General features: G+C 57.3%; 96 protein-coding genes and 1 pseudogene (1 of these 97 running past the window's edge). 56 read left to right on the top strand and 41 right to left on the bottom strand.

Going from position 1 to position 115,343, the window contains the following annotated elements; genetic code table 11:
• The 9 genes from murD to lpxC form a co-directional block, all read left to right on the top strand.
• Positions 1-828 carry the 3' portion of a UDP-N-acetylmuramoyl-L-alanine--D-glutamate ligase gene (gene murD, locus AO242_RS25965; protein ID WP_099270936.1) on the top strand. Its footprint begins 519 nt before the window's first position, so only the last 828 of its 1,347 coding nucleotides appear in the window; its start codon lies beyond the left edge, outside the window; the stop codon is at positions 826-828.
• Entirely contained in the window at positions 825-2,039 is a 1,215-nt protein-coding gene (ftsW, locus tag AO242_RS25960) for a putative lipid II flippase FtsW (RefSeq protein ID WP_027900242.1), read from the top strand. Before murD ends, ftsW begins: the two co-directional genes overlap by 4 nt.
• On the top strand, positions 2,029-3,099 hold the full coding sequence (gene murG, locus AO242_RS25955; RefSeq protein ID WP_099270935.1) for an undecaprenyldiphospho-muramoylpentapeptide beta-N-acetylglucosaminyltransferase: 1,071 nt from the start codon (positions 2,029-2,031) through the stop codon (positions 3,097-3,099). Before ftsW ends, murG begins: the two co-directional genes overlap by 11 nt.
• Positions 3,092-4,552: a UDP-N-acetylmuramate--L-alanine ligase gene (gene murC, locus AO242_RS25950; protein WP_099270934.1), complete on the top strand. Its 1,461-nt coding sequence runs from the start codon at positions 3,092-3,094 to the stop codon at positions 4,550-4,552. Before murG ends, murC begins: the two co-directional genes overlap by 8 nt.
• Positions 4,549-5,508 (top strand): D-alanine--D-alanine ligase, encoded by a 960-nt coding sequence (locus tag AO242_RS25945; RefSeq protein ID WP_099270933.1) that lies wholly within the window; start codon positions 4,549-4,551, stop codon positions 5,506-5,508. Before murC ends, AO242_RS25945 begins: the two co-directional genes overlap by 4 nt.
• 3 nt (positions 5,509-5,511) lie before the next feature.
• Positions 5,512-6,378, top strand: a complete 867-nt coding sequence (locus tag AO242_RS25940; protein ID WP_027900246.1) for a cell division protein FtsQ/DivIB — start codon at positions 5,512-5,514, stop codon at positions 6,376-6,378.
• A 14-nt stretch (positions 6,379-6,392) separates the two neighbouring features.
• Positions 6,393-7,652 (top strand): cell division protein FtsA, encoded by a 1,260-nt coding sequence (gene ftsA / locus AO242_RS25935; protein ID WP_027900247.1) that lies wholly within the window; start codon positions 6,393-6,395, stop codon positions 7,650-7,652.
• Between the two features lie 67 nt (positions 7,653-7,719).
• Positions 7,720-8,907, top strand: coding sequence for a cell division protein FtsZ (gene ftsZ / locus AO242_RS25930; protein ID WP_027900248.1), 1,188 nt, complete (start codon positions 7,720-7,722; stop codon positions 8,905-8,907).
• 112 nt (positions 8,908-9,019) lie between these two features.
• Complete coding sequence (gene lpxC / locus AO242_RS25925; RefSeq protein ID WP_027900249.1) at positions 9,020-9,931, top strand: UDP-3-O-acyl-N-acetylglucosamine deacetylase; 912 nt, start codon at positions 9,020-9,022, stop codon at positions 9,929-9,931.
• Between the two features lie 235 nt (positions 9,932-10,166).
• Here lpxC and tatC read toward each other — a convergent pair whose 3' ends face one another.
• Genes tatC through tatA form a run of 3 tightly spaced genes read right to left on the bottom strand, consistent with a single transcriptional unit; the run spans position 10,167 to position 11,409 of the window.
• Positions 10,167-10,913, bottom strand: coding sequence for a twin-arginine translocase subunit TatC (tatC, locus tag AO242_RS25920; protein ID WP_099270932.1), 747 nt, complete (start codon positions 10,911-10,913; stop codon positions 10,167-10,169).
• The gene (gene tatB, locus AO242_RS25915; RefSeq protein ID WP_099270931.1) at positions 10,910-11,200 is read right to left on the bottom strand and encodes a Sec-independent protein translocase protein TatB; all 291 of its coding nucleotides are present in this window, start codon (positions 11,198-11,200) and stop codon (positions 10,910-10,912) included. The genes tatC and tatB overlap by 4 nt, the downstream gene beginning before the upstream one ends.
• Positions 11,200-11,409, bottom strand: a complete 210-nt coding sequence (gene tatA, locus AO242_RS25910) for a twin-arginine translocase TatA/TatE family subunit (RefSeq protein WP_049826930.1) — start codon at positions 11,407-11,409, stop codon at positions 11,200-11,202. Before tatA ends, tatB begins: the two co-directional genes overlap by 1 nt.
• Before the next feature lie 161 nt (positions 11,410-11,570).
• Here tatA and gspK point away from each other — a divergent pair, with 161 nt between their 5' ends.
• A complete protein-coding gene (gene gspK, locus AO242_RS25905; protein WP_099270930.1) occupies positions 11,571-12,533 on the top strand; it encodes a type II secretion system minor pseudopilin GspK in 963 nt (320 codons plus the stop codon).
• 51 nt (positions 12,534-12,584) lie between these two features.
• Here the strand turns inward: gspK and AO242_RS25900 are convergent, their stop codons facing one another.
• Entirely contained in the window at positions 12,585-14,606 is a 2,022-nt protein-coding gene (locus tag AO242_RS25900) for a PhoX family protein (protein ID WP_099270929.1), read from the bottom strand.
• A gap of 232 nt (positions 14,607-14,838) precedes the next feature.
• On the opposite strand from AO242_RS25900, the gene AO242_RS25895 reads away from it, so the two are divergent.
• From AO242_RS25895 to AO242_RS25840, 12 genes are all read left to right on the top strand, one after another.
• The gene (locus AO242_RS25895) at positions 14,839-16,491 is read left to right on the top strand and encodes a lipoprotein UxpA (RefSeq protein ID WP_099270928.1); all 1,653 of its coding nucleotides are present in this window, start codon (positions 14,839-14,841) and stop codon (positions 16,489-16,491) included.
• On the top strand, positions 16,488-16,916 hold the full coding sequence (locus tag AO242_RS25890) for a pilus assembly protein PilZ (protein WP_373562259.1): 429 nt from the start codon (positions 16,488-16,490) through the stop codon (positions 16,914-16,916). The genes AO242_RS25895 and AO242_RS25890 overlap by 4 nt, the downstream gene beginning before the upstream one ends.
• A gap of 62 nt (positions 16,917-16,978) precedes the next feature.
• Positions 16,979-18,865, top strand: a complete 1,887-nt coding sequence (gspD, locus tag AO242_RS25885) for a type II secretion system secretin GspD (RefSeq protein ID WP_099271032.1) — start codon at positions 16,979-16,981, stop codon at positions 18,863-18,865.
• A 5-nt stretch (positions 18,866-18,870) separates the two neighbouring features.
• Complete coding sequence (locus AO242_RS25880; protein WP_099271033.1) at positions 18,871-20,319, top strand: GspE/PulE family protein; 1,449 nt, start codon at positions 18,871-18,873, stop codon at positions 20,317-20,319.
• Positions 20,320-20,322: 3 nt separating this feature from the next.
• On the top strand, positions 20,323-21,525 hold the full coding sequence (gspF, locus tag AO242_RS25875; RefSeq protein ID WP_099270927.1) for a type II secretion system inner membrane protein GspF: 1,203 nt from the start codon (positions 20,323-20,325) through the stop codon (positions 21,523-21,525).
• An 18-nt stretch (positions 21,526-21,543) separates the two neighbouring features.
• The gene (gene gspG, locus AO242_RS25870; protein WP_027900258.1) at positions 21,544-21,981 is read left to right on the top strand and encodes a type II secretion system major pseudopilin GspG; all 438 of its coding nucleotides are present in this window, start codon (positions 21,544-21,546) and stop codon (positions 21,979-21,981) included.
• A 2-nt stretch (positions 21,982-21,983) separates the two neighbouring features.
• Positions 21,984-22,433, top strand: coding sequence for a type II secretion system minor pseudopilin GspH (gene gspH, locus AO242_RS25865; RefSeq protein WP_099270926.1), 450 nt, complete (start codon positions 21,984-21,986; stop codon positions 22,431-22,433).
• Positions 22,430-22,795, top strand: coding sequence for a type II secretion system protein (locus AO242_RS25860; protein ID WP_027900260.1), 366 nt, complete (start codon positions 22,430-22,432; stop codon positions 22,793-22,795). Before gspH ends, AO242_RS25860 begins: the two co-directional genes overlap by 4 nt.
• Entirely contained in the window at positions 22,792-23,382 is a 591-nt protein-coding gene (locus AO242_RS25855) for a PulJ/GspJ family protein (protein WP_099270925.1), read from the top strand. The genes AO242_RS25860 and AO242_RS25855 overlap by 4 nt, the downstream gene beginning before the upstream one ends.
• 14 nt (positions 23,383-23,396) lie before the next feature.
• Positions 23,397-24,515: a type II secretion system protein GspL gene (locus AO242_RS25850; protein WP_141562244.1), complete on the top strand. Its 1,119-nt coding sequence runs from the start codon at positions 23,397-23,399 to the stop codon at positions 24,513-24,515.
• The gene (gene gspM / locus AO242_RS25845; protein WP_099270923.1) at positions 24,512-24,949 is read left to right on the top strand and encodes a type II secretion system protein GspM; all 438 of its coding nucleotides are present in this window, start codon (positions 24,512-24,514) and stop codon (positions 24,947-24,949) included. Before AO242_RS25850 ends, gspM begins: the two co-directional genes overlap by 4 nt.
• Complete coding sequence (locus tag AO242_RS25840) at positions 24,946-25,620, top strand: general secretion pathway protein GspN (RefSeq protein ID WP_099270922.1); 675 nt, start codon at positions 24,946-24,948, stop codon at positions 25,618-25,620. Before gspM ends, AO242_RS25840 begins: the two co-directional genes overlap by 4 nt.
• 218 nt (positions 25,621-25,838) lie before the next feature.
• Here AO242_RS25840 and AO242_RS25835 read toward each other — a convergent pair whose 3' ends face one another.
• On the bottom strand, positions 25,839-26,297 hold the full coding sequence (locus AO242_RS25835) for a DUF721 domain-containing protein (RefSeq protein WP_099270921.1): 459 nt from the start codon (positions 26,295-26,297) through the stop codon (positions 25,839-25,841).
• 307 nt (positions 26,298-26,604) lie between these two features.
• Between AO242_RS25835 and secA the strand changes: the two genes are divergently transcribed.
• From secA to AO242_RS25815, 4 genes are all read left to right on the top strand, one after another.
• Positions 26,605-29,337 (top strand): preprotein translocase subunit SecA, encoded by a 2,733-nt coding sequence (gene secA, locus AO242_RS25830; RefSeq protein WP_099270920.1) that lies wholly within the window; start codon positions 26,605-26,607, stop codon positions 29,335-29,337.
• Positions 29,338-29,469: 132 nt separating this feature from the next.
• The gene (argJ, locus tag AO242_RS25825; protein ID WP_099270919.1) at positions 29,470-30,687 is read left to right on the top strand and encodes a bifunctional glutamate N-acetyltransferase/amino-acid acetyltransferase ArgJ; all 1,218 of its coding nucleotides are present in this window, start codon (positions 29,470-29,472) and stop codon (positions 30,685-30,687) included.
• Positions 30,688-30,882: 195 nt separating this feature from the next.
• Positions 30,883-31,515, top strand: a complete 633-nt coding sequence (locus tag AO242_RS25820) for a glutathione S-transferase family protein (RefSeq protein ID WP_099270918.1) — start codon at positions 30,883-30,885, stop codon at positions 31,513-31,515.
• Positions 31,512-32,456, top strand: a complete 945-nt coding sequence (locus tag AO242_RS25815) for a Nudix family hydrolase (RefSeq protein ID WP_099270917.1) — start codon at positions 31,512-31,514, stop codon at positions 32,454-32,456. Before AO242_RS25820 ends, AO242_RS25815 begins: the two co-directional genes overlap by 4 nt.
• A gap of 115 nt (positions 32,457-32,571) precedes the next feature.
• On the opposite strand, the gene AO242_RS25810 is transcribed toward AO242_RS25815, so the two are convergent.
• From AO242_RS25810 to AO242_RS25800, 3 genes are all read right to left on the bottom strand, one after another.
• The gene (locus AO242_RS25810; protein ID WP_027900268.1) at positions 32,572-33,147 is read right to left on the bottom strand and encodes a cob(I)yrinic acid a,c-diamide adenosyltransferase; all 576 of its coding nucleotides are present in this window, start codon (positions 33,145-33,147) and stop codon (positions 32,572-32,574) included.
• 13 nt (positions 33,148-33,160) lie between these two features.
• The gene (locus AO242_RS25805; protein WP_099270916.1) at positions 33,161-35,197 is read right to left on the bottom strand and encodes a sensor histidine kinase; all 2,037 of its coding nucleotides are present in this window, start codon (positions 35,195-35,197) and stop codon (positions 33,161-33,163) included.
• 76 nt (positions 35,198-35,273) lie between these two features.
• Positions 35,274-36,194: a putative 2-dehydropantoate 2-reductase gene (locus tag AO242_RS25800; protein ID WP_099270915.1), complete on the bottom strand. Its 921-nt coding sequence runs from the start codon at positions 36,192-36,194 to the stop codon at positions 35,274-35,276.
• A gap of 157 nt (positions 36,195-36,351) precedes the next feature.
• Here AO242_RS25800 and AO242_RS25795 point away from each other — a divergent pair, with 157 nt between their 5' ends.
• Positions 36,352-36,837 (top strand): YajQ family cyclic di-GMP-binding protein, encoded by a 486-nt coding sequence (locus AO242_RS25795; protein ID WP_027900271.1) that lies wholly within the window; start codon positions 36,352-36,354, stop codon positions 36,835-36,837.
• A 120-nt stretch (positions 36,838-36,957) separates the two neighbouring features.
• Positions 36,958-37,803, top strand: a complete 846-nt coding sequence (locus AO242_RS25790; protein ID WP_099270914.1) for a mechanosensitive ion channel family protein — start codon at positions 36,958-36,960, stop codon at positions 37,801-37,803.
• A gap of 114 nt (positions 37,804-37,917) precedes the next feature.
• Here AO242_RS25790 and AO242_RS25785 read toward each other — a convergent pair whose 3' ends face one another.
• Together AO242_RS25785 and AO242_RS25780 are read right to left on the bottom strand one after the other, a co-directional pair.
• Positions 37,918-39,480 carry an AmpG family muropeptide MFS transporter gene (locus AO242_RS25785; RefSeq protein WP_099270913.1) on the bottom strand — a complete coding sequence of 521 codons (1,563 nt, stop codon included), beginning with the start codon at positions 39,478-39,480 and terminating at the stop codon, positions 37,918-37,920.
• A gap of 42 nt (positions 39,481-39,522) precedes the next feature.
• The gene (locus AO242_RS25780) at positions 39,523-39,852 is read right to left on the bottom strand and encodes an MGMT family protein (RefSeq protein WP_099271031.1); all 330 of its coding nucleotides are present in this window, start codon (positions 39,850-39,852) and stop codon (positions 39,523-39,525) included.
• Between the two features lie 198 nt (positions 39,853-40,050).
• On the opposite strand from AO242_RS25780, the gene AO242_RS25775 reads away from it, so the two are divergent.
• From AO242_RS25775 to AO242_RS29880, 10 genes are all read left to right on the top strand, one after another.
• On the top strand, positions 40,051-41,058 hold the full coding sequence (locus AO242_RS25775) for a DUF481 domain-containing protein (RefSeq protein WP_099270912.1): 1,008 nt from the start codon (positions 40,051-40,053) through the stop codon (positions 41,056-41,058).
• A gap of 310 nt (positions 41,059-41,368) precedes the next feature.
• Positions 41,369-42,100 (top strand): HugZ family pyridoxamine 5'-phosphate oxidase, encoded by a 732-nt coding sequence (locus AO242_RS25770; RefSeq protein WP_027900276.1) that lies wholly within the window; start codon positions 41,369-41,371, stop codon positions 42,098-42,100.
• A gap of 66 nt (positions 42,101-42,166) precedes the next feature.
• On the top strand, positions 42,167-42,649 hold the full coding sequence (locus AO242_RS25765; protein WP_099270911.1) for an FxsA family protein: 483 nt from the start codon (positions 42,167-42,169) through the stop codon (positions 42,647-42,649).
• A gap of 258 nt (positions 42,650-42,907) precedes the next feature.
• Positions 42,908-43,201 (top strand): co-chaperone GroES, encoded by a 294-nt coding sequence (locus AO242_RS25760; RefSeq protein WP_020292988.1) that lies wholly within the window; start codon positions 42,908-42,910, stop codon positions 43,199-43,201.
• Positions 43,202-43,252: 51 nt separating this feature from the next.
• Complete coding sequence (groL, locus tag AO242_RS25755; protein ID WP_027900278.1) at positions 43,253-44,899, top strand: chaperonin GroEL; 1,647 nt, start codon at positions 43,253-43,255, stop codon at positions 44,897-44,899.
• A gap of 477 nt (positions 44,900-45,376) precedes the next feature.
• Positions 45,377-46,060 (top strand): two-component system response regulator ColR, encoded by a 684-nt coding sequence (gene colR, locus AO242_RS25745; protein WP_027900279.1) that lies wholly within the window; start codon positions 45,377-45,379, stop codon positions 46,058-46,060.
• Positions 46,050-47,330, top strand: a complete 1,281-nt coding sequence (locus AO242_RS25740) for a sensor histidine kinase (RefSeq protein WP_099270910.1) — start codon at positions 46,050-46,052, stop codon at positions 47,328-47,330. Before colR ends, AO242_RS25740 begins: the two co-directional genes overlap by 11 nt.
• A 208-nt stretch (positions 47,331-47,538) precedes the next feature.
• Positions 47,539-48,219 carry a class I SAM-dependent methyltransferase gene (locus tag AO242_RS25735; protein ID WP_099270909.1) on the top strand — a complete coding sequence of 227 codons (681 nt, stop codon included), beginning with the start codon at positions 47,539-47,541 and terminating at the stop codon, positions 48,217-48,219.
• Positions 48,220-48,224: 5 nt separating this feature from the next.
• Positions 48,225-48,941, top strand: a complete 717-nt coding sequence (locus tag AO242_RS25730; RefSeq protein WP_099270908.1) for a lipopolysaccharide kinase InaA family protein — start codon at positions 48,225-48,227, stop codon at positions 48,939-48,941.
• On the top strand, positions 48,941-49,168 hold the full coding sequence (locus tag AO242_RS29880) for a hypothetical protein (RefSeq protein ID WP_099270907.1): 228 nt from the start codon (positions 48,941-48,943) through the stop codon (positions 49,166-49,168). Before AO242_RS25730 ends, AO242_RS29880 begins: the two co-directional genes overlap by 1 nt.
• 95 nt (positions 49,169-49,263) lie before the next feature.
• Here the strand turns inward: AO242_RS29880 and AO242_RS25720 are convergent, their stop codons facing one another.
• From AO242_RS25720 to AO242_RS25675, 9 genes are all read right to left on the bottom strand, one after another.
• Complete coding sequence (locus AO242_RS25720; RefSeq protein WP_099271029.1) at positions 49,264-50,361, bottom strand: DUF1513 domain-containing protein; 1,098 nt, start codon at positions 50,359-50,361, stop codon at positions 49,264-49,266.
• Between the two features lie 16 nt (positions 50,362-50,377).
• Positions 50,378-51,442 carry an imelysin family protein gene (locus tag AO242_RS25715; protein ID WP_099270906.1) on the bottom strand — a complete coding sequence of 355 codons (1,065 nt, stop codon included), beginning with the start codon at positions 51,440-51,442 and terminating at the stop codon, positions 50,378-50,380.
• Positions 51,443-51,475: 33 nt separating this feature from the next.
• Positions 51,476-52,903 carry a di-heme oxidoreductase family protein gene (locus AO242_RS25710; protein WP_099270905.1) on the bottom strand — a complete coding sequence of 476 codons (1,428 nt, stop codon included), beginning with the start codon at positions 52,901-52,903 and terminating at the stop codon, positions 51,476-51,478.
• A gap of 341 nt (positions 52,904-53,244) precedes the next feature.
• A complete protein-coding gene (locus AO242_RS25700; RefSeq protein WP_257153509.1) occupies positions 53,245-54,030 on the bottom strand; it encodes a hypothetical protein in 786 nt (261 codons plus the stop codon).
• Positions 54,031-54,102: 72 nt separating this feature from the next.
• Positions 54,103-54,561: a thiol-disulfide oxidoreductase DCC family protein gene (locus tag AO242_RS25695; RefSeq protein WP_099270903.1), complete on the bottom strand. Its 459-nt coding sequence runs from the start codon at positions 54,559-54,561 to the stop codon at positions 54,103-54,105.
• Between the two features lie 188 nt (positions 54,562-54,749).
• Positions 54,750-56,111 (bottom strand): imelysin family protein, encoded by a 1,362-nt coding sequence (locus tag AO242_RS25690; RefSeq protein WP_027900291.1) that lies wholly within the window; start codon positions 56,109-56,111, stop codon positions 54,750-54,752.
• 272 nt (positions 56,112-56,383) lie between these two features.
• Positions 56,384-58,435 carry a putative bifunctional diguanylate cyclase/phosphodiesterase gene (locus tag AO242_RS25685; RefSeq protein ID WP_099270902.1) on the bottom strand — a complete coding sequence of 684 codons (2,052 nt, stop codon included), beginning with the start codon at positions 58,433-58,435 and terminating at the stop codon, positions 56,384-56,386.
• Between the two features lie 304 nt (positions 58,436-58,739).
• Positions 58,740-59,321, bottom strand: coding sequence for a superoxide dismutase (locus tag AO242_RS25680; RefSeq protein ID WP_027900293.1), 582 nt, complete (start codon positions 59,319-59,321; stop codon positions 58,740-58,742).
• Between the two features lie 355 nt (positions 59,322-59,676).
• Positions 59,677-60,279 carry a LysE/ArgO family amino acid transporter gene (locus tag AO242_RS25675; protein ID WP_095096260.1) on the bottom strand — a complete coding sequence of 201 codons (603 nt, stop codon included), beginning with the start codon at positions 60,277-60,279 and terminating at the stop codon, positions 59,677-59,679.
• 117 nt (positions 60,280-60,396) lie between these two features.
• Between AO242_RS25675 and AO242_RS25670 the strand changes: the two genes are divergently transcribed.
• The 3 genes from AO242_RS25670 (at position 60,397) to AO242_RS25660 (ending at position 63,437) form a co-directional block, all read left to right on the top strand.
• Positions 60,397-61,308 (top strand): LysR family transcriptional regulator ArgP, encoded by a 912-nt coding sequence (locus AO242_RS25670; protein ID WP_099270901.1) that lies wholly within the window; start codon positions 60,397-60,399, stop codon positions 61,306-61,308.
• A gap of 203 nt (positions 61,309-61,511) precedes the next feature.
• A complete protein-coding gene (locus AO242_RS25665) occupies positions 61,512-62,504 on the top strand; it encodes an NAD-dependent epimerase/dehydratase family protein (protein ID WP_027900296.1) in 993 nt (330 codons plus the stop codon).
• Between the two features lie 78 nt (positions 62,505-62,582).
• The gene (locus AO242_RS25660; protein ID WP_099270900.1) at positions 62,583-63,437 is read left to right on the top strand and encodes an ATPase; all 855 of its coding nucleotides are present in this window, start codon (positions 62,583-62,585) and stop codon (positions 63,435-63,437) included.
• A gap of 144 nt (positions 63,438-63,581) precedes the next feature.
• Here the strand turns inward: AO242_RS25660 and AO242_RS25655 are convergent, their stop codons facing one another.
• The 3 genes from AO242_RS25655 to AO242_RS25645 all read right to left on the bottom strand — a co-directional run bounded on the left by AO242_RS25655 (position 63,582) and on the right by AO242_RS25645 (position 66,258).
• On the bottom strand, positions 63,582-64,631 hold the full coding sequence (locus AO242_RS25655; protein ID WP_099270899.1) for an alkene reductase: 1,050 nt from the start codon (positions 64,629-64,631) through the stop codon (positions 63,582-63,584).
• 21 nt (positions 64,632-64,652) lie between these two features.
• On the bottom strand, positions 64,653-65,819 hold the full coding sequence (locus tag AO242_RS25650) for an MFS transporter (RefSeq protein ID WP_099270898.1): 1,167 nt from the start codon (positions 65,817-65,819) through the stop codon (positions 64,653-64,655).
• 124 nt (positions 65,820-65,943) lie between these two features.
• Entirely contained in the window at positions 65,944-66,258 is a 315-nt protein-coding gene (locus tag AO242_RS25645) for an ArsR/SmtB family transcription factor (protein WP_099270897.1), read from the bottom strand.
• A 161-nt stretch (positions 66,259-66,419) separates the two neighbouring features.
• Between AO242_RS25645 and AO242_RS25640 the strand changes: the two genes are divergently transcribed.
• Positions 66,420-67,016 carry an acyl carrier protein phosphodiesterase gene (locus tag AO242_RS25640; protein ID WP_099270896.1) on the top strand — a complete coding sequence of 199 codons (597 nt, stop codon included), beginning with the start codon at positions 66,420-66,422 and terminating at the stop codon, positions 67,014-67,016.
• Here AO242_RS25640 and AO242_RS25635 read toward each other — a convergent pair.
• Together AO242_RS25635 and olsB are read right to left on the bottom strand one after the other, a co-directional pair.
• The gene (locus AO242_RS25635; RefSeq protein ID WP_099270895.1) at positions 66,977-67,816 is read right to left on the bottom strand and encodes a lysophospholipid acyltransferase family protein; all 840 of its coding nucleotides are present in this window, start codon (positions 67,814-67,816) and stop codon (positions 66,977-66,979) included. The two genes, AO242_RS25640 and AO242_RS25635, sit on opposite strands and share 40 nt — an antisense overlap.
• Positions 67,816-68,571, bottom strand: a complete 756-nt coding sequence (gene olsB, locus AO242_RS25630; RefSeq protein ID WP_099270894.1) for an L-ornithine N(alpha)-acyltransferase — start codon at positions 68,569-68,571, stop codon at positions 67,816-67,818. Before olsB ends, AO242_RS25635 begins: the two co-directional genes overlap by 1 nt.
• A 449-nt stretch (positions 68,572-69,020) precedes the next feature.
• Between olsB and AO242_RS25625 the strand changes: the two are divergent.
• The 6 genes and pseudogenes from AO242_RS25625 to AO242_RS25600 all read left to right on the top strand — a co-directional run.
• Positions 69,021-70,007: pseudogene (locus AO242_RS25625) on the top strand (serine hydrolase domain-containing protein); the annotation flags it as partial.
• 249 nt (positions 70,008-70,256) lie between these two features.
• Positions 70,257-70,589, top strand: a complete 333-nt coding sequence (locus tag AO242_RS25620; RefSeq protein ID WP_099270892.1) for an amidase — start codon at positions 70,257-70,259, stop codon at positions 70,587-70,589.
• 80 nt (positions 70,590-70,669) lie between these two features.
• A complete protein-coding gene (locus AO242_RS25615; RefSeq protein ID WP_099270891.1) occupies positions 70,670-71,251 on the top strand; it encodes a YceI family protein in 582 nt (193 codons plus the stop codon).
• A gap of 2 nt (positions 71,252-71,253) precedes the next feature.
• Positions 71,254-72,411 carry a phospholipase D-like domain-containing protein gene (locus AO242_RS25610; RefSeq protein WP_099270890.1) on the top strand — a complete coding sequence of 386 codons (1,158 nt, stop codon included), beginning with the start codon at positions 71,254-71,256 and terminating at the stop codon, positions 72,409-72,411.
• A gap of 373 nt (positions 72,412-72,784) precedes the next feature.
• Positions 72,785-73,189, top strand: coding sequence for an antitoxin Xre-like helix-turn-helix domain-containing protein (locus AO242_RS25605; RefSeq protein WP_099270889.1), 405 nt, complete (start codon positions 72,785-72,787; stop codon positions 73,187-73,189).
• Positions 73,183-73,875 carry an RES family NAD+ phosphorylase gene (locus AO242_RS25600; protein ID WP_099270888.1) on the top strand — a complete coding sequence of 231 codons (693 nt, stop codon included), beginning with the start codon at positions 73,183-73,185 and terminating at the stop codon, positions 73,873-73,875. The genes AO242_RS25605 and AO242_RS25600 overlap by 7 nt, the downstream gene beginning before the upstream one ends.
• 207 nt (positions 73,876-74,082) lie before the next feature.
• On the opposite strand, the gene AO242_RS25595 is transcribed toward AO242_RS25600, so the two are convergent.
• The 6 genes from AO242_RS25595 to AO242_RS25570 form a co-directional block, all read right to left on the bottom strand.
• The gene (locus tag AO242_RS25595; protein ID WP_099270887.1) at positions 74,083-76,944 is read right to left on the bottom strand and encodes an RHS repeat-associated core domain-containing protein; all 2,862 of its coding nucleotides are present in this window, start codon (positions 76,942-76,944) and stop codon (positions 74,083-74,085) included.
• 308 nt (positions 76,945-77,252) lie between these two features.
• A complete protein-coding gene (locus tag AO242_RS25590; protein ID WP_257153508.1) occupies positions 77,253-80,129 on the bottom strand; it encodes an RHS repeat domain-containing protein in 2,877 nt (958 codons plus the stop codon).
• Positions 80,126-84,409 carry a SpvB/TcaC N-terminal domain-containing protein gene (locus tag AO242_RS25585; RefSeq protein WP_099270886.1) on the bottom strand — a complete coding sequence of 1,428 codons (4,284 nt, stop codon included), beginning with the start codon at positions 84,407-84,409 and terminating at the stop codon, positions 80,126-80,128. Before AO242_RS25585 ends, AO242_RS25590 begins: the two co-directional genes overlap by 4 nt.
• Positions 84,410-84,424: 15 nt before the next feature.
• Entirely contained in the window at positions 84,425-89,221 is a 4,797-nt protein-coding gene (locus AO242_RS25580) for a neuraminidase-like domain-containing protein (protein WP_099270885.1), read from the bottom strand.
• 33 nt (positions 89,222-89,254) lie between these two features.
• On the bottom strand, positions 89,255-92,182 hold the full coding sequence (locus AO242_RS25575; protein ID WP_099270884.1) for a Tc toxin subunit A: 2,928 nt from the start codon (positions 92,180-92,182) through the stop codon (positions 89,255-89,257).
• 444 nt (positions 92,183-92,626) lie between these two features.
• Positions 92,627-94,150 (bottom strand): fumarate hydratase, encoded by a 1,524-nt coding sequence (locus AO242_RS25570; RefSeq protein ID WP_099270883.1) that lies wholly within the window; start codon positions 94,148-94,150, stop codon positions 92,627-92,629.
• Positions 94,151-94,528: 378 nt separating this feature from the next.
• Here AO242_RS25570 and AO242_RS25565 point away from each other — a divergent pair, with 378 nt between their 5' ends.
• Both AO242_RS25565 and AO242_RS25560 read left to right on the top strand, forming a co-directional pair.
• On the top strand, positions 94,529-95,647 hold the full coding sequence (locus tag AO242_RS25565) for a GGDEF domain-containing protein (RefSeq protein WP_099270882.1): 1,119 nt from the start codon (positions 94,529-94,531) through the stop codon (positions 95,645-95,647).
• On the top strand, positions 95,640-96,578 hold the full coding sequence (locus AO242_RS25560; protein WP_099270881.1) for an iron-sulfur-binding ferredoxin reductase: 939 nt from the start codon (positions 95,640-95,642) through the stop codon (positions 96,576-96,578). The genes AO242_RS25565 and AO242_RS25560 overlap by 8 nt, the downstream gene beginning before the upstream one ends.
• A gap of 168 nt (positions 96,579-96,746) precedes the next feature.
• Here AO242_RS25560 and AO242_RS25555 read toward each other — a convergent pair whose 3' ends face one another.
• Positions 96,747-98,051 carry a hypothetical protein gene (locus AO242_RS25555; protein ID WP_099270880.1) on the bottom strand — a complete coding sequence of 435 codons (1,305 nt, stop codon included), beginning with the start codon at positions 98,049-98,051 and terminating at the stop codon, positions 96,747-96,749.
• A 273-nt stretch (positions 98,052-98,324) separates the two neighbouring features.
• On the bottom strand, positions 98,325-99,776 hold the full coding sequence (gene pyk / locus AO242_RS25550) for a pyruvate kinase (protein ID WP_027900593.1): 1,452 nt from the start codon (positions 99,774-99,776) through the stop codon (positions 98,325-98,327).
• A 176-nt stretch (positions 99,777-99,952) separates the two neighbouring features.
• On the opposite strand from pyk, the gene AO242_RS25545 reads away from it, so the two are divergent.
• A complete protein-coding gene (locus tag AO242_RS25545) occupies positions 99,953-100,327 on the top strand; it encodes a tetratricopeptide repeat protein (protein ID WP_027900594.1) in 375 nt (124 codons plus the stop codon).
• A 234-nt stretch (positions 100,328-100,561) separates the two neighbouring features.
• Entirely contained in the window at positions 100,562-100,921 is a 360-nt protein-coding gene (locus AO242_RS25540; RefSeq protein WP_099270879.1) for a PilZ domain-containing protein, read from the top strand.
• Positions 100,922-101,031: 110 nt separating this feature from the next.
• Here the strand turns inward: AO242_RS25540 and AO242_RS25535 are convergent, their stop codons facing one another.
• From AO242_RS25535 to AO242_RS25510, 6 genes are read right to left on the bottom strand one after another with little or no spacing between them, the layout of a single operon-like run.
• Positions 101,032-102,363, bottom strand: coding sequence for a DUF58 domain-containing protein (locus AO242_RS25535; protein ID WP_099271026.1), 1,332 nt, complete (start codon positions 102,361-102,363; stop codon positions 101,032-101,034).
• 8 nt (positions 102,364-102,371) lie between these two features.
• Positions 102,372-103,433 carry an AAA family ATPase gene (locus AO242_RS25530; RefSeq protein WP_099270878.1) on the bottom strand — a complete coding sequence of 354 codons (1,062 nt, stop codon included), beginning with the start codon at positions 103,431-103,433 and terminating at the stop codon, positions 102,372-102,374.
• Positions 103,430-104,641, bottom strand: a complete 1,212-nt coding sequence (locus tag AO242_RS25525) for a DUF4350 domain-containing protein (RefSeq protein WP_099270877.1) — start codon at positions 104,639-104,641, stop codon at positions 103,430-103,432. Before AO242_RS25525 ends, AO242_RS25530 begins: the two co-directional genes overlap by 4 nt.
• On the bottom strand, positions 104,638-106,212 hold the full coding sequence (locus AO242_RS25520) for a DUF4129 domain-containing protein (RefSeq protein ID WP_099270876.1): 1,575 nt from the start codon (positions 106,210-106,212) through the stop codon (positions 104,638-104,640). Before AO242_RS25520 ends, AO242_RS25525 begins: the two co-directional genes overlap by 4 nt.
• On the bottom strand, positions 106,199-107,179 hold the full coding sequence (locus AO242_RS25515) for a stage II sporulation protein M (protein ID WP_099271025.1): 981 nt from the start codon (positions 107,177-107,179) through the stop codon (positions 106,199-106,201). Before AO242_RS25515 ends, AO242_RS25520 begins: the two co-directional genes overlap by 14 nt.
• Positions 107,176-107,901: an RDD family protein gene (locus AO242_RS25510; RefSeq protein ID WP_099270875.1), complete on the bottom strand. Its 726-nt coding sequence runs from the start codon at positions 107,899-107,901 to the stop codon at positions 107,176-107,178. Before AO242_RS25510 ends, AO242_RS25515 begins: the two co-directional genes overlap by 4 nt.
• A 180-nt stretch (positions 107,902-108,081) precedes the next feature.
• Here AO242_RS25510 and sbcB point away from each other — a divergent pair, with 180 nt between their 5' ends.
• Entirely contained in the window at positions 108,082-109,512 is a 1,431-nt protein-coding gene (gene sbcB / locus AO242_RS25505; protein ID WP_099270874.1) for an exodeoxyribonuclease I, read from the top strand.
• A 91-nt stretch (positions 109,513-109,603) separates the two neighbouring features.
• On the opposite strand, the gene mvaT is transcribed toward sbcB, so the two are convergent.
• Positions 109,604-109,984 (bottom strand): histone-like nucleoid-structuring protein MvaT, encoded by a 381-nt coding sequence (gene mvaT / locus AO242_RS25500; RefSeq protein ID WP_027900603.1) that lies wholly within the window; start codon positions 109,982-109,984, stop codon positions 109,604-109,606.
• A 359-nt stretch (positions 109,985-110,343) separates the two neighbouring features.
• Between mvaT and purU the strand changes: the two genes are divergently transcribed.
• Together purU and AO242_RS25485 are read left to right on the top strand one after the other, a co-directional pair.
• Positions 110,344-111,195, top strand: coding sequence for a formyltetrahydrofolate deformylase (gene purU / locus AO242_RS25490; protein WP_027900605.1), 852 nt, complete (start codon positions 110,344-110,346; stop codon positions 111,193-111,195).
• 143 nt (positions 111,196-111,338) lie between these two features.
• On the top strand, positions 111,339-111,524 hold the full coding sequence (locus tag AO242_RS25485; protein WP_099270872.1) for a hypothetical protein: 186 nt from the start codon (positions 111,339-111,341) through the stop codon (positions 111,522-111,524).
• A gap of 1 nt (position 111,525) precedes the next feature.
• Here the strand turns inward: AO242_RS25485 and AO242_RS25480 are convergent, their stop codons facing one another.
• On the bottom strand, positions 111,526-112,521 hold the full coding sequence (locus AO242_RS25480; RefSeq protein WP_099270871.1) for a lysylphosphatidylglycerol synthase transmembrane domain-containing protein: 996 nt from the start codon (positions 112,519-112,521) through the stop codon (positions 111,526-111,528).
• 380 nt (positions 112,522-112,901) lie between these two features.
• Between AO242_RS25480 and AO242_RS25475 the strand changes: the two genes are divergently transcribed.
• Complete coding sequence (locus AO242_RS25475; RefSeq protein WP_099270870.1) at positions 112,902-114,392, top strand: helicase HerA-like domain-containing protein; 1,491 nt, start codon at positions 112,902-112,904, stop codon at positions 114,390-114,392.
• A 109-nt stretch (positions 114,393-114,501) separates the two neighbouring features.
• On the opposite strand, the gene AO242_RS25470 is transcribed toward AO242_RS25475, so the two are convergent.
• The coding region (locus AO242_RS25470; RefSeq protein WP_099270869.1) for an IS110 family transposase at positions 114,502-115,343 on the bottom strand (842 nt) is incomplete at its 5' end.

The raw sequence follows: 115,343 nt of genomic DNA, 5'->3' as shown, positions 1-115,343 counted from the left end.
CTCGGCGCAGAAGTGGCGACCGTGCTAAACATCAGTGAAGACCACATGGACCGTTACAGCGGTTTGCCTGCTTACCATCTGGCCAAGCACCGGGTATTTCGTGGCGCTCGTCAGGTGGTGGTCAACCGTCAGGACGTCCTGACCCGGCCGTTGATCGGTGAAGGCCTGCCGTGCTGGACCTTTGGTCTGAACAAACCCGACTTCCATGGCTTTGGTTTGCGCGAAGAAGACGGCGAAAAATATCTCGCCTTCCAGTTCGACAATCTGATGCCTGTACGCGAATTGAAAATCCGTGGCGCTCATAATCAGTCCAATGCTCTGGCTGCGCTTGCGCTTGGCCATGCTGTCGGTTTGCCGATGGACGCGATGCTTTCCAGCCTGCGCACCTTTGGCGGCCTGGAGCATCGTTGCCAATGGCTGCGTGAGCGCAATGGCGTGAGCTATTACGATGACTCCAAAGCCACCAACGTGGGTGCCGCACTGGCTGCCATTGAAGGCCTCGGTGCAGACATCGAAGGCAAACTGGTGCTGATTGCCGGCGGTGATGGCAAGGGTGCTGATTTCAGTGGTCTGCGTGCGCCGGTTGCTGCCAACTGCCGCGCTGTGGTGCTGATCGGCCGCGACGCCGAGCTGATCGCGCAGGCGTTGGGCGATGGCGTGGAACTGATCCGGGTTGCAACGCTTGAAGACGCTGTTTTGCGCTGCGCCGATATTGCGCAGGCGGGCGACGCCGTGCTGCTGTCTCCGGCGTGCGCCAGTTTCGACATGTTCAAGAACTACGAAGAGCGCGGTCGTCTGTTCGCGCAAGCCGTGGGGGACTTGTCATGATCTTCGGCGTAATCAAGCCTTTCCCGTCACCAATCATCAGCGGCCGTGGCATTGATGTCGACTTCCCGATGCTGGCGGGCTGCCTGGCGTTGCTGGGCCTGGGTCTGGTGATGATCACCTCTGCTTCCTCGGAAGTGGCGGCGGTGAATTCCGGCAACACTCTCTACATGATGACTCGCCATTTGATCTACATGATCATCGGCATCTTCGCCTGTGGCTTGACCATGATGATTCCGGTCGCCACCTGGCAGCGTTTGGGCTGGATGATGCTGTTGGGTGCATTTGGTCTGCTTGTCATGGTGCTGATACCGGGTGTTGGCCGTGAGGTAAACGGCTCGATGCGCTGGATCGGCTTTGGCATGTTCAACGTTCAGCCTTCGGAAATCGCCAAGGTCTTCGTGGTGATTTTCCTCGCCGGTTACCTGATTCGTCGCCAGCAGGAAGTTCGCGAAAGCTGGATGGGCTTCTTCAAGCCATTCATCGTCCTGCTGCCAATGGCCGGCCTGCTGCTCATGGAGCCGGACTTCGGTGCCACCGTCGTGATGATGGGCGCTGCGGCTGCCATGCTCTTCCTGGGTGGCGTAGGTCTGTTCCGTTTCAGTCTGATGGTTGCCCTGGCGGTTGGCGCGGTATTCGTGCTGGTTCAGGCTCAACCGTATCGGATGGCGCGTCTGATTACCTTCACCGACCCATGGTCCGACCAGTTCGGTTCCGGCTACCAGTTGACTCAGGCTCTGATCGCGTTTGGTCGTGGTGAGTGGCTGGGCGTTGGTCTGGGCAACAGCGTGCAGAAGCAGTTCTATCTGCCGGAAGCCCACACTGACTTCGTGTTCTCGGTACTCGCCGAAGAACTGGGCGTAGTGGGTTCGTTGTTGACCGTCGCTTTATTCGTATTCGTCAGTATCCGCGCCATGTACATCGGCATGTGGGCCGAGCGCGCCAAGCAGTTCTTCGGCGCTTACGTGGCTTACGGTCTGGCCTTCCTGTGGATCGGCCAGTTCCTGATCAACATCGGTGTGAACGTCGGCCTGCTGCCAACCAAGGGTTTGACCCTGCCGTTCCTCAGCTACGGCGGCAGCTCGTTGGTGATCTGCTGCGCAAGCCTGGGTCTGCTGTTGCGGATCGAGTGGGAATCGCGCAACAACATGGGCAGCGAAGAAGCGGAATTCAATGAAAGTGACTTCGCCGAGGAGCCTAACCATGGACGCTAACGTGCTGATCATGGCTGGCGGCACCGGCGGACATGTATTCCCGGCGCTGGCCTGCGCGCGCGAGTTTCAGGCCCGTGGTTACAAGGTGCATTGGCTCGGTACGCCTCGGGGTATCGAGAATGAACTGGTGCCACAGGCCGGGTTTGCTTTGCACCTGATAAACGTCACCGGTTTGCGTGGCAAGGGCCGACTGTCCTTGCTCAAGGCACCGCTGATGTTGCTCAAGGCATTAATGCAGGCTCGTAAAGTCGTGCGTGAGCTCAAGCCGGTTTGCGTAGTGGGCTTCGGTGGGTATGTCACCGGTCCAGGCGGTCTTGCCGCGAAGCTGGGCAAAGTCCCTTTGATCATTCATGAGCAGAACGCGGTTGCCGGTACTGCCAATCGCAGTCTGGCCTCGTTCGCCAGCCGTGTATGTGAGGCGTTCCCGAACACCTTCGCAGCTTCCGAAAAACGCCGCACTACGGGTAACCCGGTACGTGCCGAGCTGTTTCTGGAAACACCGCGTCAGGCGCTGGCCGGGCGCAAGGCGCGCTTGCTCGTATTGGGTGGCAGCCTCGGTGCCGAGCCACTGAACAAGTTATTGCCCGAGGCCCTCGCGCAGGTGCCTGCGGAGTTTCGGCCTGAAGTGTTTCATCAGGCTGGCAAGAATCACGACGAAATCACCTCAGAGCGTTATCGCGCTGCCGGTGTCGAGGCGCAGGTCGCCCCGTTCATCAAAGACATGGCCCAAGCCTATGGCTGGGCCGACCTGGTGGTCTGTCGCGCAGGCGCGTTGACCATCAGTGAATTGGCGGCGGCCGGACTGCCCTCGCTGTTGGTGCCGTTGCCCCATGCGATCGACGATCACCAGTCCCGTAACGCCGACTATCTGGCTCACGAGGGCGCAGCCTTCGTCATGCCACAAGCGACAACTGACGCAGCCGATATGGCGGCGCGTCTGAAAGAGGTTTTGATGCAACCCGAACAACTCAACACCATGGCGCGCACCGCCCGCCGGCTGGCCAAGCCTGATGCAACCAATACCGTTGTAGATATCTGCCTGGAGGTGGCTCATGGTTGAGAATCAACGCGCCATGCCACAGCCTGAAATGCGCCGCATCCGTCGCATCCACTTCGTCGGTATTGGCGGCGTGGGTATGTGCGGGATTGCCGAGGTGTTGTTGAACCTGGGTTATGAAGTGTCGGGTTCCGACCTGAAGGCTTCCCCGGTGACCGAGCGCCTGGAGTCCTTTGGTGCGCACATCTTCATCGGCCATCGCGCAGAAAACACTGTGGGTGCCGACGTGCTGGTGGTGTCCAGTGCCGTGAACACTTCGAACCCGGAAGTGGCGACCGCTCTTGAGCGTCGTATCCCGGTGGTGCCGCGTGCCGAGATGCTGGCCGAGCTGATGCGTTATCGCCACGGCATTGCCGTTGCCGGTACGCATGGCAAAACCACGACCACCAGCCTCATCGCGTCGGTGTTCGCGGCCGGTGGTCTGGACCCGACATTCGTGATCGGTGGTCGTCTGAACGCTGCCGGTACCAATGCGCAGTTGGGCACCAGTCGCTACCTGATTGCCGAAGCCGATGAAAGCGATGCCAGCTTCCTGCATCTGCAGCCACTGGTTGCCGTGGTCACCAACATCGACGCCGATCACATGGCGACCTATGAAGGCGACTTCAACAAGCTGAAGAAAACCTTCGTCGAGTTCCTGCACAACCTTCCTTTCTATGGTCTGGCGGTGGTGTGTATCGACGATCCGGTCGTGCGTGAAATCCTGCCACAGGTCAAGCGTCCAACCGTGACCTACGGCTTCAGTGAAACGGCCGACGTGCGCGCTATCAACGTGCGCCAGGAAGGCATGCTGACGTTCTTCACCGTATTACGTCGCGACCGTGAGCCGCTGGACGTGTCGGTGAACATGCCGGGTAATCACAACGTACTTAATTCGCTGGCAACCATCGCCATCGCGACGGATGAAGGCGTCAGCGACGAGGCCATTGTCCAGGGCCTGTCGGGCTTCCAGGGTGTTGGTCGACGCTTCCAGGTGTATGGCGAGCTGCCGGTTGAAGGTGGCGACGTCATGCTGGTCGATGACTACGGTCACCACCCTCGCGAAGTTGCTGCAGTGATCAACGCTGTCCGTGGCGGTTGGCCGGACCGTCGTCTGGTCATGGTCTATCAGCCCCACCGCTTCAGCCGTACTCGTGATCTTTACGACGATTTCGTACAGGTACTGGCCGAGGCCAATGTGCTGCTGCTGATGGAAGTCTATCCGGCAGGCGAAGAGCCTATCCCGGGTGCGGACAGTCGCAACCTGTGCCACAGCATCCGTCAGCGCGGTCAACTGGACCCTATCTACATTGAGCGCGGCGTCGAGCTGGCGCCGTTGGTCAAACCTTTGCTGCGTGCGGGCGACATCCTGCTGTGCCAGGGCGCTGGTGATATCGGCGGGCTGGCTCCGCAATTGTTGAGAAGCCCGTTGTTCGCGGGAGCCGTCATTGCGCCTACCGAAGGGAAGCTGAAATGACTGCGCCACTGCAATCGTCCCTGCTCTCGACGCTGGAGCCGAAATCGTTCGGCCGCGTTGCCGTGCTGTTCGGTGGCAAGAGTGCTGAGCGGCCGGTTTCCCTGAAGTCCGGGCAAGCGGTGTTGCAAGCGTTGCAGAGTGCCGGTGTCGATGCATTCGGCATCGATGTCGGCGACGATTTCCTGCAGCGTCTGGTCAGTGAAAAAATTGATCGTGCGTTCATTGTCCTGCACGGACGCGGTGGCGAAGACGGCACCATGCAAGGCCTGTTGGAGTGTCTGGATATTCCTTACACCGGCAGCGGCGTGCTGGCTTCTGCGCTGGCTATGGACAAGCTGCGGACCAAGCAGGTCTGGCAGAGTCTTGGCCTGCCAACGCCTTTGCACGCAGTGCTTGGCAGTGAATCGGATTGTATTTCAGCAGCCGCGGAACTGGGCCTGCCTTTGATCGTCAAACCGGCTCATGAAGGTTCCAGTATCGGTATGGCGAAGGTGACCAGCGTCGAGGAATTGATCGTCGCGTGGAAAGCCGCCAGTACCTACGATTCGCAAGTTTTGGTTGAGCAATGGATTCAAGGTCCGGAGTTCACCATCGCATCCCTGCGTGGCCAGGTATTGCCTCCCATCGGCCTGGGCACTCCTCACAGTTTTTACGACTACGACGCCAAGTACCTGGCTGACGATACCCAGTATCGGATTCCGTGCGGGCTCGATGACACCAAGGAACAGGAACTCAAGCAACTGACCGCTCGCGCGTGCGAAGCCGTTGGCGTTACCGGCTGGGCGCGTACTGATGTCATGCAGGACGCAAACGGCAAGTTCTGGCTGCTGGAAGTGAACACCGTACCGGGTATGACCGACCACAGTCTGGTGCCGATGGCGGCCCGTGCTGCAGGTCTGGATTTTCAGCAACTGGTGTTGGCGATTCTGGCCGACAGCGTCCAGGCGCGAGGTTAAGTCATGAACGCGACGGCGCGTCATCAGCCTCCAGCATCCGGCCGCAAGCCGGTGCCGCGTGGTGCCAGTCGCACGGTGACCAGAGAGCCGCTTTCGGCGCGTGTGCCGAAAGCCAAAGTAGGCGGTTTCTTCAAGAAGCTGGGTTGGTTGATATTGATGGTTGCACTGGGCTACGGCGTTTACGAGGGCGCACAGCGGTTGCTGCCTTATGCGGACCGGCCCATCACCAAGATCAACGTTCAGGGCGACCTGAGCTATATCAGCCAGCAGGCGGTGCAGCAGCGGATCGCGCCTTATGTCGCGGCGAGCTTCTTCACCATCGACCTTGCTGCCATGCGCAGCGAGCTGGAAAAGATGCCATGGATTGCTCACGCAGAAGTACGGCGTGTATGGCCGGATCAAGTAGTGATCCGTCTTGAGGAGCAACTGCCGGTGGCGCGCTGGGGTGATGAAGCTTTGCTCAACAATCAGGGCGAAGCATTTACACCACGCGAGCTGGCCAATTACGAACACCTGCCGCAATTGTTTGGCCCGCAGCGGGCCCAGCAGCAGGTGATGCAGCAGTATCAGGTGTTGAGTCAGATGTTGCGCCCAATGGGGTTCTCCATCGCTCGGCTGGAATTGCGTGAACGTGGCAGCTGGTTTTTGACCACGGGCGCGGGCAGTGCGGGACCCGGTATCGAGCTGTTGCTGGGACGCGATCACCTTGTAGAAAAAATGCGCCGTTTTATCGCCATTTACGACAAAACGCTTAAAGAACAGATCACGAATATTGCGCGCGTCGATCTGCGTTACTCCAACGGCCTTGCCGTCGGGTGGCGCGAGCAGGCAGCGCCCCCGACGGACAAACCCGCCGTCGCGAAGAATTGACAAGAGGCAGGACCATGGCAAACGTGCAAAGCGGCAAAATGATCGTTGGCTTGGATATCGGCACCTCCAAGGTGGTGGCGCTGGTAGGCGAAGTCGCGGCCGATGGCACGCTGGAAATCGTCGGTATCGGTACCCATCCATCCCGCGGCCTGAAGAAGGGCGTGGTGGTGAATATCGAGTCCACCGTTCAGTCGATCCAGCGCGCAGTGGAGGAAGCCCAACTGATGGCGGGCTGCCGTATTCACTCCGCGTTCGTCGGCGTGGCGGGCAACCACATTCGCAGTCTGAACTCCCACGGCATCGTCGCGATCCGTGATCGTGAAGTCAGCTCGGCGGACCTGGAGCGCGTACTTGACGCTGCCCAGGCGGTTGCGATTCCGGCTGATCAGCGCGTGCTGCACACCTTGCCGCAGGATTACGTGATCGATAACCAGGAAGGCGTTCGCGAGCCACTGGGCATGTCGGGCGTACGTCTGGAAGCCAAAGTGCATGTGGTGACCTGCGCAGTGAACGCTGCGCAGAACATCGAGAAGTGTGTGCGTCGCTGTGGTCTGGAAATCGACGACATCATTCTGGAACAGCTCGCTTCGGCGTACTCAGTGCTGACCGACGACGAAAAAGAGCTGGGCGTGTGCCTGGTGGACATCGGTGGCGGCACGACCGACATCGCGATCTTCACCGAGGGCGCGATTCGCCACACAGCGGTGATCCCGATTGCCGGTGATCAAGTCACCAATGACATCGCCATGGCCTTGCGTACACCGACGCAATACGCCGAAGAAATCAAGATCCGTTACGCCTGTGCCCTGGCCAAACTGGCCGGTGCCGGTGAAACCATCAAAGTGCCAAGCGTTGGTGATCGTCCGCCACGCGAGCTGTCGCGTCAGGCGCTGGCCGAAGTGGTCGAGCCACGCTACGACGAGCTGTTCACCCTGATCCAGGCGGAACTGCGTCGCAGTGGCTACGAAGATCTTATCCCGGCCGGCATCGTGCTGACCGGCGGTACCTCGAAAATGGAAGGCGCGGTCGAACTGGCCGAGGAAATCTTCCATATGCCGGTGCGCCTGGGTGTGCCGCATAGCGTCAAAGGGCTCGCAGATGTCGTGCGTAACCCGATTTATTCCACCGGTGTCGGCTTGTTGCTGTACGGCCTGCAAAAGCAGTCTGACGGTTTCTCTTTGTCTGGCATCAGTAGTAGCAGTAGCGGCTATGGAGATGAGCCTAAAGCTCCAGTGCTTGAACGCTTCAAGCGCTGGGTGCAAGGCAATTTCTAAGCCTCAAAGCAGTAATGGCAGCAGTGGGCACCAGGCAAAAAAACTAGAGAATGAAAGGAGAGGGAAAATGTTCGAACTCGTAGACAACGTCCCGCAAAGCCCGGTAATCAAAGTTATCGGTGTGGGTGGTGGTGGCGGCAACGCCGTTAATCACATGGTCAAGAGCAACATCGAAGGCGTGGAATTCATCTGCGCCAACACCGATGCTCAAGCGCTGAAAAACATCGGCGCGCGTACCATCCTGCAACTGGGTACTGGCGTTACCAAAGGTCTTGGCGCTGGCGCCAACCCTGAAGTAGGTCGTCAGGCTGCTCTGGAAGATCGTGAGCGCATTGCAGAAGTTCTGCAGGGCACCAACATGGTTTTCATCACAACTGGCATGGGCGGCGGTACCGGTACCGGTGCAGCTCCGATCATTGCTGAAGTGGCCAAGGAAATGGGCATTCTCACCGTAGCGGTGGTGACTCGTCCGTTCCCGTTCGAAGGTCGCAAGCGTATGCAGATCGCCGATGAAGGCATCCGCATGTTGTCCGAAAGCGTCGACTCGTTGATCACCATTCCTAACGAGAAGCTGCTGACCATCCTCGGTAAAGACGCCAGCCTGCTGTCGGCTTTTGCCAAGGCAGACGATGTGCTGGCCGGTGCCGTTCGCGGTATCTCCGACATCATCAAGCGTCCGGGCATGATCAACGTCGACTTCGCCGACGTACGTACCGTGATGAGCGAAATGGGTATGGCGATGATGGGCACTGGCTGCGCCAGCGGTCCGAACCGTGCACGTGAAGCGACTGAAGCAGCCATTCGTAACCCGCTGCTCGAAGACGTCAACCTGCAGGGCGCTCGCGGCATCCTGGTCAACATCACTGCCGGTCCTGACCTGTCTCTGGGTGAGTACTCGGATGTGGGTAGCATCATCGAAGCGTTCGCCTCCGAGCACGCAATGGTCAAGGTCGGTACTGTTATCGATCCGGACATGCGCGACGAGCTGCACGTGACTGTGGTTGCGACAGGTCTGGGCGCGAAAATCGAGAAGCCGGTCAAGGTTATCGACAACACCCTGCAAACTGCCCAGCCGTCTCAGGCTCAGCCTGCTGCAGCTCGTCAGGAAGCCCCTTCGGTCAACTACCGCGACCTGGATCGTCCTACCGTGATGCGCAATCAGGCTCACGCAGGCGCCACAGCCGCAAAAATGAGCCCGAATGACGATCTGGATTACCTGGACATCCCGGCTTTCCTGCGTCGTCAGGCTGATTGATGAAATGTATCAGGGGTATTAGGGTGATTGGTGTTCAGCAAAGGCCGGGTCTGCTATTATCGCCAGCCTTTGTTGATACCAGTTCGCAACTTGCGCTGAAGCGGCCAATGCCATGATTAAACAACGCACCCTGAAAAATATTATCCGTGCCACAGGTGTCGGTCTGCACTCCGGGGAGAAGGTTTACCTGACCCTCAAGCCTGCACCTGTGGATACCGGTATCGTGTTCGTACGTGCTGACCTCGACCCCGTCGTGCATATTGCTGCCCGCGCGGAAAATGTCGGTGACACCACTCTGTCGACCACGCTGGTCAGCGGTGATGTCAAAGTCGACACCGTAGAACATTTGCTCTCGGCCATGGCTGGCCTGGGCATCGATAACGCTTACGTTGAACTCTCTGCCTCCGAAGTTCCAATCATGGATGGCAGCGCGGGGCCCTTCGTATTCCTGATTCAGTCGGCTGGCCTGGAAGAACAGGACGCGCCGAAAAAATTCATCCGGATCCTGCGGGAAGTCACACTGGAAGAGGGCGGGAAACGCGCTACTTTCGTGCCTTTCGAAGGGTTCAAAGTCAGTTTTGAGATCGATTTCGATCACCCGGTCTTCCGCGATCGCACCCAAAGTGCAAGCGTGGACTTTTCCAGCACTTCCTTCGTGAAGGAAGTCAGCCGTGCCCGGACCTTCGGGTTCATGAGTGACATCGAGTACCTGCGCAAGCACAACCTCGCACTCGGCGGCAGTGTGGAAAATGCCATCGTGGTTGATAAGGATGGCGTACTGAACGAAGACGGCCTGCGTTACGAGGACGAATTCGTCAAACACAAGATTCTTGATGCAATTGGTGACCTCTACCTCCTGGGCAACAGCCTGATAGGTGAGTTCATTGGCTTCAAGTCGGGGCATGCACTGAACAACCGCCTTCTGCGTAAATTGATCGCAGAGACAGACGCTTGGGAAGTTGTGACCTTCGAAGATGCCAGTACTGCACCGATTTCTTACATGCGCCCTGTAGCGGCCGTGTAAGGTCAGCTCTACTCTCCTTCCTTTTTGATGTTTTTAAAGGCTGCCTTCGGGCAGCCTTTTTTTATGGGTGTTTTTTGGATTTTCTTTAAGGGGGAGGTCCGATTTGCAGGCAGTGCCTTAAACTCGCGCCACCCCGGTCACTCCTACAGAAAAGTTTTCTAAAACAGATGGTTATATCTTGATAAAAGGCTGCGTGGTGCCATAGACACCACGGCAATCTTAGGCGTTGAGAAGGTCAGACAATCGCGCTGGTTTGCCGACGATGAATAGTTCTGCTCGCCAGCAGTCCCAATTCGAAGAGCATCCACATAGGCACTGCGAGCATGGTCTGCGAGAACACATCTGGCGGTGTGAGCAGCATGCCCACGACGAAACACCCGACGATCACGTACGGACGACTCTTGCTCAACGTGTGAACGTCTGTAAAGCCTGCCCATATGACCAGGAAGGTCGCCACGGGAATCTGGAAAGCCAGCCCGAATGCCAGAAACAGTGCGAGGATGAAATCCAGATATAGGCCGATGTCCGTCATCATTTCCACGCCATCGGGTGTCACGCTCGCGAAGAACCCGAACATCATTGGAAATACCAGATAGAACGCGAAGGCCATTCCTCCGTAAAACAGCGAAACACTGGCGACCATCAGGCATATTGCAGTGCGTCGTTCTTCGCGGTAAACCGCTGGAGCGATGACACCCCATACCTGATGAAGGATCATCGGCATGGCCAGGAACAAGGCAACCATCATGGTGAGCTTGAACGGCGCCATCAATGGAGAAGTCACGCTGGTGGCGATCATGCTCGCGCCTTCGGGCAGGAACGCCCTGAGTGGTGCGGATATGAACGTGTAAAGCTTTTGCGCGAACGGAAAAAGGCCGACGAACAGCAAAGCGATGATCAGGATGGATCGCAAAAGTAGCGTCCTGAACTTGCGCAAGTGCCCGGTAATGCTCAGTGCTTCGCCAAATTCGAAGGTGCTCATAGCGGCTGTTGTCCGGACGTGGTTGCGCTCGGGCCAGGCATGTCCATACGCACACCCTCGCGCAGTTCCTGTTCAAGCTGACGTAATGGCTGATGATCAAGTTCCTTGCGCAACTGCTCTGCATCCAGTTCGCGTTCCATCTGCAGCTTGATGCCATTTAGCCCGCGCTTGAACTGTCCCAGCCACCGCCCCGCAGTGCTCGCTGCCTTGGGCAGGCGTTCCGGCCCAAGTACCAGCAAAGCAACCGTCCCCACCAGCAGCAGCTCGGTAAAACCAATCTCGAACATCAGTGTTTATGTTCCGTTTGGCTGGATGTCGGAGTGCTGTCGTTCAGGCAGCCTTTTTCTGTTTTGGATTCATCAGAACCCATGGATGTACGGAAGCCTTTAATTGCGTCGCCTACGTCCGCGCCGAGTCCCTTCAAACGCTTGGTGCCAAACAACATCATCACGATAAGCAGCACAATCACCAGTTGCCAGATTCCGATTCCGCCCACGAAGTACGCTCCAGGTTATTGATTTTTAAATATAAGCGAGCATCTTGGCGGCAGATTGTGACGAGCCGGTTAAGGTTTTGAGTTGTTTTCGAGTGCCTGCCACCTGCTTGCAACATTGTCGGTGTTGACTGTCGCCTGACGTTGAACATGCAGGCTGGAAAATGAACAGCAACAAACAGCAAGGGGCGGCATTACTGATGGCGTTGCTGGTACTGGCAATGCTTGCCGCTGGTTTGACATGGATGGTCGAGCAAGGCCGCCAGGAGGTCGACAGCGTGCGTTTATTGCAACAGCGCGTACAAGCCCGATCAGTTGAAAGCGCGGCGCTGGCTTTCACCGGGCAGGCGTTAAAGGATCCGGCCTGGCGTGCCAGTCCGTTGTTCTGGCAAGCCTTGCGTGGTCAGCCGCTGAGCTACGACTTCAAGGGAGGCAGGGCAAGTATTCGCATCGTTGATCTGCATCGCTGCTTCAACGTCAACAGCCTCATAGGGCCAGAAGCTGAGCGTGCACAAAGGCAATTGAACTACATGCTGGGTGACGATATGACTGCCGAGCTCCTTACCCAGAGACTTGCCGACTGGCTGGATGCTGACCATCAAAGTCGCTCACAAGGTGCCGAAGACGGTGAATACCTGCGCTTGTCACCGTCACGGCTGGCAGCGAATCAACTGATGGTTGATACCAGTGAGTTGAACTTACTGTTGCCTGCTGACAAAGGCCGGGAGCAACGCTATCGCAACCTGTGTGCACTGCCGGACACGTCCGGTTGGCGTCTGAATGCCAATGCGTTGAGTCTCGATGAACTGCCGTTGCTGGAGGCTATGTACGAGGGGGAAATCAGCCGTGCGCAGCTGACTCGCCTGATCAGCGCCAGGCCTGCGGGCGGTTATAGCGATGCCATTGGGTTGCGCGAAGCTATGGGAGCAATGGATGACGAGGCATTCGCAAGACTGAGCGAAGGCTTGCAGCTCAATAGCGATCAATTTCTATTGCAACTGGAGGTGCGACTGGACGACCAGATATTTCGCAGTCAATACCGAATCGAGGCGTTGGGCGTGGTGAAGTGGCACAGTCGAGTGCCGGCACAGGCGATTGTGATCCGTGAGCGGCAGGTGGGCAGGTAGTAGACCGGGCAGGCTGCGCGCCGGGACGATCCCGGCGTGCAGCCCGCGATTTCAGACTGCCAGCTCGCCACCATCGGTGCGCTGGATAACCACTGTGGATGCTCGCGGACGGACTGTACCAACCGTGACGTCAGTGGCGACATCCGTGGATGGCCAGTTGGCCGGGTGCTGAATGTTAACGAACATTGTTTTGTTGTCAGGGGTGAACGTGATGCCCGTCACTTCACTGCCATTGGGACCGACGAAGAAACGACGCAGTTCTGTCTGATTCTGGGCGTTGACCGGAATCTGCTTACCTTGGGCGTCGACCAGATTTGTCGGAATAACCGCAAGCATCTGATCGTTGGTGTAGCTGGTGAGGGTGGATTCGCCGTTGTCCGTCTGGATCCACATTATTCCCCGGCTGTCGAACGTCATGCCATCTGGACTGGCGAACTGGTTCAGTTCGGTCAGGCCGGAGCGATTGATGTCCGCTGTTCCTGAGGCGTTGGCACCGAAGACAAAAATGTCCCAGGTGAACGACACCTGACTGTCTGCGTCATGCCAGCGAATGATATGACCGTGTCGGTTGTTGACTCGCGGGTTGGCCGCGTTTGCGGTGGTGCGGCTGGTGTTGTTGGTCAAGGTCAGATAAACATCGCCGTTCAGCGGGTTTACGGCTGTCCATTCCGGACGATCCATCGGGGTCGCGCCCACTGCATCTGCCGCGCCACGAGTGTTCAGAATGATGCCCGGCAAATCAGTGAATTTGGCCCCCAGTGTGCTGCCATCGGTGGTCGGGGTGATCACATCCAGTAATAACCAGTCACCGCTGCCGTCTGCGTTGAAACGTGAAACGTAGAGTTTGCCGCTGTCCATGTACTTGGCGCCGGTGGCCAGACGATTGCTCGGCGTGGCATCTGCCGCTTCCCAAAGGGCCGTGGAGACGAATTTGTAGAGGTATTCGTTCTGGGAATCGTCGCCCATATAGAACACCACTGGCTTGCCGACGGTGGTAAGGCCTGGCCAGCAGCCTTCGTGCCGGAAGCGCCCGAGCGCGGTACGTTTGACCGGTAGCGTTGTGCCGTCGTACGGGTCGATTTCAACTATGTAGCCAAAGGTGCTGGCTTCATTGCGGTAGTCGTCGACATTTGTCGCACCAGTTGGCGTGATGTTGAAACGCCCAAACTCATCGTTGACCTCCGAGGCGTCACCGGCAGCAGTCTCCCAACGATAGTTGCCAGCGCTGGTGGCGACGCCGATCCGGACCTGATCAGCCGGTCGAGTACCCGTATTGACGAAGATACCGGGCCAGTTTTCTTCGCAGGTCAGGTAAGTGCCCCAAGGGGTATACCCGTTGCCACAGTTATTGTTCGTACCTCTCGTCTGGCTGCCGTCAGTGGAGAACTTGGTTTTGACGTGTTCGGTGCCTTTCATAGGGCCGGACAGGTTCATGACCGATGCGGTGGTGAAACGACGGTTCAGTGGGTCGTTTTCCACAACTTGCCAGCGGTTGCCGGTTTTGCGAACACGTATTACGCCTGCGCCGTGGGCGTTGATTTCCTTGCGTACCTCTTCCACCGGACGAACGCCGTTGACCTGCGTCGCGCCTGCAGGATGCAGGGCAGCCTGATCAATGTATTCGAAGTTGATGGCGATCAAGCCTTCAGTGGAGCTGCCATTGATCGGGAAGAAATGCATGCCGTCATGGTGCATTCCGACGGAGTTGGCCTGATCAGTGGAAGTGTTGGTTCCATCACTTTTCCATGGGGCGGCGGTGCTGTTAAGCGGAGTACCCCATGGCGCCAATACGTATGCGGTGTAACCAGCCGCAATGGTGACTGCGTCAGTGCGTGAGCCAGGGATTGAAGTAAAACCCAAGGCCAGCTTATTGACTGGATCCGGTGTAGGCGACGAGTTGTCGTCGCTACTGTCAAAGCAACCCGTCAAGCCAGTTCCTGCAATCATGGCAATGGCAGCACCCAGGCCTCCACGCATGACACTTCGGCGGCTCAGGTAAGTGTCGAGAACAGACGACATCGGTTCATTGGCGCTCAGATTGCGGTTCTGGTTATCGCCGGTATCACGACTCATTCATCAGGTCCTTTTTATGAGAGATGGTTTTGAAAAGGAACCGGGACTGTAGAAGTCGAGTGTGATGATTCGGCGGCAGTTTTATTAAGAAATCATCTAAAAAACGCTAAGGTTATTTCGAATTGTAACAGTCGATAAATGATGCGCCCGTTCAAGAAATTGCCTTCAAACTGTCATTTTTGAGCGCCAATATGCCGCCCCTGTGAAGAGTTACCCTCAGGGTGTGAGAACAATGGCATCAATGGCTCGGCGCGATGTATTGGGATGGATGACTGCGGGAGCACTTGCTCCGCTGCTGTCGGCATGCTCAAGCCTTCAGGGATCAGGCGCTGTCGCTGAAAGCAGTAGTGTGGATCTACTGTATGTGGCTGACACGCTTGATGCTCGTCAGCCGGGCCGACCCGTGGTTCCCGCTACTCGCATCGGGCCAGCAACGCGGATTGGGCAGGCCCCGTGGATCAGTGGAGCGAACGCCCGCGTTCAGGGGGATGACCAACACGCTCTCAATAGCCTGCTTGATGCAGGCATTGGTCAGACGTTGGAAACCGGCGGCTACCCTGTATTGGCTTCGCTGTTGCAACGTTTGCGCAGTGAAGCGGGAGAAGGCAAAAGCCTCACTCTGGAAAACGGCCAATGCTGGAATGGCAGCGGCCTGGCTTATCTCACCCAAGGTCTTTCGGGCGCTCAAGGCAGCGCATTGCTCGGTACAGAGGTCCGGGTCAGCAGCGATGAGCGTCTGCTCTGGCCACAACGCTGCAGCGGTCTCTACCACCAGTTTGGTCATCCAGTTTTAGGGGCCGGTCTGGCCGCCGATATCAGTCAACGGCTCGGCACTGAAGCAGTTGTCTTTTTTCGCCGAGGGGGAATCCGCATCGCCGTGGTCGGTATCACCGATCCCTATGCACGGGACCAGAAAGCCTCACTCAAACAATGGCACGATAGCTTGCAGCCCGCGCTGGATCGCGCACGGGCCGATGCTGATTTGGTCATCGCTCTTGCGGACGTGGGTACAGGGCCAGGGTTCTGGCTGGCGGAGCGCCTGGCGCAGGTAGATTTGGTGTTGTGCGCTCGCGGTCAGGATTTCTGGCCAACTCCAGTGGACATCTTGCAGGCCTCAGGCAAGCGGGTGCCGGTGGTTTTTGCCGGGACCCGGGCCAGTGGTGCATTCCGTATTCGTTGCCAGCAAGTCGCCGGGCAATGGCAGTTTGCGGCCCGCTTTCATCCCGCGGTAGCCACCAGCTTGACTGCTGGCGACCAGGTTAATGTCCAGCGCATTCGACTGATTACGCAACAGCAGCGGGCCGCTCACGCCAATTGGCTCGACCAGCCGCTGGCAAGCGCTCCGGAAAATCTGTGGCGGCGTGATGTACGCGGCGGCAGTTGGGACCGGCTGCTGCATGACGCATTGGCAGAGCGCCCGGACAGTTCAGTATTGCTACCCGGTTTGCGCTACGACAGTCCCTTGGCTCAAGGGCAGATGATTACCCGCGAACATTTGATCAGCCTGACCGCCAGCTACCCCGCGCCGGTGGTGAGTGTCTCTGCCAAACAAGTCCCGCAGGTGCTGGAAAATGCCGCTGAGCAATTGTTCGGTGAGCCATTGTTGCTGGACAACAGCCAGGACTTGCCGCGTTGGCAAGGCCAGCCATGGCAGGTCACTTACAGCGCCAGCGGAAAACGGGTCACTGGCCTGGGTGAACCTGCAGGCCAGTGCCGCACGTTTGGACTGGGCTTTGATGCACAAGCGGGCCAGCCACTATGGCAGCACGTTGAAGCCTGGCTGCGCGAGCGACCGACCGGTTGGCAAATCAGCCGCTTGCAGTTGCCGCAAATGCGATACGTGCAAGGCCATCCCGGTTGGCACCCACGCGAGTCGGCCATTTGAGTCGCCTGAGCGGGACTAGCCAGATCGTGCTGGTGATTCTGCTTGGCTGGCTGGCGGCCCAGTGCGTGCTTCAAGTCTGGCATGGACTGGCGCAACCGGTGCCGTTCAGCAGCGCCAGTGCTCCGGTTGCGCAACTGTTGAGCCAGCACTGGAAAGCCGGTCCCGTCCTGAGCAATGAGCTGCCGCTGACCACGCTCGACATCAAATATCTAGGCGGTTTCAAGGCCAGCCCGCTGAGCGCGACGGTTGTGGTGCTCAGTTTTGAGAAACGCCAACGCAGCCTCGTCCGTGGTCAGAAACTGGCCCCGGGGATCGTCCTGCATGACATCGACGAGTTGGGGCTTGTGCTTGATAACCACGGCAAGCGCGAACGTTTGGCCTGGCCTCCTCAGCGTCCGTCTTTCGGCTTCAAGCCACAGGGATAAGCATGACTATTGATTGCCTCAAGCAACCGCTGCGTCTGGCTCTTTTGCTGTGCGCCCTGGCAATGACCGGGGCCCGCGCAGAAGAAGAACCATTGTACGAAGTCAACTTCGTTGATACCGAGCTCAGCGAGTTCATCGACAGCGTTTCACGGATCACCCACACCACGTTCATCATCGACCCGCGGGTGCAAGGCAAAGTAACAGTGCGCAGCAATGAGATGCTGGGCGGCGACGAGATCTACGATATTTTTCTCGCGCAGTTGCGCGCTCAGGGTTTTGCAGCTGTTGATTTGCCCAATGGCAGCGTCAAGATCGTCCCTGATCAGGCCGCACGTCTGGAACCGGTGCCGGTGGAGTCAAAGCCTGAAGCCGGACGGGGCAATGACGGTATGGCAACTCGGGTATTCAGCGTGCGCAATGCGGCCAGTGAACAGATGCTCAACATCCTCAGGCCGTTGATCGATCCGCGCGTGGGAGTGATCACACCGTATCCGTCGGCCAATCTGCTGGTGATCACAGACTGGCGCAGCAACCTCAACCGTATCGACAGCCTGCTGGTACAGCTCGATCAAGTGAGCCAGGAGCCGCTGGAGGTTCTGCCGTTAAAGAACGCCAACGCCAATGACACGGCACAACTGGTCACCCGTTTACTGGCGCGCGAGCAGGGAGCTGACAGTGCTCAGGTAGTGGCCGACCCCCGCAGCAACGCGTTGCTGGTGCGTGGCAGTGTCGACAGTCGCGAGCGCGTGCGAGCGCTGCTCAAACAGTTGGATAAACCTCAGGACCCGCTGCACAACTCCAACACCGTGGTGATGTATCTGCGCCATGCCAACGCCTCTGAAGTGGTCAAGGTGTTACGCGGCCTGAGCCAGGAGGCGGCGGCCCCGACAGCGGGCGGGCAGGAGAGCGAAAAAGCCACGCCGGTCAGTACCTCCGGGATTCGCATTGAATATGAGGAAGGCACCAACGCGGTGGTGATGGTCGGCCCCGACAGCGATTTGACTGCTTATCGCAGCATCGTCGAGCAACTGGACATTCGTCGTGCTCAAGTGGTGGTTGAAGCAATCATCGCGGAGGTCTCCGACACACGTGCTCAGGAGCTGGGTGTGCAATGGCTGTTTCAAGGCGACAACTTCGGTGGCGGTGCCGTTAATTTCAGCGGCGGTAATGCCGCGAGCGTCACCGCTGTCGGGGCGCTCGCGCAGGCCAATGACACGACGGGGCTAGGGCAGTTACTGTCCGGGGTGCAAGGCGTCACGGCTGGAGTTGGCAACTTGAGTGGCGGCGGGCTTAACTTCCTCGCGCTGCTTAACGCGTTGAAAAGCCAGAGTGGTTTCAACCTGCTATCGACTCCGACCCTGTTGACTCTCGACAACGCCGAAGCGTCGATACTGGTTGGTCAGGAAGTGCCCTTCGTGACCGGTTCGGTGACCCAGAACAACGCCAACCCGTACCAGACCATCGAGCGCAAAGAGGTGGGTGTGAAGCTGCGCATCAAACCGCAGATCAACATCGACAACACTGTGCGCCTGGACATTGTGCAAGAGGTCTCGTCCATCGCCGAAAGCACATCCGCCAGCGATGTCATCACCAACAAGCGTGAGATCAAAACCAAGGTCATGGTCGAAGACAACGGCCTGGTGGTGCTCGGCGGTCTGATTGGGGATGAGTCCACTACCAGTGATCAGCGCGTGCCCTTGCTGGGTGATATTCCGGTGGTGGGCCGTTTGTTTCGCTCCGACTCCACAAGGCGGGTCAAACAGAACCTGATGGTGTTTATCCGTCCGCGCATCGTGCGCGACGGTCAGACCCTGGCGCAACTCAGCAGCGAGAAATATAGCAACCTCAAAGCCAGCACCTCGTTGGCTTTGCCCGCCCTGGCGGATGGCGACAACTTGCTGCAGCTGTTCCCGGCCAGCCGCGACCGTCTGGAACAAGGCTCATGGTAACTGCGTTGCTGCCGTATCGCGTTGCGCGGCAGACCGGTGTCGCGAAAGTCCCTGCGCAGCACGGCTGGGGATTGCTGCTGAGAACCGGCGGCGACACCGATATATTGCAGGAGGTTATTCGCGTCTACGGCGTGCCGAACCTCGTCGAACATTTGTCGGCGTCGGACTATGACGCCCGACTCGGAGTGCTTTATCAGTCAGGTGAATCGGCCACCGCCGCGTTGATTGAGGGCATCGGCGAACAGGTCGATCTGGATAGCCTGATGAGTGAGCTCCCGAAGATCGAGGACTTGCTGGAGAACGACAATGATGCTCCGGTGATTCGCCTGATAAACGGCCTGTTTGGTGAAGCCTTGCGATTGCGTGCCTCGGATATCCACGTAGAGACATTCGAGGCCACGTTGGTCATTAGACTGCGGGTGGATGGTCATTTGCGTGAAGTATTGCGACCGCCCCGTGCTCTGTCGACGATGCTGGTCTCGCGCATAAAAGTCATGGCCCGTCTGGATATCGCTGAAAAGCGTCAACCTCAGGATGGGCGAATTACGCTGCGCTCCGGCGGGCGGGAAGTGGACATACGGGTCTCGACGTTGCCGGGGATTCACGGTGAACGAGTGGTGATGCGCGTGCTCGATAAACAGGCTAGCCTGCTCGATCTGACCAACCTCGGCATGCCGCCTGAAGTGGAGAGTGGTCTGCGCGCCTGCCTGCTGCGACCCAACGGTATCGTGCTCAGCACCGGGCCGACCGGCTCGGGCAAAACCACCACCCTGTACGCCAGTCTCAACAGCCTGAACGATGGCTCCTGCAACATCCTGACCGTGGAAGATCCGGTGGAATACGCCATCACCGGCATTGGTCAAACCGCGATTAATCCGCGTGCAGGGATGACGTTTGCCAATGGATTGCGGGCCATTCTGCGTCAGGATCCAGACGTCATCATGCTCGGTGAAATCCGGGATCGGGAGACGGCGCAAATTGCAGTGCAGGCCAGCCTGACCGGCCACCTGGTACTTTCCACGCTGCACACCAACAGTGCCGTCGGCGCCGTGACCCGTCTGCGCGATATGGGCATTGAGCCTTTTCTGATCGCCTCGACCCTCAAGGGAGTGCTGGCGCAACGGTTGGTACGCCGCTTGTGTCATTGCGCTACCGCACATCCGCTGCAGCAAGCTGAGCGCAGTTTGTGGCCAGAATTGTCTGGTTTGACCGAAAGCTTTCATCCACAAGGCTGTGAAGACTGTCAGGGCAGCGGCTATGACGGGCGGATGGGGCTGTACGAATTCATTGAGCTGGATGCGGGACTGATCGCCCTGCTTTACGACGGTGCCAGCGAAGTTGCCATGCATGATTATCTGGCAGACAAGCGACAGAGTCTGGCTGCCATGGCCAGTGAATGCCTGCGACGCGGCGAGACCAGCCTCGCCGAAGTGCTGCGCGCGGTTCGGGGCTAATCCATGCCGACTTATCGCTATCAGGCCCTTGATCCCGCCGGACGTTCGCGCAAGGCCAGCATTCAGGCGGAAAACGAACGCCATGCCCGGCAATTGTTGCGTGAGCAGGGGCTGTTCGCGCGCGAGTTGCAGATTCAGGATTCGACGTCTCGCAGCCCTCGCGGGCAGCGCCTCAATTACAGCCAGTTGTGCGAACTGACGCGGCAACTGGCGACGCTGTTAAGTGCCGGCATTCCGTTGGTCGATGCCCTGGCGACGCTTGAGCGCCAGCTTGCCGAGCCTGCGATTCGCAACTTGCTCGTGGCGGTGCGCGGCGCTCTCGGCGAAGGGCACAGTCTGGCGCAAAGCCTGCGTCGTCAAGGCGGTTTGTTCAACGGTCTGTATTGTGCGTTGGTGGAAGCGGGGGAGCGTTCCGGAAAGTTGGCGCCGGTACTTGATCGCCTTGCCGAGCATCTCGAACAGGTACAGCGGCAACGACACAAGGCACGGACCGCGATGATCTACCCGGCGGTGTTGATGCTGGTTTCGCTGTTGGTCGTGGTTGGCCTGATGACATTCGTCGTGCCCAAACTCACCGAGCAGTTCAGTCATACCGGACAAGCTCTGCCACTGGTCACCCAACTGCTGATCGGCATCAGCCGCGGGCTGGTCAACGTCGGGCCCTGGCTACTGGTGCTGACGGTACTTGCCGCGGTGTCTGCCGGATATCTGCTGCGCAAGCCGCACTGGCGTTTGCGTCTTGATCGGAGCTTGCTGCGGCTGCCAAAAGTCGGGGCCTTGCTGAGGGTGCTGGAGAGTGCGCGGCTCGCGCGTAGCCTGGCGATTCTGGTGGGGAGTGGAGTGCCGTTGCTTGAGGCATTGCAGGTTGCGACAGCGACGGTCAGCAATCGTGAAATACATCGCACGCTGACCATCGTTCGTGAACAAGTGGAAGGTGGTGTCAGCCTGCATCGCGCCCTGAATGCCGCCGGGCATTTCCCGCCACTGCTACTCAACATGGTTGCCAGTGGCGAGGCCAGCGGGACTTTGCCGGACATGCTCGAACGGGTCGCGGACAACCAGGAACGCGGTTTCACCCGGCACGTGGACATGCTAATGGCCTTGTTCGAACCACTGATGATTCTGGTGATGGGCGGTGTGGTGCTGTTCATCGTCCTGGCCGTGCTGTTACCGATCATGCAGCTCAATCAAGGGCTCGCTTTTTAATCCATGGAGAGTTTTCTGATGCCCCCTCTGAATCAAAAGCGCCAGCGCGGCTTCACATTGATGGAAATCATGGTGGTGATCTTCATCATTGGTTTGCTGATTGCAGTCGTTGCGCCCAGCGTGCTCGGCAATCAGGACAAGGCCATGCGCCAGAAGGTCCTGGCTGATCTGTCCACGCTGGAACAGGCCCTGGATATGTATCGTCTGGATAACTTGCGTTACCCCAGTACCGAGCAGGGACTGACCGCCCTGGTCAGCGCGCCCAAGGTCGAACCACTGCCACGCTCGTGGCGCGCCGATGGTTACATCCGGCGTCTGCCAGATGATCCTTGGGGCAACCCCTACCACTACCGTGCTCCAGGCGAGCATGGACGTATTGATATCTATTCGCTGGGGGCTGACGGCGCGTCGGATGGCGAGGGGACCGACGCTGATATCGGTAACTGGAACCTCTGATCGTGAAGTTCTCGCAAGGCTTCTCGCTGCTGGAGATGCTGGTGGTGTTGCTGATCATCGGCTTGTTCAGTGCGATGAGTGTTGCATGGCTGGACTCAGGTCAGGCACCGATGCAGCAAGCCTTGCAGCAATTGTCGGTCGAGGCGCGAATCCGCGCCGCGCAGGCCCGGCACAGCGGTCAGGTGTTGGGATTGCGCTGGAATGGTCGTCAGCCCGAATTTGTTAAGTTGCAGCAGGACCGGGACCAGACGCGCTGGGTGGTTGATCCGACTCGACTCAAGCCTTGGCCAGCGCAATTGGCGGCAGACTGGCCAGTGTCCACTGAGCCACAGGTGGTGTTCACGCCTGCCGGGGTGGCAAGGCCTGTGACGTTGAACTGGCAATGGCCCGAAGGACAGCAGCGCTGGGAATGGCGCACTGACAACAGCCTTGTTCAGGTGAGCCTGCCATGAAACGCGAGGGCGGCTTTACATTGCTGGAAGTGATGGTCGCTCTGGGTATTGCGGCCGTGATGGCGGTGATGGTCAGTCAAATGTTGCGCCAGCGCATCGCTGTTCATCAGTCGGTTCAACAGCATCGATTGGGCAGTCTATGTGCGCGTGAGCTGGAAGCGCGATTTGGGGTCGAGCGGTATTGGCCGCAGATTAATCAGGTGCGTGGTGAATTGCGTCAGGGTGAGATGACCTGCTACTGGCGTCTGGATCTGGGCATGACGCGCGTGCAGAACTTGAGGCGGGGCGAACTGGCACTGTTTGCCGCTCGCGATGAGCGCGAGCCGCTCGGACATTTCACTCTGTTTCTGGTGCGGCCATGAGGCGACCGGAACATGGCCTGACCCTGGTCGAATTACTGGTGGCAATGGCGTTGACAGCCGTGCTTGGCGTGATGCTTGCCGCGTTGGTCAATGGTTGGTTGAGCGTTCGTGAGCGTCTTGCCGAACCAGGAAACGAGCCACTGGTGCTGGAGTTCTGTCTGGCGCTGGAGCGAAGGCTGGACGGCATGGTCCTGCGCCAATTGTACGAACAGCGCCTGCCACTGCCAGTGAACTGGCTGGACTGGAAGCCTGCAGCCCGGCAGCTCGAATGGGTGGCACTGACCGCCTGGCCCGACACTGACGGACAGTCGCGGTTGCAACGACAGCGGCTTGAGTTCAGCCCGGGTAAGCGCAGTCTGGAGGTCTCCACCTCGGGCGATCTTTATGCTGCCAGTGTCGCCCGATGGCAGCGCCGGGAGCGGCTGGATGACGTCGATAAGGTCCAGTTCAGTTTTTTTCAGGGAACCCGCTGGCTGGCGTTTCCTTCATCGGTCGCCCAGCAGCCCAATCGGGGTGTGCGACTCGAATTCGAGCGTCATGGAGCGCCTTATGTCTGCACCTTCAATTTGCCGGATAGCTCATTGTGATCCGGTCTGCTGCCATGTTTGACCGTTGGCTTGCTGACCGATCCGCTGCGCGACAGTGGTTGCTGGTGCGTCCGGGCCTTGATGATTCGGCACCCTGGCAATGGCGACGTTTGCCCGGAACTGAGTCAGGTAACTGGCCTGCGCCTGCACACTCAGCGCAAGAGTCCGTCGCGCTGATAATGCCCGCTGCGCATTGCAGCCATTTCCAGGTGTCTGCGCCGCCAGGACTCAAACCCTACGAATGGCCGCAGCTATTAGAGGAATCCTTGCAACAGCCTGCCGATCAGTTGCAGGTTAGCTGCCTTTCCCGGATGGCCGGGCATCTTGAATTAATCGTAGTGGAACGAGTGCTCGTCGAGCGCTGGTTGGCAGAGTGCGACGCATTGGGTCTTTCGCCCAGCCATCTATGGGCGGAAATGCAGCTATTGCCAGCGCCGGAGCCTGATCAGTTGTGGCGTTGGACACGCGCAGATGACAGTTGCCTCAAGCGTACCGATGCCAATGGTGTGCAGCGCTGGCTGCGCTGGCCTGATGTGCTGGGCGAGCTGCCCGAAGGATGGAAGCCTGTTGACCATGAAATATCCGGATCATGGCCGTCGCAGTGGGCATCACTGGATCGTCTGCCCAACCTGCTGAGCGGTGTTGGCCGTCGCAAGATGAACGCGACGCGGCGAACGCTGCCTTTCAGTCAAACCCAGCGTCGTTTGGTGGTGGCCTGCGTGTTGTTGTCGCTCTGTTGGGGGGCTTTGGCGCTAGGGCAGTTCTGGCAGCAGGTGCCTGTCTGGAAAGCGCAGGTCGAGGCAGTCACAGGTCCGGTGGCGAGCGCCCGCCAGGCGGAGCGATTGCTGTCGCGGATGCACGCCGATCAGTTGGACTGGCGAACCCGCCAACAGCAGATGGTGGAGTTGGAAAAAGCAGTAGGGCGCTGGCTCGACACTCAGCAGGGGTGGGGCGTATCCGGTAGCTACTTCGACGGGCAAAACTGGCGGGTGGTGCTCCACGGCAGTAAACCGGAGTCGGCGACGGATCACTGGCAAGCGATCGCCCGGAATGCGGGCGCGAAGGTGAGAGTCGAGCCGGATGCAAAGACCTCGTTGTTGACCCTTCACTTCAATCTGGACGGACAGCCATGAAGGCTTCTATTGATCGGGCTTTCATGGCCTTCAGCGCCTTACCCGCCACGCGCCGTTATACCTTGCTGGCAGGGTGGGTAGTGGTGCTGACTTTACTGCTGGTGCTGATCGGTCGCCCGTTGCTGGCGTTGAGCAAGGAATTGCGGCAGTGGCCAATGCTCGCGCAGCAGGCCCGGGCGCTAACGCCCGGCATCACCTTCACCAGCGAGTACTGGCAAGCCTTGGCCAGTGCACGTGGACTGGTGTTGACGCGGGTCGAGCCGCGGGGAGAGGTCTGGCAATTGCAGGGTGAGCTGACGCGTGCCGAAGGCCTGGCGCAACTGTTGAGCAGCATCCAGGCACAGGGCGGCCGTCCTCTGCGCTGGAGCCTTGAACAGGGACATCAAAGCCTGGTGTTCAGTCTGGACGTCGGCCGGACAGGCGGTCAGCCATGAGTCGCAGATCATGGGTACTGGGAGCAGTGGTTTTTATCTCGACGCTGATGCTGAACACACCTGCTGCATTTTTGGCCAGATTTGTACCGTGGAGCCCAGCCTGGCAGCCAGTGGCTGTTACCGGCACCCTGTGGAACGGTCGCATGGACAGGCTCGGTGCGCTGGGACCGTTGGTCTGGCGTGTTCAACCCTGGTTCGGACAGGCCACTTTGAGTGCTGGTTTCCAGCAACGCATATGGGAGTTGAAGGTCAGCGGCTGGCCTTGGGCCTGGCAGGCGCAGTTTGAGCCCGTCGCCAGTCAACTGACTCCGGCAACCGGTTATCTGCTTGATGGTCAATGGCAAGGCCGGTTACAACTGAACGGTCGAGGTGCCAGGTGTCTGTCCAGTACGGGCGACCTTCAGGGGGAGGATGTGGCCCTGCTTTCACCATGGACAGTGGTCCTCGGTAACGCGCAGCTAAAGTTTGAATGCCGGGACGGCCTGCGGTTTTTGGTCGACGTGCAGCAAAAGGGCGAGCACCGCTTCGAGGCCCGGCTGGAGCCTGACAAGCGTCAGCTAAAGATCAGTGGCTGGGTCGAACCGGACGCAGTGGTCACGCCCCTTTTAGTGCAGGCGGGGATGCTCCAGGCAGGTGCTTCGCAATTTGAAACGGTGCTGGGCAAGCGTTGAGTGCGCTGAATTTCGGCGCTTGCAGGAGTACGCGGTGCTATGGCACCCCTGTGAAAAAATATAACTCACTGAATAAATTCGATTTTTGTTGGAAAATCTACAGTTTGCTTTCAATCCCGTAGGACCGGCTTTAGCCGGGAGGACAGTATTTCTGCCGAAGCAGATCTAGCGGATGCCCAGACGTCCTCCCGGCTAAAGCCGGTCCTACGGGTTCTGGGTTAAACCTTGCGATCCTTCGCATGCGCCGCCAGGCGCTCCAGCGCGGCGCGCAGTTTCGGATCGGTAATTCCGTCAGCCGTCGCCTGAATGCTCTCGGCGGCTATGGTCGACAAGTCCATCGTGTGCCCTTTAGCCCCTTGGACGGGCGTAGGTGGCTGAACCTTGAAGACAATCCGCGTGAGGCTGGCAAACTCGTCGAAGGCGGTCAGCTGTCGCTGCAGGCGCTTTTGTTGATAGCGCAAACGCGTCGCCCAATGACCGTCGGTCACAATCAGCAGCAAGCTGCCTTCGCGCCACGAAGCCACATGACAATGTTCGCGCGCAGCGGGCTGCAACTGGCTTTCAAGCAGCCGTTGCAGGTGCCCCAAACGCTGGGCATGATGAAAAATACCCTTCAAAGGCTTCGCTTCACGCAGCAATACTGCGGGTGCCCGAGCGGGGAGTGGACGAAACGCCATGAGCTACAACTCTGAATGACAAGTTTGTCATGTTATCAGAAAGCGCCCGCAACCCCTTGTCCCATGCGGGTTTGCCGGTTTTGCCCGCAAAATCAATGGCTAACTTCTAGTCTTGACGGGTTGAACTCTCGGGAAATGACCCTATCTACAAACAGCCCCGTCACAGCGCTGTGCCAGCATCGTGGAATAACGCCACTTTCCTCACCATCGTTTCCGGGTAGAATACTCGTTCGCATGCGGCCATGAGGGCTGCACGGGCGACTCACGGGGCCGCCCTCCATTCCTATGTCTGGAAGATCCTGTCGATATGTTTGCGCCTTTGTTAAAAAAACTTTTTGGAAGCAAGAACGAGCGTGAAGTGAAGCGCATGCTCAAGACGGTACAGATCGTCAATGCCTTCGAAGAGCAAATGGTGGCCCTTTCGGACGAGCAACTCCGTGCCAAGACCGAAGAGTTCAAGGCCCGCTTAGCCAAAGGTGAGACCCTCGATCAGCTGCTTCCTGAAGCTTTCGCGGTCGCACGTGAAGCCGGTAAGCGCGTCATGGGTATGCGCCACTTTGACGTTCAGTTGATTGGCGGCATGACTCTGCACGAAGGCATGATTGCCGAAATGCGTACCGGTGAAGGTAAAACCCTGGTGGGTACACTGGCGGTTTACCTCAATGCATTGTCCGGTAAGGGCGTGCACGTGGTAACGGTCAACGACTACCTCGCTCGTCGTGACGCCAACTGGATGCGTCCACTGTACGAATTCCTCGGCCTGAGCGTTGGCATCGTCACGCCATTCCAGCCGCCAGAAGAAAAGCGTGCGGCTTACGCGTCTGACATCACCTACGGCACCAACAACGAGTTCGGTTTCGACTATCTGCGCGACAACATGGCGTTCAGCATGGACGACAAGTTCCAGCGCGAACTCAATTTTGCCGTGATCGACGAAGTGGACTCGATCCTCATCGACGAAGCGCGTACGCCGCTGATCATCTCCGGTCAGGCTGAAGACAGCTCCAAGCTGTACACCGAGATCAACCGCCTGATTCCGCGTCTCGTGCAACATATCGAAGAAGTGGAAGGCGAAGTGACCAAAGCCGGTCACTACACCGTTGACGAGAAGACCCGTCAGGTCGAGCTGAACGAGGCCGGTCACCAGTTCATCGAAGAGATGCTCACCGAAGTCGGCATGCTGGCTGAAGGCGAAAGCCTGTACTCGGCACACAACCTGGGTCTGCTGACTCACGTTTATGCCGGTCTTCGTGCGCACACGCTGTTCAATCGCAACGTCGAGTACATCGTTCAGGACGGCCAGGTTCTGTTGGTCGACGAGCACACCGGTCGTACCATGCCGGGTCGCCGTCTGTCCGAAGGTCTGCACCAGGCTATCGAAGCGAAGGAAAACCTGAATATTCAGGCCGAAAGCCAGACGCTGGCTTCGACCACGTTCCAGAACTACTTCCGTCTGTACAACAAACTGTCCGGCATGACCGGTACAGCCGACACCGAAGCGTTCGAATTCCACCAGATCTACACCTTGTCGGTCATGGTCATTCCGCCTAACAAGCCGTTGGCGCGTAAAGACTTCAACGACCTTGTGTACCTGACGGCGGAAGAGAAGTACGCCGCCATCGTGACTGACATCAAGGCCTGCCTGGCCGAGAATCGTCCGGTACTGGTTGGTACTGCGACCATCGAAACTTCCGAGCACATGTCCCGGTTGCTCAACCAGGAAGGTATCGAACACAAGGTTCTGAACGCCAAGTTCCACGAAAAAGAAGCTGAGATCATTGCTCAGGCCGGTCGTCCGGGCGCCCTGACCATCGCCACCAACATGGCCGGTCGTGGTACTGACATCCTGTTGGGCGGTAACTGGGAAGTTGAAGTTGCTGCGCTGGAAAACCCGAGCCCGGAGCAAATCGCTCAGATCAAGGCCGACTGGCAGAAACGCCATCAGCAAGTGATCGAAGCGGGCGGCCTGCACGTTATTGCTTCCGAGCGCCACGAATCGCGCCGTATCGATAACCAGCTGCGTGGTCGTGCCGGTCGTCAGGGTGATACCGGTTCAAGCCGTTTCTACCTGTCGCTGGAAGACAGCCTGATGCGCATCTTCGCTTCTGATCGAGTGAAGAACTTCATGAAAGCACTGGGCATGCAGTCCGGTGAAGCGATCGAACACCGCATGGTGACCAACGCGATCGAGAAGGCACAGCGTAAGGTTGAAGGTCGCAACTTCGATATCCGTAAGCAATTGCTCGAGTTCGACGACGTTTCCAACGAGCAGCGTAAAGTGATTTACCACATGCGTAACAGCCTGCTGGCCGCTACCAACATTGGTGACACTATCGCCGAGTTCCGCGAAGACGTACTCAACAGTCTGATCAGCCAGCACATTCCGCCGCAATCCATGCCGGAACAGTGGGACGTTGCCGGTCTGGAAGCAGCGCTCGAAACCGACTTCGGTGTGAAGCTGCCGATTCAGCAATGGCTGGACGAAGACGATCACCTGCACGAAGACACGTTGCGCGTGAAGCTCCTCGAAGAGCTGCTCGCCGCGTACAACGAGAAAGAAGAGCAGGCCAGCGCCGAAGCGTTGCGCTCGTTCGAGAAGCAGATTCTGTTGCGCGTTCTGGACGATCTCTGGAAGGACCACCTGTCCACCATGGATCACCTGCGTCACGGTATTCACCTGCGTGGCTACGCTCAGAAGAACCCGAAGCAGGAATACAAGCGCGAATCCTTTACGCTGTTCCAGGAACTGTTGGATTCGATCAAGCGCGATGCCATTCGTGTGCTGTCTCACGTTCAGGTTCGCCGCGAAGATCCGGAAGAAGAGGAAGCTCGTCTGCGTCGCGACGCCGAAGAGCTGGCGCAGCGCATGCAGTTCGAACACGCTGAAGCACCGGGCCTTGAGCAGCCAGAAGCACTGGTTGAAGAGGGCGTCGATGTCGCTACCCTTCCGGTCCGTAACGACCAGAAGCAAGGTCGCAACGAGCTGTGCTGGTGTGGTTCCGGCAAAAAGTACAAACACTGCCATGGTCAAATCGGCTGATCCTGATTTTGAACCGGTAGTGGTTTTGAAGTAACAGCACTAACGCCGCGACCGGCTTACCCGTCGCGGCGTTTTTCAATCGATTGCCGTACCGAAGCGGGCGGCGCAGATATCTTTCAAGGAGCGCACCTCATGGCTGTTGGTCTTGGTCCTTTGCCGACATTGCACCCGGTTCCCGGTTTTGAACTGGGTATTTCTTCTGCCGGTATCAAACGTCCGGGTCGCAAGGACGTTGTGGTCATGCGCTGCGCCGAAGGCTCCAGTGTGGCGGGTGTTTTCACCCTTAACGCGTTCTGCGCCGCGCCGGTCATCCTCGCCAAACAACGCGTCAACGGCCCCGTGCGTTACCTGCTGACCAACACAGGTAACGCCAACGCGGGCACCGGCGAGCCGGGTCTGGCCAACGCTGCGCGCACCTGCGCCAGACTGGCTGAGCTGACGGGCGTGGATGCCAATGCCGTGCTGCCTTATTCCACTGGTGTGATCGGCGAGCCGTTGCCTGTGGAAAAGATCGAAGGCGCACTGCAAGCCGCCCTCGATGACCTGTCTGTGGATAACTGGGCGGCTGCAGCTACCGGCATCATGACCACCGATACGCTGCCGAAAGGCGCGAGCCGTCAGTTTCAGATTGATGGCGTGACCGTCACTGTGACCGGAATCAGTAAAGGTGCAGGCATGATTCGCCCGAACATGGCAACCATGCTGGGCTACATCGCCACTGACGCCAAGGTTTCGCAAAGCGTATTGCAGGATCTGATCCGTGATGGTGCCAACAAGTCGTTCAACCGCATCACCATCGATGGCGATACGTCGACCAACGACTGCTGCATGCTGATCGCAACGGGCCAGGCTAATTTGCCGGAAGTGACTGAAGCGAAGGGGCCGCTGTTTGACGCGCTGAAAACCGCAGTATTCGACGTGTGCATGGAAGTGGCGCAGGCTATCGTCCGTGACGGCGAAGGCGCTACCAAGTTCGTGACGGTTGAAGTCAACGGCGGTGGCAATCATCAGGAATGTCTGGACGTTGGTTACGCTGTGGCTCACTCGCCATTGATCAAGACCGCACTGTTCGCCTCCGATCCTAACTGGGGCCGTATCCTGGCTGCTGTAGGCCGTGCCGGTGTGCCTGATCTTGATGTGAGCAAGATTGACGTGTTCCTGGGCTCCGTCTGCATCGCCAGCAAGGGCTGCCGCGCGACCACCTACACTGAAGAGCAAGGCTCGGCAGTGATGGCCGAAGCCGAAATCACCATTCGCATCGAACTGGGCCGTGGTGACTGCAGCGAGACCATCTGGACCACTGACCTGTCCCACGAGTACGTGAAGATCAACGCGGAATATCGCACCTGATCTGAAGATAATCGGACCTGTGGGAGCGAATTCATTCGCGAAGTCTCTTTTGCGCTTGAATTCGCTTCCACGGACCACAGTTCTCTGTAGGAGTGAGCTTGCTCGCGATGGCGTCGATTCAGGCGCCGATCAGTTTGCAGGCAGTGTGAAGTCCCACAGAAACATGATCAGCTCGCTCTATCTGGAGAATTCCTCATGACCCTGCACCTGATCATCGGCGACAAACGCTACTCCTCCTGGTCGCTACGACCGGCGCTGGCGCTGTACATGACCGGCGCGGCGCATACCGAACAACTGATCCGTCTGGATCAGAGCAACACCCGCCAGCAGATTCTCGAGCACTCGCCGTCCGGCAAAGTGCCCTTGTTGAAAACCCCGCATGGTTCAATTGCCGACTCGCTGGCGATCATCGAATACCTTGCGGAACAATTCCCTGATGCAGGTTTGTGGCCCAGCGAAACGGCTGCTCGTGCGCAGGCGCGTTCGGCCTGTGCACAAATGCACAGCGGGTTCATGGGGCTTCGCTCCAACCTGCCAATGGACTTGCATCGGGACGCGGCACTGGAAGTCATCTCGGTTGAAGCTCAGAGCGACATCGAACGTATCGTCCAGCTGTGGGCTGAATGCCGTGCGGCTGCCACTGAAGACGGTCCGTTTCTGTTCGGCAAGGCCAGCGCAGTTGACGCGTTTTTTGCCCCTGTCGCGATTCGCTTGCGCACGTATCGAATCGAACTGCCTGCCGAAGCGTTGGCGTACATCGAAACCCTCTACCAATGGCCGCTGTTTCAGCGTTGGCAGAAGGGTGCTTTAGAGGAAGTCGAAGGGTGAAACGTATTCATGTAGCAGCGGCGGTTATCCGCGGCGTTGACGGCAAGATCCTTATTGCACGGCGTGCCGATACCCAGCACCAGGGTGGTTTGTGGGAGTTTCCCGGTGGCAAGGTCGAGCCGGGAGAAGCTGTCGAGGCTGCGCTTGCCCGTGAGCTTCAAGAAGAGTTGAACATCGTCGTCACACAAGCGCGGCCGCTGATCAAGATTCAGCATGATTATCCGGACAAGCAGGTGCTGCTGGACGTCTGGGAAGTGTCGGCATTTACCGGCGAGCCACATGGTGTCGAAGGGCAGCCACTGGCCTGGGTAACCCATCGCGAATTGGCTGATTATGAGTTCCCGGCGGCCAATCGGCCTATCGTCGCGGCGGCGCGCCTGCCCGGCGAATACCTGATTACTCCCGGTGAACTGGAAACCCCGAAATTGCTGCGCGGTATGCAGAAGGCTATCGCGAGCGGCGTCAAACTGGTCCAGCTACGCGCACCGAATGGCTATGACCCGCAATACCGCGATCTGGCGGTGGACGCAGTGGGTTTGTGTGCCGGTAAGGCGCAGTTGATGCTCAAGGGGCCTCTGGAGTGGCTGGGCGACTTTCCTGCTGCGGGTTGGCACCTGACGTCGGCACAGCTGCGCAAACTGGCCCCGAATGGTCGTCCGTTTCCCAAGGATCGCTGGCTGGCAGCGTCCTGCCATAACGCTGAAGAGCTGGCCTTGGCCGAACTGATGGACGTCGACTTCGTCACTTTGTCACCCGTCCAGCCAACCCAGACTCACCCTGATGCTCAACCGTTGGGTTGGGAACAGGCTCAGGAATTGATTGCCGGGTTTAGCAAACCGGTTTATCTGCTCGGCGGTGTCGGCCCTGCTGAACAGCAAAAAGCCTGGGAGAGCGGCGCGCAAGGTGTAGCGGGGATCAGGGCGTTCTGGCCGGGGGAATGACCCCCGACCTGTTGGAGCGAGGCTTGCCCGCGAAGAACTATAACTCGGTGTGCCTGATACACCCGAGCAACGACTTCGCGGTCAAGCCTCGCTCCAACACACACTAATCGCCTGACTACGGCTTCTTGGCCGCCTCCCACAATATCTCCGCAATACCCTGCCGCTTGGCAATCAACCGCGCTGCGACAAAAAGCAGATCCGACAGCCGATTGATATACGCCAGCCCGACCCCGGTCAAAGGCTCTACAGCATTCAGATGCTGACAGCGTCTTTCGGCACTGCGGGCCAGGCTGCGGCAGACGTGGGCCTGGGCGATCAGCGCTGAGCCGCCTGGCAGAATGAAATTCTCCAGTGGCCCCAGCTCTTCATTCCATAGGTCAATAGCTGCTTCCAGTCGATCAATCTCTGCCTGATCCAGCGCCTGATAGACCGGCATCGCCAGTTCACCGCCGAGATCGAACAACCGGTGCTGACACGGCGCGAGCACTTCGATTACTTCCGCGAGAGCCGGCTTTGCCGACAATTGCTCGGCCAGCCCGGCGAGGAGTAATCCAAGCTGGCTGTTGAGCGTATCAACTTCGCCGATCGCCTCGACCCGAGGGTGATCCTTCGGTACGCGTCGGCCGTCACCCAGGCCGGTTTCGCCGGTGTCGCCAGTGCGTGTGTAAATCTTTGACAAGCGAAAACCCATTCTCAATGCTCCGTTATAGCGGCGAAATGACCGCTTCAGGCACGTTCACCTGGCTGCCCGCCAAGGGCAGGCGCAAGGTGAAGCAGGTGCCCTGGCCGACAGAAGAGTGCACCTCCATCTGGCCTTTGTGATTGTTGGTGATGATGAAGTACGAAACCGACAGCCCCAGCCCGGTTCCCTGACCGATTTCCTTGGTCGTGAAGAACGGTTCGAACGTACGTTTGCGCACTTGTTCGGTCATGCCGACGCCGTTGTCTTCGACCTGAATTTCAGCCCAGGGCGGATTCAGTCTGGTACGCAGGATGATCCGCCCCGGCTCGGCATCGTCTGGACGCTGGTGAATGGCCTGTGCAGCGTTCTTGAGCAGATTCAGCAACACCTGTTCCAGTTCATTGGCCGTACCCGGCACCGGCCCCAGTTCCGGGTCAAATTGACGAATGATGGCCTGGCCCTTGAAGTCGAAACCGATGGTCAGATCGAAGTCGTTACTGGCGATCTCTACCGCCTGATCAATCAATGCCGGCAAGTCGCACGGAGCCATTTGCCGGGTGCTGAGACGACTGAAACTGAGCATGTGACTGACGATCTTCGCGGCCCGTGCGCCGGCTTGCTGAATGCCGTCGAGCAGTTTGGGTACTTCCCGGCTGACCAGATAACGATTTACTGTTTCCAGCTCAATGCCTTCGGCTTCGGCCTGCTCAATGTTTTTCTGCAGGTCGGTTGATAGCCGCCGCCTAATATTTTGCACGTTATGCAGGATCGCACCCAGCGGATTGTTGATCTCATGGGCCATGCCTGCCGCAAGACCGCCGACGGAAAGCATCTTCTCGGACTGCACCATCATCTCTTCCAGCGACAACCGCTGAGTGATGTCATCGACACGAATCACCACGCCTTGCCCCGCGCCGCCAGTCAGCGGGTAGAAGGTAAGGGCATAGTGACGACGCTCTTCGTCCTTGATCCAGGTGACCCGTTCGATCTTGGTGACGCTGTGTTTCTCCACCGTCTGCTTGAGTTGTGGCAGGAAGGTTTTCATGGGCGGGAAGGCCAGGAATATCGGTTGATTCAGTGCTTCATCCAGAGGCGTGCCGGAAAGTGCGCTGGCTTCCTGATTCCACTGGGTGACATACAGCTGTTCATCCAGCGCAATCAGCGCCGAAGGCATCGAGTCGATGATGCTGTTCAGGTAGTTCTGGAACCCGGTGAGCTTCTTCTCGATCTTGCTGCGCACCTTCACCTCAAGCTCCAGCTTGCGGTTGGTGTTCCGGGTTTCTTCGGCCAGGCCCTGAGCCTGATCGTAGGCTTCCTGGGAGTCGTCCCTAGCGCGCTTGAGTTGCTGCTCTCGAGCTTCGATTCGCGACAGCATGGTGTTGAAGGCTTCAGCAAGACTGCCGATTTCATCCTTGTTGCCTGGCGCTGCGCGCAATGCGTAGCTCTCTTCCCGCGTGACCTGGCGTGAGAGCTCTTCCAACTGGTAAATGGGTTCGGTGATCAGGCGCCGAATCTGCCGGGCAATGACCAGCCAGAGCAGCACGCTGAACACCAGAATGCCGAGGCTGGCAGTCAGGGTGCCGGTGTAGAACGCAGTTGGTAATTCGCTGCTGGCAACCAGCAACAGGTGGCCCGGTGCCTGACCTGCTTTCGGTACCGGGATCAACTGCGTGTTACGAAACTCGGTGATGCGCCAGCTTTCAATGTCCTTGAACCGTAAGGGCAGCCTGAGCTTGTCGCCTTGTTGCAGTTGGCCGATCCGTTCGCCATTGGTGTCGTAAAGTGCGGCAGCGCGTAAAGGGCCGTAATTTTTCAGCTCCTTGAGCAACGATTCGGCATCCGCAGGTGAACTGAGTGCCTGTTCCGCGAGGTTAGGGTTGCTGATCAGGCGGCCAATGGTCTGCAGTGCCTGAGGGGCCATGGCCTCTTGGGAAATGTAATAGGCGGCGCTGATGAACGTCAGGTTGGCAACCAGCAGGACCGTGGTAAGCAAGACCAGCAAGGCTGCCAGTAGCTTCTGGCCGACCGGCAGGTTTTCCAGGCGTTGGCGCAATGGCATGGGGACGGATCACACTGGGATGAGGAATGTTCAGGGTAGCGCGCACCCCGGCCATTGGGCAAACACGTGGCCGGAGCTAGTTCGCAGGCAGCCCTCTATCCGTAAGGTGTTTTACAAGTCTGACTTTCAGTTGCTGCAAATGTGGAACCACGATGCCATGGCGCTCAGCCGTTGCGCAGGCATGACCCAGCAGATAGTTGATCTCTGTGCGGCGTCCTTGCGCGACATCCTGATGCATCGAGGAGTAATTGGCCGCTGTGGCCTGAATGACTCGCAGCACATCACTGTGCAAGTCTTCGGCCGCGTCTGGCTGTCCGCAGCGTTGAAGCAGTTCGCTCAGCTCCGCGCACAGCGTTGCAACTTCGCAGTGATGTTGCATCAAGCCACCGTTCTGGCAGTCGTGCAGTACGGTCAGTGGGTTGATCGCACAGTTCAGTGCCAGCTTGCGCCAGAGCCGGGTGAGGATATCCGGCGTCCATTCATGGGGAATGCCTGCCGGTTGCAGATCACTCAGCCACTCAGGCGGGGAAGGATGGGCAGGGTCGCCCAGCCAGTTATAACCATGCCCGGCAAACACCACGGTTCCGTCTCGTTGGCGGAACGCTCCTTCGGTGCTGGAGGCGCAGATACAACGCGCTTTTGGGACTTTTGCGGCGACCGCGTCCTGACTGCCCAGGCCGTTCTGCAGCAGGATGATTTGCGCGTCAGGTGTCAGTCGATGCGCCAGCGCCGATACGGCCAGTTCGGCATCGTAAGCCTTGCACGCCAGCAACAGCAGTGCGATGGGCTCTTTGCCGTCGAACGTCTGCGCGCTGATTGTCATTCGACTCTCAACACCTTGCTCAACCAGCGCCAGAGTCCCGCCATTGGCCTCGTATGCAGCCAGGCGCGCGGCATCACGCAGAACCAATCGCACCGGCAAACCTGCTCTTGCCAGTCGCACTGCCCAAAGGCTGCCCAGACTCCCGGCCCCCAACACATGCCAGACGACGGCCATTAGCGGCTCACGGCGAGGCGAAGAAAACTGAGCAGGAGCGAGAAATTGGCTGTCGACATGGATGGCTCGCAGTGAACGCGGGAAAGTCTCGTTATAATAACCGGGTTTTATTCACATCAAAGACAGGCGTTTGAGCGCCATCCATTGGAGAAATGACATGCCCTCGTTCGACGTAGTGTCCGAACTGGATAAACACGAAGTCACTAACGCCGTCGACAACGCTATCAAAGAGCTGGACCGTCGCTACGACTTGAAAGGTAAAGGCGAATTCGAGTTCAAGGAAAAGGACCTGACGGTCAGCCTGACCGCCGAGGCAGAGTTCCAGCTTGAAGCGATGATCGAAATCCTCAAGTTGTGCCTGGTCAAGCGCAAGATCGACGTCAAATGCCTTGAAGTCAAAGACGCCTTTGCTTCGGGTAAATTGATGAAGCAGGACGCCGTTCTCAAGGAAGGCATCGACAAAGAGCTGGCGAAGAAAATCGTCGCTCACATCAAGGAAGCCAAGCTCAAGGTCCAGGCCGCCATTCAAGGCGAGCAAGTACGAGTGACCGGCAAGAAGCGTGACGACCTGCAAGAAGCGATGGCTGTCCTGCGTGCCAATGAATTTGGCATGCCGCTGCAATTCAATAACTTCCGCGACTGATTGACTGGCCTGGGCGCAGGAATTCGTTTTCCTTCGGCGCCTATGGCTTGTGCAAGGGTGTAACCATCGGGCCCGGTCTGATGGTTGCGCCGTCAGGTCGGGAAATGTGAGGAGAGAAAGATGGATTTGAATGCCGAAATGGATCATCTGGTAAAGGCCTCTCAGGCCTGGATCCCGATGATCATGGAATACGGCAGCCGTGTGCTGTTGGCGTTGGTAACCCTGACGATTGGTTGGTGGCTGATCAACCGTTTGACCACCAAAGTGGGTGCGCTACTGGCATTGCGCAATGCTGATCTCGCGCTACAAGGTTTCATCAGCAGCCTGGCCAACATCATTCTCAAGATTCTGCTGGTTGTCAGCGTTGCGTCGATGATCGGGGTTGAAACCACCTCGTTCGTGGCCGCTATCGGTGCTGCAGGTCTGGCGATTGGTCTGGCGTTGCAAGGCAGTCTGGCGAACTTCGCGGGTGGCGTGCTGATTCTGCTGTTTCGCCCGTTCCGTATCGGTGACTGGATCGAAGCCCAAGGTATCGCGGGCACTGTCGACAGTATCCAGATATTCCATACCGTGGTGCGCACCGGCGATAACAAGACAGTGATCCTGCCCAACGGCAATCTGTCCAACGGGATTATCACCAACACCAATCGCCAGCCGACCCGTAAGATCACGTTCGATGTGGGCGTGGATTACGAGGCCGATCTGAAGCAGGCGCTGCAAGTCCTGATGGATATGGCAGATGATCCTCGCATACTGCAGGACCCTGCACCGCAGGCCGTGGTGGCTGCGCTGGGTGATAGCTCGATCACTGTTTCGCTGCGGGTCTGGGTCAAGACCGGTGATTTCGGCGATGTGTCGAACCGCTTCAACGCCGAAGCCCGTGACCGTCTGCGTGCTGCCAATATTGATATCCCGTTCCCGCAGCGAGTGATTCGCGTGGTTCAGGATTCAGCAGCACCGCAGTAGCTGGTTATCTGTGTTGGAATGCATTTCCTGTAGGACCGGCTTCAGCCGGGAGAGGGGCGGTGGCATCGGACTATTCCGTTGATCAGCAATACGCCCTCCCGGCTAAAGCCGGTCCTACAGGTCTGTCGGACTGTTGGCCGGCTTCTCAGCCTCAAGCACCTCAGCCGCCTTGTCCTGGCGCGCCTCCTTGCTCCACTGCAGGATGATCATGATCAGCGTTGGCACGCCCAATAGCGCAGTGATCAGGAAGAAGTTGTGATAGCCGTACTTCTCCACCACAACCCCCGAATACCCCCCCAGCAAACGCGGCAGCAGCAACATGATCGAGCTGAGCAGCGCGTATTGTGTCGCCGAGAATTTGAGGTTGGTCAGGCTGGATAGATACGCCACGAACGCTGAGGTCGCCAATCCGGAGCTGAAGTTGTCCAGCGAAATGGTCAGCACCAACATTTTGAGGTTCGGACCCATGTCGGCCAGCATCAGGAATAGCAGGTTGGTGGCCGCCGAGGTCAGGCCGCCGATAAACAGGATCGGCATGATGCCAAAACGCACGATCAGCAGCCCGCCAAAGCCTGCGCCCAGCAGCGTCATGATCAACCCGAATATCTTGCTGACACTGGCGATCTGGTCCTTGGTAAAGCCCTGATCGATGTAGAAGACGTTGGCCATGACACCCATGACCGTATCTGACATGCGGTAAGTCGCGATCAAACCCAGCAACAGGAATGCCTGCCAGCGATAACGCAGGATGAAGTCATTGATTGGCGTCAGCACTGGAGCCAGCCCGCGCCGGCCCATCGAGGACAGGCACGCTACGGTGAGCACGATATAAAGGATGGCGCGCAGAAAGGCACGGTCTTCCATCAACAGGTCAGTCCAGCTGGCGTCCTGAAACAGCACGCTGGCGAAGTCCGTGTTGTAGAGCTGGGTGAACATCGCCGGAACCGACACCAGCAGCACAATCAGCACAAAGACAGACGCCAACTGGTGCACGAAACCATAGCGAGCAGCCGACAGTTGAGTGCGCAGCGCCACCGGAGGTTCGCGCATGATCAGCGTAGTAATCAAGGCTGGCAGCATCAGCAGGCCGAACAGCACATAGGTACCTGTCCATGCCGAGTGCTTATAGGCGAAACCTGTGGAACCGAAACCTTCGGCAAAATACAGCGCGCCTGCGGTGGCGAGCAGCGCCGCAACGCGGTAGCCGGACATGTAACTGGCTGCGAGGGCGGCTTGCTGAGTATCGTTGGCAATTTCCAGGCGATAGGCATCGATGGCGATGTCTTGGGTCGCGGATGAAAAAGCCACGACAACAGCGATCGCGATCAGCCAGGACAAGTGCTGCTGCGGATCGCAGAATCCCATGCCGATGAGGCCCAGAATAACCAGACTTTGGGACAATACGAGCCAGGAGCGACGCCGACCCAATTTGCCCAGCAGTGGCAGGCGCCATTGGTCAAGCAGGGGGGACCACACCCATTTAAAGGCATAGGCCAGCCCGATCAGGCTGGCATAGCCGATGGTTTCTCGAGCGACACCGGCTTCACGCAACCAGACCGACAGAGTAGAAAACACCAACATGTAGGGCATGCCCGCAGCGAATCCGAGCAATAACAGCACTAAAGTCGAAGGGCTGGCATATGCGGCGAGCGCGGCGCGCCAGGTTTTACGGGGCATGGGCTGGAGTCTGCCTCAGGTTACGAAAACAAAGGGCGCACTCTAACCGCTGTGCTCTATCGGACGCCAGCCATGACGCCGGATATCTACCCGATTGTTCTGCACAATGATGCCTTCTGCGCGTAATCGGGCGCGCTGTTCGTCGCCTGACGATGTGCCGACGGGCAAACTGACCTTGCCGCCAGCGCCTATGACCCGATGCCACGGCAGCGACGTGCCGTCCGGCAACTGGCTCAAGGTCCGTCCGACCCAGCGCGCCGCGCGACCCAGACCCGCCAACTCCGCTAATTGCCCATAACTGACAACTTTCCCTTCCGGCACCTGATTGAGCGTAAGGTACAGCGCCGTACGCCGCGCCTGAGCCGGGTCCATACCGGCAGGATCCGATGAGTCCGGCTGCTTTTTGGTCAACGCGTTGCTCCTGTTTCTAGATAAGCGGGCCTTGGTATTTGAACTACAAGGATTTCCTGCTGTCTGTCTTTTCTGTTCCTGCGGCGGTCTTCGATTGCCTTGACGTCATCCGTTATGGATGATGCCCGATTTTCCGCTAACTGAGCCTCCTTGTTGCTTATGCTGACTAGAACTCTGCTGTTCCTCGCTGCCTCCGTTGCCACTACTCCTTTGCTCGCCGATACCGTCTGGTTGAAGAATGGCGACAAAATCACCGGCACCATCAAGCTTTTCGACGGCGGCAAGCTGGTGATTGACACCGCTTATGGCGGTTCTATTCCGGTTGACTGGAAACAGGTCAAAACGCTTGAGAGCGACCAGAAGTTGATGGTCAAGCAGGACCAGTATCAGGGCGAAATTGCCAAATCGTTGCAAGCGTCTGATGACGGCAAAGTCACGTTGACCAACGGTGACGCGCCTAAAACGGTCGAGTTGGCCAGCATCCAGCAGATTCTGAAACCCAAGCCGGTCATCACCGATCTGGTCTGGAAGGGCAATATCGATGTTGCCATGGACTTCCAGAAGGCCGAGAACGACACCGATGATTACAACGTAGCCTTCAAGACTTCGGCACGGCATGGCCAGTGGCGTCATAACGCCAAAGGCGATTACAACCGCGAGACTCAGGATGATCTGGTCAGTACCGACAACTGGAGTGCCGAGTACTCCATCGACCGCTTCCTGACCGAGAAATTTTTCTGGGATGGCCGGATCAGCTACAAGCGCGACAAGGTTGAAGACCTGAGTCGTCAGCGCGTCGTCGGTACCGGTCCTGGCTATCAGTTCTGGGATGACGAACTGGGTGCATTCAAGTTGGGCGCCTTGCTTAACCGCACTGACTACGAGTTCTCCAACGGCAGCAAGGAAAACTTCTATTCAGTCGCCGGCACCTGGGACTACAACCGCTTCCTGATCGGCAAAAAAGTTGAATTCTTCACCAATGGTGAGCTCGGCAGACCACTGAGCAACGTCGCTGACTACGCGCTGGATGCGGAAGTGGGCCTGCGCTACAAAGTCACTGACTGGGCATCGTTGAACCTCAAGGCAGAGAAGAACGTCATCAGCGGTTCCAGTGATGGCGACCTGGACAAAACCCGCTACACCGCAGGTTTTGGTGTGACCTGGTAAGCCTGGTAAATAGCTGGCGCGCGATTGATGTCTTGTTCGGTGGAAGATTAGGTGCGACCCCTGACGCCCTGGCGGCTAAAGCCGCTCCTACGCGTGCCATCCGGCCGTAGCAGCGGCTTTAGCCGCGAGGGCGCTTTGACAAGCCATGCTGGATGAGTTGCCCTGGCTGTCCTGCCATCCCGCTAGCCCCCTTCACAATAATTATTAGCTTGTCTTCCAAACCCATCCGCGTGCTCAATCAGCTGGCTAATATTCAGCTTTATTTAGGCAACCGCCGATCATCGGCGCGTTCATTGCGAGGTGTCACTGGATGAGTGTGAAGGCTATCAGGCAGGCGCGAGAGTTGTTGCTGAAGGAATACCGGGGCGTGCTGTCGACGCACTCCAAATCCATGCCGGGTTTCCCGTTTGGCTCTTCTGTTCCGTATTGTCTTGATGATCTCGGGCGACCGCTGATATTGATCAGCCGCATCGCTCAGCACACTCACAATCTGGGCAAGGACGCGAAGTGCTCATTACTGGTGGGCGAGCGCGAAGCTGACGATGTCCAGGCAACTGGGCGCGTGACGGTGATGGCTGAAGCGCAGAAGCTTGTTGATCCAGACGCCGTCGAGTCAGCTTCTCAGCGCTATTACCGTTTTTTTCCCGAATCGAAAAGCTATCACACCGCCCATGATTTCGATTTCTGGGTACTCGTGCCCGTGCGCTATCGCTTCATTGGCGGCTTTGGTGCCATTCACTGGCTCGATCATGTCGAACTGGCAAACCCGTTTGCCGGGTCCGCTGAAGCCGGCATGGTCGAGCACATGAATGCTGATCACGCCAAAGCCATTGCTCACTATGTTCAGCTCACCGGTCTGCCGCAAAATGAGGCTGCGCAGTTGGCAGGTATCGACAGCGAAGGCATGCACCTGCGCATCGGTCAGAGCCTATACTGGCTGGCATTCAGTGAACCCTGTAACACACCGAAACAAGTCCGCGAAGCCTTGGTTCAGCTGGCTCACGCGGAAAAATGGCCCACTCGTGATACTCAAGAGGCTTGAATTCACGCTTTGATGACGTCACGTAGGGTCTACTGCAAGGCATTCTTGCGTTGAGGAATTCAATTGATGCGTGTTTTTCTACTGCTGTTCCTTCTTTTTCCGGTACTGGAGCTCTTCGTTCTGGTACGGGTGGGCATGTCGATAGGCTTCTTCCCGACATTCCTGATGGTGGTCGCAACCTCGCTGTTGGGCCTGTTCGTGATTCGCGTGGCCGGTTTTGCAACGGCAATGCGCGCGCGTGAAAGTCTGTCCCGCGGCGAGTTGCCCGCCCAGCAGATGCTCGAAGGTCTGATGATTGCCGTTGGTGGTGGTCTGCTGCTGTTGCCAGGTTTTATCAGCGACATTCTGGGTGTCATCTGCCTGCTGCCGATCACGCGCAAGGTGCTGGTCAATACCATGCGCAAACGTGCTGAAGAGCAGGCGATCCGCCAGCGTGCATTTGCAGAAGACATGCCGGCGAGTAACGATCCGGGGCGTCCGGGTGCGATTCATTCTCCTACGCGCGAACCTGATGTGATCGAAGGCGAGTTCGAGCATCGCGACAAATAATTCCCTTCATAGCCCCACCACGCGGCACCTCAGGGTGCCGCGTGCGTTTCATGACGCAGTAACTTTCGACAAAAAAATTCTACGGCTGGCCTTGTAATCACCATGCCCGCCCTTATGTATGGGTCACCGCAAGGTTTCTGGCCTTTTTGCCAGACCGTATTCTGCGGTTCGCTCGTCGAACCGTAACCGGCAACGCCGGATGTTTAACTCGCTGGTGTAATCACCGGCGGTTTAAAAACCATAATCAGGAGATCGACAATGAAGCTTCGTCCTCTGCATGACCGCGTCGTAATCCGTCGCAGCGAAGAAGAATCCAAAACTGCTGGCGGTATCGTTCTGCCAGGTTCGGCTGCTGAAAAGCCTAACCGTGGCGAGATCCTCGCTGTGGGTACCGGCCGCGTGCTGGACAACGGTGAAGTACGTGCGCTGGCCGTGAAAGTGGGTGACAAAGTGGTGTTTGGCCCGTACTCCGGCAGCAACACTGTGAAAGTAGATGGCGAAGACCTGCTGGTGATGAGCGAGAACGAAATTCTCGCGGTCGTCGAAGCCTGAGTCACCCCACTAGTTTCCGTTACTACTCAAAGTATTTAAGGAAGATCGATCATGGCTGCTAAAGAAGTAAAATTCGGCGATTCTGGCCGTAAAAAAATGCTCGCCGGTGTCAACGTCCTGGCTGACGCAGTAAAAGCAACCCTGGGCCCAAAAGGCCGTAACGTTATTATTGAGAAGAGCTTCGGCGCTCCTCTGATCACCAAAGACGGTGTTTCGGTTGCCAAAGAAATCGAACTGAAAGACCGTTTCGAAAACATGGGCGCGCAGCTGGTCAAAGACGTTGCTTCCCGTGCTAACGATGACGCTGGTGACGGTACTACCACTGCAACCGTTCTGGCTCAGGCCATCGTCAACGAAGGCCTGAAAGCCGTCGCTGCCGGCATGAACCCGATGGACCTGAAGCGCGGCATCGACAAGGCGACCATCGCGATCGTTGCCGAGCTGAAGAAGCTGTCCAAGCCTTGCACTGACACCAAGGCCATCGCTCAGGTAGGTACTATCTCCGCGAACTCCGACAATTCCATCGGCGACATCATTGCCGAAGCCATGGAAAAAGTGACCAAAGACGGCGTTATCACCGTTGAAGAAGGCTCGGGCCTGGAAAACGAACTGTCGGTTGTTGAAGGCATGCAGTTCGACCGCGGTTACCTGTCCCCGTACTTCATCAACAAGCCAGACACCATGGTTGCCGAGCTGGACAGCCCGCTGCTCCTGCTGGTCGACAAGAAAATCTCCAACATCCGCGAAATGCTGCCTGTTCTGGAAGCAGTGGCCAAAGCCGGTCGTCCGCTGTTGATCGTTGCTGAAGACGTTGAAGGCGAAGCCCTGGCGACTCTGGTTGTGAACAACATGCGCGGTATCGTCAAAGTTGCAGCCGTCAAGGCTCCAGGTTTCGGCGACCGTCGCAAGGCAATGCTTCAGGACATCGCTGTTCTGACTGGCGGTACCGTTATCTCCGAAGAAATCGGCTTGAGCCTGGAAACCACTACCCTGGAACACCTGGGTAATGCCAAGCGCGTTGTGCTGAACAAAGAAAACACCACCATCATCGACGGTGCTGGCGTTCGCACTGACATCGACGGTCGTATCTCGCAGATCCGTCAGCAGATCGGTGACACCACTTCGGACTACGACAAAGAAAAACTGCAAGAGCGTCTGGCCAAGCTGTCCGGCGGCGTTGCAGTCATCAAAGTCGGCGCTGGTTCCGAAGTTGAAATGAAAGAGAAGAAAGCCCGCGTTGAAGACGCCCTGCACGCTACTCGTGCAGCCGTCGAAGAAGGCGTGGTACCTGGCGGTGGTGTAGCGCTGGTTCGCTCGCTGCAGGCAATCTCCGAACTGAAAGGCGACAACGCCGATCAGAACGTCGGTATCGCTCTGCTGCGTCGCGCTGTAGAAGCTCCACTGCGTCAGATCGTTGCCAACTCCGGTGACGAGCCAAGCGTTGTAGTCGACAAGGTCAAGCAGGGTTCGGGTAACTTCGGTTACAACGCTGCTACCGGCGAATACGGCGACATGATTGAAATGGGTATCCTGGACCCGGCTAAAGTGACTCGCTCTGCTCTGCAGGCCGCGTCCTCCATTGCCAGCCTGATGATCACCACCGAAGCCATGATCGCTGACGCTCCGGACGACAAAGCTCCAGCTGGCGGCGGCATGCCAGACATGGGCGGCATGGGTGGCATGGGCGGCATGATGTAAGCCAGCTTCACCCTCTAGCTGTACCCCATAAAAGAACCCCGCCTTGTGCGGGGTTTTTTTATGGCTAGCGCGTGTAGCCGAAACTTTGCTTTTGCTTCAACGAACTATCGCCATAAACGAATCTCAAGTACGCCACTAAACGAGCGTCGGAAGGCTGAGCGTAGGTGTCCTGGTGTGGGTCGCTCGGCATGGATGCCGAGCGAGCGCCGTTGGGCCATGGATGGCCCGTCGGCGCGTGCCCACACCACGGCACCGGAGTCGAAGGTACCTCCGCGAAGCGGGGGCCGCACGTCAGCGATAAATGGTTTCCCCCCTTTGCCGAAACAAAGGGGGTCGACCGTCAGGGCGAAACCAGAATTCAGCAGCAGTGAGAATGTTGTTGCTGCCACTCGATCACAAAAATACCTAACCCTATCTGGCTCTTGCCCCCCATAGGCCTTAAGCTGCGCCAGCCTATTTCAGATGGAGGGCGTGCACATGCGAATTCTTCTTGTAGAAGACAACCGGGATATCCTGGCCAACCTTGCCGATTATCTGGGCATGAAAGGCTATACCGTCGATTGTGCACAGGATGGCCTCTCCGGATTACATCTGGCGGCAACCGAACATTACGACCTCATCGTGCTCGACATCATGCTGCCCGGCATCGATGGCTACACCCTCTGCAAGCGGCTGCGTGAAGACGCCCGCCGTGACACCCCGGTCATCATGCTGACCGCCCGTGATCAACTGGATGATCGCCTGCAAGGCTTCCGCTCCGGTGCTGATGACTACCTGCTCAAACCTTTCGCCCTGTCCGAGCTGGCTGCGCGCATCGAAGCCGTATTGCGTCGTGCTCAGGGCGGGGGGCGACGTACCTTGCAAGTTGCTGAACTGGTCTACGACCTCGATACACTGGAAGTCACTCGTGAAGGGCGTCTGCTCAAGCTCAATCCGGTTGGTCTGAAGCTGCTTGCCGTATTGATGCAGAAAAGCCCCCACGTGTTGCGTCGTGAGGTTCTGGAGGAAGCGCTGTGGGGTGATGACTGCCCCGACAGCGACAGTCTGCGCAGCCACGTTCATCAACTGCGCCAGGTAATCGACAAGCCTTTCGACAAGCCACTGCTGCAAACCGTACATGGTGTCGGTTACCGTCTGGCCGAGGGCCGGGATGGAGTTTAAACAGAGCCTTGCCCAACGCATCATCATCGCTTTCGCGTTGATGAGCGCGCTGGTGGCAGGTTCTTTTGCCATGGGCATCGTCGCGACTGTCCATCTGGTAGAAGAGAAACTGATTTCAGCGGGCCTTGGCGGCGACCTGAACCGTTTGCTGCTGCTCGACAGTGTCAGCGACTGGAGTCACCGTCCGGAGCCTGATCAGCTCTTCTATTTCAGCGGCGGCCCTGGCGATTTCGATATACCCAGCGACCTCAGGCATCTTGAGCCTGGCTTTCATGAAGTGTTTCGTGGCCCGCTGTCCTATCACGCCATGATCGAAGTGGTCGACGGTCGACGTTATGCATTGCTTCAAGATCAAAGCGATTTTGAAGAGCGCGAGCGCGTGTTATTCGCCGTCGTGCTGGTGGGTTTCGTGCTTGCCTTGGGACTGGCGGTATTTCTGGGCTGGGTGCTGGCTCGCCGGGTCATGGCGCCTGTTGTAAGACTGGCCCGGCAAGTGCGTCATCGCGATCAGTTGCTTGGTTTGGCACCTCCGTTGGCGCCTGACTATGCCGCTGACGAAGTAGGGGAACTGGCCGTGGCCTTCGATGCCACGCTGGGGCGCCTGCGTCAGGCGTTGACCCGCGAGCGTATGTTCACCAGCGACGTCAGCCATGAACTGCGAACCCCATTGATGGTACTGGCCAGCTCCTGTGAGCTGTTGCTGGATAATCCAGCCCTTGATGCTCGTGCCAGGGCGCAGGTCGAGCGGATTGCCCGGGCGTGTGAGGAAATGCGTGACCTGGTCCAGACTTTCCTCATGCTGGCGCGCACCCAGCGTGAAGACGCCAACATGGTTCCCAGGGTGTCCCTGGAAAGTGTTGCCGAAGACCTGATTGCACTGTGGCGCGGCCCTATTGAAAGCAAGGGACTGCAACTGACTGTGCGCTCAGTTGGCACCAGTCAGCCCTCAGGAACTCTGTACAACTCCACTTTCCTTCATGCTGTCATGGGCAACCTGCTGCGCAATGCCCTGCATTACACCGACCAGGGCTTCATTACGTTGACGTTGCAGCAGGAAGGTTTTCTGGTGGAGGACAGCGGGGTCGGTATCCCTGAAGAAAAGCGCGAGGCCATGTTCGAGCCTTTTGTAAGGGGTAACGAACAGCGTGGTGAGGGGCTTGGGCTAGGGCTCTCGCTGGTTCAGCGCATCTGCGAAAACCAGGGGTGGAGCGTCAGCTTGAGCCCGATGGAGCCCAACGGTTGCCGCTTCAGTGTGAAGCTAAAGAAGTAGTCCGGCTGCGTCCATCAATACGTGCCTCCTCGCTTCAACTCCGAAATAACTCTGACAGTCTTCTTTACCTTACGTCCTCAGGGACGCTAAACCTTTGAAGTATCTGGAAACATCTGCGCAGACCTCCGACACTTTTTTCACATGGGCATGACCTGACGCTGACAGCGCCCTGACTATCTTGCCGGCATCGACATGAGCAGGTGCCCCCATGAGCAAGCGAATCGAACTTGAGTTTTCACGCAAGTACAACCACGAACATGCCCAACAGTATTTGCAAAAGCATAAGGACAATCTGTCCCGTCGCCTGTCTCATTGGCGCGATGAGCAATTGGCGCGTACTGCTTTGCATCGTGCGGGTGATCCCGGGCTAGTGCTTGACCTGCCTTGCGGTGCCGGGCGCTTCTGGCCGCTATTGGCTGAGAAATCGAACCGCATGATCATTGGCGCTGACAATTCGGCAGACATGCTGAAGACCGCTTGTGCTGCTCAACGAGCAGAAGTGGTGAAAAGGGTACAACCCTTGCAGACATCTGCTTTTGACATCGATCTACCCGACAACGCCGTAGACAGCATTTTCTGCATGCGGTTGCTGCACCATGTCGGTCAGGCCGATCATCGGCTCGCTCTACTAAAGGAGTTTCAGCGTGTTACACGTGACAGCGTGATCATTTCACTTTGGGTCGATGGCAATTTCAAAGCGTGGAAACGCAAGCGCCTCGATCAAAAGCGCCAAGCGAAAAGTGGGCAGGATAGTTACCAGAATCGCTTTGTGTTACCGGCTGCTACCGTTGAGGCCGAGTTTGAACAGGCTGGATTCCGTATCCAGGATCGCCTGGATTTTCTACCGATGTATGCCATGTGGCGTGTGTACTTATTGCGTAAGAGGTAAACAAGATGGGCGTACAAGTCGCTATGGAGCCCACAATCTCAAAGGAAGAGCGTTTTGATTCCTTCTGGACGCAGCGTGGCGAATGGGTTGAAGAACCTAACCGGCGTAGGGGCGGTGAGAGCGGTGTGCAACGGCTAATTGCCGATGATGGCCAGCTTATTTATATCAAACGACAGGTTGGGCATACCTATCGCAGCTGGCTGCATCCATTCGGGCGTCCGACGGTATTGCGCGAGCGCGATGCGATTCAGGGCTTGAGCGGACTTGATGTAAACGTGCCCAAGCTGATTTTCTGTGGCGCGCAGCGTGATAAAAGCCATGAGTGGCGTGCGCTTCTGGTGACTGCGGCCCTGGACGGTTTTGTGGAGATCGAAGACTGGTACGCCGCGGGTGGGCGAGAGCACCATGGCGAGGCGTTGCATGATCAACTGCTCCATGAACTGGCAGGTAACCTGGCGCGTATGCATAAAGGCCGCTGGCAGCACAGCTGTCTTTATATAAAACACGTATTCGTACGCGTTGTCGGCGAAGGTGATAACGCTAAAGCTGAAGTCGCGTTGCTTGATCTGGAGAAGTGCCGACGCCGTTTGACCGCTGTGGCTGCCGCCCGTCATGACCTCAAGCAGCTACGTCGCCATTCGTCGTTCACTTCAACGGATTGGCAGAAGTTGGTCTATTTTTATCAGGCAGCGTTTGGCAGCGCTATCAAGGGCTTAGACTGATGAAACTAGAACTGGCACGAGGTTTATTTATTCTGGGTGCGTTGGCGGTGACCTCCGCTGCAATGGCCGCCTGGGTACAGCCGGGAACACAGATTTTGAGCGCTCTACATGGCGAAGGGCATTGCCCGCTGCCTCGGATCGCAAAAGCTCCCGACCTGGTGAGTCCAAGTCACGACTTGCTGTTATTGATGTTTGGGTTGGCTCAAGGCTCGGGCAGCGGGCGCTAGCCATTTGCGTTTACTGCTCCACTGACTGAAGGCCCCTGTGATGGGGCCTCGTTGCATGTGGGCTTTAGATCAAGCTCAGCGCAGACCAGATTGCTTCAAACCAGATGCAGATGGTTGTCCCAAAGTCCGGCAGGCAGATCCAGAGGCTTTGCGAGCAGCTCGTTTTGACGACAGTCGTAAAAACGGCAACGGCCTTGTCCGGAGGTCACCACAAATCCATCCGTTACCGCGCCAACACCGGCGCAGTCGGGCAGGGCAGCGTCGAGGCGGACTGCGCCGCTGTCCAGATCCCAGATGAAAAACCGATTGCCTCGGGGCGCGGTAAGGGCCACCAGACGCAATTCGCTGTGTACAGCAACGCTGGCGGTGTAATGCCCCATCGAAGCCAGTTGCTGTTCGCTTACAGGAAACGCAACAAACGGCTGGCCCGGGCGTTTGATCGCCAGCAGCTCCGAGGACTCCTGGGCGTCTCCCATGAATTGCTGACCCGAGACGATGGTGCCGTCGCTGGCGATACCCAGGTGACGAACACTGTTCATGGATTGCGCCAGGGTTTCCTTGCTTAGTAGCGTGCCGTCGCGCTGCATCAATACCAGGCTTGGCTGCATGGCGTTCAGATTCATTTCGACGCGGCTTTCCGCTTCAGTCCGGATCCCGCCATTGGCCACCACCAATGTTTCGCCATCAGGCATCCAGGACACCTGATGCGGGCCAATACCATGGGTGGAGATTTCCCCTGTATGCACCAGACGCTCGTCCACAAACCGATACACGCCGAGTACACCGCGCCCAGGGTCGGTGGTGTCATTCTCGGTGGTGTAGAGCCATTCGCCGCTGCTGTGGATGACTGCATGGCCGTAGAAATGCCGATCAGGTTGCGAGTGGATCGTCTGTAGCAGACGTCCATCATTCAGGTCGATCAGATAACTTTCAGTGCCCGGTCTACGGGCGACGAATAGCGCCAGATTCAGCGTTGGATGATTGATGATGTCGTGGCAGCGTTCGCCGACCCGGGTTGCGAACACTTGTTGACCATCCAGACGATAACCCACGGCGTAGTGCTGGCCGTCGCCATCATCGCGAGCTGACAGCAGCAGCGGGCTTTTGCCTTTCTGTCGAAACAGCGTCCAGCCGCCCAGGGTGCAGGCACTGAGCAGCAAACTTCCGAGTGCCAAAGCCTGGCGTCGCAACATCATCTTTATCTCCCGGTCAGTCGCCGTCGTTGGCGTTGAAGCCCAGCTGGATGCCCAGAGCCTTGGCCAGTTCGCCTTCATGCAGGCGGTGTACGACGTTGAGGCTGTCGTAGAAGGCATTTAACTGCTGACGACCCTCTTCACTGGCCAGCAAGTCGACGAGGGGCGGCTTGAGGTCCGACAGCAGTTTGCGACTGGCAGCGTAAGCAGCGTCGATCTTGTCTGCCAGCGGTTTCTGCTCGGCGGGCAACAGACCACGCAAGCCTTTGTTGTCGACCCCGGCCCATACCGTCTGGGCGCTGGCCAGGCTCGCTTCCAGGCTGCTCAGGGATGACTGGCTACGCCATGCGTCCGCCTGGAATGGTTGTGGCTGACCTTTGCTCTGACGACCCAGCGGTGTGCCGAGCTTTTTCTTCAGCGTGTCCAGTGCGGTGACTTGCACGCGCAGCAACTCGGCGATGGCCTCGTGAGAGTCTGCGTAGCGCTGGTTGGGGAATTTACTCAATTGCGCGAGCATGCCGTCGTTGCTGTTCCAGCGGCTGAGGATCTCTTCGGCGAGGGCTTTCTGGCGCTCACCAATCGCCATCAGCAACGGGCAATAACGGGCTTTTTGCTCGGCGTTGGCCATGTCGATGGCAGCGTCGAACAGGATGTATTCATAAGCGGACAAGCCTTGAACGACCACGCTGGATTTGGCCAACGCATCGGGGGTGATCTGCGGTTGGGCGGTCACCAGTTGTTCCACCTGACGGCCGACCAGATTTTTCTTGTCCGGCCAGAACTGCACCTGCCATGAACGATTGCCCTCGGCCAGTGGCCCGATCAGCAATGGCTGCAGCTCGGCCCATGCCTTCTGGGCATAGAGGAAGTCAGCGCGGGCAGTGGCCAGATCAGTCTTGCCTTCGCAGAACGCCAAAGCGCTTGTCGCCAACTTGCGATCAGCATCAACCCAGCGGCTGTAGGTCGGCAGGATCACTTGCTTGGCAATCGCTGCCGAAGTGACCGCTTGCGGGTCCGAAGGCGCGCAGGCACCCAAGGCGAGCGCGGCAAGGCTGGTGAAGAGCAACTTGGGACGGAACATGTCCGGCTCCTTATAGTTTTTAAATGAAAGAAGTCATAACGAATTCAGGAACGCCAGCAATGCTGCGCGTTGCTCGGCATCGAACGCCAATACCTGACGCTGCGCGGCCTGAGCTTCACCGCCGTGCCACAGCACCGCTTCGAGCAGATCGCGGGCGCGTCCATCGTGTAAAAACTGAGTGTGGCCGCTGACGGTCTGCGTCAGACCTATGCCCCACAGAGGCGGCGTGCGCCATTCGCGCCCGGTCGCCTGAAATTCGGTGCGATTGTCAGCCAACTCGGCGCCCATGTCATGCAATAACAGGTCGCTGTAAGGACGTATCACCTGATTGGCGAGTTCCGGCTCGGCAGCATCATGGCGTGTCTTGAACTGCGGTGTATGGCATTGCTGGCAGCCAGCCTCGTAAAACAGATTCTTGCCGGCCAATACCTGCGGGTTTTCAATATTACGACGGGCAGGAACTCCCAGGTTGCGACTGTAGAACAGCACCAGCCGCAGGATATTGTCGCTGACCTCGGGCTCGCCATCCGGCCCATTGCCGTTAGGGGCCGCAAGGCAGTCGGTCTGTGTGGGCGTGCAGTCATCGAAATTGCGCAGGCTGGTGGTCAACCCCATGTCGCCTGAAAACGCGTGCACGTTTTGTTGGTTTAGATTGGGCTGCCCGGCCTTCCAGCCAAAACGGCCCAAGGCGACGGTCTGTTGCTCATCGTCCCACACCCAGTTCGGGCGACCGGAGATGCCGTCGCCGTCTTTGTCATCTGTATCGGCATTGGCCAGAATCGCTGCATCGGGAATCGCCTCCAGCAGCCCCAGGCCAATCATTGGAGGTGCGACACGCACCGAAGCGCGGGTTTCAGGGTGCATCGGGCCGTAGCCCAGATGAGTGATGCTCAAGGTCGGCTTGCGCAGTTCGACCAAAGTGCCATCGCGGAACCTGACTGGCATGGGCTCGTACTCGATGCGCACTCGACCCTCTGGCTCAACACCCGGCACCGCCATGTCCTGCAACTGTCCGCCATAGACAGGTTCGGGCAGCACGCCATTCTTCTTGATCAGTTCAGCTTGCGCCGGATCATCCGGGATCGACAGGCGCACCAGCATCGAAACGGCATTGACATCATCCTGCTCGGGAGGATGACCGCGACCGTCCTTGATGTGGCAGTTCTGGCACGCATTAGTGTTGAACAATGGCCCCAGACCGTCGCGGGCCGTTGTGGTGGAAGGTGCAATCACCCAAGGGCTGCGGAAGAAGCTGTTACCCACGCTGAAGTCCAGACGACGCACCGGAGACAGATTCGCCGACGGCATCGAAAACGCATTCACGTCCCGCTTGTTCACCGTCGCCTTGCCACCCGCCAGTGCTTCACCCGGCTCAGCCTGGGTGAAACGCGGGGCGTCATCGCATGCGCCCATCATCAGAGCACTGAGCAACACAACAAAGGGACGCAACCGCGTAGCCATAACCATCCTGCAACAAGCCCGAAATCAGGGCGTGCAAGCTTAACAGCCTCGTCGTTTTTGAATAAGAGGGATTATCGTTTGCCTTGGTGGGTGCAATGTGTTGTTACGAAATCGTTGGTCATGCAGCTTTATCCAGTTTGGTTCCGAAGCTATTTTCTTCCCGAAAATATTCAGAAGGACTTTTCCCGGCCCTTAGACTTTACGCATTGCTTTGCTTTGTTCGAGCAATTTATCGCTGGGCTGCTCTTTTCTCCGATTGAGGCTTGGTCCGGGCGGAAATTATCGAAAATTATTCAGACTTTCATCTGGTTTGAACGTCGCGGAAGGGGCAACAATGGCTTTCAGGACTGAGTGCCTGAGGTGCCTTGGCCGGTAAAGATATCGCTTTCAGGATTTAGGACTTTGTCCAGAAAACTTTGGGCATCCGTATTACCTTCAGCCGTGTTGGTTTTGTAGTTGAAGTCCTGGTCTATCCAGTCCTGAAGCCTGGTTTCATAGTCGCTGGGGTATTGCGACTGCTCAATGGCTGGCAGCCCTTTGTAGTGATCAAGAACCGAGGTGTAAAAATCAGTCAGCTTGCCTGTCGCGCTGTACTCCGCGCTTCCTTGGGCCACGACTTGCTGGCGCCATACTCGCTCCTGACGGTAAGACTCCAGCCAGGCTGATTTTTTTTCGTTGACGGTGAAATCACTACTTTCGTCATAGGCGATGACAGAAAGCTGTTCTCGTGACATGCCAGCGAACGGGTTTTTTCCGCTGCCATTGAGGAATTGGGTCGCGCTTTTTGCGCGCTCCAGACGATCTGGATCGTCGCTGTCAGGAGTTTCCGCATTGTGCCGAGCTTTATTGGCGTCGTAGCTGCTGCCAACCAGTTGCTCGGTCAGTTGTCCGGCTTTCTCACCCAGTTCTTTGCGGCTGAGACTTTTGTCTCTTGCTTCTGCACGAGCAGAGGCTTCACTCAACTGGCGCGCCAGTGAGGACAGTGAGCTCGTATCGTTTGTAGTTCCGACCGTGCTCGCCAGCGAGTCGGTCGCCGTTGAGGGCACTGACAGGCTTTGGCTGACTTGAGTGCCGGACACCTTGATATTCGGGGTCGAGGGAGTGCTGGTGTTGATTGAGCTGACCAAATCTGATCTCCATATCTTGAAAAATCCAGGTTCACCTCTGTCTATCGGCCACTCATCCGGGAGCTGAAACGCCTAACGTTTATCAGACGGTGACGGGTCGTGCGGAGCACGGTCGGTTTCCGGAACTGCACAAATTTTTCCCCGGCAACGGGCACCGCCATCAGGATGAGGCAGCCACGCTAAATGCGGCCGCCAGCGGCAAAAGAGACGATAAGCAATGTTAAACATCGGCCTGGCGAGCCTCCATGATAACGGTGCAGCCCATGCACCCAGGCCCGCTGCTCGCCAACTCCAGAGCGTAGCGTCCAGGCCAGTGACCCATGTTCCATCGTCAAACCTGGCGTGCAACGATGACTCCATTTGCGCAAGCGTGTATCCCACAGAGCCGGTATCAAACGCTTCATCACTGATATCAACAAAACGAAGCCGATCCGGTGCCGCACGCGAACGCAGGATCTTGATTTCTCGAGCGCAGAGTGGGCATTCACCGTCAAAATAGAGCGTCAGTGGCCACTTTGTTGTCTCGTACATTGATGAGGGGTCCCGTATCGGTTTTCCACACAGTATTCCCAAACCTCCAGGCCGACAATGGGCACTTCAGTATCCCGCTCCAGCTTCAGAGATAATTAACAACCAAAAAAAATGCCAGTCAGCAAAGCCAACTGGCATTTCATTTACCCATTTCAAACGTTCAAAAACAAACGTTCAGAGCTCGCTGATCAGAACTCGTGATCGGCGTTGTCCGGGTTCAGGTCGGTGATGCCGAGCTTGCCAGCGGCTTGCTCGATGGCACCGGTCTGCTTGACCAGGGCGGCGATGGCGTCGCGAACGATCTGGTTGCCTTCGGTGTTGCCCGCAGCGATCAACTGGTCGAAGTGCTGACCTTTGTTGGCTTGATCGACGAGGACTTGCAGTTTTGCCTGAGTGGCGTCCAGGTCGGCGCGCAGGGTCGCGTCGGCGGCTGGATCGGCTTTGGCTACCAGGGAAGACAGGCTTGGACCGCTGACCTTGGTGCCGTCTGTACGGGTGTATTCGCCCAGGTAAACGTTGCGGATGCCTTTACCGTTGTAGAAGTGCGAGTTGTGGGTGTTGTCGCTGAAGCAGTCGTGCTCGTCTTCGCTGGAGTTGGCTTCCAGCGCGACTTTCATGCGCTCGCCAGCCAGTTCGCCGAGGGACAGGCTGCCCATGCCGAAGAGCATTTTACGCAGGCCGCTTTCGCCGCTTTCGGCTTCCAGGCTGGCGCGATAGTTGTCGGCAACGCCCGGCTTCCAGTTGTTGACCATTTCTTCCAGATCGCTGACCAGCAGGTCAGTCACTGCGGTCAGGTAAGCGCGACGACGATCGTTATGACCACCGGTACCGCCTGCACCTTCGATGTAGTCAGAGGCTGGACGCTCGCCAGCGCCTGCTTCGTTACCGTGCAGGTCCTGGCCCCATAGCAGGAACTCGATGGCGTGGTAGCCGGTTGCAACGTTGGCTTCGGAACCGCCCAGCTCGTTCAGGCTGGCCAGTTTCTCAGGGGTGATTTCTTTCACGTCGACCTTGTCTTCGCCGACCTGAACTTCGGTGTTGGCGATGATGTTGGCGGTTGCACCCGGGTTGCCCAGCGCGTGTTGGTAATCCTTGGCGACGTAGTCGATCAGGCCTTCATCCAGGGGCCAGGCGTTAACCTGACCTTCCCAGTCGTCGATGATCGTGTTGCCGAAGCGGAATACTTCGGTCTGCATGTACGGCACGCGAGCGGCAACCCAGGCGTCGCGCGCAGCCTTGAGGGTCTTGTCGTTCGGGGTGGCGAGGAAGTCCTTGATCGCAGTCTGCAGCGTTTTGGCACTCGATTCAGCATCGCTGAACGCGGCGTAAACCATGTTGCTGTAGTTGGCGACTACGGCCTTGGCAGCGGCGTCACTGGATTGTGCAGCAGCCGGTGCCGAAGCAGTCGCTTCAGGCGCTGGTGCAGCTGCAGGCGCTGGAGCCGGTGCGGAAGCGGTGGCTGGTGCTGCAGCTTTTTTCTCATCGCCACAGCCGGCGAGAGAAATAGCGATGGCCAGCAGACTAGCGGTTGCCAATGGCATACGAATCATGACGGAATCCTGCGTCTAGAGGGTTCAAGGCGCCAGGCGCCCAAAAAAAGCTGCAACATAATGCGAAAGATTTGCATTCGGTGTAAAGGCCTATTGCCTTTGATGAGAGATGAGTCTGGATGTGGTTGTAACAAAGAGTGTCGAGTGTTCTGCAATCCCGTAGGACCGGCTTTAGCCGGGAGGGCAGTATCTCCGGCGAAGGATATCTGGCGATTGCTCCAAAGCCCTCCCGGCTGAAGCCGGTCCTACAAGGTTATTGGTCGGCGGTAAATCTACGAAACCTCCGCATTACTGCGTTGTGCCTGTCTCAGATACGCCAGCAATTCCCGAGCCGGGAGCGGCTTGCTGTACAGGTAGCCCTGACCCTCATGGCAGCCTTCGGAAATGATGTAGGCCTCCTGCTCGGTGGTCTCCACGCCCTCGGCGATCACCTGCATACCCAGACTTTTCCCCAGCTGGATAATGGCGCGCACGATGGTTGCGTCGTCATCGTCATCGATCAGGTCTTGCACGAAGCTTTTGTCGATCTTGATCTTGTCCAGTGGCAGGCTCTTGAGATAACTCAGGGACGAATAGCCGGTCCCGAAGTCATCAATGGCGATCAGCGCACCTGAGCGGCGCAGGCTGAGCAGATGCTGCGCGGCGGTGGTGATGTCTTCCATCAAGCCGGTTTCGGTGACTTCCAGTTCCAGGCTGCGTGGCGGCAGGCGGTAGATCTGCATCAGGTTGTTGACCACCCGTGGCAGTTCGGTGTGGTGCAGCTGGACGGTCGAAAGGTTGACCGCCATGCGCAAATCCGTGAATCCCTGATCGTGCCATTCGCGCAATTGGCGGCAAGCCTGGTCAAGCACCCATTCACCAATCGTAATGATGGAGCCGTTCTGTTCTGCCAGCGGAATGAATTGGTCTGGCGGCACCAGGCCGTGTTCCGGGTGCTGCCAACGGATCAGGGCCTCGACGCCCACCACGCGATTCTCGCGATAGCTGATCTGCGGCTGATAGACCAGAAACAGCTGGTTGCGGGGCAGGGCGTCGCGCAGGTCTTTTTCCAGCTCCCGGCGGCGACGCATTTCGCAGTCGACGCTGGCGATATAAAACTGATATCGGTTGCGCGAGCGCGACTTGGCCAGCGTCATGGTCTGTTCGGCTTTCTGCAGCAGCTTTTCAGTGCTGTCACCGTCTTCCGGGAAGAGCGTGATGCCGATGGTGGCGCGCAGACGAATTTCCTGGTCACCGAGGGCAAACGGCGCTTCCAGATCATCAAGGATGTTCTGTGCCAGCTCTGCGGCTTCATAAGGCTGCTCAATATCAGCCTGCACCATGGCGAACTGGTCGCCGCCCAGCCGCGCCAGCGCGCCAAGCCGACCGCTGTGGCCCCGCAACCGGTCTGCCAGCGCCAGCAACAATTGGTCGCCAGTCTGGTAGCTGAATTGTTCGTTGATGCTCTTGAAGTCATCCAGCCCGACGCACAACACAGCAACCCGGCGTTGAAGACGTCCGGCATCCACCAGAATCTTGTCCAGTTGCTGTTGCAATTGCTGGCGGTTGGGCAGGCCGGTGAGGAAGTCATACTGAGCCATGCGCAGCAGGCTGATTTCAGCTTCGTGGCGCAAGTGCGTATTGCGTTCGATGGAAGCCAGCAACTGGTTGGCTGTATTGACCCAGATGCCCAGTTCGTTTTTCTCGTGGCCCTTGAGCAGCGGAAGCTGGTGTTCGCTGGGGCGATCGGGGTTGATGTTGGTCAGGTGTTCGATGATGCGCGACAGTGGCTTGGTCAGCAGCCAGTGATAGACCAGATACAACACCAGGCCCATCGCCAATGCGCGTAGCACCCCGGAGATGAAAATAATCACGGCATTGATGATGAAACCTTCGCCATAGGTGGCTGTGTCCATCGTGATGCGCAGGTCGCCGTAGTACTCGCTGTAAGGGCTGCGGCCGACCAGTTGAGTAGTGAAGCTGCGCTCCTTGCCAAGAATCAGGTCGGTCAGCCAGCGCGTTGAAGTGGCTTTCAGGGGGCGCTCTTTTTCAGCGAGCAAGGTTTCATTCGGATGGCCAATGGATGCCAGCCGCACCGCATTGTCCTGAAACAGACCTTCAATGACCTGCATGCCCATTTCCCGGTCCAGGCTGTATACGGCCTGAGTCGACGGGTCACGGAACATGTCCAGGATCCTTTCTGCATCGCTCGCTACGGCCTGGCGAGTCTTGTACGCGTCGTAGACGATCTGCGCACAACTCAACACAACGCCTACGACCAGTGCGGAGAGCAGCACCACGCGCAGAAGCTTTACTGACAGGCTGTTTTTGAGTTCCAGCTTCAAATGGCTATTCCTTAATCCGTGCCGGGTGCGTCAAGCCTTTGCAACCGTCAAAAAACAGTGGAACCAGAGCGAGATCGCTAAACGGCGATTCCTCTCCTCTTCACCTGCTCTCTTGCTCCATCCCGACCTCATCATAAAGTCAGGCATTCTCACTGTGTCGGACAAAAACCTTTGAAACTTGAACAGAATTGTAAAAACCCCAGCGGATGATATTAGTCCGCTATCGTCGGCTGACAAGACATTAAGCACATTTCATGGATGAAAAAAAACCCGGCAATGCCGGGTTTTTTGACTGGATCTGAAATCAGGCAGCGAATTGCTTCGCTACGAAGTCCCAGTTAACCAGGTTCCAGAATGCTTCAACGTACTTTGGACGCAGGTTGCGGTAGTCGATGTAGTAGGCGTGTTCCCATACATCGCAGGTCAGCAGCGGGGTGTCGCCGCTGGTCATTGGGTTGCCTGCGCCGATGGTGCTGGCCAGAGCCAGGGAACCGTCAGGTTTTTTCACCAACCAGCCCCAGCCGGAACCGAAGGTGCCGATAGAGGTTTTGCTGAATTCTTCTTTGAACTTGTCGAACGAGCCGAAAGCCGCGTTGATAGCGTCAGCCAGTGCGCCAGTAGGTTCGCCGCCAGCGTTTGGTGCCAGGCATTCCCAGTAGAACGTGTGGTTCCAGACTTGAGCGGCGTTGTTGAAGATGCCACCCGAAGAAGTCTTGATGATTTCTTCCAGGGTTTTGCCTTCGAACTCGGTGCCTGGCACCAGGTTGTTCAGGTTCACCACGTAGGTGTTGTGGTGCTTGTCGTGGTGATATTCCAGTGTCTCTGCGGAAATGTGCGGTACCAGAGCATCTTTGGCGTACGGCAGCGGCGGCAATTCAAAAGCCATGGTTTATCTCCTAATCAGGTCAGTTGCGGTGAGCGCAAGGCCGATCACGGGCGGCCAGACAGAACATGCACCGGCGAGTTTGTACTCTTTGCGGCGCAGGGTCAGGATCATAGCACCGGGTCTGCCCGTTAACCACGCAACAACTGTGTGGGATAGAGGTTCCAGAGGATTTACCGAAAGGAAATGTTCTGTTTTTGGCAATCGCCCGTGGCCACAATCTCCTTGGCCAATAGCGGTTCTGTTGGAGCGAGGCTTGCCCGCGAATCAGTCAATGAGGTGAGTCAGGTAAACCGGGTTATCGTTCTTCGCGGGCAAGCCTCGCTCCAACAGAGAACACAAACTCTGTGTTCTGGATTTACGCAGCCCTGATCAACTGCACCGCAACGCTGAACATCATCACCGCGACCATCAGGTCCAGCAGTCGCCAGGTAGCCGGGCGCGCCAGCCAGGGGGCCAGCCATGCTGCGCCGAGCGCCAGAGTGCTGAACCACAACAGTGACGCACTGGCTGCGCCCACCACATAAGCCTCCGGCACACTTTGCTGAGCGCCAAGGGAGCCGACCAGCAACACCGTATCGAGATAAACATGGGGGTTGAGCAGGGTCACTGCCAAGGCGCTGAGCAGGACTGCCCGGCGCGAGCGCAGGCCTACGACTTCACTCTTTTCCAGGCTCTGGCTGGAGCAGGCCCGGCGTAACGCAAGGCTGCCGTACCAGAGCAAAAATACAACGCCGCCCCAACGAGCAATCGCCAGCAAGGTCGGGTTTTGCGCCAACAAATTGGCCAGGCCAAACACACCGGCTGCAATCAGGATCGCATCGCAGACAATACACACCATCGCTACCGGCAAATGATGTTCACGCCTCAGGCTCTGCGCCAGAACAAAAGCATTCTGAGTACCGATCGCCATGATCAAACCGCCCGCCACCAGCAGGCCGTTGAGATAACTTTGCCACATGAAAAATATGCTCCACGCACTGAATAATCTGTCTGTCCGACAGGTTTGTGTGGCGATTGTGAGTGGCAAACCTGTATAAGAAAAACCAATATTACTGATCGCCCATTAGGGAAACTGATGTTCGACTACAAACTGCTTTCAGCGCTGGCAGCCGTGATTGAACAGGCAGGCTTCGAGCGTGCCGCGCAGGTATTGGGTTTGTCCCAGTCAGCAGTGTCCCAGCGGATCAAGTTGCTGGAGGCGCGGGTGGGGCAGCCGGTTCTGGTTCGCGCCACACCGCCGAGCCCGACTGACATTGGTCGTCGCCTGCTCAACCATGTGCAGCAAGTGCGGTTGCTGGAGCGTGATCTGCAAAGCCAGGTGCCCGCCCTGGACGAAGAAGGCATGCCGGAGCGCCTGCGCATCGCACTGAATGCCGACAGTCTGGCGACATGGTGGGCCGATGCGATTGGCGACTTCTGCGCGCAGAACAATCTGTTGCTGGATCTGGTTGTCGAAGACCAGGACGTGGGCCTCAAGCGCATGCGGGCAGGCGATGTCGCGGCCTGTTTGTGCGCCAGCGAACGCCCTGTTGCCGGTGCCCGCAGTCTGTTATTGGGTGCGATGCGCTACCGTGGCCTCGCCAGTCCGGCATTCATCGCGCGCCACTTTCCGGAAGGTTTCGAGGCGAAAAAACTTGCCCGTGTTCCAGCGCTGGTATTCGGCCCGGATGATTTTTTGCAGCATCGCTATCTAGCTTCACTAGGGATCGAGGGCGGGTTCGAGCATCATGTGTGCCCATCGTCCGAAGGTTTTTTACGCATGACCGAAGCCGGAGTGGCCTGGGGGCTGGTCCCGGAAATACAGGTGCGCGAGCAACTGCAGCGCGGCTCGCTGGTGGAGTTTGCTGAAGACAAACCGGTGGACGTGCCGCTGTACTGGCATCATTGGCGCAATGGCGGTCAATTGTTGACCCGATTGACGGAGCATCTGGCGCAGCAGGCGGGACAGTGGCTGGTGCCGCTCGCACAGTTTCCTCGCAATCCGTAGGACTGGCTTTAGCCGGGAGGACGTCAGGGCATTCACTTAATTTCTTCGCTAGAAAGACTGTCCTCCCGGCTAAAGCCGGTCCTACGAGGTCATGGGCCTGGGGGCAAGCTTGCGGTTAAACATAGAATCCCCCACATGGGATCTCTTTGAACCCGATGAACCCGTGTTTTGAAACAAGCAAAAAATATCTAACGGAGCGGTAAATGAAGATTCTGGTCACCGGCGCAAGCGGCTTTATCGGCGGGCGCTTTGCGCGGTTCGCCCTGGAGCAGGGCTTTAGCGTGCGGGTCAATGGCCGACGTGCCGAAGGTGTCGCGCATTTGGTCAAGCGCGGTGCTGAATTTATCCAGGGTGACTTGATCAATCCCGATCTGGTTCGCGTGCTGTGTGACGACGTTGAAGCTGTGGTGCATTGCGCCGGTTCAGTAGGCGTCTGGGGACGCAAGCAGGATTTCTTGCAGGGCAACGTGCAAGTCACTGAGAACATCGTTGAGGCCTGTCTGAAACAAAGGGTCAGAAGGCTGGTCCATTTGTCGTCGCCTTCAATCTACTTCGATGGCCACTCGCACCTGGACCTCAAAGAAGAACAGGTGCCCAAACGCTTCAACAACCACTACGCCGCCAGCAAATATCTGGCTGAGCAGAAGGTGTTTGGCGCGGAAGAGTTCGGACTGGAAGTGATCGCCCTGCGACCGCGTTTCGTGACCGGAGCGGGCGACACCAGCATTTTCCCGCGGTTGCTGCACATGCAACGCAAGAAGCGTCTGTCGATTGTCGGCAACGGTTTGAACAAGGTGGATTTCACCAGTGTGCACAACCTCAATCAGGCCCTGATCAGCAGTTTGCTGGCTGACAGGTCGGCGTTGGGCAAGGCCTATAACATCAGCAACGGGACGCCTGTGCCGCTGTGGGATGCGGTGAACTATGTGATGCGCCGCATGCAGCTGCCACAGGTCACGCGGTATCGATCCAGTGGCCTGGCCTATTCGGCAGCCGCGATCAACGAGGCTGCGTGCATGCTGTGGCCGGGCCGCCCGGAGCCAACCTTGTCGCGCTTGGGGATGCAGGTCATGAGCAAGGATTTCACCCTGGATATCAGCCGCGCTCGGCATTATCTGGACTACGATCCGCAAGTCAGCCTGTGGGCGGCACTGGATGAGTTTTGCGACTGGTGGCAAACGCAACAAAGCAGGTGAGCGCTTTAGGCTGCGGCCTCAGCGGTTATACTCGCGAACTTCAAGCAGTTTTCATCACGGTTCTACACAGGGTTACTCATGCGTAACGATCCTTATGACGACGTCGATGACGTTCCGAATCTCAGCGCCAAGGACGATGACGACGATTTCGCGCCGACCACGGCGGCACGCAAACGCACGACGGTGTATTCCCGGGATACGCCTGTGGTGAAAGTCAAAGGACCGAGCACCGGACCGCTTTGGGCCTTGGTGGGTGCGTTGTTCATTGCGTTCTGCGGGTTGGGCTGGTGGAGCTTTCAGCAGATATCCCTGATGGAGCAGCAACTGGTGGCTACCCAGGAAAGCTTTGCACGCATCAGCGAAGAAGCCGCTGGCCGTTTGCAGGACATCTCCGGCAAAGTGGTTGCGACTGAATCAGTGGCGGTGGACGGAGAGGCGCTCAAGCAGCGCATCAAGCTTATCGAGGACCAGTTGGCTGACCAGGACAAACAGCAGGAAGGCACAACCGGGCAGCAGAGCCATTTGCAGCAACGTCTGGAACAGATCACGACGCAGGCGACCCAGCTGCAGACGAGCAATACGCAACTGCAGGAACAGCTCAAAACCGTCACCACTGAGCTGGCCGCAGTGAAGGCTTCGATTCCGGATCATAAAGCGGCTCAGGGTAATCTCGATCAAGTCGATACCCAACTGAAAAGCCTCAGCGCCGATGTTGCCGCACTGAAGAAGCAGGGCAACCCGACAGCAACCATCGAGCGTCTCGAGCAGGATTTGATCGTGCTCAAAAGCGAACAGGAAAACCGTCCGGCTCCAGCGGCGGCCAGCAGCAACACCGCTGAGTTTGATGCGTTCCGTGCGCAGATGACCCGCAACATCAACACCCTGCAAAGCCAGATACAGAACCTGTCCCAGCAGGTGAATGCGCGTCGTTAATATTGTGGCTCCAAAATGTGGCCGTAGGACCGGCTTTAGCCGGGAGAGCAGTGGTACATTCACTGCAATTCCTCAATCAGGAAAAGCGCTCTCCCGGCTAAAGCCGGTCCTACGTGGGGCGGTTTGCTCTCGCGTAATGCTTACTTACAACGCCGGGTAATCGATATAACCCACTGGCCCTTTAGCGTAGAACGTTTCCGGATGCGGAGTATTCAGCGGCGCATCCTGCTTCAAACGTGCCGGCAAATCCGGGTTGGCAATGAACGGAACACCGAAGGCCACCGCATCGGCTGAACCATTGGCCAGCCAGGCATTGGCGCTGTCCTTGGTGAATTTCTCGTTGGCGATGTAAGCGCCGCCGAAAGCCTTTTTCAATTGCGGACCAATGCTGTCGCCAGCCTCACGCTCGCGGGAGCAAATGAACGCGATGCCACGTTTACCCATTTCTGCCGCAACGTAGCCGAAAGTTTCGGCCAGATTGTCGTCGCCCATGTCATGGGAGTCGGCACGCGGTGCCAGGTGCAGGCCGACACGACCCGCGCCCCAGACATCAATCGCTGCATCGACCACTTCCAGCATCAGACGCGCACGGTTTTCCACAGAGCCACCGTACTGGTCAGTACGCTGGTTGGTGCTGCTTTGCAGGAACTGATCCAGCAGGTAACCGTTGGCACCATGGATTTCCACGCCGTCAAAGCCAGCGGCCTTGGCGTTTTCTGCGCCGGTGCGATAGGCCTCTACCACGTCAGCGATTTCTGCCAGTTCCAGCGCACGAGGTGTGACGTAGTCAGACAGCGGACGAACCAGGCTGACATGGCCTTCAGGTTTGATAGCGCTTGGTGCCACCGGGGTTTCACCGTTCAGATACGAAGGGTGGGAAATACGCCCCACATGCCACAGTTGCAGAACGATCTTGCCGCCTGCGCCGTGAACAGCCTTGGTGATATTGCTCCAGCCACGGACCTGATCGGTAGACCAGATGCCCGGAGTATCCGGGTAGCCGACGCCCATTGGCGTCACTGAAGTGGCTTCGCTGATGATCAGACCGGCCGACGCACGTTGCACGTAATACTCGGCCATCATTGCGTTCGGCACACGGCCTTCATCGGCGCGGCAGCGGGTCAACGGCGCCATGACGATGCGGTTGGCGAGCTGCAGATCGCCCATGGTGATCGGGTCAAAAATAGTAGTCATGCGTGAAACCTCTTGAATTGATCAGTTGATAGCAGGGGCCAGATCGGCGTTGCCACTCTGGCGAAAAGTAATCAGGGTCACGATCAGCGCGAGTATCGCCAGTGCTCCAGCCGCCAACGGCACGCTGGTCAGGCCCAGGCCATGGGCGATAACACTGCCGCCGACCCATGCGCCCAATGCGTTGCCGACGTTGAAGGCACCGATGTTCAGGGTCGACACCAGGTTTGGCGCGGCCTTGCCGAAGGTCACGACGTTGATCTGCAAGGCAGGCACGGCAGCGAACGCGGCGGTGGCCCAGAGGAACAAGGTGATTTCGGTCGGGATCAGCGCGGCGCTGGTCCAGCTCAGGGCGGTGGAGATCACGGCCATGGCAATGAACACCCCAATCAGCGTCGCGGCCAGACGACGGTCAGCCAGCTTGCCGCCGATCACATTGCCCACGGTCAGGCCCAGGCCGATCAGCAGCAGCGTCCAGGTAATGCCGTTTGGCGAAACACCTGTCACTTCGCCCAGCAGCGGTGCGACGTAGGTGAACAGGGTGAACATCGAAGCCGAGAACAGCGCGGTCATGCTCAACGACAGCCAGATGCCTGCGCCTTTGAGCGAGGCGAGTTCGGCCCGCATGTCGAGCTTGAGCTCTTCGCGGTTGGTAGGCAGGAAGCGCATCAGGCCAATCAATGCAATCACACCGATGACGGTGACGGCCCAGAAGGTCGAGCGCCAGCCAGCGTATTGGCCCAGCGCAGTGCCCAGCGGCACGCCCAGCACGTTGGCAAGGGTCAGACCAGTGAACATCAACGCAACGGCGGAAGCGCGACGATTGGCAGGCACCAGGCCCGCAGCAACAACCGAACCGATACCAAAAAACGCACCGTGGCACAGCGCTGTGACCACACGGGCAAACATCAATACGTTGTAATCGGCGGCGATGGCACACAGCAGATTACCGACGATAAAGATGCCCATCAGCGTGACCAGCGCAGCCTTGCGCGGAAGCCTGGCAGTGGCCATCGCCATGAACGGCGCACCGATCGCGACGCCCAGCGCATAGCCGGTTACCAGCCAGCCAGCACCGGGGATGGAAACCCCAAGGTGGGCAGCGACTTCGGGCAGCAAACCCATGATGACGAACTCGGTCGTCCCGATAGCGAAGGCGCTGAGCGCCAGAATAAACAGTGAAAGAGGCACTGGGCGTCTCCTGTTAATAAAGGTTTCGTTGATCCTGTAGGAGCTGCCGAAGGCTGCGATTCCCGGTGTTTCAGGAAGAAAGATTTCGCAGCCTTCGGCAGCTCCTACGGGGAATTTTCCTATTTCAAGACGGCGGACCCAACTCCAGCACCAGCGCTTCGACGAAGGCCGCAATCACCTCTTCGTTACGCTTGAAAAAGCTCCATTGCCCTACCTTTTTGCTGGTGATCAGGCCAGCGCGTTGCAAGGTCGCCAGGTGGGCAGAAACCGTGGACTGCGAAAGCCCGGCGCGCTGGTCGATCTGGCCCGCGCAAACGCCGTTTTCCGTCGAGTGGGTCTGGTCCGGAAAGCAACTGAGCGGGTCCTTCAGCCAGACAAGAATCTCCCGGCGAACAGGGTGGGCCAGGGCTTTTATTATTTCGTCGAGGTCGATAGGCATGTCGTTCTCAATATGGGTTTAACGCTATATCGCGATGGAGCGAACTTTATATTTATATTTCGCGATATACAAATATGATTTTCTGCTGAGAATAGTGAGAAACGCTATATCGGGTTATATCGATATAGGCGGGACGCGCAATTCGGCGTAGGCTGGGCGCCATGAACTATCTCGCACACTTGCACCTTGGCGGCCAACGTCCGGCGCAACTCCTCGGCAGTCTGTATGGCGATTTCGTCAAAGGGCCTGTGGCCGGGCGCTTTCCGGATGAGCTGGCGCAGGCAATACAGTTGCATCGCAGCATTGATGCATTCACCGACAATCACCCTCTGATCAAGCAATCGATTGCTCGCTTTCCGTCCGAGCGAAGACGTTACGCGGGCATCGTGCTGGACGTGTTTTTCGATCATTGTCTGGCCCGGGACTGGGCGCATTACGCGGATCTGCCGCTGGCGGCGTTCACGCGCAAGGTGTACGGCGTGCTGGCCGCCGAGCCGGAGTTACCCGAACGACTGGCCAGGATCGCGCCGCACATGGCGGCTCACGACTGGCTGGGTTCATATCAGGAATTTGCGGTGCTGGAGCAGGTACTGGCGGGGATTTCGCGGCGGTTGTCACGGCCGCAAGGGTTGGCGGGGGCCATGCAGGAACTGCACGACCTCTACCAACCCTTGAGCGCAGACTTTGCCGAGTTCTATCCGATCTTGCAGGACTTCTCTCAGGCCGCCCTGGCCGAGCGTGGGCTCTCGGCGGTCTGAACGTTTGACACTGTTTCGGCCCCTCCGGTAACCAAAGGCTTGGCAACCACAGGTGGCTCGCCAAACAGCGCGATCTGCACCGCTTGCTGCGCTTCATAAGCCAGCGCGGCGCGTTCCTTGCCTTCGGTGGCAATCGGCGTCAGCAACTGGATATGCACGTCGCCTTGTTCGTTGGCGAACAGTCGACGCAAGTGCGATAGCAAATCGTCGTCGCCGATGAAGGGCGCGATAGGGTCTGGCTGGCCGTTGCGTGAATAGTGAATCGCCACTGGTTGCAGCAACACCCCGCTATCAATCGCACTCGACATGAGGCGACCATGAAATGTACGCAGGCCAGTACCGTCAGTGGTGGTGCCTTCCGGGAAAATCACCAGCGCATTATTCTGCTGCAAGTGATTGCCCATCTGCTTCTGGATCAGCTTGCTGTCACCCGAACCGCGACGGATGAACAGCGTGCCCGCTTTCAGGGCCAACCAACCAGCGACTGGCCAAGTGCGTACTTCAGCCTTGGACAGAAATGACAGCGGGGCCAACATGCCCAGCAGCGGAATATCGGTCCAGGACACGTGATTGCTGACCCACAGCATCGGTTGACGCGGCAGCTCGCCGCTGACGGTTACGCGAAACGGCAGGGCAGCGGTCAGGCGCGCCATGAACCATCGGCTCCAGCGCTGACGCCGGGCCATTGAATTGCCGATCTTCATGCGCTCCATGCAGGCGAACGTGCCAGCAATGGTCAGCCCCAACGCAATGACCAGCAGCACCCGTGCGACTCGGGCGTAGCCACGCAAGCGGCTCATTACACTGCTGCCTTGAAGTGACGTGCGTAACGCGGGCACAGCTCGTCGCGTTTAAGCAGGATGAAGACATCGGCGACCTGGAAGTCTTCGTCCCAGCACGGTTCGCCGCAGATCTTCGCACCCAGGCGCATGTAGGCTTTAAGCAACGGCGGCATTTCGCAGATCACGTTGTTGGGCAGGTCCAGGGCTGGCAGCGGGTTCTTCGGCTCGGCGCGCAGGTTCTGGTTGCACAGATAACGCTCGCGCAAGCGCTGCATGATCGCGTGGGCCTGAATGCCGCCATCCTGCATCGGGATGCTCGCGCAACCCATCAGGTAGCTGTAGGCACCTTCGTTGAGAATTTCGGCCAACTCGCTCCACAGTACGGCGATGGTGCCGCCGTTGCGGTAATCCGGATCCACGCAGGTACGACCCAGTTCCAGGATCGGACCTTGCAGATGGCCAAGGCCATGCAGGGCGAATTCTTCTTCGCTGTAGAAGCGGCCGATGGTGTTGGCAGCCTTGTGGTCCAGCAGGCGTGTCGTGGCGACCAGCTTGCCAGTGTTCAGATCCCGTACGCCGATGTGCGAGCAGTGCACATCGTAATCGTCCATATCCAGGCCTTGGTCAGCGCCTTTGAGTTTTGCATTGAATTCACCACTGAACACACTGAAGCGCAGGGCCTGTGCTTCCTGCAAGGCGTTGCTGCCGGTCAGGCGTTCTGCCTGAAGGCGGCGGTCGGATGCTATGTCGCGAATGCGGGCGATCTGAGTCATGCGAAGTCTCCGTTAGCCTGCCCTGCAAGTGCGGGCGTTGGCTGTAATGGCCTGGCGCTGCTGTACAAACTCAGGCTAAGGAGAGGCGATGTCATGACCATGAAGGTTTGGTGATGGTTGTGTGACGGGTGCCTCGGTAGGAGCGAACTTGTTCGCGAGGCGTCACGCCTGAGTCACCGGGTAAATCCATTTCGCCAACAAGTTGGCTCCTACCCGGAAGTCTGATTTGTGCGATTGCCTCGGTAGGAGCGAACTTGTTCGCGAGGCGTCAGACCTGAGTCACCGCGTAAACGCCTTTCGCCAACAAGTTGGCTCCTACCTGGAAATTTGCTCTGTCTGAATATTTGTCACAACTCACTGATACATTCCGGCGGTCCACATCCGAGATCCACTCCATGCGACTCGCCTGGCTGTTTCTTTTATTTGTTGTCTTCAACGCGAACGCCGACGCGCTCCTGGACCTTGAGAGTTACGCATTCCCTACCCGCAACGACCAAACCCGAGAGGGCATTCGCACCGACGCGTTATTGGTACTGCGTGACGGTGAGGTGGTGTACGAGCGCTATGCCGGAGTGACCACTGCCCAAACGCCACACCTCACGTGGTCCATCAGCAAAAGCATCATGGCGACAGTGCTGGGCGTAGCCTTCGGTGAAGGACGCTTCACGCTGGATGATTCCGCCGCAAAATTCTATCCGCCGTTGCGCGCTCATCCTGATATTACGATCAAACATCTGATGCAGTGGACCTCCGGCCTGGATTGGCAGGAAGACTATGAATACGCGCCTCTCAATTCTTCGGTAGTCGCGATGCTTTACACCCGTGGCCGGGACGACATGGCGCGCTTTACAGCCGGGCATCGCAGTGCTCACAAACCGGGTACGTCGTTCCTGTATTCCAGTGGCGACAGCAACGTCCTGTCTGCCGCGCTGAAAGGCATGGTCGGGGAAAAGGCCTACGCGGACTATCCATGGACGGCACTGTTCGAGCCGCTGGGCATTCGCAGCGCTGTGTGGGAAACCGACGCCAGCGGCACGTTTGTCGGTTCTTCCTACGCCTACATGACGGCACAGGATCTGGCCCGTATTGGTTTATTGATGCAACGCGGCGGTCTCTGGAATGACCGACAGTTAGTGCCCAAAGCCTGGGTCGACTTCGTTCTGACGCCGTTCGCCAATCAACAGCCAAACGCCGAGGTCTCTGGCGGCCAGTGGTGGCTCAATCGCACCGCAAGCGGTCAAAAAGGCCCATGGCCGAACGCACCCGCTGATACCTTCGCGGCGCTGGGCCATTGGGGGCAGGGGTTGTATGTAGTGCCCAGTGCCAGGCTGGTGATCGTGCGCTATGCCGATGATCGGGACGGCAGTTACTCCCATGATCAGCTTCTAAAACTGGCCATGGCGGCGTTCAGCAGGGAGAGCCCAAGCCCTAAATGATTTTCTGTAGGAGATTGCGCTGTGTCCCTGAGACCGCACTATCGTGAAGCAAACACAGCCCCTGTAGGAGTGACCGGGGTGGCGCTCCACCTTGCTCGCGATTCGGTCTGTCAGTCGATGAATATGTTGCCTGTGCTGACGCTATCGCGAGCAAGCTCACTCCTACAGGGCTGTGTTTGCTGCGCGATAGTGCAGCGTCGAAGGCGGTGCGGCGGTTCCGAAAAAATGCATTCCAAAGAGGGGAGGCCAATGACCACAGGTTTTATTCGTCGTCGTCCGTTCAGCAGCCTGCTGCTATTGATATTGATTGTGATGGGCGTACTGGTCTGGCAAAACCGCGTCGCATTGGCGGCGTTTCCGAGCATCATCAGCGCTTATACCGCCAAAGAGTATTGCTCCTGTCGCTACGTCATGCTTAATTCCGCCGAGTATTGCCGTGGTTACGTCAAACAGTACGTACCGAGCAGTTTGCTCGACGACACGGCGAATAAACGGGTAACTGCCGAAGGTCTTGGCCGCAGTAATGTGGCGACCTGGCAGGGCGAGCGACAAGGCTGTCGCTTGCTACCGTCAGCGCCTTGAAAGCCCGAATGCGAACGTAGCAGTTCGCTGGCGGTCAGACAGGCGGTACGGTTGCCCCTTAATGCGCATCTGGAGTTTGCATGCCCATCAAAACCCGCCTGCTGCTGGCCTTGCTGACGCTGATAGCGTTGCCCGCTCAGGCGAACTGGTATCTGGATAACGAATCCTCACGGCTGTCGTTCACCTCCACTAAAAACGCCAACATTGCTGAAGTGCATCGCTTTCTGACCTTGCACGGCAAAGTCGATCGTAAAGGCGCGGCTGAGCTTGAAGTCGAGCTGGAGTCAGTCAGTACCGGCATCGCCCTGCGCGATGAGCGTATTCGTGAGCAGGTTTTTAACGTCGCGAAATTTCCAAGAGCGAAAATCAACGCTCAGCTCGATCTGGGCCCGATCAACGATCTGGCGCCCGGCGCGCAGCTGGAGTTGCGTCTGCCGCTGGTGGTGCAACTGCATGGCAAATCCCACAGCTACCGGGCTGAACTGCTCGCCACGCGCCTGGATGAACGACGCTTTCAGGTCGTGACGCTTGAGCCGCTGGTCGTTAATGCCCAGGATTTTGATCTGGTGCCTGGTTTCACGACACTGCGCAATGCCGCCGGGTTATCCGCGGTCAGCCTCGCGGTGCCCGTGGGTGCCGTCTTGATCTTCACGGCGCGCTGAGTATGGCCGGGGCGATTTTTCCGTGGCGTGAGAATAACCAGTTCCAGTTGTTGATCGACGGCCCGGCGTTCTTTCCGCGCATGATTGCCGCGATTGACGGCGCTCAGCAGCAAGTCGAGCTGGAGCTCTATCTGGTCGAGGCGGGCGCGTGTGCCGAGGCGGTGGTGCGGGCTTTGGTCGATGCGGCTCAACGCGGCGTGATCGTGCGCTGCCTGTTCGACGACTTCGGTGCACAAGCCTTTACCCTTGGGCTGAGAAAGCGCCTGACCGATTCGGGTGTGATCCTCAGGTTCTACAACCGTATTAACTGGCGACGCGGGATACGTAATTTCTACCGCGACCATCGCAAACTGCTGTTGGTGGACAAAAAACTCGCAGTGGTCGGCGGCACCGGCGTTACCGATGAGTTCTGGCAGCCTGCCGAGGACGTCAGTGAGTGGCATGAAGTGATGGTGGAGATTACTGGCCCGCTGGTCATCGACTGGCAGGCATTGTTCGACCGCCAGTTCCACGCCAACCCGCGTCGTACGGCCTGGCGCCCCGCAGAGAATTTCGGCTTGCCACGCCTGCCGAAGGTTCCTGTTTTCGGTCACGGGCTAGGCCGTGTTGCCTATGCGGATTCCCGCCAGCACCGCGACATTCTGCAGTCGTTGGTGCGGGCACTGAACAGTGGTCACAAACGCATATGGCTGGCGACGCCGTATTTTCTGCCAACGTGGAAAGTCCGCCGCTCATTGCGCAAGGCTGCGGCCCAAGGCATTGATGTGCGACTGCTGCTTACCGGCCCGCGCACCGATCACCCTTCAGTGCGCTACGCCGGGCATCGCTACTACCCGCGCTTGCTGCGTGCGGGCGTGAAAATCTTTGAATACCAGCCGTGCTTCCTGCATTTGAAAATGGTCCTGATCGATGACTGGGTCAGCATTGGCTCATGCAATTTCGATCACTGGAACCTGCGCTTCAACCTGGAAGCCAACCTTGAAGCCCTTGACGTTGGACTGACGCGGGACGTGGTCGCCAGCTTCGAGAAAGACTTTGCGGTTAGTAAGCAAATCACCCTGGCTGAATGGAAAGCCCGGCCATTGTGGAGCCGGGTCAAACAGCGGCTTTGGGGGTGGGTGGATCGGTTGGTGGTGAACTTGCTGGATCGGCGCGGCTGAGCTGTCGCTGATACCGTAGGACCGGCTTTAGCCGGGAGAGCGGTATTTCTGACGAAGAATATGTAGTGAATGTCCCGACGCCCTCCCGGCTAAAGCGGAACGCCGCCCGGCCGGTCCTACGGAATAGCTCGGTCTATGTGGGAGCAGGGCTTGCCCGCGATAAGCCGAGCGCAGTGGCAGGTATATCGCGTTATCGTTCATCGCGAGCAAGCTCGGCTCCCACAGGGCTGTGGCCATTCTGGGAATCACTTACGCCACACCTCTGTCTGGCTGGATGCGATCCAGTGGGAGTGATGCACGGCATAGAAACCGATTTGCATCTACAGACTCTTGTTGCTACTGTTTGAATCTACAGATTCAAAAGGTCACGCACATGTCCGCCGTCCCACAACTCCAGCCTCTTTCCAAAGAACAATGCGTATCCGGCTTGCGTACCGCACTGCGCATTCTCGACAAGTGGGATGCGTCCAGCGAGCAGGCGTGTCGGATTCTGCGTATCTCCCGCAGCACGTATACCCGCGCCAAGCAGACAGGCTCTGAATGGTCGGTCGGGCTGGACATGGATCAGATGCACCGCATCAGCTTCGTGCTGAACATTCATGCGGCACTGCGCACGGTCTTCGACAACCCGGACAACGTGTACGGCTTCCCGGCCATGGCCAATGACAACGAGTTTTTCAACGGTCGCAAGCCCTTGGACATCATGGCTCAGGGCGACATCGTTTCACTGTATGAAACCTTCCGCCGCGTCGACGCACTCCGGGGCGCGCAATGGTGACGCTCGACAGCCTGCCACTTCTTGCCGAGCAAGAGCAGCGGGCTTATCGGTTGGTCAATTCCAGATTCCCGCCCATCGATCTGTTCGACGATGTTGCCGATGCTGCCGAGTTTGAGGGGCTGTATCAGCTACAGGCGATGACCAATCCACGATTGCAGAATGAAATCGGGCGCATCGCGTTGATCCCGGTTGCTGAGATTCCGTTTGGCATTCCCGGCTGTTCTTACGCGGTAGGGCCGTTCACCCATGTGAATCCGGCGGGCTCGCGTTTCAGTTCAGGGGCTTTCGGGGTGCTGTATCTGGCCGATGTGATGGAAACCGCCATCGCCGAGGTGCGTCATCACCAGAACCACTATTGGTCGAGAGTGGCAGGGCTCAACTATGAGCGTTTTCTGTTTCGTGGCTTGCTCTGCACCTTCGATGAAGTAGCCAATCGCGATGCTACCGGGTTATCACTGTCAGACCCTATCTACGATCCAGATGAGTATTCCAGTGCTCGCCAACTGGGCCACTCAGCCAAACGGGCAGGGTGCCCTGGGCTGCGCTACAACTCGGTTCGCTCGCCGGGCAATCATTGCTGGGCATTGATGACACCCAGGCATGTGAAGTCGATTGTTCAGACTGCGCATTACGAAATGATCTGGAGTGGGCAGATCACCAGTGTGAGTCGGCTTTCGAATGCTTGATTGAGTGCTTAAAGGCTCCTCATATCTTTGCGGGCCATACTAGGTTTGTGTGCAAACTTGTTCCCGCAGACAACCTTTACTTGTCCGTGCGCTCCGACGAGGGGATCAGATCCAGGCGGCCCGGTCTGAGCTTGTGTCATAGGCAAGCATCGCTCCACCGGGGCTGCGTAATACGTTAAAGCCTGTCCAATAAAAAACGCATCGCCCCTACCTCTTGAACAACTTACGGAAAAAACCGACAGGTTCTGAAAATGCAATGAAGTTTCCAATCTCCTTGTTCATGAGTCCGGGAAGCGATCGTGCCATCAAAGTCTGTCCCCTGGACCCAATAACCCCCAAAGACACTGATCCGCCACCGTCGAGGTTTATTGACGAACTTTCTGAACTGTTCAATCGGTCGAGCCTGGCCATCACCCTTGCCCATTCAGGCATTGTGTAGCCAGAAGAGTTAGCCATGCGTGTGTCGGTGGATCCCATCGCCAGACGTGTACGCGAACCAGCGCCATACGTATGCGGACGACTCATACCAGAACGGGCATTGGGATGCTGAGCATGACCCAGTACCCCAGGTGCGTTTTTTACCGGACTGAATTGAAACCTGGGGTCTTCGAGCATTGCTTCGGTAAACGTGGCGTGACCGCCACTCGAAAGTTTGGGGGCCGAGTGAATCATTGACCTGTCCGACATACGAACCTTCTCATAAAAGCTTTCATAACCTTGGGGGATATCCATACTCTCGCGGCGCTTACCATCAATCACATTTGCCCCGATCGATGCGTGATCTGGTTTATCGAGGTCTGCCGTACCATCCATATTGAAAAATCCGCCATTTATATAGGCAACAGCCCCCGCACTTCCGAGCCTGGCTGCTGATTTGATATCCGCGCCCTCGGCCCCATTGAGGTTCACCATCCGCTTCCCCCCCGCAATTTTGCCTTGCAAGGATGCATCAAGGGACAGATAGGAAAGCGCACGATCACCCTGGATATCGCGATCCAGCCCAATGCCCATACGGTTGAGAATTTCATTGCCGCCTCTTATATCAACTGCAATGATGCCCCGCGCCAGCGTGCGCACTCGAACGCCTTGAGCCTTCACGCCCCTGTACGCCATTTTCCATCGACTGACCGCAAGCTCTCCGGCCAAGCCCTCCCGATCAAAAAAATTGATCGGGTTGTTATTGACCATTTGAAACGCATTCAGTCCATCATTTGCGGGGTCAGCATTTATCCAACGCTGCAACCAGGGCGCGTAATACCGGAACCCATAATAATAAAGCCCACTGGCATCCCGCTCTTTCCCCGAGTAGCGCACCGTTTTGTATTTAACTTCCACCGCACTGCGTGCCGCCCACCAGGACGTGCCGCCAAACGGGTAATAACTTTCCTGGCTGATTAGCCCGCCCTGATGATCCAGTTCCAGAGTACTGGAATCGAGGTGATCACTGAGGCTGTAGCGCAATTGATCGTTGTGTGTCCCTGCTGGCCAATGCAGCATCCGCACATTGTTCACCGCAATCACGTGCAGGGTTTCGCCATCGGCATTGCTGCGGATTTCCAACCCGGGTAAATATCGCACTTCGTTGATCAAGGTCCTGCCGCTGGCCTGAGCACTGCTGATTTTCCGACAGCGTTGGCCTTGCCCGTCATAGATATAGGTTTCGTCATCGCTCGGCCCGTCCTCCCGTTGCACGGTGGTGATGTGCCGAAGCTGATTGCGCGCATCCCAGCTCAAATCCTGGCCACGCACCAGTTGCAGAAGATTGCCGTTGGCGTCGAAGCCGTCTTCAAAATCTACGTCTATCTCATCGGCGGGCAGGCTGCGATTGCTGTCCGGTGCCACGCGCATCAAGCGGGTGAAGGGCTGGGCACCGACATGATGCATTTTCAACAGATTGCCACCCGCGTCGTATTCATAGCTTTGCGTGTAACTGGCGATCTGGTTGGGATCAGGCGGCAGGTTCTGCAGGTCGGGCAGGGCGGGACCATGGCTCGCGTCGGTTTTAACCTCTCGACCAGTGGCTTCGATCAGTTGGTATAGCGTGTCGTATCGGTAGCGACTGATCGGCTCTATACGCTGATTGGCGAAGAAACGCATCGGCTGGGCGGCGTCTTCGATCTGTTCGATATTGCCGACCGGGTCATAGCTGTATTTCAAAAGCTGCAGGGGCGGTGCATTGAGAACCGATGCGCTGAGTTCGCTTAGCCGCCCGGTTTGTGGGTCATAGAGAGAGCGGCTGATCACGCCATTACCGGCTGTTTGCTGCTCGACCTGATCGAACGCGTTGTAGTTAATATCGCTGAGCAACACCTGCCCGCCAAGGGCAACCGATTTAAGTTGGCCCGCTACTGTGTGTTTGAACTGCCGAGCGTTGCCCATGGCGTCGGTTTGTTCGATCACTTCGCCCAATGCGTTGAAGATCCACTTCGATTCCAGGCCTGCCGACTCCACCAAGACATCGCGTTCGGCTATTGGCAGTGGCCAATCGGGCAGGTCCAGCTCGCGTAAAAAGCGTCGAACGTCACTCAGTGGCGCGCCAAGCACACTGTAATCCGGGTGATGGACAGTGCCCGCCGTATCGTCATGGCGGACTAACTGGTTACATTGGTTGTGCTCGGCTGATTCAGGGCCGCCGTAGGTAAAGCGCTCGACAGCCGGCCTCTGTTGGAGCGCCGCCCCGGTCGCTCCAACAGAATCACCCGTAGCCTCTCTGATCAATAACGGCCGCAAAAGCTCATCATATTCAACCTGCTGCTGACTGCCGCGCCCGTCCCACCCTGAAAGCAACTGCCCCGCTTCGCCCGGCAGCGTCACCCGCCAACCGGCATCGACGCTGTCGGTCAATAGCACTTGGCCGTTAAGGCTGTAGACGCTGCTTTGGTTGGGCGTTGGCAGACGTGGGTCCTGGCCGGCAATCGGCCGCCCGGCGTGATCGTAAGAATGGCGGGTAACGCGTAGTTCAGGTTCCTGGTGTTCTTCACCCCTGCAGTACGAAAGACTGCCCACCGTCAAGCCGCGAGGATCGACCGTCGCAAGAGTGGGGGTATGGTTATGCAGAGCTGCGCTCATTGTGTGAGGTCCTGGTAAGTAGCCTATTTAAGTTTAGGGTGCGGGGGCGGACAGCCCCGGCCGTATGTCAGAAACCTTCGAACATTTGGGATCAATATGAGTATTTCCAGGCTCGACAATTGGGCAGGTTGGGCCGGGTCTGCGCTACAGCTCCGTTCGATCGCTGGGTAACCATTGCAGGTAATTGATGACGGCATGGCATCTGAAGTCGATTGTTCAGACTGCGCATTAAGAAATGATCTGGCGCAGGCATATCATCAGTGTTAGCCGGCATTTCGAATACTTGATACCTAGCTATTCAGACGCACTCACAGTTTTTTAAGCGTGAATTGACATCTGTTGAGCTTGAGGCCTTTTGGAACTGCGATTTGAGGGCGATAAAACGAATTAATCACCTCATTCACATTTCCCAAAGGGCGATCACCCGCAGTCCATTCAACAACTACATCCTGTGTGGACTCAGGCAAACTTCCTAGGTCCACGGCGATTTTGTGTCCAAGCCCCTGAAGCATGTCTGCACCCAAAAACAGTAAGTCAGCTTCTTTGTCTTCCCTTAATCCGACCCTGTGCTTGAAGCTCGAGAAATCTATCGAGTCGCCCTTTGAGGTGCTGAACCAGTGGAGAGATCTTGATCGCGCCTCGCTGAGCTCACGGGTGTTATGCCTGAGCAAATCAGTGACTTCGATATGCGAATAAGGTCTTTGGGTACCCAGAGCCGACAGAGTCGAGTGGTACCGATAATCTCCAAACCTTGATTTACTCTTTACCGGCTCGCTCCCTCCAGTCTCCAGAGCAAAAAAAGCGAAATCATGATTGCCATAGTTCGGGATATTTCCACCCTCCGAATTTCCTTCATACCCTGCGTCACCTCTCTCTTCTTGTAGCATCACAAGTGATTTGAAATGCACGCCTTCTTCATTGGAAAAATCCTGCTTGCCGAAATGCGTAATCCAGTAGTCTTCCGGTGAAATGCCTGCTATGCGGTCAGCAACTTTTCTCTGTTTTTCGCTGTCCAGTTCGCTTTCTAGTTGGTATAGGTTGGCTCTGGACAATCGCTCCATTGTTTCAAACCCATTTTCAGAACCTCGCATGAGTCCCTGCCATACCAGTCCTTGTTTGAACATCCGGTCATAAGCACTGACAGCATCCGAAAAATGAGAAGGTGATGCGCCTATTCCGTCTTTGAGTACTGTGGGCTGGTTATGCACGAACCGGTACAGGTTCAACCCATCCACATCCTCCGCAGGGTCCGGATTAATCCACCGCTGCAACCAAGGCGCGTAATACCGGAGCCCATAGTAATAAAGCCCGCTGGCATCACGTTCTTTGCCTGAATAGCGCACGGTTTTGTATTTGGCTTCTACGGCATTGCGCGCCGCCCACCAGGAAGTGCCGCCAAATGGGTAGTAACTTTCCTGGCTGATTAGTCCGCCCTGATTATCCAGTTCCAGAGTGCTGGAACCGAGGTGATCGCTGATGCCGTAGCGCAGCTGATCATTGGCGATTTCGACGGGCTTGCCCGTTTGCCAATGCAGCATCCGCACGTTGTCCATGCTAATCACGTTAAGGATTTCACCATCGGCATTGCTGCGGATTTCCAACCCGGGTAAATATCGCACTTCGTTGATCAAGGTCCTGCCGCTGGCCTGAGCACTGCTGATTTTCCGACAGCGTTGGCCTTGCCCGTCATAGATATAGATCTCGTGATCACTCGGCGCATCATCGCGTTGCACGGTGGTGATTTGCCGGAGCTGGTTGCGTGCGTCCCAACTCAAATCCTGGCCACGCACCAGTTGCAGAAGATTGCCGTTGGCGTCGAAGCCGTCTTCAAAAGCTACGTCCACTTCGTCGGCGGGCAGGCTGCGATTGCTGTCCGGTGCCACGCGCATCAAGCGGGTGAAGGGCTGGTCACCGACGTGATGCATTTTCAGCAGGTTGCCGCCCGTGTCGTATTCATAGCTTTGCATGTAATTGGCGATCTGGTTGGGATCAGGCGGCAGGATATGCAAGTCGGGCAGGGCGGGACCATGGCTTGCGCCGGTTTTAACCTCTCGACCGGTGGCTTCGATCAGTTGGTATAGCGTGTCGTATCGGTAGCGGCTGACTGGGTCGATACGTTGGTTGGCGAAGAAACGCACGGGCTGAACGGTGTCTTCGATCTGTTCGATATTGCCCACTGGGTCATAGCTGTACTTCGAATGCTGAACCGGCGGTGCATCGGGCAGCGCTGCGCTGAGTTCGCTTAGCCGCCCGGTTTGTGGGTCATAGAGAGAGCGGCTGATCACGCCATTACCGGCTGTTTGCTGCTCGACCTGTTCGAACGCGTTGTAGTTAATATCGCTGAGCAACACCTGCCCGCCAAGGCTAACCGACTTCAGCTGGCCCGCTACTGTGTGTTTGAAGTGCCTGGTATTACCCATGGCGTCGGTTTGTTCGATCATCTCGCCCAGTGCGTTGAAGACCCATTTCGATTCCAGTCCTGCGGACTCCACCAAGGCATCTCGTTCGGCTATCGGCAGCGGCCAATCGGGCAGATCCAGTTCTCGTAAAAAGTGTCGAACATCGCTCAGCGGCGAACCGAGCACACTGTAATCCGGGTGATGGACAGTGCCCGCCGTATCGTCATGGCGAACTAACTGGTTGCATTGGTTGTGCTCGGCTGATTCAGGGCCGCCGTAGGTAGAGCGCTCGACAGCCGGACCCTGTTGGAGCGACCGGGGTGGTGCTCCACCTTGCCCGCGAAAAGGAGCATCAGGCTGTGACTGAACTGTTGCGGTGACAGGTTCGCGGGCAAGCCTCGCTCCAACAGGATTTGCCGGGGCCTCGCTGATTAGGATCGGCCTGAGCATGTCGTCATATTCGATCTGCCGCTGAGTACCGCGCCCGTCCCATCCCTCAATCGCTTGCCCGGCTTCACCTCGCATGGTCACTCGCCAACCGGCATCGACGCTGTCGGTCAATAGCATCTGGCCGCTGAGGCTGAAGACGCTGCGCTGGTTGGGTGCTGGCAGGCGTGGATCCTGGCTGGCGATGAGGCGTCCGGTCGTGTTGTACTCTTGGCGTGTCACGCGCAGGTCGGGCGCGTCGGCAGTGTTGAGGCGATGACACGCGATCAGGCGCACCGGCAGGCCGCGGCTGTCCACGACGTTGAGCATCGGTGTCTGAGCATGCAGCGCATGGCTCATCGCAAGGCTTCCACTTCTTCGGCGGTGTCGTTTTCATCCTCGCTGATGGTGTACCAGGTCCTGTAGGTCAGGCGGCGCATCCAGCCTTTGGCGGTGATGGTGATGGTGGGGCGGCCCAAGGGGTCATAGAACTGTTTGTCGTGGTAGCCGTAATCACGCATTTGTCCGTCGTTGACATAGACGTGATTGCTGGCGAAGTAAGGGCGATAGACCCTGACGACGAGGCCCTTGTTGTTGTATTCCACGCGCTCGCTGACCCGCCAGCGCTTTTCAGCATGGACGGTGACGGGGTGGCCGCCCACCACATCCAGATTGCCGAAGTCATCGACGCTATAAGCGTCACCGGCTTCTACTAGCTGACGTGTTTGCAGCGTGCGACCAAAGCCGTCCACAGAGGTCAGGATGATTCTGATTTGCTTATTCGGATCGTCGGGGTAGCGGTCCGCTTGGAGGGCCGCGGTGCCGAAGGGGATACGGCCGGTATCGTGGGTCATATTGGCGTCGTAGTAATAGACGCTGGCCTGCCTTGCAAGCACCAGTTCTGGATCCTCGACAGCCTGCCGGGTTCCGCCCCATATGTGCACGCCCGTGCTCAGAGGGTCGAAACCCACAGCCTCGCCTGATTCAGTCCCATAAAAACTGGTCGCCCATATCCGGCCAAATGCATCGTAGTCTGCTTCCTGGGTGTTCTGGTTGGGATCGATGATTTGTCGTGGCTGCAAGGTGCGGTAGTCATAAGTTGCCTGGGTTGTGCACCCCACAGGGTCGGTCACTCGAACTACTAGCATGTGATAGTCGTCGTACTCGACTTCGGTCCAGCCATGGCTGCGGGTAGGCCTGAAAGTCTCGGGCAGGTAAAAACCCTCCAGCCCGGCATAACGGGCGAAGCCGCGTTTGACCGACCAGAGATTCAAGCCATCATCGGGCAAGAAGCTGGGCATTTGCTGGTAGCCGATTTCTTCAAGCCGCGCTGCCAGTTGTTCTGCGTCCATCACTCGCTCGTAAGCGCTTAGAGCATGGTCATCGAGTTCGGCGCTTTCCGTTGCATCGGCTAACGCTTCGAAGGTGGCTTCGCCGTCGCCGCAGCCGATGTAACGCTGTACAGATAAAGCCGTCAGGGTTCTGGGCAGATTCGCCAAGGGGCCCTGAGGGCTAATGAAGCTTTCGTAGCTAATGGCATCGGTTGACAACTCGTTGGTCGGGACGACCATGGCATTGGCTCGCACGCGATAGGGCAGCCCCAGGCGCCAGCTTTGTGGGCTGTCCAGATGAATGGCCTGGGCGCGGGTTTCGTTCAGGTAGAAATGCTGTTGCGCTTCGTCATGGGACGCCTGCCACCAAGTGTTTTGGTGCTCATCGTCGAAGGGAGGTGTATCGCCCGGTTTTTTGCGCCGTGCATAGTTCACGGTTACGCCATGGGTCAGCACGCCATAGCGATCCCAGGCCAGGTTAAGGCTGTGCTCGCACTGAGGGTCTTCCAGCTCACCTTCTTCGTAGCGATAGCTGATTGATTCAAGTACCTGCGGCAGCATCAAAGCATAGGGCTGATGCTCCGACAGCCCGAGCAATTGACGCACCAGATAGCGAGACGCTTGCACGGCATACAGCACGTTTGGCTGCATTTGGTTATCAAGGCCGAACACTTCGTTGCGCAATACCGAGCCGCTGAGTGCACGGCTCATTTCACGTTGTGTGGCAGGATCGGCTTCTTCGATCAGGTGGTCGGTTTCCCCAGAGAGTTCGGACAACAGGTGCTCACCCAATACCTGAGCGTGCGGGTCGCTGCTGTCGTAGTCATCGTGGTCAGTTTCGGGAAAGCGCCCGGTGTGATACCAGATCTTCCTCAAAACAGGAGCCGTGAAGTTACTCTGCGGGTTTACCGGTTTTTCGCTGTCGGTTTGCAGGACCAGGCCAAAGCCCCGGAAGTCCCGGTCATGAGGATCGTAATAGCCTTGCCGATACTGGAATAACTGCGTGAGTGTGTCTCTGGTGATCCCGTCTTCCTGGGTTTGCTTGACTACAACGTGCACCGCAAATGGCAAGTACGAAATTGCTGGCTTATCGGCGGCGCGCAAAGCCTGTTTCTCGTCCAGCCATTCCTGTGCCGAGCTGCGATAAGTGACCTTGCCCAAACCACCGAAGTGGTTGTCGGTCTGGTTGAGTAAATACGGTTTTTCAGGGTAGGACAGGTGCCAGTGTCGAGGTGTCATATGTGGCACGGTGAGCACTACGCTTGCGCAACCCAGACCTTGCAGATCGACCAGGCTGACCTGGCAGAAACGGTCATAGCGCACACCGCTGGGCCATTGTTGGCTAAAAGGCGAAGCGAGGCCGTTGCCACCCTTGTTCATGAACACCTGAATATCGTCCGTTTGCAGGTAGAGCACGTCGCTGGCGCCAGAGCCATCCAGGTCGGCCAGCCTGATCCGCCCGGCATCGAACGTTTCATAATCGAAAGTCAGTTCGGCAAACAGCTGGCCTTTACCGAAATGGCCACGCCCCAGATTCGGCCAGAAGCGGATCTCGTCATGGCGAACGCGGATCAGGTGTTGTTGGCCGGTGCCCAGCAGGTCGCTGAAGGCCACCAGCTCGTTGGGGCTGCCGCTTATCAGCGGTAAACGGTCCTCGTCATGGGGGACGTCGACTGGCGGAGCAAAACCTTCGGCTCTGCGGCTGGCATACAGCCGCACGCTACGGGGGCCGATCATGGCCAGATCCGACAAGCCACTGCCCACCAGATCGGCCAGTTGCCCTTGGGGGTTGAAGAACTCCGTCGGGAAGGCGGCAAAGCTGACAAACCGGGACCAACTGCGATCAGGGTTTAGGGTAAAAAAGCCAGCCATGCCCGGCTGCGCGACGATCCAGTCCAGGCGGCCATCACCAGTCTGGTCGGTGAGCGATTGCAGTACCGTCGTCCTGGAGTCCGCAAGGGGGATTTGCGGCAGTGTCTGCCAAACGTTGTAGGCGATGTCATTACCTCCCGACGCGGCACGTATGGGCTCGCGATAAAGCCAACCCTTATCACTGCGAAAAAGCACGCCCGGCAAGCCTTCGCCATATAAATCGACCAGTTGCCAGGGCTGGCCATCGTTGAGCCCGGGCATCGAATCGAAAGGCTTGAACTCACCCTTCGTCTTGTTGAATTCGCTGTACTTGAATTCCATTGGCGGGCGCTGATTCAGCTTGTTTGAACTCGTCCCGTCCCAGGCCTGGCTATGGGCCCTGACCAGTTTGTTGTAATCCAGAGGGTCCTTGGCGTATTCCAGCAGCAGGCCCTGAACCAGCAGCGGAGACTCTGCCAGTTCATCAGGAAAGTGATGAAACATCAGGATTTGTTGGCACAGCCTCAAATTACCCAGTTCAAAGCCATAAGCAAAACTGGAGTGAGGGTCGCTGCGGACAGGCCAACTGGATTCAGCAGGTTCCTCATAGGTCGGTTTCAGGTGAGCGGTGGCTTCGTTGCGCTCGCCGTAGTCGAAGAGCAAATCGAAATGCCAGTTCAGTTCTTCAAGTGAGGTTTCATCCCACAAATACAGTTCGGCGTGGGCCAGAAAGTTGCCCCAACGTACCCGCCACAGATAGCACTGGGCAATGAAGTCTCGCGGGTGATCGGGCTCCAGGCCCACTTCATCCTCGGCTTTGTATTCATACAGAATATGTTCGCCGTGGGCGTTCATGCTTTCTTCCAGCAACCATTCGGCCACCCGGTTGGAGTCGGCCGGGTCGGTGCTGCGCGAGGAGGCTTTCTTGCCGTAGAAATGCAGGCTGCCATCCGCGCCGTGGATCAGCCAGAAGCCAGGGTCGACTGTGTTGACACGCCAATGTTCGATTCGCTCGAACGCGCCTTCGACCCGAGCGAAATACCGGATTACCTGATACGCGATGCCTCCATCATGGGGGGCTGTTGCCGGAGTGCAGACAACGGCGCCGCTGTTGTCACGCTCAGGCAGCCAGATGTCACCACTGGGGCCGAGCATCACATCATCATCGGTGTAGGTCGGTACGCCTTTGCTGGAGCGCCGGGCCACGCACCCCAGATTCAGGTTCCAGCCAAGGCCGAACAGGCCATTGCCCGCTGTGCTCTGATAATTGAGCGAAAGGTCCGGCGCATAACCCCGGCCTTGTGTAATCGGCAGGCCAATGCCCAGTGACGCCGTGCCGCTGTTGCCCACCGGTCCCCAGCCTTTGCCGATGCTTTGAATGGCACCGCCGCCTTTGGGCAGTGAAGGCGTGGAAATCATGGGTTGCGGGTCTTGTTGTGCTTGTTCTTGCGTCGCCATGGCATTGGCTCCGTGTCAGTGCAGGCCGCCGCTTTTCGCGGTGTAGCGCATGTGCACGATGATGTCGGTGATCGAATCGATCATGTCCCGCTGTGACTCGGGGTTTGAGAACGTCAGGGCCCAACGGGAAATGGCCCCGGTGCCTTCGAAGGGTAAATACCGCTCATCGTCGAAGTTGAAGGTAAACAGACCGTCGTCATCCACGCCGGTGGACACCGCGATTTGCTGGCTGGCGCGCATGTTTTCCTTGAGCGGCCCATCGGCCTGCGCGCTCATTTGTACGGCGTTATAGCTTTGCGTCAGGGTGGCGTGGATGTCCTGATAAGGCCCGACGGTCACCGGCAGCGACAGGCTGATCCGCTTGATCCGTCGCAGGTAGTGGCCGGGGTAGTCGGCGTCGAGCATGGCCTGGGTAATTTCGAGTTCGGCGATGCCTTCTTCCGCGAGACGCTCGACGACCATGTCCCAGCCGTTATTAAGGGTGTCGTTTTCGGCTGCCAGCTGTTTCAGCGATATCGTCTTGACGATTTCCAGTCGGCGTTCGTTGCGCGTCAGGTACGCGGCATCCATGCGTAGCAGGTTGAGCTTCAGTGATTCACCGGCCGCCAGGCCACGGTAAGCATCCTTCCAGGCACCCGGTTGAATGAAGTGAGTGGTGTAATCGCCAATTTCGTATTGCCAGCAAGCTTGCGTCGCCAGGCATAGCGATAAGGTCGCGTCATAGGCCTGGTAGTAGAAGGTCGAGAACTGGCCGTTGAGCCAGCTGTAGAGTTGGCTGTTGGTGAAGCGTTTGTTGAGGAAGGCATACACGTCTTGAGCCTGAGTCCTGGCTTTTTCTGCCTGGCGCAGTTGCAGCCTGGTCACCTGAGCCTGCGCGTCATGAACGGCCAGTTGAGCAGTGATGTGATCCGATTCCAGTTTGGCCTGGTCGCGGGAGTTCTCCCACTCTTGAAGGCGTCGACGGAACGTCTCTGTGCGATCCAGGGCAAAGCTCATGCTTTCGCTCGTAGTCGCGACAATTTGTGCGCCAATGGCAACCAGCTCCGGTATGCCGTCAAACCTGGAGCCGCCAATCGCTGCGCCTCCCGCAGCGCCTACCGCCATCCCGCCTGTTGCTCCGGCATGTACGCCTACGTCAGTAGGAACTGGCTTAATCGCTGCGCCCACAATGTTGGCGACTGCAGCGGTCCCTTCAGCCACACGAGCGATTAAATGATAGACGCCGGCAAGTATCTCGACCCCACTGACGTTTTCGTCCGCCAAATCGCCATAAAAGTTGGCGCGCGCATCGGCAATGGCCTTGCTGGCCAGTAATGCCTTACGGGCTTCGACTTCGACCTTTTGCGCTTCCAGTTGCAAATCAATGGCGAACTGGGCGAACTCCCAGGCTTGCACCTGTTGGAGCTCCAGAAGTTGGCTTTGCTCTTTGCGCTCGATAATCGATAGCAAGGTTGCGCCGAACTGAATAAGGGTATCGACGGCCGCGCTCGCTCGGGCATACATCACGGCGTAACGGTAATGCGGCACCTCCTGCGCGAGCAGACTGCCCGCGCCGCCGCCGGTGGCGCCATTGGCATAGGCGGCAAGCAAGGCGCGCGGATCCAGCGGCGCGGCGAACAACGGCAGGCTCAACGGCTTACCGTCCAGGGTCAAGTTGTGGCGCAGGTTGTACAGCCGTGATTCCAGCATGTCCCAATACTTCACCAACTCGGCGTTCATTGGCGTGATAAAACGGTCGTTGTCTTCTTCGGCCAAGGTCGGGTCGCTGGCAAAAGTACTCAGACGCAGAGGCGGGTCGCTGAAGCTGATCAGCGATTTGCCGTTATTCGCCCGGGCACTAGAGCGCACCTGTTCTTCCTGCTGTTCGAGGCGACTGGCGAACTCCCGAAGCGGCGTGCTGGTCGAGGTTGCCAATTCCTGTAAGGGGGCCTGCTCCCAGCGGCTGACCAGCACCGTATCCGGTCTTGGCCCCAGCAGATCGAGAATTCGCACATACCAGAGCTTGGCCTCGCCAAGGCTGTCCGGGGTCAGCTGTCGGTAAGCCATATCGCCCCGGTCGATCAGGTTCTTGATGTAGTGGAAATACACGGCCTTCTGATAACGCACCGGATCACTGGCGGCGATACCGTCCGGGTCGATTGGCGCGCGCATGAAGTAATCCGGGTCCGACACCTCGACCAGCGGCCTGACGTTCCAATAGGCCGGGGCAGAATCCCTGGCTTTGCGGCCTGGATCGAAAATAAACCCCAGCCACTGTTCAGCCTCGTTGAATTGCTGCTCCAGATTCAGGCGATGGGAGACCATGAAGGGTAAATGCAGGAACAGTTCCCAGAAATACAGACCATTGGCGCCTTTGAAGTCCATTTTGCTGGATTCGGCTTCTTCGCCAATGGGGGGTTCTTGAAGCTGTTGAGTGTTCCATGACAACAGAGCCTCCAGCGCTATATTGGCTTTGTTTATCAGCTCACGTGCGAACAGGGTGTTCATGCGGATTGGGTCGCGCTTATTTGATGCGGATCCGTCGCTGTACTGGATGCTGGAGCCCGAGAAGTCGATGTATTCGGCGATACCCAACAAGGGATCCGTGCGTTTGCTGATTTTGGGGGCAATGGGGTCGCTACCTTCTGTTTCCCAAGTCAGTTCAATTTCGGTAGAGAGTGTTGCTGTTCCAAGCCAGCTGTCTGATGATTGATCTAGGACTATCACACCATGACTAATATAGAACTTTCTTGAATCATCAATGAAAAGAGTGTTTTTCAGTCGTGGCCTCAACGTCGATTTGTCAATGGGGATGGAAATAGTGTAGGAGCTGGGGGCTAGTAGGCTATCCATTGTTTGGCTCTTGGCAAGATCTTCCTGAGTGCCCGAGGGTGCCTGCATGAGCTGGGGGTAGCTGAAGTGCTGATTGAATTTCTTGCCAGGTTCAATCTCTAGGTTTGTAAATGTGTAAACGACGGGCAAGGGATTGCTTAGAGAAAGACTGGTGGCGTAAGTGATTTCACTGGGTGGGATATCACTAATTTTTCCGGTAAGAGCATCCACTACCCCTCGACGTAATTTTCCATTTTCAAGATCGAACATTCTTATTGAGCCAATACCCTCTCCGTCTGGGATGTCATAGTTCCTGCTATAAGTGTTAAGCAAGTAGTCGAAAAGCTCTCCATTGGTTTTTTTGTCTGTTGATCGGTTAAGGCTAAAATAACATTCGTTTCCAAAAGTGGACGGTGGGGATTGAATTTTTAGGTGGGAGTCGTTTTTTAGGGTGAAATAATTTTGATCGTTGTATTTGAATTTAAGAAGGAAATCTATATTTGTATTTCTTCCACTGCTATTTGTAGTGAACCGGAGGGTGGTGTCTTCAAGCTGGAAATCGTTCCTGAGTGACGTGGTTAGCATTAGCGTCGAGCTTTCGTGATTCATGTCCGCGGTGAGTCTCTCGGTGATACGGGACTGCCATCCGCCATAATTCCAGCTTGGGTGGTTTGGCTGAGGGGCGGTGGTAATCAGCGTTTTAATGCCTATGTGAATATTCCAGGTGAACTGAAAGTTTTCCTTATTTTTTAACGCTAATGCCCAGCAGGTTTTTCTTATACGAGCTTCATCAGCAGCTGGGTCGTCAAAATCGTAGGGCTTGTCAATATAGCCTGCGCTCGGAAAAGCTTTAGTTGTATTGAAGTTTTTATCAATGAACGCTGTTGCTAGGTATGCATAAGTGGACGTTGAGCCATCGGCATCGGTACCGACAAGCGTTTCTCCAGCGTACATTGCTATAAATAATGACTCGGGCGATGCGGAGGCATCGAATACTGCAATGGTATTAAGGTCTTTTTTTAAATCGACGGTTTTGCCTGCCCGGGTGAATGTGTTAGTCGTCGTGACCTGCATGTACTCCTGTGGCGCGCTCCATGAGTCGTCGTACTTCTTGTAGGACAGATAAAAGCTTAGATAGATCTGATCCGTTGTACTGACAACGGGCGCTTCGTCCGTACCTTCGACTGAGGGCAGGGCAACAGCATCTGCAGCATCAACCCAACTGATGAACAGCCGGTTATTAAAATAAATCGGTCGTATTGTCCGTTCCAGCGTACAGGCGTTGACGCCAATATTGGCCCGCTTCCAGTCCGACCAAGCCCCGGGGGTGGGGTTGTCATGTTTGGGGCTTTCAGAGCCTGCTGTATACGCCCGCTCGTTCATGTCCACCATACGCCAGTAGTACACCTGCTCAGCGCGGGATTTACCCAGAAAGTAATACTTACCCTCGGCAAAGCGATCACTGTCGATATAACCATTGATAATCGTGAGGTTCGCCACTTCTTCAAAACTGGCCAGGTAAGATTTCACCGCTTCCTGGGTCGTATCGGAATTGATTTTATTCTGGTTAATATCGTTTTCCAGCTGGGCAAAGTAGCTGGATTTTTTTAGACGCAGCGCCGGAGATATATACACTTCTGGGTACAACGCCAGCCGCATATTGGCCGCCCAGATCGGGTATTGGCTGCTGCGGTCGCGCCACTCGACGAAGCGCGCTTCATCGGGCCTGAGCAAGTCATAGCCCGGCTCCATCCCTAGCAACGCGCCGTTGATGTATTGCTGAAGGCTGCTGATCGCCGATGCCACTGGGCTGGTCTGCACGTCGTGGCTGACCTGGTTATCGAGCAGGAAAAACTCATACAAGTCGTTGGCGGTTTTCAGCCGGGTATTCAAGCCCAGCGAAATCAACTCGGGGCTATTGGGCACCACCTCGCTGAGGTAGTACTCGACCAGTGCATCGCGATAACTTTCATTAAGTTGGCTTTCAATTGAGCGGGACATGATGTGCTCCCATTGACGTGATGAGCGCGTCGGTTAACGGTTAGCGGCCATGACAGCTTCGCCGACGGCTTGCCAATCGCCGATAGCACTGTCCGGGCTCAGGGCGGTCGCTTTCAGCAGTTGCGCATTGGCGAGGTGTTTCTGCTGGCTGGCGCTGTGCATCCGCCGTAGCCAATCGACCTGACTCATGGATTGGGCAAATTTATGGGTCGTGAAAATTTTTGTCGCCGCCTCGACTTCGGTCGCGGAGTCGTCGAGCAAGGCCGCCAATAAAGCCGCGCATTCCTTGGCGGTGGGTGTCGATGTCCGATTGGCGTGACTCAAATAGTCCAGCAGGCGCTCTTCGGCTTTTTCTGCGTTGTTGCGCCAGTCGCAATAGCGGTCTAGCAGGTAGAAGCTGGGCAATGAAAGGCGCAAAGGGCCGCTGAAGGTTGGATGCAGCCAATGCGGATTGACCAGGAAAGTGCGCAAGGCCTGGGCGCTCAAGCCCAGTTGTTGATTGACTTCGGCGTGGCGCAACAGCGTGTTCAGGGCTTCGGCCAAAGCCTCGGTCTGGCCGGGTTCGGCGCTGGCCGTCGCTTGCAGCAGCACACTCAGGAACTGGTCCGCGCTGCTGCCCTCCCAGCGCAACACACCTTCGCTGCGATCCAGTGGCAGGTCGGCCGTGCTTTGCAGCAATCCTTCCACAAGCCGGTGCTGAGCGAGATAGCCACCGAGAACATACTCCATTAGCCGGTTAATAGCGGCGGCTTTGATGGCTTCATCGGCGAATGTGATGTCCGCGAGCTGCTCATTGATGACTTGGGTCAGATCGGCTCCCAGGTCCTCGATCAGCGTCAGAGGGCGGGCGAGCACCAGGCCCTGTTCATTGATCAGCGGCGCGAGCAACGGCCACCAGTCAATCGCCTGGCCCTCGCTGTCGCTCGGCAGATCCAGCGTCAGCAATTGTTCTGCGCTGAGAACAGCGGTACATGCTTGCCCAGCCAACTGATTGAGTTGGTCCAGCACCGTTTGCGCAATGGTTGCCTCGCTGGCGTCCACGCCCAGTTGGCGGCGCAGGGTCGAGATATCCCGGCCGGTGTTCTTGAGCCAGGCAACGGCCCAATCCAGCTGCATCAGGATATCGAGGATGTCGGGCTCGGCAGCACTGTCGGCGTGGGGTGTCAATTGACCGGTCACGACCTGTTTACGCCACGCTTCACCGCCAAGCAGATCAATCAGTGCCCAACTGTCCTTGGCGGCAAGGCCGAACATCGCGGCGATACGGGTCTGGCGATACAACGAGGAGATTGTGCTCAGATTGCGTTTAAGCGATTGGGGCGCGTCGCCAATCAACTCACGGGTGTCTATGGCCAGCAGCCATAGGCTGTCCTGAGTGGCTGGCAGTTGCAGTCCGGCGCAGAGTTGGGCGAGGGTTTTGATCGTTTTGCTGTCAGTGGAGGTGAGCGAAAAATCCGAGCCGTCGAGCGTCAGCGGCGTATCAAATAGCACAGGGCTATTGAACACCTGGTCGAACATCGGCAAGCGGGCATCGCTGGCATAGGGGCTGAGGTGATGCAGGAATGCCGCGAACTCTTCGGGTAGCAGCTTGTACTGCCGATGCAGATAGCGATAGCAACCCAGGGCCCGTAAGGTATTGCTCGTCAGCACCGCGCCGGGGTTTGCGGCGCCCTCTGCGCTAATGGCAGCCATGACCAGGGTGTCCAGTTCGGCAAACGGAATGTTCAGCCAGCGTTGCAGGCGAATCATCCGTTGCAGGCGGTCAAAACGTTCCACGCTGGTGTTGATGAGGCGCGGTGGGGCGTCGTCAGGGAACTCGATGTCCATGGCTGCGGCAGTAGATGGGCCATTAACGTAACTTGCACCGTAAGTGCGCGCATCGCTATGCAATGCAGGTAACACATTGTGCGACGGATAAGGCGTGTTGTTACGTACAGCCAGCAAGGATTCAACTTCACTGGCACTCAGTCCGGTTTTCTCGGTGAATACCTTGAGCGCGTTCAATGGATTGGAGGCGTCATCCAGATAATCGACGTTGTATTTTCTTTTGAAGAAGCTGGCGATGTTCTCGACGGCCGGCCTGGGCTCCAGCAGAATCAATTGCTGCTCTGGGCTCAAGCCACTCATCATTGCCTGCGCTACAGCACTGGGTTGCTGAACGGCGCCATAGGCGTTGGCGCCTGGCGCGGTGGCGGGCACTTGGAGGCTGACTCGATAACTCAACTCACCCAGGCTCGGCTGCTTGCCGCTGAGCCCCAGCATCACTTGTTGGTGATGGAAGTTGTACGGGAACAGAAACGGGTGCTGTTTTTCAGCGATGAGTTGATAGAGGGTTTTGTCTTTATCAGCCTGGACCGTGTCTACGTAAGTGCGGATCGCTTTGCCGAGCACTTCATGAACAATGTTCAGTACCGGAACCGGCGTAAACGTACTTTGCTGATCGATCATGAGATCTTTCAAATCCGGCCGACGTAGATCGAGGTTGATACGTTTGGCCTCGGCGGTACTGCCCTCCAGTTCATTGAGCGCGAATCGGTAAAGTGAAGTCAGGTAAGCCACTGGTGAGTCTTTGGCTTCAATGGCGTCCACTTTGCAAAACAGGTCCCAGTTTTCCTTGAACAGATTAGGGAAACTGGGGCCGATCTCTACCAGTGAGCGCACGCCGGTTCGACGGGTCAAGGTTTGTGCGCGCCCTGACGACACTAACTGGTTGCGATACAGGCGCACGATCTGCGTGGCATAACAGCGTGCATTTTCATAGGCGAGTTCGCCGTTGGCATCACTGAACTTCATCAGCTCCCGGACAAACGCGGGTTTAGGCCTGCGAAGAATATCGAATACTGAACCTATCGCCATTTGTTGCATGGCATCGACAAAACTCAGGCGGCCCTCATTGTTTGTGGCGGAAGAGGTCTCAGCTTTGCTGATAGTGGCCAATAGAGAAAAGGCTTGGTCGGGCATGATAATGGTGCTCTCGACTTGGGTTCACTTGAGTCTTCGAGCATTCTCACTGCGCGTCTACCTGTCATAAGTGACAGTAAAGCCCGGTATCTATAAGAGTTGTTCAATTAAAACAGAGGGTTGAAGAGGGTTTCGGAGGCCATGGAATATTTGGCTATAACTGTTATGCCATCGGTTTGGTCCAGACCCGGAGCGTTGTTGCCAGCGTCAAAACAGGCCTGTCGGTTGGCTAGAAAATCACACCAGGGGTCCCACGACATCGCCACGCGATGTCGTGGGAGCGGTTTCACCCGGGAAGGCGGTATTCCTGATAATACAAATGTATGGGCTGTACTGGCTCATTCCCGGCTAAAGTCGGTCCCACGTCGCACGGTGTGTTATCAGTAAAATCATTTCCAATAAAAAACCCGCATCTCTGCGGGTTTTTTATTAAGGCCGACGTGCTTACTGAACTTCCACCGCCAAACTATCGCTGATCTTTTTCTGCCAGATCTGCGGGCCGGTGACGTGGACGGATTCGCCCTTGCTGTCAACTGCAACGGTAACCGGCATGTCTTTGACTTCGAACTCGTAGATCGCTTCCATGCCCAGTTCAGCAAAGGCCACGACTTTCGACTTCTTGATCGCCTGCGCCACCAGATAAGCAGCACCGCCGACCGCCATCAGGTACACAGCCTTGTAGTCCTTGATCGCTTCGATAGCGGTAGGGCCGCGTTCTGATTTGCCGATCATGCCCAACAAGCCGGTCTGATCGAGGATCTGCCGGGTGAATTTGTCCATCCGCGTGGCTGTAGTCGGGCCAGCCGGGCCAACCACTTCTTCGCGCACCGGATCAACCGGGCCGACGTAGTAGATGAAGCGACCTTTCAGATCCACCGGCAGGGTTTCGCCCTTGTTGAGCATTTCTACCATGCGCTTATGGGCAGCATCGCGACCGGTGAGCATCTTGCCGTTTAGCAGGACGGTTTCGCCCGGCTTCCAGCTTTGCACGTCTTCCGGGGTCAGGGTGTCGAGGTTGACGCGACGGGCTGACGGACCTGCTTCCCAGACGATTTCCGGGTAGGCGTCCAGCGATGGCGCTTCCAGCGAGGCCGGGCCGGAACCGTCGAGCACGAAATGCGCGTGACGGGTGGCGGCGCAGTTAGGGATCATGCACACCGGCAGCGACGCAGCGTGAGTCGGGTAATCCATGATTTTCACGTCGAGCACGGTGGTCAGACCGCCCAGGCCCTGAGCACCGATACCCAGTTGGTTGACCTTCTCGAACAGCTCCAGACGCATCTCTTCGATACGGTTGGACGGGCCGCGCTTTTTCAGCTCGTGGATGTCGATGGATTCCATCAACACTTCCTTGGCCATGACCGCGGCTTTCTCGGCAGTACCGCCGATACCAATGCCGAGCATGCCTGGCGGACACCAGCCAGCACCCATGGTTGGCACGGTTTTCAGGACCCAGTCGACGATCGAGTCTGACGGGTTGAGCATCGCCATCTTCGATTTGTTTTCTGAACCACCGCCTTTGGCAGCCACGTCCACTTCCACGGTGTTACCCGGAACGATGGAGTAGTGGATGACGGCCGGGGTGTTGTCCTTGGTGTTTTTGCGAGCACCAGCCGGATCGGCGAGGATCGAAGCGCGCAGAACGTTTTCCGGCAGGTTGTACGCGCGGCGCACACCTTCGTTGATCATGTCGTCCAGGCCCATGGTGGCCCCATCCCAACGCACGTCCATACCGACGCGCACAAACACGGTCACAATTCCGGTGTCCTGGCAGATCGGGCGATGGCCGGTGGCACACATGCGCGAGTTGATCAGGATCTGCGCCATGGAGTCACGGGCAGCAGGCGACTCTTCGCGCAGATACGCTTCGTGCATCGCCTGAATGAAATCCACCGGATGGTAGTAGGAAATGAATTGCAGGGCGTCGGCGACGCTCTGAATCAGGTCGTCTTGCTTGATCACGGTCATGTGGGCGCGCTCCTCTGTTTAGGACGGGAACATTCAAAAATATTGTCTGAGTCATCTGCCATGTTGCGATGTCTCATTGCTACGGCAGCATCGCTGGCTGCGACAAAAAGGCGCGGCAGTATAACCCGCAACCTCGTTGGTCCATCCATCGGTTTTGCGCCTTGCCAGGATTGGACCGCTGACTGGTTTATCCCTACTACTGCGGGATTTTTCATGCGTAAAGGCTGCAAGCCGTGTAATCCGTGTACTTGAGCTACCCCGCGTAAGTTGCAATTGAACCTATTTGAACGTATTTATCCCCCGTCGCTGGAAACTTTTTGACGCGAGTCTAAAGTTCTGGGCTTGGTGCCACTACGGGAAGGAATCCTTTTGAGCACGATGAGCAAACGGGAAATATCTCCGACCACGCAGTCCATTTTCCTGAAGCGATTTGGTTTGGCGGTGGCGACCTACGTATTGGTTTTGTTACTGAGCGGGCTGGCCATTTACGCTGGAGAGCTGCATCAGCCATTACATGTGGCGGTGATCACTTGTGCGTCGGTGCTGCTCAGCCAACTGGTTTTGCTGATCGTTTTCCTCACCCGATTCAATCAGCGCTTCACTGATGCAAGCCTGACTGAATTCCAGGTAGTGCTGGCCTTGTGTTGGCTGACCTGGCTGTTGTCATGCCTGGGCGAAGCGCGCGGTGTGTTCCTGGTTATCTATGCGCCGATCCTTCTGTTCGGTCTGTTTCAGCTCACGCCCATGGTCTTCGCCCGCTGTGCCTTGCTCGTGCTGCTGAGTTTCACCGGCATCAACGCGTGGGAGTTTTTCGACGGGACCCTGCAAAAACCGGGCACTGTACTTCTGCAGATCAGCGCTCTGTTCGTCATGTTGCTCTGGCTTAGCCTGTTTGCCGGTTACGTGCATGCCCAGCGCCAGCGAATGCGTCAGCGTCGCTACGCCTTGCAGGCCCACCAGGACACCTTGCGCGGCATGATGGCTCAGCTTGAGGAACTGGCTGCAACCGATGAACTCACCGGCCTGTATAATCGCCGCTACTTTTTGCGCATGGCTGCCCGGGAATTGAATCAACTCAACGATGACACTTCTCACGGGCTGGCCTTGATCGACCTTGATCACTTCAAGCGTATCAACGATAACCATGGCCATTCGGCTGGCGACCAGGTGTTGCAGGCTTTTGCGGCCCGCGCTCAGGACTGTCTGCGCGAGAGCGATGTGTTGGCGCGCTACGGTGGAGAGGAATTTGTGTTGTTGATACCGCTCTGTGACGAAAAACAACTGGTGGATTGTTGTGAGCGTGTGCGGGAGTCATTCAGCCGTGTTGAACTGGCGGCGTTACCCGGCTCGAATCTCAGCCTTTCAGTGGGCATGACCTTGCTGCAACGGGGTGACAATCTGGATGAAGCTCTGCACCGCGCAGATCAGGCGCTTTATCGAGCCAAACGTGGTGGGCGTAACCGATGTGTGGCGGGTTGGGAAAACGTTGATGCCTGAGTTGCATGTAGGCGAGCGTCACTGGACGGTCGAGGCAGGAAGCAATTTACTCGACAGCCTCAACCAGGCTGGCGTCAGCGTCCCCTATAGCTGCCGGGCGGGAAGTTGCCATGCCTGTCTGGTGCGCTGCATTGATGGAGAACCGGCGGATGCGTTGCCTGAGGCGCTGGATGCGGGCAAGCGTCAGCAAGGCTGGCGTCTGGCATGCCAGTGTCGGGTGATGCAGGACTTGACCGTCCAGGTATTTGATCCGTTATGCGATGGGCTGCCAGCTCGGGTCGCAGAATGTGACTGGCTCAGCCAAACGGTACTGCGTTTGCGTCTGGAGCCAGAACGGCCGCTGCGTTATCGGGCAGGTCAGCATCTGGTGCTGTGGACGGATAGTGGCGTCGCGCGGCCTTATTCGTTGGCGAGCATACCCGGCGAAGATCGTTTTCTGGAGTTTCACATCGACTGTCGCCAGGCGGGCGCCTTTGCTGACGTAGCTCGCCATTTGCGTGTGGGCGAGCGCATCGGGCTAGGCGAGTTGCGGGGCGGTGCTTTGCAATACGATCCGGACTGGCAGGACCGGCCTTTGTTACTTTTGGCCGCCGGAACAGGTCTCGGACCTTTGTGGGGCGTGCTCCGAGAAGCGCTTCGTCAGGAGCATCAGGGACCTGTCAGGCTTATTCATCTGGCGCGCGATGGCAGTGAACATTACCTGCGTACCGAACTGACTGAGTTGGCAAGTGCTCATGGCAGCGTTCAGGTACAGCAGGTAACGGCTGATGAACTGGAAGCGACGCTTGCAGACTTGCGCCTGTTGTCGCGCAAAACCATGGCGCTGGTCTGCGGCAGCCCGCAAAGTGTAGAGACTTTCGCCAAGCGACTTTATCTGGCGGGTATTCCGCGTAATCAGGTGTTGGCGGATGTGTTTGTGGGGCGTGAATGAGCGTTACGTCCGAAAGCAATCGGAGGTGACGGCGGTCGCGAAAGCGGTGTCTCGGTCTGATCGTAACAGCCTTCGGCAGCTTCTACAGGTATCAACCTGCAAGACCCGTCTCTGGCGAATCGGGGCTTTCAGGTGGTTGGGAGGGCAAGTTATTAGTGCTGGTCGTATTCAGTTCATCAGGCGTATTACGTAGCACTTTATTGGATCAGGCTCGACCAGCAGGGAGTAACAAACGAGGATTTTGTTATCGTCTTGCAGGATCAGACGTGGCTCCAGGCCTTCGCCAACCTTCACCCAGCCGTCACCTCCGCCAAACTCCTTGTCCAGTTCTCCGGATCCCAGGTAGCGACCAACAAGGATCTGATTTTTTTCGAAGTTATCGTCGAACGTGATACCCGTCGCGACAAGCTTGCTGCTGGCCATCATCATGGCCGCGGAATACCACTCACTGTTGGCCTGTAAGTCGATGACGCTGGCGATCAGGCCTGTGTTGAATCGGGTGTCAGGCGTGCCTTCGCGCGTTCTGCCGAAGGCGATGGCTGCCTGTGTCACTGCACCACTTTCTGCCAACGTACCAAACGCCACGAATCTTCCATCCTGGCCTGCAACGCAGTCGTCCACTCTAATCCGGTATTGGTCAATGTCCAGTGCAATAAAGCCTGTACCCTCCGACCCAAAGCGGGTGTCGGGGCGACCGTTCGCGCCATAACGAACCAGTAGTCCCTGAATCGATTTCCCAGATAGTTGAAGTTGTCCGCAGACAATTATTTCGCTCCTGTCAGTCACCAGAAACGAGTAGACATCCGTCAACACGATATTTTCATGAGGGTAGCGGACAACGGTAAAGCCTATTCCATTGAAACTGCTGTCTGGAATACCGTCTGCTGTTAGCCGAATCAGCAGTCCGAAAGGGTTAATGTCTGAAATAAACTTTTGGCTAATCAGGATCTTCCCATCCGGGAGAACGGTACTCCGCGTGTCGGTATTAGTGCTGGATCGTGTTGGGTCGAGTATCAGAGCATTGCCGTTTCCGGTGGCCGAAGAGATATCATCTGGTGGAAAAACAAACGTGCCGCCATTTGCGAAAGTTGTATCGAATCTACCGTCAGGCATCAGCCTGCTTATCGCGGGTAAAGCATTGCCGTTCGCATAGTAGATTCCGCTGACCAGGATTCTGCCGTCATCAAGTGCGGTAACGGAGCGCCCTGAGGAGATATTTTTGTGGAACTGACCCTTCATTACGCCATTTTGGCCAAAGGAGCGGTCTATTTCGCCACCTTCAGTGAAGCAGGCTACGATAAAGTCATTTGGATCACTTTGTCCGACGACCAATATTTTCCCTGTAGGAGTCAGATTTATCCCCCACACCGCATTGAACCTCGCCTCCGGAAAGTCCAGAAGTACCCTGCCTTGCTCACCGAAGCTTGGGTCTAAATCACCGACTGCGAAGCCACCTTGTTGTTGAATAGCCATTTTTATATCTCCAGATAATTAAGCTTCTATTACCCGGCCCGGTTTCAGAAAAAGAGGGGCAAGGGCGCGCTCCGCAGAAACCATTCGGCAGAAAACCGGGAATTTACTTATGACGCTGGAGATACTCTGGACTCACAATTACCGGGCAGTAAGCTGTCAAAAGTGACAGGAGGCAGATGGCTATCGCCGTGAAGTTCCTGCTGCCCCCTTGCAAGCAACAAAAAAGCCCCGGCTCTCGCGAGTCGGGGCTTTTGTTTGCTGCGCGGGACGGTCTTAGACCAACGGATCGCCGACGTGCAGGATCTTCATGCCGTTGGTGCCACCGATGGTGTGGTAGCTGTCACCCTTGGTGAGGATGACCCAATCGCCTTGCTCAACGAGACCGCGCTTGAGCAGTTCGTCTACCGCAGACTGGCTGACCTGGCCTGGTGGCAGGTTGGCCGGGTCGAACGGGACGGTGTAGACGCCACGGAACATTGCTGCGCGGGCCTGAGTACCGCGGTGCGGGGAGAACGCGTAGATCGGTACCGAGGAGCGAATGCGCGACATGATCAGTGGGGTATAACCGCTTTCAGTCAGGGCAATGATCGCTTTCACGCCAGGGAAGTGGTTGGCGGTGTACATGGCTGCCAGCGCGATGCTTTCGTCACAACGGGTGAACGAGTGACCAATGCGGTGGCTGGAGGTTTTACCTGTCGGGTGCTTTTCAGCGCCGATGCAGATACGGGCCATGGCCTGCACGGCTTCGATCGGGTAGGAACCGGCAGCACTTTCAGCGGACAGCATCACGGCGTCGGTGTAGTCGAGCACGGCGTTGGCCACGTCGGACACTTCAGCGCGTGTCGGCATCGGGCTGGAGATCATCGACTCCATCATCTGTGTTGCCACGATTACCGCTTTATTGTGGCGACGAGCGTGCAGGATGATGCGTTTCTGAACACCTACCAGCTCGGCGTCACCAATTTCAACGCCCAGGTCGCCACGGGCAACCATGACCGCGTCACTGGCGCGGATCAATGCGTCCAGCACTTCATCGTTGGCCACGGCTTCAGCACGTTCGATCTTCGCCACCAGCCAGGCAGTACCGCCCGACTCGTCACGCAGCTTACGGGCGTATTCCATGTCAGCGGCATCGCGCGGGAAGGAAACGGCCAGATAGTCCAGGTCCATTTCGGCAGCGAGCTTGATGTCCTGCTTGTCTTTTTCGGTCAGGGCCGGAGCGGTCAGGCCACCACCGCGGCGGTTGATGCCTTTGTGGTCCGACAATGGACCACCGATCAACACGGTGCAGTGCAGTTCGTCGGCAGTCTGAGTGTCAACGCGCATGACCACGCGACCATCGTCGAGCAGCAGCTCGTCGCCTACACCGCAGTCCTTGACCAGATCCGGGTAGTCGATACCCACGATTTGCTGGTTGCCATCGGTCAGCGGGTGAACAGTGGAGAAAGTGAATTTATCACCGACTTTCAGTTCTATTTTCTTGCCGGCAAACTTGGCAATACGAATTTTCGGACCTTGCAGGTCGCCCAGCAGTGCGACGAAGCGCCCGTGCTTTGCGGCGATTTCGCGGATCAGCCTGGCGCGTGCCTTGTGCTCATCCGGAGTGCCGTGGGAGAAGTTCAGACGAGCAACGTCCAGACCCGAAAGGATCAGTTGTTCGATGACTTCCGGCGAGTTACTGGCAGGGCCAAGGGTGGCGACGATTTTAGTGCGGCGAACGGTCATGCATAAACTCCTTATATGAAGCGCAGCGAGAGGCTACTACTGTCTTGATCTGTAGTCATGTTTCTTTGCATTGTCGCGAGATTTTGCGAGCCGGTAACCGGCAGACGACCGGTGCCGAAAACTGCTTGAAGAAATCCTGTTTCAGGTCGATATATTGCAGAGCACAGGAGAGTCCCATGCGAATCGTGATGATTTTAGTATTGCTGGCAGCCGTCAGTGGTTGTACCCGAATGGCAATGAATTCCAATTTGAACAGCGCCTACCGGTCCTATGATCGGGGTGATTGCGAGGCTGTGATGTTGAGCCTCTCCAAGGTTGATCGTCAAAGCCGCTCGCGTCGGTACGTTCAGCCAGAAGTCTCAATGCTGCGCGGGCAATGTCTGGAGCGGCAAAAACTGTTTGTTGATGCGGCGCAGACTTATCAGTTCATCATCACTCAGTACCCTTACAGTGAGTACGCATTCAGAGCAAGAGCTCGCCTGGAGACGCTGCAACAGTTGGGTCACTATCCGCGCGTCCAGACCGCTCAAGTAAGCCCTGTAAAGCGTTAATTACATTCGTTTGGATTCTTTGTAATGTTTTTGAGTGGCTGTATGCCATAAGTAGTCTAGTCTTACGAAAAGCAGACGGACGTACGTGACTTGTGGCGCCTGTATCGGGTCAGAGTCTCGTTTCTGCGACGACAAACTCAAGTTTGTCCGTATTGACGGTGCCAACACGCAGTGTTGGCTACCCCAGGAGTTTTAGCGCGGCCATGCTCAATGGCTACCTATGGCGGCTGACTTATGTTGAAAGAGCGAAGGATCGAACGGCATCAATTGCCTGGCTATCTGCGGGTGTTCAACCGCTACACCAACAAGCAATTGGGTTGTCTGGGCAACGTGTCCGAGAAGGGATTGATGCTGATCAGTGATCTGCCGATGATGGTGGGAGCTGAATTTCAATTGCGTCTGCAGGTACCTTGTGAGCGTGGAATGCCTGTCACTCTGGAGGTGACGGCGACCTGTCTGTGGTGTCACGAAGATGAAACGCCAGGTAGCTATGACTCGGGTTTCATATTGACGGAGTCGCCGCCGGAGTACGCGGAACTGATTGGAGCTCTAAGGCATTACTTCAGTTTTTATCCGATGGAGGCGTCGGCCTGAGGGCGGTCGCCTGACTGACGTTAATTGCGTAGGAGCTGCCGAAGGCTGCGAAGCGTTTTTCCAGACAGACCGGCGATCGCTATGCGACAGCGGATGTTGGGAAGGCGCTTTCATAACGCACCGGTTTTTTTCCAGTTCAGGTAGCGACTGATGAGTTCCGGCCCAAGTTCTGCCGGGCGGGAATCCAGAACTGGAATGCCGTGGGCGCTCAAGCGGTCATGCAGTTCGGCACGGGCGTTAAGAAAGTCGATGGTTCCGCAGTACATCAATGCGTCTTCGTAAGTCTGAACGGGTTCGTGCCGTAAGGTATCCAGCACCTCTTCGCGCAAACTGACGACCAGAACCCTGTGTTTCTGACCCAGCAGTTTGACCGCTGACAACAACTCTTCATCATCCTCATCGCGCAAGTTGGTCATCAATACCACCAGCGCCCGGCGCTTCTGGCGTGCTATCAAATGGCGAGCAGCGGCGCTGTAGTCTGCGGTTCTCCGACTGCTGTCCAGGTCATAGACGCTGCTGAGCAGCACATTCAACTGGCTCGGCCCCTTGACCGCAGCAAGGTAGCGGTCCTGCTCGCTGGCAAAGGTCGACAGGCCTACGGCATCGCCCTGACGCAAGGCTACAAGCCCCAGCAGTAGCAGGGCGTTGAGCGCGTGATCGAAGTGCGAAAGATCGCCGTCCTGGCTGCGCATGCGTCGACCGCAGTCGAGCATGAAAATGATTTGTTGATCAGTTTCCTCCTGATACTCGCGGGCGATGGGCGTGCGGTGACGTGCCGTCGCTTTCCAGTCCATTTGCCTCAGGCTGTCGCCTTCGCGAAACTCCCGTAGCTGGTTGAATTCCATGCCCAGCCCACGGCGCTGTCGCTGACGTACGCCCATCTGGCTGAGCCAGTTTTCAACCGCCAGCAGCTGTCCTCCATAGACCCGGGCAAAATCCGGGTAGACCCGCGTACTGTCATTCAACTCCAGATAGCGACGAGCCCGCCAGAGTCCCATCGAGCTGGGCAGCTCTATTTCGCACTGGCTAAGCTTGAAAAGTCCTCGTTGCAGCGGGCGTAGGCGATAGCTCAACTGGCTTTGCTGGCCCGGCCGCAGCGCCAGGGTTTGTGGCAGATGTTCTACCTCAAAGCCGTCCGGCAAATGGTCGAACACCTGCACGGTGATTTCATCCGGATAATCGTGTCTCAGCGTCAGATGCGCTCGCGCCCAACGCCCCAGCGCCAGACTCCCGCGGACTTCACGTTTGAGGCTGGGTGAAGGTTTACGAATCAGCCGAATGGCATCCGCCAGTGCCAGCACCAGCAATGCCAGCAGCAACGCGTAAAACAGCGTGCCAACTTCATCGGGCACCTCAATGGCCAGTGCGGACAGAACACCGAGCAGCAGCGCAATTCCCGCCAGACCTGTCAGCCAGCCAAGCAGTGCTGTCGATGGTTTCAGCAGTTGCTTCATAGACGGGGCGCCGGAACCTGATCGAGCAACTGACTGAGGACCTGATCAACCGACAGGCCTTCGATATCCAGTTCCGGTGCCAGCCTTACCCGATGGCGCAGCACGGCCAGCGCGCAACCCTTGATGTCGTCAGGGATGACAAACTCGCCCCCGCGCAACAACGCCCGCGCCCGGCCGCCACGTACCAATGCAATTGAGGCCCGGGGACCTGCGCCCAGCGTCAGGCCCGGCCAGCTACGGGTGGCGCGCGCCAGTCGAACGGCATAGTCCAGCACCTGATCGTCCAGCGGCAGTTCGCTCGCGATCCGCTGCAAGGCCTGTACTTCACGCGCCTGGAGCACAACGCGTAACGGTTGCACGTCGAGCATATCGGCCCGGGTTGAGCGGGTGACCTGGCGGACCATGCTCAGCTCTTCGTCGACATCGGGGTAGTCCATGCGCAGCTTGAGCATGAAACGATCCAGCTCGGCTTCGGGCAGTGGGTAAGTCCCTTCCTGTTCGATGGGGTTTTGCGTCGCCAGCACCATGAACGGCTGGGCGATGGGCATGGGTTTACCCTCAAGGGTCACCTGCCGTTCCTGCATGGCTTCAAGCAGCGCGGCTTGAGTCTTGGCCGGAGCACGATTGATTTCATCGGCCAGCAGCAGGTTGGTGAAAATCGGACCTTTACGGAGTTTGAACTGCTCGGTGTGCAGGTCATAGACCGCATGGCCGGTGACGTCGCTGGGCATCAGGTCAGGGGTGAACTGAATACGGGCGAATTCACCACCAAAGCAACGGGCCAGCGCCCGGACCAGTAAAGTCTTGCCGAGCCCTGGCACGCCTTCGAGCAAAACATGGCCGCCACCAATCAACGCGGTCAGCACATCATCAATGACGGCGTTTTGTCCGATCACGGCTTTTTGCAGTTCTTTGCGTAAGGCCTGGGCCAACTGGCTGGCGCGCTGACGCTGCTGCGCCTGATTGCTGGCGGCCGGTGCGGGCGTGGCTGCCGGGTCGATATTGAACTCGACGGCAGGCTCGGCACTGGTGGACGGTTCGTTGGGTAGATCGCTCATAGGGCATTCCTGATGGTTTGCAGGTGGGCAACCTGACGGGTGAAGTCGGAACTGGACATGCGCTGTGCCGGACGTGGGCGCAATGCCTGGCTGATGACACTGGTTGGCTGGCGGGTCAGGCGTGCCAGAACCTGCCATTGGTCGGCGATCACTAGCGATTCGAAGCCGGGGTGACGAATGCGGGCGCGGCGCAGAATTTCTGCCTGCAGGTTGCGCAAGAGAGTTTGCTGGCCGCTGCGACGACGCAGGAACTCGGCGCTGGCGCGCAGGTGCTCGGTGAGTTGGCGACGCGCGCCGACAGCAGGTGCTCGCACAGGCCCTTGGCGCATGCCTGCCCGCCAGAGTCCGACGCCGATGAGTAGCGTCAGCATTAATAGCAACTGCGGGAAGTGACGCAGCAACAGGCTGAACAGGTTGTCGTGTTGAGTTCTGACGACCATGGTGACTTTGCTGTCCTGGGTCAGATACCACAAAAGCCACGCGTTATCGTAATCACCGATAAATCGGTTTTTCCATAAATCGGCGTCGGTCACCACGGTGATCAGGCCTTCGCCATAGATCAACTGCAACATGTGCGTTGCGTCAGCGCTGTTGGCCCAGGACTGGGCGTGATCCTCAGGGTCTTCGAGGTGGAAGCTGGGGTCGAAGCTCATGTAAGCCGGAGCTTCTTCGTTTTCAAGATACAAACGTGTCAGCCCTGGCCAAGGCACCTTGGGTGCTTTGGGTTCAGGTGTTCGCAGCGGGATAACCGGGTTAACCGGGCTGACTGGTGAGTAATCCTGCCCCTTTAGATCTTTGGTGAGTAATTGATGAATCTGTAACCGGTCCAGCAAAAGGTCGCCGCTACGACCTTTTTTCTCATCCCAGAGCTGCTCGGCGACAAACAGCAGATGCCCGCCGGACCTCGCCCACTGCAGTACCTTGTCCGCTTGAGAAGGCGTCATGTTGTCGCGATAGTCGAGCAGCAGCAAGGTTTGGGATTCAAGCTTCGCATCGGGCAGTTTGTTGGTTGAGTCGGCTGTTTTTACGTCGATGGAGCGACTTCGTAGAAAGCTTTCCGCTGCCAGCCATGGATTGGCGCGGACTTCGGGGGAGGGGCCTTGATCGACCGTTTCCTCATAGCGCTCCAGATTCTTCAGCAGATAGACCGCGACTGCGCCCAGAACCAGCAAAGCCAGGGCGGCCAGTAACCAGCGACGTCGGGTCATGACTGCACTTCCCGATCAAACAGGCGTCGCCAGCCATCACAAAGTTCTTGCTGTACCGGGGTTGCAGGTAGCTGGTGACCATAAGCCAGATTTTGCCAGTGCCGGGTCAGGCTTTGGCTGAAGTCATTGAGAGCTGGTTGATCAAGCGCGGCGATTCGTTGCAGGACCTGGCCTTCGGTGTCGGCGCTTTTCAGGGGCAGTTGATAGTCGACAAGCAAGCGGCTGAGCAGCGCTCGATAGAGCAACCCCAACGCTTCACGTGGCTGGTTTGGCCACAGTTGTTCCGCACTGCCTGCAATGTCGGCCGGCAGGCTTTCGGCGCTGACTTGCAGGCCAAACAATTGTTCAGGTGGGGCGCGCTGTGGTTTCTTGCGGGGAGCGCGGCGATTGACGAACGCGGCCAGCCATTTTCGGTAGGGCCAGATCACCACACCGACCAAGGCAATCACTATTCCCCACAACAAAACCTGAAAGACCTGTGCGAGGACGTTGCCGAAATGCAGTAGCCATCTCACCCAGCCATACAGCGCTGTGCTCATGTCGTAGCTTTTTTCCTGCGTCGTTTTTGGGGCTTCAGGCAGCCGCCAGCCCGAAACGGTTTTCGGATTCTTGAACGGCGGCTGTTGCAGCACGTTTTTGATGTCCTGCCGCGCTGCTGTGCTGGTCAGTTCTTGATTGACGAGGCGCGGGCTGTCGGGGCCCGCTTCGCCCTCTGCGGATAGCAAGGGAATAGGACAGCTGAAATCCTGCTGCTCAGACCATGCGGGCGGTGCGGCACTGAGCAGAGTCAGACCAAGGCCGATCATCAGCACATAGGCGCTTCCCGTCAGCCGTTGGCGCAACCGACGCAGGACCAGTTCAATGTCCCAGGCCTCCAGAACCGTGCGCCGATTCAGGTACAGGGTGAAACCGCAGGACACGTAAACCGGTCCCCACACGATCAGTATCAACGCATAGAAAAGATTGCTCAGGTGCTCCAGCCAGTTCAGTGCGTTGTTCAGGTCGAGCATTGTCCGCCAGGTCCAGTCGAGCTCTACCTGCTGGGGAATCAGCGCATAAAACAACACGATCATCCCGATCCACAGGCACAACTCCAGCGTGCCGCCCACTGCAGTCAGGCAGCGAGCGGCGAACTGATCCTTCTGGCTGAGCACGCCAATGCGCTGGCGGAGTGCCTCGCCGGAGAGTTGTTCCAGTTGATGCACGGGCAATGTGAAGCTGCGGCTCAAGCTGAGTCGACGCCACGTCAGGCTGGCGAGAAGATTAGGGCGCAACGTTTTCAGCCAGCCTTTGAGTGCATCTTTCAGGCTAGGTGCAGGGTCGAACAACGCTTGGGACAGAATGAGAAGTGGCAAGCGTTCGTAGACGGGCTTGAGCCACCAGAACAGCAGGATCGCGGTGGTCGGATGATTCCAGAGCAACAGGCTGAGCAGCGCAAAAGTCGGCAAGGTGACAATGGCCCAGCTTGTCATCAGCAAACCGCGATGCTTTTGGGCCAGTAGTACGCCCAGGTCTATGGCTTCCCACGGCGTTCGTGGGTGAATCGCAATGCTGGCATCAGTCAGGCGCATGGTGTGTCCTGCCTGCAAAAACCAGATAAGCGATGACTAATAGCCAGAGGACAGCGCCGACTGTGTACTTGATTGCCGGTTGCGGCCAGGTCATTGAAGACCAATAGGCCTCTATAAACGCTGCGATCAAAAGGAAGAGGATGACGCCGTAGATCAGTTGTACGCTGGTTTTCGCTGCAATCCGCAATGCCTCGCCGCGGCGCAATGCTCCGGGTGCCAGTAATGCCCAGCCAAGTTTGAGCCCTGCAGCACCTGCCAGGGCGATAGCCGTGAGTTCGAATGCACCATGACCAACAACGAATGACCAGAATGTCTGACCGTAGCCGATACCGGTCAAGTGCCCGGCTACAGCTCCGATCGTCAGCCCGTTGAAAAACAGGAAGAACAGGCTGCCAAGCCCGAATAGCAGACCGCTGGCGTACGTCTGAAAGGCAATCCCGATGTTGTTCATGATGTAGTAGCCAAACATCATCCAGTCATCATCGGCGGCGCGCTCCACTGCTTGACCGATGCGACTCGACTGCGGGTCGTACATGGTCTCCATCTGCCCTACCTGTCCAGGGTCCATAACGCTGTAGATCAGATCCGGGAAGCCATACACCAGCAAGCCCATAACGATAAGGCTGCCGAAGAACAGCAGGCTGGCGATGGCGATCAGACGCCATTCGGCGCGCACCAGTTGCGGGAATCCTGCCAGGACGAAGCCCAGCAGTTGCGCACCGAAGGGATGACGATGCCGATACAGTTGCTGGTGACCACGCATCGCCAGTTGTTGCAGTGGATCAACCAGATGGCTGCTGTAGCCCCTTTCCTGAGCAACGGCCAACTGGTTACAGATACGCCGGTATTCGCGACTGAAGGTCTCGTTCGATGAGCCTGGTGCTTTGCGTTTTTCGAGACCGTCCAGACGCTCTGCGAAGCGCCGCCATTCAGCCTGATGACGAAGTTCGAACAGACCTTGTTTCATGTTGGCCCCAGCAAGCCGGTGGCTATGCTGTTCAGTCGCGGCACTGCCAGTGCCGGGCTTACGTTCAGCGGCGCGGCGAGAATCGAAGCCAGCTCCTGGGTGCGTTCCGAGGTCAGTTCGGCTTGTCGTTCCGCGAAGCTCAGAATGGCTCGCTGTTCTTCAAGGCTCAGCACGAACGGCGCGATGATCGGTGTGGCGTGTGGCAGAACCGGACGACTCGGTGGTTTGTCTTGATAGACCACCAGAGTACCGGCGGCCAGATCGCCGAGGCGTTTGAATTGGGGGTGTTGCAGGCAACTGATGGCGCCAAGGCTGTAGCCGAACGGCAGCATATCGACGAAACGCAACAGGTTGCGGATGAGCGAGGCGGTCCAGCCGATCGGGGTCCCGTCATCGTGGATCACTCGCAGACGCATGATCTGCTTGCCGGGTGTGCGCCCTTGGTTCAGGACTTCGAACAGCACCATGTACCACCAGGTAACCAGAAACATGGAGATAGCACTGAGGCCTGCGCCAAAGGATTCGAACAGGCTGAAGACCAGCAAGAGCATGCCGATGGCTACGGCACGAATGGTGAAATCGATGGCGAAGGCCAGAGCGCGAGGGAGCAGTCCTGCCGGACGCAGCAGCAGGTCGATACCTTCCGGGGTTTCCATTCGGCTGCGGGTGTCCAGCGGCGCGATTGGCGGTGCAGTCCTTGGCAAAGCGTGCGGGGAGGGCATTGTCGGAAGAGGTACGCCTGAAAACAAAACCTGATGCTAGGGACTGTTGGGTTGGTAAGCAACCGGACTGTTTCTACATGTGTTGTAAGAAAAGGTTTCTTTTAATGCAAACTTCGGCTTATTCGCCTTTTACCACCCTCAAGCCCTACACTTTGCCGGTCTTTTGTTCAGGATCAGCCCGTGACTTCCACCATCTTCTGGTACGACTACGAAACCACCGGTATCAATCCGCGCAATGATCGCCCGTTGCAGATGGCGGGTATCCGTACGGATGCCGAACTCAATGAAATTGAGGCGCCGGTTAATATTCACTGCCAGCCCAGCGACGATATTCTTCCGCATCCTGCCGCATGCATGATTACGGGTATCACGCCGTCCACGCTGGCCGAGAAGGGGTTGTGCGAAGCTGATTTCATGACCCGTGTTCATGCCCAGCTTGCTGCGCCGGGCACGTGCGGGGCGGGCTACAACACTTTGCGCTTCGATGATGAAATGACGCGCTACAGCCTTTACCGGAATTTCTTTGATCCTTATGCCCGTGAGTGGCAGGGCGGAAACAGTCGCTGGGACTTGATTGATGTAGTGCGCGCCGCCTACGCACTGCGACCGGAAGGCATTGTCTGGCCGGAAGATGATGGTCGGGTAACGCTTAAGCTTGAGCGGCTGACGGCTGCCAACGGTATTGATCACGGACAGGCTCATGACGCTTTGTCTGATGTGCGGGCGACTATTGCTCTCGCGCGTCTGGTTCGTGAAAAACAGCCCCGTCTTTACGATTATCTTTTCGAGTTGCGCAGCAAGCAGAACGTCCAGCAACAGATACGGCTGATGGAGCCGCTGGTTCATATCTCCGGGCGCTTTTCGGCGGCACGTCATTATCTGGGGGTTGTACTTCCTCTGGCCTGGCATCCGCAAAATCGAAACGCACTGATTGTGTGCGATTTACATCAGGATCATTTGCCGTTACTGGAGCAGGATGCACACATATTGCGACAACGGTTATATACCCGTCGCGAGGATTTGGCCGAGGGCGAACTGCCGGTCCCCCTTAAACTCGTTTATATAAATCGTTGCCCGGTGATCGCGCCGCTGAAGGTGCTGCGAGCTGAAGATCAGCAACGCTTGAATCTCGACATGACAGTGTTTAGCGAGCGAGTACGTCATCTCAATGAGGCGCAGGCGCTCTGGCAGGAAAAGCTGAACACCATTTATGCCGCTGATGACTTTGTTGCCAGTGAAGATCCCGAGCAACAACTTTATGACGGATTTATTGGTGACCGTGATCGCAGGCTTTGTGAGCAAGTGCGCAATGCAGAGCCTGAAGCGTTAGGCAGCCAGGCATGGCCTTTCGATGATGCGCGTTTGCCAGAGTTATTATTTCGCTATCGGGCGCGAAATTTTGCTGAAACCTTGAATGCAGAAGAGCTACAGCGCTGGTTTGTTTTTTGTAGGACACGTCTGACGGTGCCTGAATCCGGGGCCCCTAATACCTTGCAAAGTTTTACTCAGGCACTTGTGGAACTATCCCTTAGTGCTACCCCTGCCCAGCTTGAGATATTACGTGAATGGCAGGACTACGTGGAGGCGCTGCGCCAAAGGCTGGGTCTTTGATGTAACGAGTACGGCGTTTTTCAGGCAATAAAAAACGCCAGCTAGGCTGGCGTTTTTTAGTGTAACGAATGAAGCGGGACCTGCTCCGGGTTTAGCCCAGCAGGGTTGCCCAGCCTTCAACTTCATCACCGCCCCACTTGGCTTTCCACTCTTTCAGCGTTTTGTGGTTGCCACCTTTGGTTTCGATGACTTCGCCGTTATGCGGGTTTTTGTATTGCTTGACCTTGCGCGCACGCTTGGTGCCGGTCGCTTTAACTGCGCCGCCGCGTGCAGATTTGCCAACTTTGGCTTCTGGATCGAGCAGAGCAATGATGTCACGCAGCGACTTCTGATATTCACCCATCAGCGTACGCAGTTTGCCTTCAAATTCCAGCTCGGTTTGCAGTTTGTCGTCTTGGGACAGGTTCTTCAAACGCGCTTGCAGTTCTTTGATGGCTTCTTCTGTAGCGCGGTACTCGTTGATCAGAGACATGAGGCTTACCTTATGTTGAGAGGTGGGCAGGGATACAGTGAAGCAATAATAGTCATGCGCCTTGATCAAGTAAACATTAAAGAAAAGTTTTATTTGAATTATTTAGAAATATACCGCGTCCTACAGACGCTTCATAAACTAAATGGCGTAGCGCATGTGGTAAAGATAGTCGCTATTAAGGCGTTTAAATCGCGGCTTCTTAAGCGTTCGTTCAGGAATCAGCTACCGGTGTGGCAAGGTGGCGATTTCGGCATGCCAGGGTACCGGCGGCAGTCACCAATCAGTTTTACAGGACTACTGCAGTTTTCCTGCGCAGTCGCTAGAATAGCCGCCTTTGCGAAGTTCTGGAGTTTCCCCCAATGCGCACTTTTCGTCTGGTGATTTCATGCCCGGACCGTGTCGGCATCGTTGCCAAAGTCAGTAACTTTCTGGCGTCCTATAACGGCTGGATTACCGAAGCCAGCCATCACTCTGACAACCAGAGTGGCTGGTTCTTCATGCGTCATGAAATTCGTGCCGATACGCTGCCCTTTGATCTCGACGCGTTCCGCGAGGCGTTCACCCCTATCGCTGAAGAGTTTGCGATGGACTGGCGCATCACTGACTCGGCACAGAAGAAGCGCGTTGTATTGATGGCAAGTCGCGAGTCCCATTGTCTGGCGGACTTGCTGCACCGCTGGCACAGCGATGAACTGGACTGTGAAATTGCCTGCGTGATTTCCAACCACCAGGATTTGCGCAGCATGGTCGAATGGCATGGCATTCCTTATTACTACGTGCCGGTGAACCCGACGGACAAGGAGCCGGCATTTGCCGAAGTTTCACGTCTGGTTGCTCATCATCAGGCGGACGTGGTGGTGCTGGCGCGTTACATGCAGATCCTGCCGCCGCAGCTGTGCCGTGAATATGCCCATCAGGTCATAAATATTCACCACAGCTTCCTGCCTTCATTCGTCGGTGCCAAGCCTTATCACCAAGCCTCTCTGCGAGGCGTCAAGTTGATCGGCGCAACGTGTCACTATGTCACTGAAGAGCTGGATGCAGGCCCGATCATCGAGCAGGACGTGGTACGTGTCAGCCACAGCGACAGCATTGAAAACATGGTGCGTTTCGGTCGCGACGTGGAGAAGATGGTTCTGGCCCGTGGTTTGCGCTACCACCTGGAAGATCGCGTGCTGGTGCACGACAACAAGACGGTAGTGTTCGACTAAGCTCCAGACAAGCACTGAATCTGTAGGAGCTGCCGAAGGCTGCGAATGGCGGAGTGCCAGGCAGGTCGCTTTCGCAGCCTTCGGCAGCTCCTACAGAAGATGTATTTCCGACACTACGATGGTGCTTCGATGAGGTGCTCTCCATGACCGATCCCCTCGACAAGGCCACTTCAACAGCGCCCCCCACTCTGGGTGAGGGGTGCCTCAGTCGCTATGATCCGGATGCGTTGACGCCAGAAGACGGTGCCGATTTCGACGGCGCTGCCGAGCTTTGGCGCGCCACTCAGACGGATAAAGACCTGCAACCAGGTGACAAATCCGACACTTGATTCAGATCTGGTTGAAGCGCATCAGTTTGTTCAGCAGTGGTCGACCGACCATCAGCAGGAAAATTGGCCCGCCCACGACCAGATAGAAGTAGTAGGTCACTGTGCGCCAGATCAGAATCGCGGCCGCTGCGGTGGATTTCCCGACCATAGGTGCCAACAGTGCAGCAGATGTAAGCTCGGCAGTACCTGCGCCTCCCGGCAGCAGGCTGAACTGTCCGGCTGTCAGCGACAGCATCTGAATCAGAAACGTCCAGGCCCACTGCACATTGACGCCCAGGCCCAGCAGCGCGAGGTACAAAATGCTGTAGCGCAGCCCCCAATGCAGGCAGGTCAGCACAAACACTGCGATCAGTTTCTGACGTGGCATTTTCCAGGTTTCAGCCAGCGCATCGCGGAAATGCAAAACCTTGCGTGCCCAACGAAACCGGGTTGTGCTTTTGGTTTTGAAGCGCTTCAGCAACCGGCCGTTGAACTTGATGACCTGACGATGGAAGCGGGCGAATCCCAGAAACAGGCACAGGCTGCCCACGACGAGCACTGCGCTGAAGCCCAACAGCCATTCCATACGCTCACTGAGCGTGTGGAATAGCGCATAGAACATAATTCCTACCAACGCCACGAGGAAAAACACCAGGTCGCTAAGTTGGTCTGTGGCGAATACTGCGCTGGCTTTTGCTGGTCTGACGCCATTTCGGGCGAGCACTGCCATCAACGTCAGTGGCCCACCGCTGCCACCGGGCGTTGCGCAATAGGCAAACTCGCTGGCCATAATCAGGCCCAGACTTTTATTGATTGTCAGCTTTTGTGCGCTATCCCCCAACAGGATCCGCATGCGTAGGGTATTCAGGCCCCAGCAGAGGATGATCATGCCGAACATCACCATCAATAGCGGGAAGGGAAAGCTGCGCAGACGCTGAAAGATATCGCCGCCGCCCAACAGCAAAGGGATCAGCACGGCTGCCAGCAAGCCAATAGCCAACCATGCAATTCGCTTCATTCTTGATGCTCTGAAGGTTGCAACAGGTGGGCCAGCGAAATAAATGCAGTCATGGGGGTGTTTGGCCTTGCGCTGGATGATCACGGAAAAGTTTAACGTTGACCACTGATTACGGCAGATGTTCGTCAGGTGGTGTCGATAGTGTGTTGCTGACGCGCTCGCGGTTAAAGCCGCTCCTGCGAACTGCGCATACCCGGTAGGAGCGAACTTGTTCGCGAAGCGCCGGACCAAACGATAGATGAGCATCGCCAGCCAAACCCTCGCGAACAAGTTCGCTCCTACCAGGGGTTGCATCCTTCCTTCCCGGCTATAGCGTTAAGTTTCGCACTGTTTCCCCACGCGTGGACCACACTGATAAAACGATCAAGACAGGTGATGAAATGTCAGACGTTCAGAACATTGTGATAGGTGCCGGTCCCGACGGGCTACCGGTGAGTCAGGCACTGCGCCTGGGGAATCGTCATGGTCTGGTGGCGGGAGCGACCGGGACCGGTAAGACGGTGACGCTGCAACGTCTGGCTGAAGCCTTCAGTGATGCAGGTGTTGCGGTGTTCGCCGCGGATATCAAAGGTGATTTGTGCGGGCTGGGCGCTTCGGGAGCGCCGCAAGGCAAGATTGCCGAGCGGATCGCTGGCATGCCTTGGCTCAATCACACGCCGAAAGCCTATCCGGTCACTTTGTGGGATATTCACGGCAAATCCGGTCATCCACTGCGCACGACGCTGAGCGAAATGGGGCCGCTATTGTTGGGCAGCTTGCTGGAGCTGACGGACAGTCAGCAAGCCGCGCTCTACGCGGCCTTCAAAGTGGCCGACCGAGAAGGCTTGTTATTGCTCGATATCAAGGATCTAAAAGCGTTGCTCAATCATCTGCGTGACAATCCGCAGTTGCTGGGTGAAGACAGCTCGCTGATGACTACCGGTTCGAGCCAGGCCTTGCAGCGCCGACTGGCGGTGCTCGAACAGCAGGGCGCTGAGGCGTTGTTTGGGGAGCCAGCTCTGCAACTGGAAGATATCCTGCAGCCTGCGAGCGATGGGCGAGGGCGTATCCATTTGCTGGACGCCAGCCGACTCGTTCATGAGGCGCCCAAGGTCTACGCGACTTTCCTGTTGTGGCTTCTTGCCGAGTTGTTCGAGCAGTTGCCGGAACGCGGTGACGCAGACAAACCGATACTGGCGTTGTTTTTCGATGAAGCGCATTTGCTGTTTGCCGACACGCCCAAAGCGTTGCAGGACAGGCTTGAGCAAGTGGTGCGGTTGATCCGCTCCAAAGGCGTGGGCGTTTATTTCGTCACCCAGTCGCCGGGTGACTTGCCTGATCAGGTACTGGCGCAATTGGGTTTACGCATCCAGCACGGCTTGCGCGCGTTTACTGCCAGGGAGCAGAAATCGTTGCGCGCGGTGGCAGACGGGTTCAGACCCAATCCGGCTATCGACACGCTGGCGGTGCTTACCCAACTCGGCATCGGCGAAGCGCTGGTCGGTACATTGCAGGACAAGGGCACTCCAGCGATGGTCCAGCAAGTGCTGATTGCGCCGCCGCAATCGCGAATCGGGCCATTGACCGACATCGAGCGTGGCAGTATGACTGCCCAGTCGCCACTGGCAGGGCGCTATGACAAGCCTGTTGATCGTGAATCGGCCTATGAAATGCTCATTGCGCGAAAAGTCGCTGCATCTGAAACGGAGGCTGTGCCAACAAAGAGCGCCAAGGAGCAGGAAAGCTTCAGTGACATGGCTGGCGAGTTTCTGGGCGGTGTAGCGGGGCAGGCAATGAAAAGCGCTGTGCGCCAGGCGGCCAATCAGTTTGGGCGTCAGTTGGTGCGAGGGTTGTTGGGGTCGTTGCTGGGCGGGGGGAAGAAGCGCAGGTAGTTAATATCCGCGTAGGATATTGGCGACCGCACTGTGCGATGCACCTGTGGGATATTTTGTGTTGGCCTGCTAGCACTTCAGATCCCTGTGGGAGATTCTATGGTTGTGATCAAGCCATAACCCACCCTTTGGGTTGATATTCGCTCTGATTTTTCATCAGGGCGAACGCCACCCGAGCGAGTTTGCGAGCGAGCATCACAAGTACCTGTGTGGTTGCTTTTCCGCGGCTGCGATGATGGTCGTAGAACTCTTTCCAGGCACTCGATCGGCTGGCCGACATTGCTGCGTTGTGCAGCAATCGGCGAATCTCCGAGCAGCCTCGTTTGGTTAGGAACCTACGGCCATTTTTTTGGCCAGAATCGGTCACTCTCAGATCCATGCCCAAAAAAGCGATGTAGGAGTCGCCGCTCTTGAAGTCGCCTCGGTTGTAAGCCATGACCAGAGCTGTCGCGGTCAGGAAGCCGATACCTTCAACAGCTTGGCAACGGGCCACTTGCTCCAGCAGCCCGGCTTCGCGCAAGGCATCTTTGAGCTTTGCCTTGACCAGCAGGTCCAGCCGTTCGATTGACTTGAGGAAGGCTGCAAATGACGCCTTCAAGCTGGTGTCATTTGCCCAGCTCTGGGTCAGGCTGGTTTTGGCTTGAATCAGTGAAGCCCTGCGTCGCAGAAGGCTTTGCAGCTTGCCGTAGACTGCTGGGGGCGGCGTCCAGGGGCGAAGATTTTCGCCTTCGTTTTTCAGAAATCGGGCAAGAAGACGGGCATCAGATGCGTCTGTTTTACTACGGCCACCGACACCTTTACGGTAATTACTGAGTTGAAAACCATCGATGATGTAGACGTCGAAACCAGACTCGTAAGCCAGATCGACCAGATCGACGTGATAAACATTTGTCGCTTCAACAGCAATGGCGGTGGTCCTCGGTAACGTTTTAAGCCAGCGTTTTATGGCAG

Origin of the sequence: Pseudomonas sp. ICMP 561 (assembly GCF_002699985.1) — a bacterium.
Taxonomy (GTDB): domain Bacteria; phylum Pseudomonadota; class Gammaproteobacteria; order Pseudomonadales; family Pseudomonadaceae; genus Aquipseudomonas; species Aquipseudomonas quasicaspiana.
The sequence above is the reverse complement of the archived record's forward strand: the minus strand, read 5'-3'. Positions and strand labels throughout refer to the sequence as shown.

Bases quoted from the DNA above. Each gene is read 5' to 3' on its own strand.
- AO242_RS25640 (WP_099270896.1), top strand. From the start codon at position 66,420: ATGAACTATCTCGCACACTTGCACCTTGGCGGCCAACGTCCGGCGCAA.
- AO242_RS25545 (WP_027900594.1), top strand. From the start codon at position 99,953: ATGCGAATCGTGATGATTTTAGTATTGCTGGCAGCCGTCAGTGGTTGT.
- murG (WP_099270935.1), top strand. From the start codon at position 2,029: ATGGACGCTAACGTGCTGATCATGGCTGGCGGCACCGGCGGACATGTA.
- AO242_RS25520 (WP_099270876.1), bottom strand. From the start codon at position 106,212: ATGCGCCTGACTGATGCCAGCATTGCGATTCACCCACGAACGCCGTGG.
- AO242_RS25585 (WP_099270886.1), bottom strand. From the start codon at position 84,409: ATGGCGACGCAAGAACAAGCACAACAAGACCCGCAACCCATGATTTCC.
- AO242_RS25895 (WP_099270928.1), top strand. From the start codon at position 14,839: ATGGCATCAATGGCTCGGCGCGATGTATTGGGATGGATGACTGCGGGA.
- AO242_RS25555 (WP_099270880.1), bottom strand. From the start codon at position 98,051: ATGGCTATTCAACAACAAGGTGGCTTCGCAGTCGGTGATTTAGACCCA.
- AO242_RS25940 (WP_027900246.1), top strand. From the start codon at position 5,512: ATGAACGCGACGGCGCGTCATCAGCCTCCAGCATCCGGCCGCAAGCCG.
- AO242_RS25485 (WP_099270872.1), top strand. From the start codon at position 111,339: ATGACCGATCCCCTCGACAAGGCCACTTCAACAGCGCCCCCCACTCTG.
- AO242_RS25835 (WP_099270921.1), bottom strand. From the start codon at position 26,297: ATGGCGTTTCGTCCACTCCCCGCTCGGGCACCCGCAGTATTGCTGCGT.
- AO242_RS25790 (WP_099270914.1), top strand. From the start codon at position 36,958: ATGGATTTGAATGCCGAAATGGATCATCTGGTAAAGGCCTCTCAGGCC.
- AO242_RS25610 (WP_099270890.1), top strand. From the start codon at position 71,254: ATGGCCGGGGCGATTTTTCCGTGGCGTGAGAATAACCAGTTCCAGTTG.
- AO242_RS25765 (WP_099270911.1), top strand. From the start codon at position 42,167: ATGCGTGTTTTTCTACTGCTGTTCCTTCTTTTTCCGGTACTGGAGCTC.
- AO242_RS25645 (WP_099270897.1), bottom strand. From the start codon at position 66,258: ATGCCTATCGACCTCGACGAAATAATAAAAGCCCTGGCCCACCCTGTT.
- AO242_RS25530 (WP_099270878.1), bottom strand. From the start codon at position 103,433: ATGAGCGATCTACCCAACGAACCGTCCACCAGTGCCGAGCCTGCCGTC.
- AO242_RS25560 (WP_099270881.1), top strand. From the start codon at position 95,640: ATGCCTGAGTTGCATGTAGGCGAGCGTCACTGGACGGTCGAGGCAGGA.
- AO242_RS25945 (WP_099270933.1), top strand. From the start codon at position 4,549: ATGACTGCGCCACTGCAATCGTCCCTGCTCTCGACGCTGGAGCCGAAA.
- AO242_RS25710 (WP_099270905.1), bottom strand. From the start codon at position 52,903: ATGGCTACGCGGTTGCGTCCCTTTGTTGTGTTGCTCAGTGCTCTGATG.
- AO242_RS25735 (WP_099270909.1), top strand. From the start codon at position 47,539: ATGAGCAAGCGAATCGAACTTGAGTTTTCACGCAAGTACAACCACGAA.
- AO242_RS25785 (WP_099270913.1), bottom strand. From the start codon at position 39,480: ATGCCCCGTAAAACCTGGCGCGCCGCGCTCGCCGCATATGCCAGCCCT.
- AO242_RS25775 (WP_099270912.1), top strand. From the start codon at position 40,051: ATGCTGACTAGAACTCTGCTGTTCCTCGCTGCCTCCGTTGCCACTACT.
- ftsA (WP_027900247.1), top strand. From the start codon at position 6,393: ATGGCAAACGTGCAAAGCGGCAAAATGATCGTTGGCTTGGATATCGGC.
- argJ (WP_099270919.1), top strand. From the start codon at position 29,470: ATGGCTGTTGGTCTTGGTCCTTTGCCGACATTGCACCCGGTTCCCGGT.
- gspK (WP_099270930.1), top strand. From the start codon at position 11,571: ATGAACAGCAACAAACAGCAAGGGGCGGCATTACTGATGGCGTTGCTG.
- AO242_RS25840 (WP_099270922.1), top strand. From the start codon at position 24,946: ATGAGTCGCAGATCATGGGTACTGGGAGCAGTGGTTTTTATCTCGACG.
- AO242_RS25565 (WP_099270882.1), top strand. From the start codon at position 94,529: ATGAGCAAACGGGAAATATCTCCGACCACGCAGTCCATTTTCCTGAAG.
- AO242_RS25580 (WP_099270885.1), bottom strand. From the start codon at position 89,221: ATGTCCCGCTCAATTGAAAGCCAACTTAATGAAAGTTATCGCGATGCA.
- AO242_RS25605 (WP_099270889.1), top strand. From the start codon at position 72,785: ATGTCCGCCGTCCCACAACTCCAGCCTCTTTCCAAAGAACAATGCGTA.
- AO242_RS25670 (WP_099270901.1), top strand. From the start codon at position 60,397: ATGTTCGACTACAAACTGCTTTCAGCGCTGGCAGCCGTGATTGAACAG.
- AO242_RS25695 (WP_099270903.1), bottom strand. From the start codon at position 54,561: ATGTACGAGACAACAAAGTGGCCACTGACGCTCTATTTTGACGGTGAA.
- AO242_RS25570 (WP_099270883.1), bottom strand. From the start codon at position 94,150: ATGACCGTGATCAAGCAAGACGACCTGATTCAGAGCGTCGCCGACGCC.
- AO242_RS25615 (WP_099270891.1), top strand. From the start codon at position 70,670: ATGCCCATCAAAACCCGCCTGCTGCTGGCCTTGCTGACGCTGATAGCG.
- AO242_RS25855 (WP_099270925.1), top strand. From the start codon at position 22,792: ATGAGGCGACCGGAACATGGCCTGACCCTGGTCGAATTACTGGTGGCA.
- AO242_RS25740 (WP_099270910.1), top strand. From the start codon at position 46,050: ATGGAGTTTAAACAGAGCCTTGCCCAACGCATCATCATCGCTTTCGCG.
- AO242_RS25480 (WP_099270871.1), bottom strand. From the start codon at position 112,521: ATGAAGCGAATTGCATGGTTGGCTATTGGCTTGCTGGCAGCCGTGCTG.
- tatB (WP_099270931.1), bottom strand. From the start codon at position 11,200: ATGTTCGAGATTGGTTTTACCGAGCTGCTGCTGGTGGGGACGGTTGCT.
- AO242_RS25720 (WP_099271029.1), bottom strand. From the start codon at position 50,361: ATGTTGCGACGCCAGGCTTTGGCACTCGGAAGTTTGCTGCTCAGTGCC.
- murC (WP_099270934.1), top strand. From the start codon at position 3,092: ATGGTTGAGAATCAACGCGCCATGCCACAGCCTGAAATGCGCCGCATC.
- AO242_RS25515 (WP_099271025.1), bottom strand. From the start codon at position 107,179: ATGAAACAAGGTCTGTTCGAACTTCGTCATCAGGCTGAATGGCGGCGC.
- pyk (WP_027900593.1), bottom strand. From the start codon at position 99,776: ATGACCGTTCGCCGCACTAAAATCGTCGCCACCCTTGGCCCTGCCAGT.
- AO242_RS25510 (WP_099270875.1), bottom strand. From the start codon at position 107,901: ATGCCCTCCCCGCACGCTTTGCCAAGGACTGCACCGCCAATCGCGCCG.
- AO242_RS25850 (WP_141562244.1), top strand. From the start codon at position 23,397: ATGTTTGACCGTTGGCTTGCTGACCGATCCGCTGCGCGACAGTGGTTG.
- secA (WP_099270920.1), top strand. From the start codon at position 26,605: ATGTTTGCGCCTTTGTTAAAAAAACTTTTTGGAAGCAAGAACGAGCGT.
- tatC (WP_099270932.1), bottom strand. From the start codon at position 10,913: ATGAGCACCTTCGAATTTGGCGAAGCACTGAGCATTACCGGGCACTTG.
- AO242_RS25760 (WP_020292988.1), top strand. From the start codon at position 42,908: ATGAAGCTTCGTCCTCTGCATGACCGCGTCGTAATCCGTCGCAGCGAA.
- ftsZ (WP_027900248.1), top strand. From the start codon at position 7,720: ATGTTCGAACTCGTAGACAACGTCCCGCAAAGCCCGGTAATCAAAGTT.
- colR (WP_027900279.1), top strand. From the start codon at position 45,377: ATGCGAATTCTTCTTGTAGAAGACAACCGGGATATCCTGGCCAACCTT.
- AO242_RS25810 (WP_027900268.1), bottom strand. From the start codon at position 33,147: ATGGGTTTTCGCTTGTCAAAGATTTACACACGCACTGGCGACACCGGC.
- AO242_RS25660 (WP_099270900.1), top strand. From the start codon at position 62,583: ATGCGTAACGATCCTTATGACGACGTCGATGACGTTCCGAATCTCAGC.
- lpxC (WP_027900249.1), top strand. From the start codon at position 9,020: ATGATTAAACAACGCACCCTGAAAAATATTATCCGTGCCACAGGTGTC.
- AO242_RS25820 (WP_099270918.1), top strand. From the start codon at position 30,883: ATGACCCTGCACCTGATCATCGGCGACAAACGCTACTCCTCCTGGTCG.
- gspM (WP_099270923.1), top strand. From the start codon at position 24,512: ATGAAGGCTTCTATTGATCGGGCTTTCATGGCCTTCAGCGCCTTACCC.
- AO242_RS25635 (WP_099270895.1), bottom strand. From the start codon at position 67,816: ATGAGCCGCTTGCGTGGCTACGCCCGAGTCGCACGGGTGCTGCTGGTC.
- AO242_RS25770 (WP_027900276.1), top strand. From the start codon at position 41,369: ATGAGTGTGAAGGCTATCAGGCAGGCGCGAGAGTTGTTGCTGAAGGAA.
- AO242_RS25575 (WP_099270884.1), bottom strand. From the start codon at position 92,182: ATGCCCGACCAAGCCTTTTCTCTATTGGCCACTATCAGCAAAGCTGAG.
- AO242_RS25730 (WP_099270908.1), top strand. From the start codon at position 48,225: ATGGGCGTACAAGTCGCTATGGAGCCCACAATCTCAAAGGAAGAGCGT.
- AO242_RS25600 (WP_099270888.1), top strand. From the start codon at position 73,183: ATGGTGACGCTCGACAGCCTGCCACTTCTTGCCGAGCAAGAGCAGCGG.
- groL (WP_027900278.1), top strand. From the start codon at position 43,253: ATGGCTGCTAAAGAAGTAAAATTCGGCGATTCTGGCCGTAAAAAAATG.
- AO242_RS25655 (WP_099270899.1), bottom strand. From the start codon at position 64,631: ATGACTACTATTTTTGACCCGATCACCATGGGCGATCTGCAGCTCGCC.
- AO242_RS25665 (WP_027900296.1), top strand. From the start codon at position 61,512: ATGAAGATTCTGGTCACCGGCGCAAGCGGCTTTATCGGCGGGCGCTTT.
- AO242_RS25690 (WP_027900291.1), bottom strand. From the start codon at position 56,111: ATGATTCGTATGCCATTGGCAACCGCTAGTCTGCTGGCCATCGCTATT.
- AO242_RS25540 (WP_099270879.1), top strand. From the start codon at position 100,562: ATGTTGAAAGAGCGAAGGATCGAACGGCATCAATTGCCTGGCTATCTG.
- AO242_RS25475 (WP_099270870.1), top strand. From the start codon at position 112,902: ATGTCAGACGTTCAGAACATTGTGATAGGTGCCGGTCCCGACGGGCTA.
- AO242_RS29880 (WP_099270907.1), top strand. From the start codon at position 48,941: ATGAAACTAGAACTGGCACGAGGTTTATTTATTCTGGGTGCGTTGGCG.
- AO242_RS25780 (WP_099271031.1), bottom strand. From the start codon at position 39,852: ATGGACCCGGCTCAGGCGCGGCGTACGGCGCTGTACCTTACGCTCAAT.
- AO242_RS25680 (WP_027900293.1), bottom strand. From the start codon at position 59,321: ATGGCTTTTGAATTGCCGCCGCTGCCGTACGCCAAAGATGCTCTGGTA.
- purU (WP_027900605.1), top strand. From the start codon at position 110,344: ATGCGCACTTTTCGTCTGGTGATTTCATGCCCGGACCGTGTCGGCATC.
- gspF (WP_099270927.1), top strand. From the start codon at position 20,323: ATGCCGACTTATCGCTATCAGGCCCTTGATCCCGCCGGACGTTCGCGC.
- AO242_RS25595 (WP_099270887.1), bottom strand. From the start codon at position 76,944: ATGAGCGCAGCTCTGCATAACCATACCCCCACTCTTGCGACGGTCGAT.
- ftsW (WP_027900242.1), top strand. From the start codon at position 825: ATGATCTTCGGCGTAATCAAGCCTTTCCCGTCACCAATCATCAGCGGC.
- AO242_RS25900 (WP_099270929.1), bottom strand. From the start codon at position 14,606: ATGAGTCGTGATACCGGCGATAACCAGAACCGCAATCTGAGCGCCAAT.
- AO242_RS25675 (WP_095096260.1), bottom strand. From the start codon at position 60,279: ATGTGGCAAAGTTATCTCAACGGCCTGCTGGTGGCGGGCGGTTTGATC.
- AO242_RS25805 (WP_099270916.1), bottom strand. From the start codon at position 35,197: ATGCCATTGCGCCAACGCCTGGAAAACCTGCCGGTCGGCCAGAAGCTA.
- AO242_RS25800 (WP_099270915.1), bottom strand. From the start codon at position 36,194: ATGGCCGTCGTCTGGCATGTGTTGGGGGCCGGGAGTCTGGGCAGCCTT.
- mvaT (WP_027900603.1), bottom strand. From the start codon at position 109,984: ATGTCTCTGATCAACGAGTACCGCGCTACAGAAGAAGCCATCAAAGAA.
- AO242_RS25525 (WP_099270877.1), bottom strand. From the start codon at position 104,641: ATGACCCGACGTCGCTGGTTACTGGCCGCCCTGGCTTTGCTGGTTCTG.
- AO242_RS25620 (WP_099270892.1), top strand. From the start codon at position 70,257: ATGACCACAGGTTTTATTCGTCGTCGTCCGTTCAGCAGCCTGCTGCTA.
- olsB (WP_099270894.1), bottom strand. From the start codon at position 68,571: ATGACTCAGATCGCCCGCATTCGCGACATAGCATCCGACCGCCGCCTT.
- AO242_RS25795 (WP_027900271.1), top strand. From the start codon at position 36,352: ATGCCCTCGTTCGACGTAGTGTCCGAACTGGATAAACACGAAGTCACT.
- AO242_RS25860 (WP_027900260.1), top strand. From the start codon at position 22,430: ATGAAACGCGAGGGCGGCTTTACATTGCTGGAAGTGATGGTCGCTCTG.
- AO242_RS25715 (WP_099270906.1), bottom strand. From the start codon at position 51,442: ATGTTCCGTCCCAAGTTGCTCTTCACCAGCCTTGCCGCGCTCGCCTTG.
- gspD (WP_099271032.1), top strand. From the start codon at position 16,979: ATGACCGGGGCCCGCGCAGAAGAAGAACCATTGTACGAAGTCAACTTC.
- AO242_RS25590 (WP_257153508.1), bottom strand. From the start codon at position 80,129: ATGAGCCATGCGCTGCATGCTCAGACACCGATGCTCAACGTCGTGGAC.
- gspG (WP_027900258.1), top strand. From the start codon at position 21,544: ATGCCCCCTCTGAATCAAAAGCGCCAGCGCGGCTTCACATTGATGGAA.